The sequence below is a fragment of the Bradyrhizobium sp. 190 genome, assembly GCF_023073415.1.
Lineage (GTDB): Bacteria > Pseudomonadota > Alphaproteobacteria > Rhizobiales > Xanthobacteraceae > Bradyrhizobium.
This window is the reverse complement of the sequence record NZ_JADPJL010000024.1, coordinates 112344-222188: the sequence shown is the minus strand read 5'-3', so window position 1 is coordinate 222188 and position 109845 is coordinate 112344. Positions and strand designations below refer to the sequence as shown.

Annotated in this window: 115 protein-coding genes, 2 pseudogenes and 2 riboswitches (2 of these 119 running past the window's edge); of the genes and pseudogenes, 77 read left to right on the top strand and 40 right to left on the bottom strand. The window is 63.0% G+C overall.

Annotated elements, in window-relative coordinates; translation table 11 throughout:
- The 5 genes from IVB22_RS17415 to IVB22_RS17395 form a co-directional block, all read right to left on the bottom strand.
- Positions 1-1964, bottom strand: the 5' portion of a protein-coding gene (locus IVB22_RS17415) for a xanthine dehydrogenase family protein molybdopterin-binding subunit (RefSeq protein WP_247518531.1). It extends 244 nt beyond the left edge of the window; only the first 1964 of its 2208 coding nucleotides appear in the window; it begins with the start codon at positions 1962-1964; its stop codon lies beyond the left edge, outside the window.
- Between the two features lie 5 nt (positions 1965-1969).
- Entirely contained in the window at positions 1970-2986 is a 1017-nt protein-coding gene (locus IVB22_RS17410; protein ID WP_247518530.1) for a xanthine dehydrogenase family protein subunit M, read from the bottom strand.
- Positions 2983-3498 carry a (2Fe-2S)-binding protein gene (locus tag IVB22_RS17405; protein WP_256467426.1) on the bottom strand — a complete coding sequence of 172 codons (516 nt, stop codon included), beginning with the start codon at positions 3496-3498 and terminating at the stop codon, positions 2983-2985. Before IVB22_RS17405 ends, IVB22_RS17410 begins: the two co-directional genes overlap by 4 nt.
- Positions 3499-3953: 455 nt before the next feature.
- Complete coding sequence (locus IVB22_RS17400) at positions 3954-5378, bottom strand: methyl-accepting chemotaxis protein (protein ID WP_247518529.1); 1425 nt, start codon at positions 5376-5378, stop codon at positions 3954-3956.
- 209 nt (positions 5379-5587) lie between these two features.
- Positions 5588-7357 carry a methyl-accepting chemotaxis protein gene (locus tag IVB22_RS17395; RefSeq protein WP_247518528.1) on the bottom strand — a complete coding sequence of 590 codons (1770 nt, stop codon included), beginning with the start codon at positions 7355-7357 and terminating at the stop codon, positions 5588-5590.
- Between the two features lie 201 nt (positions 7358-7558).
- Between IVB22_RS17395 and IVB22_RS17390 the strand changes: the two genes are divergently transcribed.
- The 10 genes from IVB22_RS17390 (at position 7559) to IVB22_RS17345 (ending at position 14302) form a co-directional block, all read left to right on the top strand.
- Positions 7559-8305 carry a YebC/PmpR family DNA-binding transcriptional regulator gene (locus tag IVB22_RS17390; RefSeq protein ID WP_247518527.1) on the top strand — a complete coding sequence of 249 codons (747 nt, stop codon included), beginning with the start codon at positions 7559-7561 and terminating at the stop codon, positions 8303-8305.
- A gap of 230 nt (positions 8306-8535) precedes the next feature.
- Positions 8536-9063: a crossover junction endodeoxyribonuclease RuvC gene (ruvC, locus tag IVB22_RS17385; RefSeq protein ID WP_247518526.1), complete on the top strand. Its 528-nt coding sequence runs from the start codon at positions 8536-8538 to the stop codon at positions 9061-9063.
- Positions 9060-9677 (top strand): Holliday junction branch migration protein RuvA, encoded by a 618-nt coding sequence (gene ruvA / locus IVB22_RS17380; protein ID WP_247518525.1) that lies wholly within the window; start codon positions 9060-9062, stop codon positions 9675-9677. The genes ruvC and ruvA overlap by 4 nt, the downstream gene beginning before the upstream one ends.
- A gap of 46 nt (positions 9678-9723) precedes the next feature.
- The gene (locus tag IVB22_RS17375; RefSeq protein WP_247518524.1) at positions 9724-10143 is read left to right on the top strand and encodes a cytidine deaminase; all 420 of its coding nucleotides are present in this window, start codon (positions 9724-9726) and stop codon (positions 10141-10143) included.
- On the top strand, positions 10140-11189 hold the full coding sequence (gene ruvB / locus IVB22_RS17370) for a Holliday junction branch migration DNA helicase RuvB (protein WP_247518523.1): 1050 nt from the start codon (positions 10140-10142) through the stop codon (positions 11187-11189). Before IVB22_RS17375 ends, ruvB begins: the two co-directional genes overlap by 4 nt.
- 116 nt (positions 11190-11305) lie before the next feature.
- Complete coding sequence (locus IVB22_RS17365) at positions 11306-11623, top strand: DUF6869 domain-containing protein (protein ID WP_247518522.1); 318 nt, start codon at positions 11306-11308, stop codon at positions 11621-11623.
- Between the two features lie 135 nt (positions 11624-11758).
- Positions 11759-12670 (top strand): metallophosphoesterase, encoded by a 912-nt coding sequence (locus IVB22_RS17360; protein ID WP_247518521.1) that lies wholly within the window; start codon positions 11759-11761, stop codon positions 12668-12670.
- Between the two features lie 76 nt (positions 12671-12746).
- Positions 12747-13202 (top strand): tol-pal system-associated acyl-CoA thioesterase, encoded by a 456-nt coding sequence (gene ybgC, locus IVB22_RS17355; RefSeq protein WP_247518520.1) that lies wholly within the window; start codon positions 12747-12749, stop codon positions 13200-13202.
- A gap of 67 nt (positions 13203-13269) precedes the next feature.
- Positions 13270-13737 carry a nuclear transport factor 2 family protein gene (locus IVB22_RS17350; RefSeq protein WP_247518519.1) on the top strand — a complete coding sequence of 156 codons (468 nt, stop codon included), beginning with the start codon at positions 13270-13272 and terminating at the stop codon, positions 13735-13737.
- A 4-nt stretch (positions 13738-13741) separates the two neighbouring features.
- Positions 13742-14302, top strand: a complete 561-nt coding sequence (locus IVB22_RS17345) for a TetR/AcrR family transcriptional regulator (protein ID WP_247518518.1) — start codon at positions 13742-13744, stop codon at positions 14300-14302.
- A 96-nt stretch (positions 14303-14398) separates the two neighbouring features.
- Here IVB22_RS17345 and IVB22_RS17340 read toward each other — a convergent pair whose 3' ends face one another.
- A complete protein-coding gene (locus IVB22_RS17340; protein ID WP_247518517.1) occupies positions 14399-15043 on the bottom strand; it encodes a glutathione binding-like protein in 645 nt (214 codons plus the stop codon).
- Positions 15044-15151: 108 nt separating this feature from the next.
- Here IVB22_RS17340 and IVB22_RS17335 point away from each other — a divergent pair, with 108 nt between their 5' ends.
- Complete coding sequence (locus IVB22_RS17335) at positions 15152-15811, top strand: TetR/AcrR family transcriptional regulator (RefSeq protein ID WP_247518516.1); 660 nt, start codon at positions 15152-15154, stop codon at positions 15809-15811.
- A gap of 135 nt (positions 15812-15946) precedes the next feature.
- Here IVB22_RS17335 and IVB22_RS17330 read toward each other — a convergent pair whose 3' ends face one another.
- Entirely contained in the window at positions 15947-16912 is a 966-nt protein-coding gene (locus IVB22_RS17330) for a glyoxylate/hydroxypyruvate reductase A (RefSeq protein WP_247518515.1), read from the bottom strand.
- Between the two features lie 476 nt (positions 16913-17388).
- Here IVB22_RS17330 and IVB22_RS17325 point away from each other — a divergent pair, with 476 nt between their 5' ends.
- From IVB22_RS17325 to IVB22_RS17305, 5 genes are all read left to right on the top strand, one after another.
- Complete coding sequence (locus IVB22_RS17325; protein WP_247518514.1) at positions 17389-17757, top strand: YciI family protein; 369 nt, start codon at positions 17389-17391, stop codon at positions 17755-17757.
- Positions 17754-19025: an RNA polymerase sigma factor gene (locus tag IVB22_RS17320; RefSeq protein ID WP_247518513.1), complete on the top strand. Its 1272-nt coding sequence runs from the start codon at positions 17754-17756 to the stop codon at positions 19023-19025. The genes IVB22_RS17325 and IVB22_RS17320 overlap by 4 nt, the downstream gene beginning before the upstream one ends.
- 285 nt (positions 19026-19310) lie before the next feature.
- Positions 19311-19724, top strand: coding sequence for a DoxX family protein (locus IVB22_RS17315; RefSeq protein WP_247518512.1), 414 nt, complete (start codon positions 19311-19313; stop codon positions 19722-19724).
- 37 nt (positions 19725-19761) lie between these two features.
- Positions 19762-20298 carry an SRPBCC family protein gene (locus IVB22_RS17310; protein ID WP_247518511.1) on the top strand — a complete coding sequence of 179 codons (537 nt, stop codon included), beginning with the start codon at positions 19762-19764 and terminating at the stop codon, positions 20296-20298.
- Positions 20299-20334: 36 nt separating this feature from the next.
- Positions 20335-20748 carry a VOC family protein gene (locus IVB22_RS17305; RefSeq protein ID WP_247518510.1) on the top strand — a complete coding sequence of 138 codons (414 nt, stop codon included), beginning with the start codon at positions 20335-20337 and terminating at the stop codon, positions 20746-20748.
- 102 nt (positions 20749-20850) lie between these two features.
- On the opposite strand, the gene IVB22_RS17300 is transcribed toward IVB22_RS17305, so the two are convergent.
- The 4 genes and pseudogenes from IVB22_RS17300 to IVB22_RS17285 all read right to left on the bottom strand — a co-directional run bounded on the left by IVB22_RS17300 (position 20851) and on the right by IVB22_RS17285 (position 23134).
- Positions 20851-21288, bottom strand: a complete 438-nt coding sequence (locus IVB22_RS17300; RefSeq protein ID WP_247518509.1) for a hypothetical protein — start codon at positions 21286-21288, stop codon at positions 20851-20853.
- A gap of 66 nt (positions 21289-21354) precedes the next feature.
- Positions 21355-21558: pseudogene (locus IVB22_RS17295) on the bottom strand (nicotinate-nucleotide--dimethylbenzimidazole phosphoribosyltransferase); the annotation flags it as partial.
- A 123-nt stretch (positions 21559-21681) separates the two neighbouring features.
- A complete protein-coding gene (locus tag IVB22_RS17290) occupies positions 21682-22470 on the bottom strand; it encodes an SDR family NAD(P)-dependent oxidoreductase (RefSeq protein WP_247518508.1) in 789 nt (262 codons plus the stop codon).
- 166 nt (positions 22471-22636) lie between these two features.
- A complete protein-coding gene (locus IVB22_RS17285; RefSeq protein WP_247518507.1) occupies positions 22637-23134 on the bottom strand; it encodes a helix-turn-helix domain-containing protein in 498 nt (165 codons plus the stop codon).
- A 113-nt stretch (positions 23135-23247) separates the two neighbouring features.
- Between IVB22_RS17285 and IVB22_RS17280 the strand changes: the two genes are divergently transcribed.
- The 9 genes from IVB22_RS17280 (at position 23248) to IVB22_RS17240 (ending at position 28819) form a co-directional block, all read left to right on the top strand.
- Positions 23248-23799, top strand: coding sequence for a dihydrofolate reductase family protein (locus tag IVB22_RS17280; protein WP_247518506.1), 552 nt, complete (start codon positions 23248-23250; stop codon positions 23797-23799).
- A 62-nt stretch (positions 23800-23861) separates the two neighbouring features.
- Positions 23862-24515 (top strand): glutathione S-transferase family protein, encoded by a 654-nt coding sequence (locus IVB22_RS17275; RefSeq protein ID WP_247518505.1) that lies wholly within the window; start codon positions 23862-23864, stop codon positions 24513-24515.
- Positions 24516-24528: 13 nt separating this feature from the next.
- A complete protein-coding gene (locus IVB22_RS17270) occupies positions 24529-24903 on the top strand; it encodes a nuclear transport factor 2 family protein (RefSeq protein ID WP_247518504.1) in 375 nt (124 codons plus the stop codon).
- 216 nt (positions 24904-25119) lie between these two features.
- Positions 25120-25536 (top strand): YciI family protein, encoded by a 417-nt coding sequence (locus IVB22_RS17265; RefSeq protein ID WP_247518503.1) that lies wholly within the window; start codon positions 25120-25122, stop codon positions 25534-25536.
- A gap of 161 nt (positions 25537-25697) precedes the next feature.
- Positions 25698-26123 (top strand): YciI family protein, encoded by a 426-nt coding sequence (locus IVB22_RS17260; RefSeq protein ID WP_247518502.1) that lies wholly within the window; start codon positions 25698-25700, stop codon positions 26121-26123.
- 170 nt (positions 26124-26293) lie between these two features.
- Positions 26294-26947 (top strand): glutathione S-transferase family protein, encoded by a 654-nt coding sequence (locus tag IVB22_RS17255; protein ID WP_247518501.1) that lies wholly within the window; start codon positions 26294-26296, stop codon positions 26945-26947.
- 92 nt (positions 26948-27039) lie between these two features.
- A complete protein-coding gene (locus tag IVB22_RS17250; protein ID WP_247518500.1) occupies positions 27040-27405 on the top strand; it encodes a hypothetical protein in 366 nt (121 codons plus the stop codon).
- Between the two features lie 109 nt (positions 27406-27514).
- A complete protein-coding gene (locus tag IVB22_RS17245) occupies positions 27515-28225 on the top strand; it encodes a TetR/AcrR family transcriptional regulator (RefSeq protein WP_247518499.1) in 711 nt (236 codons plus the stop codon).
- Between the two features lie 108 nt (positions 28226-28333).
- Complete coding sequence (locus tag IVB22_RS17240) at positions 28334-28819, top strand: DUF2852 domain-containing protein (RefSeq protein ID WP_247518570.1); 486 nt, start codon at positions 28334-28336, stop codon at positions 28817-28819.
- Positions 28820-28954: 135 nt separating this feature from the next.
- Here the strand turns inward: IVB22_RS17240 and IVB22_RS17235 are convergent, their stop codons facing one another.
- Positions 28955-29848, bottom strand: a complete 894-nt coding sequence (locus IVB22_RS17235) for a LysR family transcriptional regulator (protein WP_247518498.1) — start codon at positions 29846-29848, stop codon at positions 28955-28957.
- Between the two features lie 203 nt (positions 29849-30051).
- Between IVB22_RS17235 and IVB22_RS17230 the strand changes: the two genes are divergently transcribed.
- The 14 genes from IVB22_RS17230 to pal all read left to right on the top strand — a co-directional run bounded on the left by IVB22_RS17230 (position 30052) and on the right by pal (position 42822).
- Positions 30052-30837 carry a carboxymuconolactone decarboxylase family protein gene (locus IVB22_RS17230; protein WP_247518497.1) on the top strand — a complete coding sequence of 262 codons (786 nt, stop codon included), beginning with the start codon at positions 30052-30054 and terminating at the stop codon, positions 30835-30837.
- A gap of 14 nt (positions 30838-30851) precedes the next feature.
- Positions 30852-31082: a 4-oxalocrotonate tautomerase family protein gene (locus IVB22_RS17225; RefSeq protein WP_247518496.1), complete on the top strand. Its 231-nt coding sequence runs from the start codon at positions 30852-30854 to the stop codon at positions 31080-31082.
- A 102-nt stretch (positions 31083-31184) separates the two neighbouring features.
- On the top strand, positions 31185-31580 hold the full coding sequence (locus IVB22_RS17220) for a cupin domain-containing protein (protein WP_247518495.1): 396 nt from the start codon (positions 31185-31187) through the stop codon (positions 31578-31580).
- A gap of 20 nt (positions 31581-31600) precedes the next feature.
- Complete coding sequence (locus IVB22_RS17215) at positions 31601-32329, top strand: dihydrofolate reductase family protein (RefSeq protein WP_247518494.1); 729 nt, start codon at positions 31601-31603, stop codon at positions 32327-32329.
- On the top strand, positions 32326-32718 hold the full coding sequence (locus IVB22_RS17210; RefSeq protein ID WP_247518493.1) for a putative quinol monooxygenase: 393 nt from the start codon (positions 32326-32328) through the stop codon (positions 32716-32718). Before IVB22_RS17215 ends, IVB22_RS17210 begins: the two co-directional genes overlap by 4 nt.
- Before the next feature lie 30 nt (positions 32719-32748).
- Positions 32749-33132 (top strand): DUF1330 domain-containing protein, encoded by a 384-nt coding sequence (locus IVB22_RS17205; protein WP_247518492.1) that lies wholly within the window; start codon positions 32749-32751, stop codon positions 33130-33132.
- A gap of 80 nt (positions 33133-33212) precedes the next feature.
- Entirely contained in the window at positions 33213-33977 is a 765-nt protein-coding gene (gene epsC, locus IVB22_RS17200; protein ID WP_247518491.1) for a serine O-acetyltransferase EpsC, read from the top strand.
- Positions 33978-35031: 1054 nt separating this feature from the next.
- Positions 35032-35745 carry a protein TolQ gene (tolQ, locus tag IVB22_RS17195; protein WP_247518490.1) on the top strand — a complete coding sequence of 238 codons (714 nt, stop codon included), beginning with the start codon at positions 35032-35034 and terminating at the stop codon, positions 35743-35745.
- A 37-nt stretch (positions 35746-35782) separates the two neighbouring features.
- The gene (locus tag IVB22_RS17190; protein ID WP_247518489.1) at positions 35783-36256 is read left to right on the top strand and encodes a biopolymer transporter ExbD; all 474 of its coding nucleotides are present in this window, start codon (positions 35783-35785) and stop codon (positions 36254-36256) included.
- A 47-nt stretch (positions 36257-36303) separates the two neighbouring features.
- On the top strand, positions 36304-37242 hold the full coding sequence (locus IVB22_RS17185) for a cell envelope integrity protein TolA (RefSeq protein WP_247518488.1): 939 nt from the start codon (positions 36304-36306) through the stop codon (positions 37240-37242).
- Between the two features lie 60 nt (positions 37243-37302).
- Positions 37303-38661: a Tol-Pal system beta propeller repeat protein TolB gene (gene tolB / locus IVB22_RS17180; protein ID WP_374207551.1), complete on the top strand. Its 1359-nt coding sequence runs from the start codon at positions 37303-37305 to the stop codon at positions 38659-38661.
- A gap of 181 nt (positions 38662-38842) precedes the next feature.
- Positions 38843-41173: a bifunctional diguanylate cyclase/phosphodiesterase gene (locus IVB22_RS17175; protein ID WP_247518487.1), complete on the top strand. Its 2331-nt coding sequence runs from the start codon at positions 38843-38845 to the stop codon at positions 41171-41173.
- A 133-nt stretch (positions 41174-41306) separates the two neighbouring features.
- Positions 41307-42047 carry a hypothetical protein gene (locus IVB22_RS17170; protein ID WP_247518486.1) on the top strand — a complete coding sequence of 247 codons (741 nt, stop codon included), beginning with the start codon at positions 41307-41309 and terminating at the stop codon, positions 42045-42047.
- Between the two features lie 283 nt (positions 42048-42330).
- A complete protein-coding gene (gene pal, locus IVB22_RS17165) occupies positions 42331-42822 on the top strand; it encodes a peptidoglycan-associated lipoprotein Pal (protein ID WP_212419187.1) in 492 nt (163 codons plus the stop codon).
- Between the two features lie 120 nt (positions 42823-42942).
- On the opposite strand, the gene IVB22_RS17160 is transcribed toward pal, so the two are convergent.
- Entirely contained in the window at positions 42943-43812 is an 870-nt protein-coding gene (locus IVB22_RS17160) for an alpha/beta fold hydrolase (protein WP_247518485.1), read from the bottom strand.
- A gap of 182 nt (positions 43813-43994) precedes the next feature.
- Between IVB22_RS17160 and ybgF the strand changes: the two genes are divergently transcribed.
- The gene (ybgF, locus tag IVB22_RS17155; protein WP_247518484.1) at positions 43995-45128 is read left to right on the top strand and encodes a tol-pal system protein YbgF; all 1134 of its coding nucleotides are present in this window, start codon (positions 43995-43997) and stop codon (positions 45126-45128) included.
- Positions 45129-45200: 72 nt separating this feature from the next.
- Here the strand turns inward: ybgF and IVB22_RS17150 are convergent, their stop codons facing one another.
- Positions 45201-46469: a DUF892 family protein gene (locus tag IVB22_RS17150; RefSeq protein WP_247518483.1), complete on the bottom strand. Its 1269-nt coding sequence runs from the start codon at positions 46467-46469 to the stop codon at positions 45201-45203.
- A gap of 201 nt (positions 46470-46670) precedes the next feature.
- Between IVB22_RS17150 and tilS the strand changes: the two genes are divergently transcribed.
- Positions 46671-47705, top strand: a complete 1035-nt coding sequence (tilS, locus tag IVB22_RS17145) for a tRNA lysidine(34) synthetase TilS (protein WP_247518482.1) — start codon at positions 46671-46673, stop codon at positions 47703-47705.
- A 268-nt stretch (positions 47706-47973) separates the two neighbouring features.
- Entirely contained in the window at positions 47974-49896 is a 1923-nt protein-coding gene (gene ftsH / locus IVB22_RS17140) for an ATP-dependent zinc metalloprotease FtsH (RefSeq protein ID WP_247518481.1), read from the top strand.
- Positions 49897-50058: 162 nt separating this feature from the next.
- On the opposite strand, the gene IVB22_RS17135 is transcribed toward ftsH, so the two are convergent.
- The 6 genes from IVB22_RS17135 to IVB22_RS17110 all read right to left on the bottom strand — a co-directional run bounded on the left by IVB22_RS17135 (position 50059) and on the right by IVB22_RS17110 (position 57293).
- The gene (locus IVB22_RS17135) at positions 50059-50256 is read right to left on the bottom strand and encodes a hypothetical protein (RefSeq protein ID WP_247518480.1); all 198 of its coding nucleotides are present in this window, start codon (positions 50254-50256) and stop codon (positions 50059-50061) included.
- A 174-nt stretch (positions 50257-50430) separates the two neighbouring features.
- Complete coding sequence (gene metE / locus IVB22_RS17130; RefSeq protein ID WP_247518479.1) at positions 50431-52788, bottom strand: 5-methyltetrahydropteroyltriglutamate--homocysteine S-methyltransferase; 2358 nt, start codon at positions 52786-52788, stop codon at positions 50431-50433.
- A 109-nt stretch (positions 52789-52897) separates the two neighbouring features.
- Positions 52898-53100, bottom strand: a riboswitch (cobalamin riboswitch).
- Between the two features lie 96 nt (positions 53101-53196).
- Positions 53197-54117, bottom strand: coding sequence for a methylisocitrate lyase (gene prpB / locus IVB22_RS17125; RefSeq protein WP_247518478.1), 921 nt, complete (start codon positions 54115-54117; stop codon positions 53197-53199).
- Positions 54118-54127: 10 nt separating this feature from the next.
- Positions 54128-55300 (bottom strand): 2-methylcitrate synthase, encoded by a 1173-nt coding sequence (gene prpC, locus IVB22_RS17120; RefSeq protein ID WP_247518477.1) that lies wholly within the window; start codon positions 55298-55300, stop codon positions 54128-54130.
- A gap of 11 nt (positions 55301-55311) precedes the next feature.
- A complete protein-coding gene (locus IVB22_RS17115) occupies positions 55312-56865 on the bottom strand; it encodes an MmgE/PrpD family protein (protein WP_247518476.1) in 1554 nt (517 codons plus the stop codon).
- Entirely contained in the window at positions 56862-57293 is a 432-nt protein-coding gene (locus IVB22_RS17110; protein ID WP_247518475.1) for an acyl-CoA thioesterase, read from the bottom strand. The genes IVB22_RS17115 and IVB22_RS17110 overlap by 4 nt, the downstream gene beginning before the upstream one ends.
- 135 nt (positions 57294-57428) lie before the next feature.
- Here IVB22_RS17110 and IVB22_RS17105 point away from each other — a divergent pair, with 135 nt between their 5' ends.
- The 6 genes from IVB22_RS17105 to IVB22_RS17080 all read left to right on the top strand — a co-directional run bounded on the left by IVB22_RS17105 (position 57429) and on the right by IVB22_RS17080 (position 65364).
- Complete coding sequence (locus IVB22_RS17105; RefSeq protein ID WP_247518474.1) at positions 57429-58850, top strand: short-chain fatty acyl-CoA regulator family protein; 1422 nt, start codon at positions 57429-57431, stop codon at positions 58848-58850.
- Positions 58851-58997: 147 nt separating this feature from the next.
- Positions 58998-59215: riboswitch (cobalamin riboswitch) on the top strand.
- A 114-nt stretch (positions 59216-59329) separates the two neighbouring features.
- Positions 59330-62248: a ribonucleoside-diphosphate reductase subunit alpha gene (locus tag IVB22_RS17100; RefSeq protein ID WP_247518473.1), complete on the top strand. Its 2919-nt coding sequence runs from the start codon at positions 59330-59332 to the stop codon at positions 62246-62248.
- A gap of 26 nt (positions 62249-62274) precedes the next feature.
- Positions 62275-63405, top strand: a complete 1131-nt coding sequence (locus tag IVB22_RS17095; protein WP_247518472.1) for a ribonucleotide-diphosphate reductase subunit beta — start codon at positions 62275-62277, stop codon at positions 63403-63405.
- A gap of 154 nt (positions 63406-63559) precedes the next feature.
- Positions 63560-63901 (top strand): hypothetical protein, encoded by a 342-nt coding sequence (locus IVB22_RS17090; protein ID WP_308200414.1) that lies wholly within the window; start codon positions 63560-63562, stop codon positions 63899-63901.
- Between the two features lie 272 nt (positions 63902-64173).
- Positions 64174-64848 carry a TetR/AcrR family transcriptional regulator gene (locus tag IVB22_RS17085; protein ID WP_214490601.1) on the top strand — a complete coding sequence of 225 codons (675 nt, stop codon included), beginning with the start codon at positions 64174-64176 and terminating at the stop codon, positions 64846-64848.
- A 90-nt stretch (positions 64849-64938) separates the two neighbouring features.
- On the top strand, positions 64939-65364 hold the full coding sequence (locus tag IVB22_RS17080; RefSeq protein ID WP_247518471.1) for an OsmC family protein: 426 nt from the start codon (positions 64939-64941) through the stop codon (positions 65362-65364).
- 56 nt (positions 65365-65420) lie between these two features.
- On the opposite strand, the gene pyk is transcribed toward IVB22_RS17080, so the two are convergent.
- Together pyk and IVB22_RS17070 are read right to left on the bottom strand one after the other, a co-directional pair.
- Complete coding sequence (pyk, locus tag IVB22_RS17075; protein WP_247518470.1) at positions 65421-66857, bottom strand: pyruvate kinase; 1437 nt, start codon at positions 66855-66857, stop codon at positions 65421-65423.
- A complete protein-coding gene (locus IVB22_RS17070; RefSeq protein WP_247518568.1) occupies positions 66854-67390 on the bottom strand; it encodes a DUF1036 domain-containing protein in 537 nt (178 codons plus the stop codon). The genes pyk and IVB22_RS17070 overlap by 4 nt, the downstream gene beginning before the upstream one ends.
- Positions 67391-67661: 271 nt before the next feature.
- On the opposite strand from IVB22_RS17070, the gene IVB22_RS17065 reads away from it, so the two are divergent.
- Complete coding sequence (locus IVB22_RS17065; RefSeq protein ID WP_247518469.1) at positions 67662-67964, top strand: DUF1244 domain-containing protein; 303 nt, start codon at positions 67662-67664, stop codon at positions 67962-67964.
- A gap of 72 nt (positions 67965-68036) precedes the next feature.
- Here IVB22_RS17065 and IVB22_RS17060 read toward each other — a convergent pair whose 3' ends face one another.
- On the bottom strand, positions 68037-68246 hold the full coding sequence (locus tag IVB22_RS17060) for a hypothetical protein (RefSeq protein ID WP_247518468.1): 210 nt from the start codon (positions 68244-68246) through the stop codon (positions 68037-68039).
- A 13-nt stretch (positions 68247-68259) separates the two neighbouring features.
- Between IVB22_RS17060 and IVB22_RS17055 the strand changes: the two genes are divergently transcribed.
- Positions 68260-68532 carry a DUF2312 domain-containing protein gene (locus IVB22_RS17055; protein ID WP_247518467.1) on the top strand — a complete coding sequence of 91 codons (273 nt, stop codon included), beginning with the start codon at positions 68260-68262 and terminating at the stop codon, positions 68530-68532.
- Between the two features lie 181 nt (positions 68533-68713).
- On the opposite strand, the gene IVB22_RS17050 is transcribed toward IVB22_RS17055, so the two are convergent.
- The 5 genes from IVB22_RS17050 to IVB22_RS17030 all read right to left on the bottom strand — a co-directional run bounded on the left by IVB22_RS17050 (position 68714) and on the right by IVB22_RS17030 (position 75770).
- Positions 68714-70324, bottom strand: coding sequence for a DUF882 domain-containing protein (locus IVB22_RS17050; protein WP_247518466.1), 1611 nt, complete (start codon positions 70322-70324; stop codon positions 68714-68716).
- Between the two features lie 251 nt (positions 70325-70575).
- A complete protein-coding gene (locus tag IVB22_RS17045; protein ID WP_247518465.1) occupies positions 70576-72711 on the bottom strand; it encodes a L,D-transpeptidase family protein in 2136 nt (711 codons plus the stop codon).
- Between the two features lie 361 nt (positions 72712-73072).
- Entirely contained in the window at positions 73073-74572 is a 1500-nt protein-coding gene (locus tag IVB22_RS17040) for a sigma-54 dependent transcriptional regulator (protein WP_247518464.1), read from the bottom strand.
- Positions 74573-74673: 101 nt separating this feature from the next.
- Positions 74674-75309, bottom strand: a complete 636-nt coding sequence (locus IVB22_RS17035) for a TerC family protein (RefSeq protein ID WP_247518463.1) — start codon at positions 75307-75309, stop codon at positions 74674-74676.
- A 119-nt stretch (positions 75310-75428) separates the two neighbouring features.
- The gene (locus tag IVB22_RS17030; protein ID WP_247518462.1) at positions 75429-75770 is read right to left on the bottom strand and encodes a hypothetical protein; all 342 of its coding nucleotides are present in this window, start codon (positions 75768-75770) and stop codon (positions 75429-75431) included.
- Between the two features lie 87 nt (positions 75771-75857).
- On the opposite strand from IVB22_RS17030, the gene IVB22_RS17025 reads away from it, so the two are divergent.
- From IVB22_RS17025 to IVB22_RS16960, 14 genes are all read left to right on the top strand, one after another.
- Positions 75858-76181: a helix-turn-helix domain-containing protein gene (locus tag IVB22_RS17025; RefSeq protein ID WP_247518461.1), complete on the top strand. Its 324-nt coding sequence runs from the start codon at positions 75858-75860 to the stop codon at positions 76179-76181.
- A complete protein-coding gene (locus IVB22_RS17020; protein ID WP_247518460.1) occupies positions 76178-76621 on the top strand; it encodes a hypothetical protein in 444 nt (147 codons plus the stop codon). The genes IVB22_RS17025 and IVB22_RS17020 overlap by 4 nt, the downstream gene beginning before the upstream one ends.
- Positions 76622-76663: 42 nt before the next feature.
- A complete protein-coding gene (locus tag IVB22_RS17015) occupies positions 76664-78538 on the top strand; it encodes a M3 family oligoendopeptidase (protein WP_247518459.1) in 1875 nt (624 codons plus the stop codon).
- A 103-nt stretch (positions 78539-78641) separates the two neighbouring features.
- Entirely contained in the window at positions 78642-79229 is a 588-nt protein-coding gene (locus tag IVB22_RS17010) for an intradiol ring-cleavage dioxygenase (protein WP_247518458.1), read from the top strand.
- Between the two features lie 139 nt (positions 79230-79368).
- On the top strand, positions 79369-79629 hold the full coding sequence (locus tag IVB22_RS17005; protein ID WP_247518567.1) for an AbrB/MazE/SpoVT family DNA-binding domain-containing protein: 261 nt from the start codon (positions 79369-79371) through the stop codon (positions 79627-79629).
- Positions 79626-80012 carry a type II toxin-antitoxin system death-on-curing family toxin gene (locus IVB22_RS17000; protein ID WP_374207550.1) on the top strand — a complete coding sequence of 129 codons (387 nt, stop codon included), beginning with the start codon at positions 79626-79628 and terminating at the stop codon, positions 80010-80012. Before IVB22_RS17005 ends, IVB22_RS17000 begins: the two co-directional genes overlap by 4 nt.
- 83 nt (positions 80013-80095) lie before the next feature.
- A complete protein-coding gene (locus IVB22_RS16995; RefSeq protein WP_247518456.1) occupies positions 80096-80248 on the top strand; it encodes an aa3-type cytochrome c oxidase subunit IV in 153 nt (50 codons plus the stop codon).
- 128 nt (positions 80249-80376) lie between these two features.
- Positions 80377-81504: a Re/Si-specific NAD(P)(+) transhydrogenase subunit alpha gene (locus tag IVB22_RS16990; RefSeq protein ID WP_247518455.1), complete on the top strand. Its 1128-nt coding sequence runs from the start codon at positions 80377-80379 to the stop codon at positions 81502-81504.
- 11 nt (positions 81505-81515) lie between these two features.
- On the top strand, positions 81516-81833 hold the full coding sequence (locus IVB22_RS16985; RefSeq protein WP_108514133.1) for a proton-translocating transhydrogenase family protein: 318 nt from the start codon (positions 81516-81518) through the stop codon (positions 81831-81833).
- 42 nt (positions 81834-81875) lie between these two features.
- Positions 81876-83273, top strand: coding sequence for an NAD(P)(+) transhydrogenase (Re/Si-specific) subunit beta (locus IVB22_RS16980; RefSeq protein WP_247518454.1), 1398 nt, complete (start codon positions 81876-81878; stop codon positions 83271-83273).
- An 18-nt stretch (positions 83274-83291) separates the two neighbouring features.
- Positions 83292-84098, top strand: a complete 807-nt coding sequence (locus IVB22_RS16975) for an alpha/beta hydrolase (protein ID WP_247518453.1) — start codon at positions 83292-83294, stop codon at positions 84096-84098.
- A gap of 51 nt (positions 84099-84149) precedes the next feature.
- Positions 84150-85247, top strand: a complete 1098-nt coding sequence (locus tag IVB22_RS16970) for a calcium:proton antiporter (RefSeq protein ID WP_247518452.1) — start codon at positions 84150-84152, stop codon at positions 85245-85247.
- Positions 85248-85267: 20 nt separating this feature from the next.
- Positions 85268-85552 carry a cupin domain-containing protein gene (locus IVB22_RS16965; RefSeq protein ID WP_247518451.1) on the top strand — a complete coding sequence of 95 codons (285 nt, stop codon included), beginning with the start codon at positions 85268-85270 and terminating at the stop codon, positions 85550-85552.
- Positions 85553-85746: 194 nt separating this feature from the next.
- Positions 85747-86826: a hypothetical protein gene (locus IVB22_RS16960; protein ID WP_247518450.1), complete on the top strand. Its 1080-nt coding sequence runs from the start codon at positions 85747-85749 to the stop codon at positions 86824-86826.
- 11 nt (positions 86827-86837) lie between these two features.
- Here the strand turns inward: IVB22_RS16960 and IVB22_RS16955 are convergent, their stop codons facing one another.
- Both IVB22_RS16955 and rpsU read right to left on the bottom strand, forming a co-directional pair.
- Positions 86838-87482 carry a tetratricopeptide repeat protein gene (locus IVB22_RS16955; protein ID WP_247518449.1) on the bottom strand — a complete coding sequence of 215 codons (645 nt, stop codon included), beginning with the start codon at positions 87480-87482 and terminating at the stop codon, positions 86838-86840.
- Between the two features lie 177 nt (positions 87483-87659).
- Positions 87660-87965: a 30S ribosomal protein S21 gene (rpsU, locus tag IVB22_RS16950; protein WP_057838472.1), complete on the bottom strand. Its 306-nt coding sequence runs from the start codon at positions 87963-87965 to the stop codon at positions 87660-87662.
- A 255-nt stretch (positions 87966-88220) separates the two neighbouring features.
- Here rpsU and aqpZ point away from each other — a divergent pair, with 255 nt between their 5' ends.
- On the top strand, positions 88221-88943 hold the full coding sequence (gene aqpZ / locus IVB22_RS16945; protein WP_247518448.1) for an aquaporin Z: 723 nt from the start codon (positions 88221-88223) through the stop codon (positions 88941-88943).
- A gap of 25 nt (positions 88944-88968) precedes the next feature.
- Here aqpZ and IVB22_RS16940 read toward each other — a convergent pair whose 3' ends face one another.
- On the bottom strand, positions 88969-90072 hold the full coding sequence (locus tag IVB22_RS16940; protein WP_247518447.1) for a 5-(carboxyamino)imidazole ribonucleotide synthase: 1104 nt from the start codon (positions 90070-90072) through the stop codon (positions 88969-88971).
- Positions 90069-90557 (bottom strand): 5-(carboxyamino)imidazole ribonucleotide mutase, encoded by a 489-nt coding sequence (gene purE, locus IVB22_RS16935; RefSeq protein WP_247518446.1) that lies wholly within the window; start codon positions 90555-90557, stop codon positions 90069-90071. Before purE ends, IVB22_RS16940 begins: the two co-directional genes overlap by 4 nt.
- A gap of 151 nt (positions 90558-90708) precedes the next feature.
- Here purE and IVB22_RS16930 point away from each other — a divergent pair, with 151 nt between their 5' ends.
- A complete protein-coding gene (locus IVB22_RS16930) occupies positions 90709-91392 on the top strand; it encodes a GGDEF domain-containing protein (protein WP_247518445.1) in 684 nt (227 codons plus the stop codon).
- Positions 91393-91507: 115 nt separating this feature from the next.
- Here the strand turns inward: IVB22_RS16930 and IVB22_RS16925 are convergent, their stop codons facing one another.
- The 3 genes from IVB22_RS16925 to IVB22_RS16915 all read right to left on the bottom strand — a co-directional run bounded on the left by IVB22_RS16925 (position 91508) and on the right by IVB22_RS16915 (position 92415).
- Positions 91508-91759 carry a hypothetical protein gene (locus tag IVB22_RS16925; protein ID WP_247518444.1) on the bottom strand — a complete coding sequence of 84 codons (252 nt, stop codon included), beginning with the start codon at positions 91757-91759 and terminating at the stop codon, positions 91508-91510.
- A gap of 23 nt (positions 91760-91782) precedes the next feature.
- A complete protein-coding gene (locus IVB22_RS16920; RefSeq protein WP_214490630.1) occupies positions 91783-91995 on the bottom strand; it encodes a hypothetical protein in 213 nt (70 codons plus the stop codon).
- 213 nt (positions 91996-92208) lie between these two features.
- Positions 92209-92415 carry a YdcH family protein gene (locus IVB22_RS16915; protein ID WP_057851906.1) on the bottom strand — a complete coding sequence of 69 codons (207 nt, stop codon included), beginning with the start codon at positions 92413-92415 and terminating at the stop codon, positions 92209-92211.
- 369 nt (positions 92416-92784) lie between these two features.
- Here IVB22_RS16915 and IVB22_RS16910 point away from each other — a divergent pair, with 369 nt between their 5' ends.
- The gene (locus IVB22_RS16910) at positions 92785-92970 is read left to right on the top strand and encodes a YdcH family protein (protein ID WP_247518443.1); all 186 of its coding nucleotides are present in this window, start codon (positions 92785-92787) and stop codon (positions 92968-92970) included.
- A 93-nt stretch (positions 92971-93063) separates the two neighbouring features.
- Here the strand turns inward: IVB22_RS16910 and IVB22_RS16905 are convergent, their stop codons facing one another.
- The gene (locus IVB22_RS16905; RefSeq protein ID WP_247518442.1) at positions 93064-94167 is read right to left on the bottom strand and encodes an NAD(P)/FAD-dependent oxidoreductase; all 1104 of its coding nucleotides are present in this window, start codon (positions 94165-94167) and stop codon (positions 93064-93066) included.
- Between the two features lie 258 nt (positions 94168-94425).
- Here IVB22_RS16905 and IVB22_RS16900 point away from each other — a divergent pair, with 258 nt between their 5' ends.
- From IVB22_RS16900 to IVB22_RS16885, 4 genes are all read left to right on the top strand, one after another.
- Positions 94426-97146: an EAL domain-containing protein gene (locus IVB22_RS16900; protein ID WP_247518441.1), complete on the top strand. Its 2721-nt coding sequence runs from the start codon at positions 94426-94428 to the stop codon at positions 97144-97146.
- A 412-nt stretch (positions 97147-97558) separates the two neighbouring features.
- Complete coding sequence (locus tag IVB22_RS16895; RefSeq protein ID WP_247518440.1) at positions 97559-99082, top strand: ABC-F family ATP-binding cassette domain-containing protein; 1524 nt, start codon at positions 97559-97561, stop codon at positions 99080-99082.
- A gap of 113 nt (positions 99083-99195) precedes the next feature.
- On the top strand, positions 99196-100656 hold the full coding sequence (locus tag IVB22_RS16890) for a glycerol-3-phosphate dehydrogenase (RefSeq protein WP_247518439.1): 1461 nt from the start codon (positions 99196-99198) through the stop codon (positions 100654-100656).
- A 14-nt stretch (positions 100657-100670) separates the two neighbouring features.
- Positions 100671-101687 (top strand): adenylate/guanylate cyclase domain-containing protein, encoded by a 1017-nt coding sequence (locus tag IVB22_RS16885; protein ID WP_247518438.1) that lies wholly within the window; start codon positions 100671-100673, stop codon positions 101685-101687.
- A 62-nt stretch (positions 101688-101749) separates the two neighbouring features.
- Here the strand turns inward: IVB22_RS16885 and IVB22_RS16880 are convergent, their stop codons facing one another.
- Both IVB22_RS16880 and IVB22_RS16875 read right to left on the bottom strand, forming a co-directional pair.
- Complete coding sequence (locus IVB22_RS16880) at positions 101750-103039, bottom strand: tetratricopeptide repeat protein (protein WP_247518437.1); 1290 nt, start codon at positions 103037-103039, stop codon at positions 101750-101752.
- 31 nt (positions 103040-103070) lie between these two features.
- Complete coding sequence (locus IVB22_RS16875; protein ID WP_247518436.1) at positions 103071-103994, bottom strand: transcriptional regulator GcvA; 924 nt, start codon at positions 103992-103994, stop codon at positions 103071-103073.
- A gap of 130 nt (positions 103995-104124) precedes the next feature.
- Here IVB22_RS16875 and IVB22_RS16870 point away from each other — a divergent pair, with 130 nt between their 5' ends.
- The 3 genes from IVB22_RS16870 (at position 104125) to IVB22_RS16860 (ending at position 106084) form a co-directional block, all read left to right on the top strand.
- On the top strand, positions 104125-104373 hold the full coding sequence (locus IVB22_RS16870) for a DUF1127 domain-containing protein (protein ID WP_247518435.1): 249 nt from the start codon (positions 104125-104127) through the stop codon (positions 104371-104373).
- 8 nt (positions 104374-104381) lie between these two features.
- Positions 104382-105080: a glutathione S-transferase family protein gene (locus IVB22_RS16865; protein WP_247518434.1), complete on the top strand. Its 699-nt coding sequence runs from the start codon at positions 104382-104384 to the stop codon at positions 105078-105080.
- A 407-nt stretch (positions 105081-105487) separates the two neighbouring features.
- A complete protein-coding gene (locus tag IVB22_RS16860; RefSeq protein ID WP_247518566.1) occupies positions 105488-106084 on the top strand; it encodes a superoxide dismutase in 597 nt (198 codons plus the stop codon).
- 55 nt (positions 106085-106139) lie between these two features.
- On the opposite strand, the pseudogene IVB22_RS16855 reads toward IVB22_RS16860, so the two are convergent.
- Positions 106140-106639, bottom strand: a pseudogene (locus IVB22_RS16855) (heme-binding protein).
- Positions 106640-106812: 173 nt separating this feature from the next.
- Here IVB22_RS16855 and IVB22_RS16850 point away from each other — a divergent pair.
- From IVB22_RS16850 to IVB22_RS16840, 3 genes are read left to right on the top strand one after another with little or no spacing between them, the layout of a single operon-like run.
- Positions 106813-107988: an ABC transporter ATP-binding protein gene (locus IVB22_RS16850; protein WP_374207549.1), complete on the top strand. Its 1176-nt coding sequence runs from the start codon at positions 106813-106815 to the stop codon at positions 107986-107988.
- Positions 107985-108899, top strand: a complete 915-nt coding sequence (locus IVB22_RS16845) for an ABC transporter permease (protein ID WP_247518433.1) — start codon at positions 107985-107987, stop codon at positions 108897-108899. The genes IVB22_RS16850 and IVB22_RS16845 overlap by 4 nt, the downstream gene beginning before the upstream one ends.
- On the top strand, positions 108899-109714 hold the full coding sequence (locus IVB22_RS16840; protein ID WP_247518432.1) for an ABC transporter permease: 816 nt from the start codon (positions 108899-108901) through the stop codon (positions 109712-109714). Before IVB22_RS16845 ends, IVB22_RS16840 begins: the two co-directional genes overlap by 1 nt.
- Here the strand turns inward: IVB22_RS16840 and IVB22_RS16835 are convergent, their stop codons facing one another.
- Positions 109715-109845: the 3' end of a carbohydrate ABC transporter permease gene (locus tag IVB22_RS16835; RefSeq protein ID WP_247518431.1), read on the bottom strand. 721 nt of this gene lie beyond the right edge of the window; only the last 131 of its 852 coding nucleotides appear in the window; its start codon lies beyond the right edge, outside the window — the gene reads right to left on this strand; its stop codon occupies positions 109715-109717.

Here is a 109845-nt window from a genome sequence, read left to right as displayed (position 1 = left end):
AAGCGGTGGTCAAACAGCGTTTCCTCGTGCAGCGCCATGCCGATCCCCCAGACCACGCCGCCCATGACCTGACTGTGGGCGGTCTTGAGATTGAGGATGCGGCCGGCAGCCACCGCATTGACCACGCGGGTGACGCGGATGACACCAAGCTCTTCATCCACCTTGACCTCCGCGAAGACGGCGGAGTGAACATTGCGCGCGTGAGACTTGTCTTCGGCAACCTTGTTGGCTTCCTCGCGCGTGATGCGCTCGGCATTGCCGGAGTGCATCGCGCTTGCGATCGGGACCGCGCGGCTCGCATCGCGCTTGCTGACGATCTTGCCGTCCATCAGCGCGACTTCGTCCACACTGGCGTCCGCCAGCGGTGAATCCTTCATCCCCTTGGCAAGCTTCAGCAAGTCGCCGCGAACCGCGCGAGCGGTATTGGCGATGGCGTTGCAGACCGAGGACGCGATCCACGACCCGCCCTCCAGCGGACATTGCGGCAGCGTCGAATCGCCGAGCTTGACGCTAATGTTGTCGATCGGCAGGCCGAGCATGTCGGCCGCGACCTGCGCCATGATCGTGTACGTCCCGGTGCCGATGTCGGATGCCGCGGTCGCCACTTCCGCGTGACCGTTGGCCGTCAGCACGATGCGGACCGTCGCCGGCATCTGCAGCGCTTCCCACACGCCTGACGCCATGCCCCAACCGACCAGTTCGCTGCCGTCCCGCATTGAGCGTGGCTCGGCTTTGCGCTTGTCCCAGCCAAACGCCGCCGCGCCCTGCCGGTAGCATTCGCGCAGTTGCTTGCTGGTGTAGGGAATATCCTCGCCTTGATTGCGGTCGGAATAGCATTGCAGCCGCAACTGCACCGGATCGGTCTTGAGCGCGACGGCAAGTTCGTCCATCGCGCATTCCAGCGCATAGACGCCGGTCGCAGCCCCGGGGGCGCGCATGTCGCAGGAGGTTGGCACATCGAGCTTCACGAGCTTGTGCTCGAATTTCGCGTTGGGACTTTTGTAAAGCAGATTGCCCCAGCCGACATCGTTGCGCGCAAATTCCTCAAACTGCGAAGTCACGGCGATCGCTTCGTGCGTCATCGCGTCAAGCGTGCCGCCGCTGTTGGCGCCGAGCGCAAGGCGTTCGATGGTCGCCGGCCGGTAGCCGAGGGCATACATTTGCGCGCGGGTCAGCATGACGCGCACCGGACGTTTCAACGCGCGCGCTCCCAGCACGGCGAGCACGACCTGGTATTGCGGACGCAGACCCGCCCCGAAGCCGCCGCCCATATAGGGCGACATGACGCGCACCGCGTCCGGCTTCATCTTGAACACGCCGCAGAGATATTGCTGCACGTTCTGCACGCCCTGCGTCTTGTCGTAGACCGTGAGCCGGCCATCGTCCCAGATCGCCGTCGAGGCGAACAATTCCATCGGATTGTGGTGCTCGGTCGGAATGAAATATTCGGCCGCGTGACGCACGGCGGCGGACGCAAACGCTTTTGCGGCATCGCCGCGTGGCTTCTCCGGCGTGTTGATGGCAAACGCCGTGTCGCGCTGCGCATGCAGATCGGTGACGTGGGGCTCTTTCTGATATTCGATCCGCACACGCGAAGCGGCGACGCGCGCGCTTTCCCAATCCTCGGCCAGCACAAGCGCGAGCGGCTGTCCGCCGAAGAGGATCCTGTCGTCGTAGAGCGGGCGATAGGGCGAGCCTTTTTCCGTCGCGACTTCGTCCTTGTAGGCATCGTCATTATCAGCCATTGGCGGCCGATTCCGATGCGTGAGCACGTCGATCACGCCGTCAACCTCCAGCGCTCCGCTGGTGTCGATGCCCACGACCCGGCCCTTCGGAATCGCCGATTCGACGACATAGCCATGGACGAGCCCGGGGACGTTGAATTCGCCGGCATATCTGGCCTCGCCGGTGACCTTGGCCCTGCCGTCGATGCGGGATGTCGCTGATCCGATATAGGATGCCATGACGTTCACCGTATCTTCTTGTCGGAGTTCGATTGCGGCGTGCCTCGCGCCGCCTGAGCGAGCGTTCGCATGATGGCGCGCCGGGCCAGTCCGATCTTGAAATTGTTGTGCCCGTAGCCCTTGGCGCCGTGCAGCAGGATGTCTGCGGCTCGCGCAAATGCGCTGGCGTTGGCGCGCTCGCCGCGCAGGACGGTTTCGGCTGCTGAACTGCGCCATGGTTTGTGGGCGACGCCACCGAGCGCCAGGCGGGCATCCTTGATCGTATCGCCGTCAAGCTCGAGCGCTGCCGCAACCGATACCAGCGCGAACGCATAGGACAGGCGGTCGCGGATCTTCAGGTAAGAATAGTTCGCGCTGAATCCCTGCGGCGGAAGCTCAATGGCTGTGATGATCTCGTCCGGTTCGAGGTTGGTGTCGCGCTGCGGCGTGTTGCCGGGCAGGCGATGGAAATCTGCAAGCGCGATGGTGCGCGTCCCGGCCGGGCCTGCGACATGCACCGTGGCTTCGAGCGCTGCAAGCGCCACGCACATGTCGGAGGGATGCGTGGCGATGCAGGCTTCGCTCGTGCCGAGGATCGCATTGATGCGGTTGACGCCGTCGATCGCCGAACAGCCACTGCCCGGCTCGCGTTTGTTGCACGGTGTCGTGGTGTCGTAGAAATAAAAGCAGCGCGTCCGCTGCACGAGGTTGCCGCCGGTTGAGGCCATGTTGCGCAATTGCTGCGATGCGCCGGACATGATCGCGCGTGCGAGCAGGGGGTAGCGCTGTTCGATCATCGGATGGTAGGCGAGGTCGGTGTTCGGCACCATCGCCCCGATCAGAACGCCGCCGGCGGAGGTCGGCTCGACGCTCCTGAGCGGCAGGTGCGAGATGTCGATCAGCCGGGTCGGGCCCTCGACATCGTATTTGATCAGGTCGATCAGGTTGGTGCCGCCCGCGATGAATTTCGCGGAAGGGTCTGTGGCGATCTGCTTGATGGCGTCGGCGACGTCGTTGGCGCGCGCGTACTGGAATGGGGTCATGATCGCTCCATCGCCTGCAGGATCGCCGCCACGATGTTCGGATAGGCGCCGCAACGGCAGATATTGCCGCTCATGAGCTCGCGGATCTCGTCGGGTGTTCTTGCCTTGCCTTCGGCGATCAGGCCGGCGGCCGAGCAAATCTGCCCCGAGGTGCAGTAGCCGCACTGAAACGCATCGTGATCGATGAAGGCCTGCTGCAGCGGATGCAGCTCGCCGTCACGCGCAAGGCCCTCGATGGTGGTTATTTCGGCGCCTTCCTTCATCACTGCCAGCGTCAGGCAGGAATTGATCCGCCGCCCGTCGACCAGCACGGTGCACGCGCCGCATTGTCCGTGGTCGCAGCCCTTCTTGGTGCCGGTCAGGTCGAGATGGTCGCGCAATGCGTCCAGTAACGTCGTCCATGGGGCGACCGTGAGTTCCATCTGGCTGCCGTTGACGGTCAGCCGGATCGGAATTTTCTCCGGCACCGTGGCAGTCCGCGTTACACGCTTTGCTGTGCCAGATCGCGCCATTTTCATCTCCACCTGCCTGGGCCGGCGCGCGAGGATGGTGCTCGGACGCTATAGCCCGCTCTCGACCAAGACGCTCAGACCGTTAGCCGGGTTCCAGGCCCGGCTAACAACAAGTTCGTACAAGGAAGGTTCAGAACGAAAGTGAGGATACGTACGCTCGACGGTCGCGGCCGGTCAGGCAGCGGACACCGAGTTAGGCGTTGGAAATATCGCGCCACTGCGGGCCAGGAAGCGAGAATATTTTTCGCAATGCTGGCCTGCATCGCCAACGCAGCACGTCACACAATTGGCAAACGCGACTGCAACTGTTTTAGACGAATTGATACTTTAGTGTGCGCCTGGTTGAGGCGTGTCAAAGCGTCAATGACGACAGGAATATGAAGCGGTTGCATGGTGATGGCTGATCTGCGTCACTCTGGCATCCCTCGCCGGAGCGCGCGACGACCAATCACGGTCTAGCTCTGCCGAAAACCCATCCTGAATCCGCCCCAGTGGCGGCCGCGGACGAAGATCGGTGACGACAGGTCCTTCATCAGGACGAAATTACCGCCGCCCATGTCGCGCCGGTAAGTCTGCAACAGAAACGGCTTGGTGTTCGCCGCGACCTTCTTCACCGCGCGGTCGTTGAACAGGCGGCGGTTGCGGCAATGGGCGTTGTTCCAAACCGGGTCACGGCCCTGTGGCAGGCGGTAGTTCGGATTGTGGGTCGGCAGGTAGCCGCCCTTGGCCCAGGCCACGCAGAACACGATGCGCGGATCGGATTTCTGGATGGGATCCTGGATCGCGGGCAGCACGCGGTCGGTGAAGTCGACGTAGTTGGTGAGATGCTGCTTGGGATCGGTGCCGGGAATTTCCCGATACTTCTCGTCCATCAGCTGGTCGAGCGTGATCTCGCCGCGGTCGATCGCGGCCTCGAACTCGGCCGAGATGCGCTTCGCGGTGTCGACGACGACGCGGATCAGCGGTGCATCCGAGGTCTCGACCCCGCTGTCGGCGATCAGCGCGATAAGGCCTTCGGAGGTCTCGAGCAGCTTTGCCACCCGGTCGTCCGCGTGCTTGAGATCGCGCGAGGAGAGGTCGACGCCCTTGGCGAGCTCGCTGAGCTCGGTGATAACAGTGTCGCAATGGCCGAGATTGGACGTCGCGGCCCTGGCGACGCCGTCGATCTCCTGGCCTACGGACGCGATGCCCTGGTGCACGCGCGCGATGATGCCGCTGATCTGCTGTGCGCCTTCACCGGCGCTCTTGGCGCGGAGTGAGGCGTCGCTGCTCTCGCCGATCAGGCTGCCGATCTGGCCGTCGAGATCGCGCATGGTATCGGAAATCTGCTGCGTGGCCTGGCGTGTTCCCTCCGCCAGGTTCTTCACTTCGCTCGCGACCACGGCAAAGCCGCGGCCGGCAGTTCCGGCGCGCGCCGCCTCGATCGTGGCATTGAGCGCCAGCAGGTTGGTCTGCTTCGCAATCGCCTCGATCGAACCGGAAACTTTTGTAACCTGCGACAGGGCCGAGCCGACGGCGCTGAGCCGGGCCTCGATGCGGCCGACCGCTTCGACGAGTTCGGCGATGTGCGTGACGGCCGTATCCACCGCGCTGCGTGACTGAACGATCTCACCGACGGCTGCGGACGTGGTCGATTGCACCGCCTGCGATGCATTAGCGATGTCGCGGTTGGTCGAGACCATCGTCTCGGCCGTCTTCTGCAAGTGGTGGAACCGCTCCGACTGGTTCGCGACGCGGCTTGCGACCTCCTGGACGTTGCCGGCGATATCGGCAAGTTCCACGCCGAGCCCGCCGATGCGGTCGGCAAGCTGGTCAATGAGTCGTTCGGCCAGTGTCTGATTGGAATGAGTATCCAGGACTGCACGCTGCACAACGGACATGTTCGAGCTTTCTCCAGTCAGAGCCGATGATCGGCCCACCGCGGCGATCGCATTCCAATTCCAAGTCTAGAACGTGATTCGCGCCTAGGCGTCTTGCCTGAGAGCGCACTAGTGCTTGATCCGGAAAAGTGGGCACCGGATTTCCGAAAAGATCATGCACAAATAAAGAGATAGAGCGGGATGATTTTTCGAAGAAAAGTCATCGCGCTCTAAAGCCGGTAGGCGGTGCGGAAGCCGCCCCAGTGGCGGCCTTTGACGCGGATCGGCACGTCGATCTCGCGCATCATCACCGTGTTACCGTTGCCCATGTCGCGGGCGTAGCTCTGGATCAGATAGGCGCGCTGGTTGCGCCCGGCGGCAAGGCCTGCCGCATCGTTGAAGATGCGGCGGTTGCGGCTGTTGGCGGTGTTCCAAGTGACGTCGCCCGGCCGCTGCGGGTGCGAATAGATCTTGTTGTGCACCGGCAGGTAACCGTTGGTGTCGATCATGGCGCAGAATGCCATCCGCTTGTCCTTGGCCAGGAACGCTTCCTGAAACGGCGGCAGCGCGCGATCTGCCCAGTCCAGGATTTTGGTGCGGTACTGCACCGGATTACTGCCTGCGATCTCGACATAGTTGGTGTCGAACATGTCTTCCATCGAGATGGCGCCGCTGTCGACGCCGTTCTCAAAAATCTTCTTTAGCGCCGCGCCGGCTTCCATCGCGCGGGTGACGGCTTCGGTATTGTCGTCCTGGATCGACCATAATTTGTCTTCGATCTTCTCGATCAGCGCCGCGTCCGGCCTTTCGAACTGCGCGTGCGTGCCGGCCTTCGATCGCTGGACGATGCGAATCCGGCAGGCGCCGATATCCTGCAGCGTCGCGTTGAAGCTCTGGCCCTGCGCCAGCGCTTCCGCGTCTGCCCCGCTGACCAGAATGCCACCCATGGAAATTTCGTAGACCGGTGCTGATATCGCCCCGCGCGGGGCGGCAATTTCGATCTTGAGGCTGCAGGGCAGCCTTTCGTCCTTGCGGCGCTCCTTGCGGTCGCCTTCTTTTTCTCCCTGCCGCAACAGCACCGCGCAACGCGCCTTGAGCTTCTGCGCAAAATTGGTGACCGCCCGTCCGGCCTTGGCGACGCTTTCGCCATGGGCCTCGGCTTCCTTGGTCGCATGATCGATCTCGGTGGCGCTGTCGCCGACCGAACCGATGAAACTGGAGGCGGAAGCCGCATTGTCGGCCATTTCGCAAGTCGTCGCGCTCTGCTCGGCAACCGCGCCGTTGACGTTGTCGAACACCGGACGGATCGCTTCGATCGCCTGCGAGATGCGATGCACGGCGTCGACCGAGCCCGCGGCGTCGCGCTGCAGCGCCTCGATCTTCTTGGTGATCTCTTCAGTCGCGTTCTGGGTCTGCACCGCGAGCGCCTTCACCTCGGTGGCGACCACCGCGAAGCCGCGCCCGGCTTCGCCGGCGCGTGCGGCCTCGATGGTGGAATTGAGCGCCAGCAGCGTGGTCTGCCGTGCGATCTGCGCGATCAGGTTGACGACATTACCGATCGCCGCCGACGATTCGCGCAGCCGATCCACATTGGCGCTGGCTTCGCGGGCGGCGTCGCTGGCCTGGTCGGCGAGCTTGCCGGCGTCGCGGACCTGCGAGCCGATCCCCTGCGCCGACTGGGTGAACTTGTCGGCGGCCTGCGAAAAGGTCGTCGCGGTGCCCTGTGCGGCGCTGGTTCGGTTCGTCAGGGCGTCGGTGCGCTGGCGGATGGTGGACAGCGTCGCAGCCGTCGCCTCGGCACCGCCGGCGACCGAATTGGCCGCGCGCTCGAGCTGGCGGATCATCGCGCCAAGCTCGAGTTCCAGCAGTTCAAGGATTGCCTTGGCCGAATCGTCCTCGGTGCTGACGGCCTCAGCCGCGGCCGGGGCCTGCGGAACCTTGGCTTGCGCGGCAGGCGCAGCCGTTTCCGGCACCTGCTTTTTGAACAAACCGAATGCCATGACGTCTCTTAAAAGTTGAGGACTGGTGCGAAATCCTCTCATCCGAGCATGAAATCATGGTTAACAACTGCCTGATATTCCGGCAGAGGGTCGCTACTTTAGTAGCCGAATCGGCCGCAAATCTTTGATTTTGCCCGATTGCCGGCCTATAACGCCGCGCTTTCACCCCACATCTCCTCCGGACGAATCCAAGAGACCTGCATGGCCGGCCATTCCCAGTTCAAGAACATCATGCACCGCAAGGGCAAGCAGGATGCCCAGAAGTCGAAACTGTTCGGCAAGCTGGCGCGGGAAATCACTGTCGCGGCCAAGCTCGGAACCCCGGATCCGGCCATGAACCCGCGGCTGCGCGCGGCCGTGATCGCGGCCCGTCAGGAGAACATGCCGAAAGACAATATCGAGCGCGCCATCAAGAAGGCGACCGGCGGCGAAAGCGAGAGCTACGACGAAATCCGCTACGAGGGCTACGGTCCCGGCGGGGTCGCCGTGATCGTCGAGGCGCTGACGGACAACCGCAACCGCGCCGCGTCCGACATCCGATCCTTCTTCGCCAAGTCCGGCGGCAATCTCGGTGAGACCGGCTCGGTCGCCTTCATGTTCGACCGCACCGGCATCATCGAATATGACGCCAGCAAAGCCTCGGACGATGCGATGCTGGATGCGGCGATCGAGGCCGGCGCCGACGACGTGGTCTCAAGCGAAAGCGGCCACGAGATCTACGCCTCCCAGGAAACCTTTCGCGAGGTTGCGAAGGCGCTGGAAGCGAAATTCGGCGAAGCCCGCAAGGCGGCGCTGACCTGGAAGCCGCAGAACACCATCGCGGTCGACGACGAGACCGGCGAGAAGCTGTTGAAGCTGATGGATTTGTTGAACGAGCACGACGACGTCCAGAACGTCTACGCCAATTTCGAGATTTCCGACGCACTGGTCGCCAGGATGGGCGGGTGATCTGTCGTCCCTGCGAAAGCAGGGACCCATACCGCGTGATCTATCGATTATGGCAGGGTGGCAGACGCCTTTCGCCCATTAACCGCCGGTGGCTATGGGTCCCTGCTTTCGCAGGGACGACGATGGTTCGGTGATCGCGGCTTGCCAGCGATTGGGAGGCAGCCCGCTTTCGCGGGGATTTCCGTTCTCTTTATGTTTCGTTCACCCGCCTCTGGCGTTATCACTACGCCATGACATCCCCACCGATTCGCCAACCCGTCCGGATCATCGGCATCGACCCCGGCCTGCGCCGCACCGGCTGGGGCGTGATCGAGACCGAGGGCAACCGTCTCGTCTTCATCGGCTGCGGCTCGGTGGAGCCGCCGGACGATCTGCCGCTGGCCAGCCGCCTACTGGCAATCCATGAGGGGCTCGCCACCGTCCTCGGCGATTTCAGGCCGGCGGAGGCTGCGGTCGAACAGACATTTGTGAACAAGGACGGCGTCGCCACGCTAAAACTCGGCCAGGCCCGCGGCGTCGCCATGCTGGCGCCCGCGATGTTCGGCATATCGGTTGCGGAATATGCGCCCAATCAGGTGAAGAAGACCGTGGTCGGCGCCGGCCACGCCGACAAGAACCAGATCGCGGTCATGCTGAAAATACTACTGCCGAAAGCCGAGCCGAAATCCGCCGACGCTGCCGACGCGCTGGCGATTGCGATCACGCACGCCCATCACCGCCAGGGCGCCGCGCTGCGGCTCAAGGTGGCGAGCCTATGATCGGCAAGCTCAAAGGCCTGATCGATTCCTACGGCGAGGATTATGTGATTCTCGACGTCGGCGGCGTCGGCTATCAGGTGCATTGCTCCTCGCGCACGCTGCAGGCGCTGCCGTCGCCCGGCGAGGTTGCGGTGCTGTCGATCGAAACCTATGTCCGCGAGGACCAGATAAAACTGTTCGGCTTCCGCACCGATACCGAGCGCGAATGGTTTCGCTTGCTGCAGACCGTGCAGGGTGTCGGCGCCAAGGTAGCACTCGCCGTGCTCTCGACGCTGCCGCCGGCCGAACTCGCCAATGCGATTGCGCTACGCGACAGGGCCGCGGTATCGCGTACGCCGGGTGTCGGGCCCAAAGTCGCCGAGCGCATCGTCAGCGAATTGAAGGACAAGGCACCGGCGTTCGCCAATGTCGATCCCGCTGTGGTGCATCTTGCCGGCGCGGTCGACGATCATCGCGCGCCGCGGCCGGTCACCGACGCGATCTCGGCGCTGGTCAATCTCGGCTACGGCCAGCCGCAGGCGGCAGCCGCCATCGCCGCCGCCTCGCGCAGCGCGGGCGAAAAGGCGGAGACCGCGCAATTGATCCGGCTGGGCTTGAAGGAATTGTCGAAATAGACTGCCATCGGCTGGCCCCGACTGACGAAGGAACGCATTCTCTACCATGCTGAGCATCAAGGACGAGGAGCTGATTGCCATCGCCACCGAAGCCATCAGCCGACGCTATCGCGACGACTGGCAGGAGGTCGGCGCCGCCATGCGCACCCGCGACGGCCGTATCGTTACTGGCGTGAACATCGACGCCTATATCGGCCGGATCGCGGTCTGTGCCGAAGCGATCGCCATCGGCCGTGCCATCACCGAAAACGGCGACCACGGTATCGAAACCATCGTCGCCGTGCGTCACCCCAAGCCCGGTGAGCCCGGCAGGATCGCGGTGGTCTCACCCTGCGGTATCTGTCGCGAGCTGATCCACGACTACGACGCGAACGCGCAGGTCATCGTTCCCGACGGCGGTCGTGAGCCGAAAGTCGTGAGCATCGGCGAACTCTTGCCGAACAAGTACAAGCGGGGCACCGAGTGAACACGCCCTCCCGCATCGTCACCCCCGAGCGCCGTTCCGACGATGTCGGCGACACCGCGCTGCGTCCGCAATTGCTGTCCGAGTTCGTCGGGCAGGCGCAGGCGCGCAAAAATCTCTCGATCTTCATCGAGGCCGCGCGCAAGCGGGGCGAGGCGCTGGATCATGTGCTGTTTGTCGGTCCTCCGGGCCTCGGCAAGACCACTCTGGCGCAGATCGTCGCGCGCGAGCTCGGCGTCGGCTTTCGCGCCACGTCCGGTCCCGTCATTGCAAAGGCCGGCGATCTCGCCGCGCTGCTCACTAATCTCGAAGAGCGCGACGTCCTGTTCATCGACGAAATCCATCGCCTCAGCCCGGCGGTCGAGGAAGTGCTCTATCCCGCGATGGAAGACTTTCAGCTCGACCTCATCATCGGCGAGGGACCGGCGGCGCGTTCGGTCAAGATTGAACTCGCGAAATTCACGCTCGTCGGCGCCACCACGCGCGCAGGCCTTTTGACCAATCCGCTGCGCGACCGCTTTGGCATTCCGGTGCGTTTGAATTTCTACACCGAGGAAGAGCTGGAGAAGATCGTCACCCGCGGCGCCCGCGTGCTCAATATCGGCATGACGCCCGACGGCGCCAACGAGATCGCGCGCCGTGCGCGCGGCACGCCACGTATTGCCGGACGGCTGCTGCGCCGGGTGCGCGATTTTGCTTCCGCCGCGGACGCAAGCTCCATCGACCGCGCCATCGCCGACCACGCGCTGAGCGCGCTGGAGGTCGATGCCGCAGGCCTGGATGCCATGGACCGGCGCTATCTCACGACGATCGCGCTGAACTACGGCGGCGGGCCGGTCGGCGTCGAGACCATGGCGGCGGCGCTGTCGGAGCCGCGCGACGCCATCGAGGACATCATCGAGCCGTTCCTGATCCAGTGCGGCTATCTGCAGCGCACCCCGCGCGGCAGGCTCCTGACCTCGCACGCCTTCCGGCATCTCGGCCTCGCCGAGCCCGCCCGCGATCCCGCGCAGTTCGGGCTTTTCGGCAACGGCGACAACGACGATTGATCGCTTCGAACCCGATCATTCCAGCAATGCACTAAGGGCAAATGCCAGGCGCGCTTCCGCGCTGGGTCTGCTTGCCGTGGAGTGCAATAACGATGGGATCGACTGGAGACGCTGACATGCTGGCTCTCATCGCGGCGCTCGCCTGGGTCGAGCAATACTCAAAATCCGAGCGCGACCGCGATGACAATTTCTTCGCCATGATGGGCTACGAGCGCGATCTGCGGGAGGAGTACCCCGACAGGGCAATCGACCTCATCGTCGAGATCCTTAAGATCGAGGCCAACCCGGTGATGCTGTCGCTGCTCGCCGCCGGTCCGCTCGATGACGTCATCAGCATGGAAACCATCGACCGCATCGAGCGCGAAGCCGCAATCAACAAACGCTTTCATGTCTGCTCGGCGGCGTCTGATATTACCGCGCGCCCGACGAGTTGAAGGCGCGTCTGGATGCGCTGGTAGGACAGAACCGCTGGTGAGAAGCTGCTGGAGCTCTGCTGACGCTCTGCACAAACCCACCGCAATTCGGGCTCAATCCGCCACCATGTTTGCGATGCATCACGATTGGATCACATGTTAACTCGCCGTCATTTTCTGAAAGCCATGGGTGGATTGGGCGCGCTGGGCGTCTCGACCACCGCTTACGGATTCAGTGCGCCGGTCCTGCGGCTTCGCGTCGTTCGGTACAACATCTCACCGCCGCAATGGCCGGCGGGTCTCAAGCTCAGGATCGCTGCGATCGCCGACCTCCACGCCTGCGATCCCTGGATGTCGCTCGATCATATCCAGGAGATCGTCGAACGCACCAATGCGCTCAAGCCGGACATCGTCGTCATGCTCGGCGACTATGTCGCCGGTCATCGCAAGGTGACACGCTTCATTCCCGATGCCGAATGGGCGCGGGTGATGGCCGGCCTGAAGGCGCCGCTCGGCGTGCACGCCGTGCTCGGCAATCACGATTGGTGGGAAGACAAGGAAGTGCAGCGCCACGGGCAGGGCTTGCCGTCCGCAGGCCGCGCGCTGGAGGCCGCCGGCATCCCTGTGTATGAGAACGACGCCAGGAAGCTCAGCAAGAACGGCCATTCGTTCTGGCTGGCCGGTCTCGGCGACCAGCTTGCCTATGTGCCAGCGCGCCGCTTCAGGCCGCTCAAGCGCATCGGCGTCGACGATCTCGGCGCGACGCTTGCGAAAATCACCGACGATGCCCCCGTCGTTCTGATGGCGCATGAGCCGGACATCGCCCGGCGCGTGCCCTCGCGCGTGGCGCTGCAGCTCTCCGGACATACCCATGGCGGCCAAGTCCGCATGCTGGGCTGGTCGCCGATTTCGCCGTCCGGGCAGCAACTGGCCTATGGCCACACCCGCATGAACTGCGACGTCGTCGTCTCCGGCGGCCTCGGCTGCAGCATCATGCCGTTCCGTCTCGGCGTCCCCCCGGAAATCGTGCTGGTGACGCTCGGCGCGGCGCGGCCGGCGGTGGCGTAGCGGAACCTCGCTGCGCTTGCGTGCCGGGCTGATTTTGCGCAAAACCACTGCTTTCCAGCGCGATCAGGGACCGCAAGTGACATCACCCATTCTCGACGGCGAGATCCGTGACGGCCGCCATCACATGCAGGTCCGCGTCTATTACGAGGACACCGATTTTTCCGGCATCGTCTATCACGCCAATTACCTGCGCTTCATGGAGCGCGGGCGCACCAATCATCTCCGCCTGATGGGCGCGTCGCAGCATTCGCTGTTCGAGCAGGCGCAGGAGGAGACGCCGGGCTTTGCCTTCGTGGTGCGCTCGATGCAGCTCGATTTTCTGCGCCCCGCACGCATGGACGACGTGCTTGACGTCGTGACATGGCCGGTCGCGGTGAAGGGCGCCTCGATCACGCTGGCGCAGGAGGTGCGGCGCGGCGACGAGGTGCTGGTCAAGGCCGCGGTGCGCGTCGCCTTCATCTGCGAGGGCAAAGCGCAGCCAATACCGAAATCGCTGCGGCTGTTGATGAAGGCCGATCTGGCGCCGGACTGATTCTTCGGATTGACTCTCTGTACCGATCGGTACAATGTCCCGGGGATCGCCATCCCGGAGAAATCTCATGTCGCGTCCGCCGCTGCCGCCTTTTACCCGTGAAACCGCCGCCCAGAAGGCGCGCATGGCGGAAGATGCCTGGAATTCGCGCGACCCGGTACGGGTGTCGCTGGCCTATACCGAGGACAGCCGCTGGCGTAACCGCGCCGAATTCTTCCAGGGGCGCGATGCGATCGTCGAATTCCTCACGCGGAAATGGGCTGGGGAGTACGACTATCGCCTGATAAAGGACCTCTGGGCGTTCGATCAAAACCGCATCGCCGTGCGCTTCCAGTATGAATGGCACGACGATGCCGGGCAGTGGCATCGCTCCTACGGCAACGAGCAGTGGGAGTTCGACGAGCACGGCCTGATGCGGCGGCGCGAGGCCAGCATCAACGATATCGCCATCAAGGAAAGCGAGCGACGCTTCCACTGGCCGGCCCCCGGGCCGCGCCCGGCCGATGTCGCGGGCTTAAGCGAGAACCCGCTGTGACGCCATGCTGAAAAAGGGCGTCGAGCGCAAGGAAGTATTGCGCGCGCTCGGCGAGGTGTTTCGCGCGCATGGCTATGAGGGGGCCTCGCTGACGTTGATTACGGAGGCCACCGGGCTCGGCAAGGGCAGCCTCTATCACCTCTTCCCCGGCGGCAAGGAGCAGATGGCCACCGAGGTGCTGGCCGACATCGACGGCTGGTTCGAGCTCAACATTTATGCGCCGTTGCGCGAGGCCTCCGATCCCGCGCGCGGGGTCGCCGCGATGATCGCGGGCGTCGACCAGTATTTTCATTCCGGCGATCGCGTCTGTCTGGTCGGCATGGTCGCGCTCGGGGCGGCGCGCGACACCTTTGCCACCAGCGTCGATGATTATTTTGCGCGCTGGCAGGTTGCGCTGGCGTCGCTTTTGCGGCGATCCGGATTAAGCAGGAGCCAGGCGCAGCGGCGCGCGGAAGATGCGTTGTTGACCATCCAGGGCGCGCTGGTGCTGGCGCGGGCGCGCAACGATGCCGGGATATTTCGCCGGGCGTTGAGCGATCTGACGGCTCGCTTGCTGGCGCCGTAGCCCGGATGGAGCGCAGCGCAATCCGGAACAACACGGCACGTTTAGTCGATGGTTCCCGGATTGCGCTGCGCTCCATCCGGGCTACGGGCTAACGCCTTACGCCGCCGCCTTGTGGCGGGCGAGTTCGGCCTTGTACAGTTCGAACTCCTCGGCGGACGCCTTGGCGATGCTCGGCCGCGCGCGCAGGCGCTCATAATAGGCCTTCACGTTCGGCCATTTCGCCAGTTCGACCGGCGGCGTCGCCATCGTCCAGTTGATGATGGTGACGAGATAGGCATCCGCCACGCTGAAGTGATCGAGCAGGAATTCGCGGCCCTTCAGATAGTTCTCGAGATAGTCCAGCCGCGACAGGTTTTTGGTCAACGCGTAGGTCTTCGCCTCGGCCGGCGCCGTCTTGTCGAGCAGCGGCACGAACAGCGCCTTGTGCAGTTCGGTGCCGATGAAGCAGAGCCATTGATGCAGGCGGCTGCGCTCCTCTGCAGATGCGGCTGAGATGCCGGCGTTTGGAAAACGGTCCGCGACATATTGCAGGATCGCCGCGTTCTCCGTCAGCACCGTGCCGTCGTCGGTGCGCAGCGTCGGCACCAGCCCGAGCGGGTTGACGGCGCGGAAATCCGAGCCGTCCTTCTGCACCACCTTGGTCTTGGGATCGACTTCGAGATAGTTGGCCTCAGCGCCGGCTTCATAGAGCGCGATCCGGGTCGCCAGCGAGCAGGCGAGCGGCGAGAAATAAAGATCCATGGTTTGCCTCCTTGGCGGTTGATCAATCGGGGCCGGCGCTTAGGGCGGCGGGATTGATTTTTATACTGTTCCGCATAATATAAGGCCGGTCAAGGAATTTATTGCGAAATGGTACAAAAAAATAAAAAGCCGCCTGTCACCAAGATCGACGCCCCGGTCCCGCCCAAGCGCCGGGGCCGCCCGCGCGCCTATGAGCCGGACGTGGCATTGGGCAAGGCGCTCGATCTGTTTCGCAAGGATGGATTCGCGGCGACGTCGCTCGACGATCTCTCCGCCGCCACCGGCATGAATCGGCCAAGCCTCTACGGGGCGTTCGGCGACAAGCGCGAGCTTTTCATCAAGAGCTATCGGCGCTATCGCGAGGATGCGCGGGTCGCGATGGGCAACGTCTTCCGTGACGAGCTACCGATCCGAAAGCGCCTGGAACGCATCTATGCAGTGGCGCTCGACATCTACCTGTCCGGCGAATCCGGTCCGCGCGGCTGCTTCACGGTCATGACCGCGGCCTCCGAGGCGGTGCACGATCCCGATATCCGCGCTATGGTGCTGGAAGGTTTCGTCGAACTAGACAAGGCCTTTGCGGCCTGTTTCCGGCGCGCCAAGGAGAAGGGCGAGCTACCGGAGAGCGCCGACGCGATCGTGCTGGCGCAACTTGCCTCCGCCACCATTCATACCATCGCGATCCGTGCCCGCGCGCGGATGCCGCGCAAGGAGCTGGAGGCGATCGTCAATGGCGCAATCGACGTGATGGTCGGGACGGCAAGATAAACTTCCGCGTCGTCCCTGCGAACGCAGGGACCCATACGCCGCGGCTTCTCGATTTAGCGCCGCGTCCAGTTGCGTTCGCAACAACAACGGCCGGTCGCTATGGGTCCCTGCTTTCGCAGGGACGACGATAGAATCCTAATACCCCCGGTTGCGGTCCACCACGTTTTCCAGCGCGCCGCCGGCCTCGAAGCGCGCGATCAGGCGCGCGACATATTTCGATATTTCATCGGGATCGGTGTCGGCGGCGTTATGCGGGGTCAGCACCACCTTCGGATGGATCCAGAACGGGCTGTCCGCGGGCAGTGGTTCGGTGGCGTAGACGTCGAGCGAGGCGCCGCTGAGCGTGCCGTCGTCGAGGCATTGCAGGATGTCGGCTTCGTTCTGCAAGGCCCCGCGGCCGGCATTGATCAGCACCGGTGCGCCGAGCGGACTGCTGCGATTCAGCTTCTCAAACAGCGTGCGGTTGAGAATGTGCCGTGTCTCCGGCGTCAGCGGCAAAAGGCAGACCAGGATGTCGGTCCGCCGCAGGAACGCTTCGAACTGCTGCTCGCCGTGAAAGCAATCGATGCCGTCGATCGTCTTCGGGCTCCGGCTCCAGCCCGCGACGCGAAAGCCCAGGCGCTTGAGCGCATCGGCTGCGTCAGCGCCGAGCGTGCCGAGCCCCATGATGCCGACCGTAACCGCGCCCGCCGCCCATTGCGATTTCGGCGCCCAGCGCTTTTCGCGCTGCGACTGGCGCAAGTAAGGCTCCTGCCGGTGGTGCATCAGCACATGCAGCACCACGTACTCGGTCATCCGCGCGGTGAGGTCGGTGACGGCCACGCGCACCAGCGGCACGTCAGGCAATGAACGATCGGCCATCAGCGCATCGACGCCAGCACCAAGATTGAAGATGACGCGCAGATTGGGAAAGGCGGCGAGTTCGCCCGGATGCGGCTTCCACACCGCGGCGTAATACACTTCCGCCGGATCGAACGAGGCATCCGGCAATAACAGCACGCGGCGGTCCGGGCAGACCTCGTCGAACCGGCTCTTCCAGCGCCGCGGCGACCAGTTTTCACTCCCGCCATGCACCAGCAGCGCAAGCGCACCTTTGCTCATTGCCATTCCTTTCGCAGGCTACTTCGCGTGACCCGTCTCACATAACGGATCGACCTGCTTCTCTAGCCTCCTTTCATCCAACAAGGGAGGCCCTTCACGTGCGCAAATTGATCGAGACCGACGAGCAGAAGGCGTGCCGGATCGCCGCCAAGTATGGCGTCTATTGGTAATGCGTAAAATCGTCATCGTAGCGGTGATGTCCTGGGCGGCGCTGGCCTCCCAGGACAGTCACGGCGACTTTGGCAGGACGAGAGTTGAGGCCGTCAGATGAAAACGGTCAGGTGTATCATTCTCATTCTCTGTGTGTGCAGCCTTTGTTCCATGGCGATCGTCCACACCTACCGGCACTTCAATCCGCCACCGCCTCCGATCGTCGGTCCCTGACCGGAGACGGAACAGTCCAAAATTTCTTCGACGCACCTGTCGGCTAAGGGCATAATCGTTCGTCATCAAGACAACGGAGATGCTTAGCCCCCATGCTTTACGCCATCCTTTGCTATCACGACGAAGACACCGTCGGTTCCTGGACCAGGGAACAGGACGCCGCGGTCATGCAGAAACTTGCCGTCGTGCAGGACAAGCTGACCAAACAGGGCCGGCTCGGCCCGGTCGCACGGCTGCTGCCGACCACGGCAGCGACCACGCTGCGCAAGGACGATCCGCCGCTGGTGCTCGACGGCCCCTATGCCGAAACCAAGGAGCAATTGCTCGGCTTCTATGTCGTCGATTGCAAGGATCTCGACGAAGCGCTCGACGTCGCCCGTGACCTCGGCGCGGCCAATCCCGGCGGCGCCTATGAGATCCGGCCCGTCGGCCAGTTCAGGCCTGGGAGTGTGCAGCCGTGACGGACGCCGCCTGGATCGATGCCGCGCTGACCTCGGCTCGCCCCCAGGCGGTCGGCGCGTTGCTGCGCTATTTTCGCAATCTCGACACCGCCGAGGAGGCGTTTCAGAACGCCTGCCTCCGTGCGCTGAAGAGCTGGCCGCAGAACGGCCCGCCGCGCGATCCCGCGGCCTGGCTGATCATGGTCGGCCGCAACGTCGCGATCGACGATATCAGGCGGGGCAAGAAGCAGCAGCCGCTGCCCGAGGAAGACGCGATCTCCGATCTCGACGATGCCGAGGAGCAGCTCGCCGAGCGGCTCGACGGTTCGCACTATCGCGACGACATCCTGCGGCTTCTGTTCATCTGCTGCCATCCGGACCTGCCGGCGACGCAGCAGATCGCGCTCGCGCTGCGCATCGTCTCAGGCCTGACGGTCAAGCAGATCGCGCGCGCCTTCCTGGTCTCGGAAGCCGCGATGGAGCAGCGCATCACGCGGGCCAAGGCACGCGTGGCGGACGCCGACGTGCCGTTCGAAACGCCGGGCGCAATGGAGCGCTCCGAACGCCTCACCTCCGTCGCCGCCATGATCTACCTGATCTTCAACGAGGGCTATTCGGCCTCGGGCGATACCGCGGAGATTCGCAGCCCCTTGTGCGAGGAGGCGATCCGCCTGGCGCGGCTGTTGCTGCGGCTGTTCCAGAGCGAGCCCGAGATCATGGGGCTGACCGCGCTGCTGTTGATCCAGCATGCGCGCGCTGCGGCGCGGTTCGACGCCGATGGCGCGGTGATCCTGCTCGACGATCAGGACCGCTCGCTATGGAATAAGTCTCTCATCGCCGAGGGGCTGGCGCTGATCGACAAGGCGATGCGCCATCGCCGCAGCGGGCCTTATCAAGTGCAGGCCGCAATCGCCGCGCTGCACGCCCGCGCCGAAAAACCCGAAGATACCGACTGGACCCAGATCGACCTGCTCTATGGCGCGCTCGAGATCATGCAGCCGTCGCCGGTGGTAACGCTGAACCGCGCGGTTGCAGCGTCGAAGGTGAAGGGCCCGCAGGCCGGGCTCGATATGATCGAGCCGCTGGCGCCGCGGCTGTCGAACTATTTTCATTTCTTCGGCGTGCGCGGCGCCTTCCTGATGCAACTCGGCCGCAATGACGAAGCCCGCACGGCCTTCGACCGCGCCATTGCGCTGGCAAACACCTCGGCCGAAGCCGCCCACATCCGCATGCACCTCGACCGCCTGCAGCGCGACAGCCAGCCCCGCGGCAAAAAAGCGGGGAAGTAGTTTCTCCCCTTTGCTTTCTTCCCTTCTCCCCTTGTGGGAGAAGGTGGCGCGAAGCGCCGGATGAGGGGTTCTCTCCGCGAGTACCAATGCGAGAGATTCATTCGCGGAGAGAGACCCCTCATCCGGCTCTCCGGCGCTTCGCGCCGTCGATCCACCTTCTCCCACAAGGGGAGAAGGGAAGGGACCCGCCGTCACGGCGCGAAAAATTTCGCTCTCCCCTGTCGGTTTCCATTCCTCCCGTCCGTCTTGAAATCGAACAGCCATTCAAGACCACGGGGATCAATCATGACTGTCATCGCGGAAACCCATCCAGCCTCCAAGCCCGCACGCTGGACCGGCCGCATCCTCTCCGGCCTCGTCATCGCGTTCCTGATGATCGACGGCGCCATCAAGCTGGTGCCGTGGCCGGTCGTCACGGAAACCATGGACAGGATGGGCTATGGTTCGAACGATGCGCTGATGCGCGGCCTCGGCGCCATCACCATCGTCTGCACCGTGCTCTATTCGATCCCGCCGACCTCGATCCTCGGCGCGATCCTGCTCACCGGTTATCTCGGCGGCGCCATGGCCTCGCATGTGCGGATCGGAAGCCCTCTGTTCACGCACACGCTGTTCGGGCTTTATCTCGGCCTGATGGTGTGGGGCGGGCTGTGGCTGCGCGACAATAACCTGCGCAGCCTGATCCCCTTCCGTCGCTGATGTGCTTCAACGATCGTTCACGAATGCGGAGCCAGTCATGTTTGAAGTCATTGTCATCATCGCCGTCATATTGGCGATTGCCATCGCCGCGGTCCTCGTTCTTGCCGCGACCAAGCCGGATATCCTGCGCGTGCAGCGCGCGGTCAGCATCAAGGCGCCGCCGGAAGGGATCTTTCCATTGATCAACGATTTTCACCAGTGGAGAAGCTGGTCGCCGTACGAAAACAAGGACCCGGCGATGAAGCGCACGTATAGCGGTGCGGAGCGCGGCAAGGGCGCGGTCTATGCCTGGGACGGCGACAAGAATGTCGGTTCCGGCCGCATGGAAATTCTCGAAGCCTCCGCACCGCAAAAGATCGTCATCAAGCTCGATTTCTTCACGCCGTTCGAAGGCCACAACACCGCCGAGTTCACAATGCTGCCGCAGGGCGATGGCACCCATGTCACATGGCTGATGCATGGTCCCGCGCGCTTCGTGACCAGGCTGATCCAGGTCTTCATGAATCTGGACAACATGATCGGAAAGGATTTCGAAGCCGGTCTCGCCAATCTGAAGAAGCTCACCGAGAAATAACTCGTTACTCGAATTCCAGTACCCAAGGAGCCAGCGATGCAGGTCAATCCCTATCTGTTCTACAACGGAAACTGCCAAGAAGCGCTGAAGTATTATGAAAAGGTGCTCGGCGCCCAGATCGGGGCGATGTTTCCTTATGAGGGCGGACCGCCCGACATGCCGGTGCCGCCGGATTGGAAGAACAAGCTCATGCATGCGAGCATTACGATCGACGGCGAGGTGCTGATGGCCTCCGATGCCACGCCCGGCGATTACCATCCGCCGCAGGGCTTTGCCGTCTCGTTGCAGGTCGAGGATCCCGCGGAGGCCGAGCGTCGGTTCAACGGACTGGCTGAGGGTGGCACGGTGCGGATGCCGTTCGGCAAGACCTTCTTCTCCAACGGCTTCGGCATGTGCGTCGACAAGTTCGGCATTCCCTGGATGGTGAATTGCCCGAAGGAAGATATGTAGTGCGAGACTCGTAGGGTGGGCAAAGCGAAGCGTGCCCACCATTCCGATCGGCGCAAGGATTGGTGGGCACGGCGCAAGAGCGCCTTTGCCCACCCTACGATCCTATCGGCACCGCGGATAGATCGCGGCGAGTTCGCGCCCGCGCAGCAGCAATAGCCGCGACGTCAATCCGCCGCGGCGGCCGATCCAGTCCCGCACCGGCGCCGGATAGGCTGCCTCCACATCCCGCGAGGCTTCCGGTTCGGCGTATATCCGGCCGCGGCGGTCGATCGAGCGCGCGGCGTGAAATCCGAGCACCGCGCGGCGCGTCACGCAGATGCGCTCGGTCGGCACCATCATCAGCACCAGCGTGCAGGCCGACAGGCAGGGCCCATCGATCACCACCCGCTCGCCGGAGGCGTTCACGCGATCGAACAGCTCGATAAATGGACCGACTTGTCCGCCGGGGCTGGCGAGAATGCGTATCTCGGCCCGCACAGGGCCGATCGCCGCGAACAACGCGGCGGCGACAACGACTACCTTGACGACCGCTATTCGCATGCGCGGCTCCTTCGTCAGCATTGTCTGCCCTGAGGCAGTTACGCAGACATATGTGGCAAGGTTTCGTCAAGCGTCCGCGCCGGAGACGCCGGCCTCGGTGAACGTTGCCATCCCGGCGTGACAGGCGAGCGCGGCGCGCGCCGGCAGGATCGCCACAGCAGCGCCTGACGCTTCGCCGAGCCGCATGTTCAGGTCGAGCAGTGGAACCGGCTTCAGTTCGCGCAAGAGATCGCGGTGGCCGGATTCCGCCGAGACGTAGCCGGCGCGGCAAAGCGCGTCAGATCAAGAGCCTGGAGCTTCGGGTCTGAGCCAACCGGAACCGATATTGCTCCAGCAATTTTTTATTTGCCGCGCTTTCATTGCCACACTCCCGAGCGGAGAGAGGAAGCAGCGTTACCCGTTCCGCCGCTGGCCGCGCAGCGTCGGCAGTCCGATGCCGGCGGCATCAAAACCGCCGTCGACGGCGAGGACCTGCCCGGTGATGTAGCTCGAGCGATCGCTGCACAGGAAGAAGATCGCTTCCGCCAACTCCTCCTCGAGGCCGTAACGATTCAGGGGAATGGCGTCGTGATAGTCGGCGCGGATCTCCGGCGTATGGACCTGCTTCGCCATCGCGGTTTCGACCGGGCCTGGCGCCACGGCGTTGACGCGAATGCCGAGGGAGGCCAGTTCGACCGCGAGCTGTTTTGTGAGATGCGCGAGCCCGGCTTTGCTGGTGCCGTAGGCCGAGCGCAGCGTGGACGCGCGCACCGCCGAGATCGACGTGATGTTGACGATCGCGCCGCCGCCATGTTCGCGCATCAAGGGCGCCGCCGCCTTGGTACACATAAACGGCCCGGTGAGGTTGACCGCCAGGATGCGGCTCCAGTCTTCATCGGAAGTATCGAGCAACGGCGCGAACACCGCGATGCCGGCATTGTTGACCAGCGCGTCGAGCCGGCCGAAGCGGCGGCTCACGGTGGCCATGGCGGTCGCCACCGCCGCGGCGTCGGAGACATCGCAATGCAGCGCCAGCGTGTTGCTGGGGTTCTCAAGGCCAGCGACCGCGCGGTCGAGCAACTCGCCTTCGATGTCGAGCAGCGCCACCTGCCAGCCCTCGGCGAGAAACCGTTTGGCCGTCGCCAGCCCGATGCCGCGCGCGGCGCCGGTGACGAGAGCAACTTTTTGCGGGGAGGGGGGCATAAGCGGGTCCGTTTGCGAGAGAAGGATTTCCCGCTCCTATAACCCAAGCCCTGGCCCATGTCCCGGCGACAATGCAGTGGAATTCATGGCTAGCGCGGGCAGTCCGGCGTCGAACAGGCAAGAATGCGCCGCTGAACTCTTCCGTGTTCTTGCGGGGGCTGAAAAGTCACTTTCGGTTCACGACGCTTTCGTAAGCCGCCTGCAATCGCTCGCCGACCGACGGGCCGGCTCGCTTGCGCCGCTTCAGGCCGAGATGGTTCTCGCGCAATTCATCCATGAACTCCGCCCATAGTTTCGGCCCGCCCTCGCTGAGCAGCCGCGCACGGATGCCGAGCTCCTCGCTGACGGGAAGATATCTGTAACCCCAGGCCGCCATCTGCGCGAGAACCGGCAACAGCTCGATGCCCTGTTCGGTCAGCGAATAGATTCCCTTCTGCTTGTGCGTGGGATCGTCCTCGCGGGTGATGATCCCCTCGTCGAGCAGCGTCTTCAGCCGGTCGGCGAGGATGTTGGAGGAGATGCCTTCCTCGGACTTCGTCAGCAGCTCGCGAAAATGCCGCCGGTTGCCGAACATCATGTCGCGGATGATGAGCAGGCTCCATTTGTCGCCGAGCACTTCCAGCGAGAGATTGATCGGGCAGCCGGAACGGCTGATGTCAGTCATGTTCGGTTCCAAACGGGCGGCCAGGCGCCTTCAAAAAAACTGCTTGCAATATTGCACCAGTTGCCTCAGGATACAACCAGTTGCAAATCGCAAGCAGTTTAGGGAGATGCACGATGGCGAAGTTGATCATGTGGAATCTGATGACGCTGGATGGTTTCGTCGAAGGTCCGAACCGGGATATTTCCTGGCATTCCGACGTCTGGGGCGAGGAACTGGAGCAATTGTCGATCCAGCAGCTGAACGCCGCCGGCGGATTGCTGTTCGGCCGTGTCACCTATGAGCTGATGGCAAATCATTGGCCGAGCGCGACCGGCGAAGTCGCCGATTTCATGAATGCCGCGCCGAAATACGTTTTCTCCCGCACGGTGAAAAAATCCGATTGGAACAACACGCAGATGTTCAGCGCTGACGTCCCCGAGACCGTCGCCAGGCTGAAACGCGACAGCGCCAAGGATCTTTTCCTGTTCGGCAGTGCGGATCTCGCCGGCAGCCTGATCCCGCACGGCCTGATCGATGAGTTCCGCATCGCCGTGAACCCGGTCATTCTCGGCGGCGGCACGCCGCTGTTCAAGCCGGGCGAGAAGGTCAGGCTGAAGCTGATCGACAGCCGGCCATTGTCGACCGGCATCGTGATCCTGCGCTACGTGCCGGCGGCGCCAAAATAATCCTTGGCTCAAATGTCGGCGCGCGCGAATGCGGGCCGTCTTGTTACACCGGGAGTTTTTCCATGTCGCTTACCCTGCATTTCCACCCGCTGGCCTCGTATTGCTGGAAGGCGCTGATTGCGCTGTACGAGAACGACATTCCGTTCACGCCGAACCTGGTCGACCTCGGCAATCCCGCCGAGCGCGCCGCGCTGGTGAAGCTGTGGGGGATCGGCAAGTTTCCGGTGCTGCAAGACGACGGCCAGAACGAGATCGTTCCGGAATCGAGCATCATCATCGAGTATCTCGACCGGAACTACGGCGGACGGACGCGGTTCATTCCTGATGATGCCGGCCGCGCGTTGCAGACACGGCTGCGCGATCGCTTCTATGATCTCTATGTGCATCTGCCGATGCAGAAGATCATGATCGACCGGTTGCGGCCCGCAGACAAGACGGATCCGCATGGTGTCGAAGAGGCGAGGGCGCAACTACGGACCTCTTACGCCATGATCGAGCAGCAGATGGCACGCGGAGGCTGGGCGATGGGCGACGATTTCTCTATCGCCGATTGCGCCGCGGCGCCGTCGCTGTTTTATGGCAACATGGCCGAGCCATTCGGCGGCGTGCACACGAATCTCGCGGCCTATCTCGAGCGGTTAAAGGCGCGTCCCTCATTCGCGCGTGTGCTCAAAGAGGCCGAGCCCTATTTCCAGATGGTGCCCAAAGAGCGCTAGGAAGGAGCGTTGAATGGTTCACGCAAAAAGGGCAGAGACGATCCGCCGGATCTTCGCAGCCTATCTCGCCAACGATCGCGCGTTCGTCGAGAACGCGCTCAGCGACGATTTCCGCTTCACCAGTCCCTACGACGATGCCATCGACAAGCCGACCTATTTCGAACGCTGCTGGAAGAACAGCGATTGGATCGAACGGCACGAACTGGAGAGGATTTTCGTCGAAGGCGATGAAGCCTTTGTCACCTATCGTTGCGTCGCCAAAGGCGGCAGCACATTTCGCAATACCGAGTTCGTCGTCTTCGAGGGCGACAAGGTGAGACGCATCGACGTCTATTTCGGCGCGGCTTACGCCAATGGCGCGTTCGTGAAGCAGCCGCCGCCGGCTTGATCGAACTGCCCGGCTTGGAGCGCCGGGCTCCGGAACGTTGATTCTGTTGACCCCGCGGCTGATAGCGCAGCAACCGCCGCGTGTGAGGTCCAGAAGCCGGCCAAATTACCTGCAAAATAATTTCCACTGACATGTCGGCGGCATAAAAGCTCGCTCGTCTTGTTGACGAGGGCCAGCGCAGTAGCCGGCCCAAAGAGATCACAACGGAGAATAACGATGCGATTCATGGTGATTGTGAAGGCCAGCAAGGATTCGGAAGCAGGCCAGATGCCGAGCACGGAACTGCTGACCGCGATGGGCAAGTTCAACGAGGAATTGGTCAAGGGCGGCGTGATGGAGGCGGGCGAGGGCCTGCATCCGACCGCGAAGGGCGCACGGGTCAAGTATGGCAGCGGGCAGGGCAGTGTCAGCCGCGGGCCGTTCGCGCTCTCCAGCGATCTCGTCGCGGGTTTCTGGCTCATCAATACCAAATCGCTGGATGAAGCGATCGAGTGGATGAAGCGCGCCCCGTTCCTCGATGGCGACGAGATCGAAATCCGCCAGGTGTTTGCCGCGGAAGATTTCGGCGAAGCGCTCACCCCCGAACTGCGCGAGCAGGAAGAGCGGCTGCGTGCACAGGGCGCGAAGAAGTGAAGAAGTAACATCTGTCTCTCCCCCTCGTCGTTCCCCGGTGCGCAATTACGCACCTGAGGGCATCGCGCAGCGATGAGCCCGGAATCCATGGGACGATGGATTCCGGGCTCGCGCTTTGGCGAGCCCCGGAACGACGGCAACTTGAAACAAAGGGCACCGCCATGCGATTCATGATGCTGATGATCCCCTTGGGCTATGAGACCGCGCCGCCGGACGTCCAGCTCGATCCTGAACGGGTCAAGGCGATGATGAAATACAACGAGGCGCTCAAAGACGCCGGCGTGCTGATCGCGCTCGACGGGCTGCATCCGCCGTCGACGGGCGCGCGGGTGTCCTTCGCCACCGGCAAGCCTGTCGTCACCGACGGTCCCTTCACGGAGGCCAAGGAAGTGCTCGGCGGCTACTGGATGATCAACGTGAAGTCGCGCGAGGAGGCAATCGCCTGGGCGAAAAAATGCCCGGCCTCCGAAAACGAAGTCATCGAGATCCGCCAGGTGCAGGAGATGGCCGATTTCTCCGAGGAAGTGCGAGAGGCAGCCAAAGGCTTCGACGAGCTGCAGAAAGGAAATGCGCACAAGGCGCGGTGAGTCTGGAGGCGCTGCAACAGTGCTCCGCACGCCGTTCAGTCCTGAGTTTGCAAAGGTCTGCCATGCGGACAAACCGGACATGAAACGGGGTCGTCTTCAATCTCGGTGAGTTTGCCTTGATAGCTTGCCAGCCCCGCAGCCGATGATTTTGGCCAAGGAGGTGCCTCACGATGACCATCACCATTACCGCCTTTGAACGGTCACCCGATGGCGGCAAGGGACTGGCGCGTGATACGCGCGTTCGCTGGGCGCTGGAAGAAGTGGGGCAACCTTACGAGGTTCGTCTTGTTTCGTTCGGGGCGATGAAGGAACCCGCACATCTGGCGCTTCATCCTTTCGGGCAGATTCCGACCTACGAAGAAGGCGATCTCGGCTTGTTCGAGACGGGGGCGATCGTGTTCCATATCGCGGAGCGCCATGCGGGCCTGTTGCCGGACGATGCGAATGCCCGGGCGCGCGCGATCACATGGATGTTCGCCGCGCTCAGCACGGTGGAGCCGCCGATCCTTGAACTCGGAAACGCCAAACTCCTTGAGGGCGACAAGTTCTGGTCCGCGCAACGCATGCCTCTCGTCGAGGATCGCGTCCGTGACCGGCTGGGCCAACTTTCCCGTCGCCTTGGCGATGCCGACTGGCTCGATGGCGCGTTCACCGCGGGCGACCTGATGATGGTGTCGGTGCTGCTCAGGTTGAAAGCGTCGGGTTTGCTGGACGAATACCCGAACCTCTTCGCCTATGTGGCCCGCGGCGAAGCGCGGCCCGCCTACAAGCGTGCCTTCGACGCTCAATTGGCGGTCAACACAGGCAAACCATCGACCGGCTGATTGAGGTCCGCTCGAAGTCGTTATCCGAGAGTTTATGGGTCCTGACCCTGGAGCCTGTCGCAATTCGTCAACCGCAAGAGAGGAGAAGCCTCATGAGCACCAACGATACGTTCCTCGCCGTCTTTCTCGGCAGCAAGACCGGTGCGAAAATGGCGGCCTGGAATGCGCTGCCTGAGGCTGAGCGGCGCGCCAGGGAGCAGCAGGGGGTAGCGGCGTGGAAGGCTTGGGTCGAAAAGCACCAGGCGGCGATCGTCGGCATGGGGGGCCCGCTCGGCAAGACCAAGAAGATCGATTCAAACGGTATTGCTGACATCGCCAACGAGATGGGCGCCTTCACGGTGGTGCGCGCCGGCTCACATGAGGCCGCCGCGAAAATGTTCGAGAACCACCCGCACTTTGCGATCTTTCCCGGCGAGCGGGTGGAGATCATGCCGGTCCTCCCGATCCCGGGCGGTTAGACCGGGGCGAGCTAGAATCGCCCGGAATTTGACGCCGTTAATGATGAACGCCCGTTAACGGCCTCAAAATAAGTGACCTTTTCAGCCGGCTCATGTAAAAGCCTTTCACATGAGCTGGCGCAAGGAACAACGCCGCACCGAGCGCGGCTATCATCACGGCAATCTGAAAGAGGCGTTGCTGCAGGCGGCGCTCGGCCTGATCGCCGAGAAAGGCGCGGCCGGCTTCACCTTTGCCGACGCCGCCCGCATGGCCGGCGTCAGCCCCGCCGCGCCCTACCGCCATTTCCGCGATCGCGATGAATTGTTGTCCTCGATCGCCCAGCGCGGTTTCGAGCAGTTCGAGGCGCTGCTGACGCAGGCCTGGGACGACGGCCGGCCGGACACGGTTACGGCGTTCGAGCGCGTCGGCAAGGCCTATCTGGCATTCGCCCGCAACGAGCCCGCGTTCTACTCGGCGATGTTCGAATCCGGCCTTCCCGTCGATGCAAACCCAACATTGATGGCCGCCAGCGAGCGCGCTTTCGCCATCATCCGCGCCGCTGCCGAGCGGCTTGCGGCGATGGCACCGCCCGGCATGCCGCGGCCGCCGGCGATGATGATGGCGCTGCACATCTGGTCGATGTCGCACGGCGTGGCCTCGCTGTTCGGCCGCGGCGATGCGGCGCGCCGCAAGCTGCCGATGTCGCCGGAAGAACTCCTGGAAGCCGAAGTGCTGATCTACCTGCGCGGCCTCGGCTTCCCGACCGATCGCCGGCCGGAATCCAAGCCGCCGGGTCCGCCGCCGGTACCGCCGGCCGGTCCTTGGGGAACCCCCAAATAATTTTTCGAAGGTGCGGCGAGCCGCGCGCTTGACAAAAACGCGGGATGGTTTAGGTATGTAAATGTTATTTACATTCACAACGGCGTGATCGCCGTCATGGAGAGGGAAATGGCCTACACCGCAGATGTCAATCGATGGCGCGGCCCGACGGAAGAGAACTATCGCCCGCGTATGCTTGATAGTCCCTGGCACCCCGGCTGGATCGCGGTGACCATCCTCGGCTTCATCATCTGGTGGCCGATCGGCCTTGCCCTTCTCTTTTTCACACTAGGGAGCAGAAAAATGGGTTGCTGGAGTCACGGAGATCGCTGGCAGAACAAGATGGAGCGGATGCAGTACAAGATGGACCGGATGCGTAACCGCATGGAGAGCCGCGGCTTTGGCGGCTTCGGCTTCGGCCCGCCCACGAGCGGCAACCGCGCCTTCGACGAGTACCGCATGGAAACCCTGCGCCGGCTCGAGGAAGAGCAGGTCGAGTTCAGGAATTTCCTCGATCGCCTGCGTCACGCCAAGGACAAGGAAGAGTTCGACCAGTTCATGGCGCAGCACAAGCCGCGTCCGACCCCGCCGAACGACCAGCCGCAGCAGGGCTAAGCGAATAGCGTCGCGAGTGAGTTCAGCCTCAGGCGTGATGCCCCCATGATGCCTGACGGCGGATACAGCCGCCCATCTGCGAAAGCAGGTGGGCGGTTTGTTTTTGCAGGCTATCGCTTGGCGATGCCAGCCATCTCAACGTCGATACCGAAGAGCATCGACGAGAAGGGCGAACGCGGGCGAGGGCTGGCGCCGGCTCGGATAGTACAGATGATAGCCTGAGAACGGCGGGCACCAGTCCGAGAGCACCCGGACGAGCCGCCCTTCGGAGATGTACGGCTGCACATTGCTTTCCATCAGGTAAGCCAGGCCGAAGCCGTTCAACGACGCCGTCAACAGTGGGCCGGCGCCGTTGAAGACAAGCTGACCGTCGACCCGGACGTTCAGCGCACGTCCGTCCTTTTCGAACTCCCAGGCGTAGAGGCCGCCGTGCGTCGGAAGGCGCAGATTGAGACAATCGTGTTCGGTGAGATCCCGAGGCGTGCGCGGTTTCTTCCGGCCGGCAAAATAAGAAGGCGCGCCGACGACCGCCATCCGCAGATCCGGACCGACGCGCACCGCAATCATGTCCTTCTCGACCAATTCGCCGGGACGAATGCCCGCGTCGTAGCGTTGAGCCACGATGTTGGCGAGACCGTAGTCGACGATGACCTCCACCCTGATGTCCCGATACTTCGGCAGGATCTTGGCCAGTGCAGGCAACAGGATTGCCTGCGCGGCATGCTCCGTGGCCGTGATCCGGATATTGCCGGCGGGTTTCTCGCGCAGTTCTCCCAGGGCGGTCAGTTCGATGTCCATTTCGTCGAACTTCGGACCGACGTGCTGGAGGAGGCGGTCGCCGGCCTGCGTCGGTGCAACACTCCGCGTTGTGCGGTTGAGCAAGCGCACGCCGAGCCGCTCCTCCAGATTGCGCACGATTTGACTGAGAGCGGATTGGGACATGCCGAGCTTTGCCGCCGCCCTGGTGAAGCTGCGCTCTCGCGCGACCGCCAGGAAGACGAGGAGATCGCTGGCGTTCTCCCGGTCCATTCATAAGCCTCTCTAATAATTCTATTTATTTTCTATCACCTAATCCCTGACCTCTGGAAGCCTTAGATTTTGATCGAAGGCGTCGTCCGAAGAAACTGCGGCTTGCGCGGGGCGTCTGGTCCGCTCGGCCCTGCCGATGTTCTCCGCGGCCCGCCGTTGCCGCCCATTGCTGGCGCTGTCGTCAATCGCGAAGGAAGATTTCGATGAGAATGCTCGCTGCAACCGTCCTGTCGCTCTGTCTGGTCGCGCCGGCCTCAGCCCAAGGCGTGAAGACAAACGCCGAAGGAACAAAGCCAATGCCGATGCTGGAAGATATCCGGGCCGTCGCGCCCGCCCTCGAGAAATATGCGCAGGGTGCTGTGCAGGGGGATCTCTGGAAGCGTCCGGGTCTTTCGCCGCGCGACCGAAGCATCGTCACGATCTCGGCCCTGATCGCCCGCGATCAGCGCGTCGAACTGCCGTATTATCTCGACCTCGCGCTCCACAATGGTGTGAAGCCGGCCGAAGTGTCTGAGATCATTACCCACCTCGCTTTCTATACCGGCTGGGCCAACGCCATGGGCGCGGTCCCCATCGCCAGGGAAGTGTTCAAGGCTCGCAGCATCGGGCCCGACCAACTGCCGCCGGCTTCCGGTTCGATGCTTCCCCTCGACGAGGCCTCCGAGGCGCAGCGCGCCACCCGCGTCGAGCAGCAGTTCGGTAAGGTGACGCCTAGTCTCGTCCAGTACACGACGGACGTGCTGTTTCGCGATCTCTGGCTGCGGCCCGAATTGGCGCCGCGGGATCGAAGCCTTGTCACCGTCAGCGCCCTCGTCGCGACGGGGCAGGTCGCGCAGATCACCTATCACCTGAACCGGGCAATGGATAACGGGTTGACGCAGGAACAGGCCGGCGAGACGGTGGGGCATCTTGCCTTTTACGCCGGCTGGCCGAACGCATTCTCCGCTGCTCCCGTCTTCAAGGACGTCTTTGAAAAGCGCCCGCGCTGATCGAGGGACCGGTAATGCCGCACGTCATCGTCAAACTCTATTCCGGCAGGTCGGAGCAGCAGAAGGCGCTGCTTGCGGACGCTGTCACCTGCGCGGTGACGGACACGCTGAAGCTTGGTGAGGAATCGGTCTCGGTCGCGATCGAGGATGTCAAACCGAAGGATTGGGCGGAGAGGGTCTTCGGGCCCGACATCCTTGGCAAGCCGGAAACGATCTACAAGAAGCCTGGCTATGATCCTCTCTGACGGAACAGAACGATGCTGACGCGCAGAAACGTACTCGTCGCAGGCGGCGTGGCCATACTCGCGAATTTTCACGCAAGCCTAGTTCGATCGAAGGAGTTGACCATGGATATCAAGCGCGCAGGTTCGCAGCCGTCTCGCAAAGGGCCGGCCGAATGGTTCAGCGGATCGGTCCGGATTGACCCGCTCTTCCAGGCTCCGGAACCAGCTCGCGCAGGGGCCGGCAGCGTCACCTTTGAGCCCGGAGCCCGGACGGCGTGGCATACGCATCCGCTCGGACAGACTTTGATTCTCACCTCGGGTCTCGGCTGGGTGCAGCGTGAAGGAGGAGCGATCGAGGAGGTCCGCGCTGGCGACGTCGTGTGGTTTCAGCCTGGCCTCAAGCATTGGCATGGTGCGACGCCGACTACGGCGATGACTCACATCGCGGTCCAGGAATCGATCGACGGCAAGAACGTCGACTGGATGGAAAAGGTCAGCGATGACCAATACCGGATGTAAAGTCCGTTCGGAGATTGGAAATGAAGCCATACGTAATCTGCCACATGTGCGCGAGCGTCGACGGCCGCACGCTGCTCAGTCGCTGGCGGCCGGAGAATACCGTCGCCGCAGGTTTGTTCGAGAGGTTGCACGACGAACTTGACGGGGACGCCTGGCTCGTCGGCCGCGTCACCGGCCAAGAGTTTGCCAAGGGCAAGACGTATCCCGTATCGACCTCGGAGAGCATTTCCCGTCAGGCCTGGTTCGCTCGTCGCGATGCGAAGGCCTACGGGGTCGTGCTGGATGCGAATGGCAAGATCGTCTGGGGCCGCTCGGACATCGGCGGCGATCCAATCGTCGTCGCTGTTTCCGAGAAAGTTTCGGACGCGCATTTGGCCGGCCTGCGCAGCGAGGGCGTGTCCTATTTCTTCGCGCGTGAGACGGAACTCGATCTAGGCTTGACGCTCGAAATTCTGAATCGCGAACTCGGCGTGAAGCGCTTGATCCTGGAAGGAGGCGGCGTCTCCAACGGCGCGTTCCTGCGGGCGGGCCTCGTCGATGAAATCAGCCTGATCCAGTGCCCCGCAGTCGACGGGGCAAAGGGCGCGCCGAGCATCTTTGATTCACTGGAGGAAAGTGCCGGTCGGTCGGCGCCGCTGGGGTCGATGACGCTCGAGAGCCATGGGCTCCTTGAGGGCGGAGCGATCTGGCTTCGCTACAAGCTGCATAACGCTGAAAGCCTTATCGCGCCTGTCGGGAGCGGACGATGAATACCAAACAGCTTTTCGTTTTCGGCGCATCCGTGCTGGCTGCAACGTTCGGCGGTGGCGCCGTCGCACAGCAGGCGAATGAACAGTACGTGCAGGTAGCGGAGATCGAGATCGACCCGGTGCAGCTGGAGGCATACAGGGCTGCGGTACAAGAGCAGATCGAAGCGGCTATTCGCATGGAGCCGGGTGTTCTGGTCCTTTACGCTGTGTCGGACAAGGACAATCCTGCTCGCGTCAAGGTCTTCGAAATCTATCGCGACGTGGATGCCTATCGATCGCATCTCGCATCCGAACATTTCAGGAAATACAAGGCCACAACGGAGAAGATGGTGACGTCGCTCAAGCTCGTGCAAAGCGCGCCCATCATGCTAGGCGCTAAATCGAAATAATCGCGGGGCTTCGCCTGCAGGAGACAAACAGTGAAAACTTCATTCGCGGCAGTCTCGGCGCTGGTAGCCGGCATCGGCATCGGCGCGTTTGGCGTCAATTCAATCCACGCGCAGGCAAAACCTCCTGTCTATATGATCGAAGACAACACTGTCAGGAACCCCCAGGGATTTGCGCAGGAGTTCGCTCCGCTCGCGCGTGAGAGTCTTAAAGTTCACGGGGGACGATATCTCGGGGGAGGAAGCGGGGTGTCGATTGACGGTGAGCCGCCGAAGGGACGTGTCGTCCTGGTTCAATGGGACTCCATGGAGCAAATGACGAAGTGGCGCCATTCGCCCGAATACAGCAAAGCCCGCGCGGTCGGCGAAAAACACGGCAGTTTCCGAATTTTCGCGGTAGATGGCGTTTCGCAGTGAAGCTTTTTCGAACCGTACCTGATGGCGCCGTGTCGCGGCCGGTCTATATTATCCGGACGCGCTAATCCGAAGTGGCTGTCATGATCCAGAATGAAATTGCTGTCGATCAGCTCTGGCGAACGATCCGGCGTGAAGCGGAAAGCGCCGTGGCGCGCGACCCGGTATTCGGCGCGGCGCTATCGTCAGCTATTCTCGTTCATCCTGATTTCGCTCACGCGCTGGCGCACCAGATCGGCGAGCGGCTCGGCAGGAGTCCGGCGGATCGCGCGCGGTTTGCGCAGCTCGCCCGCGACGCCTTCGCTGGCGCGCCCGATCTGATCGATGCGGCGAGCCGCGATCTGCAGAGCATCGCCGTTCACGATCCCGCGACGACGACGCTGCTGCCTCCGCTCCTGAACTTCAAGGGCTACGTCGCGCTGCAGGCTTGGCGCGTCTCCAACTGGCTCTGGCGTCAGCGCCGCACCGATCTCGCGCTGCTGTTGCAAAGCCTGTCTTCCGATCAGCTTCAGGTCAGCATTCATCCGTCCGCATCGATCGGAACGGCGGTGTTTCTCGATCACGCCACCGGCATCATCATCGGCGCCTTCGCCGTAATCGGCGACGGGGTGACGATCCTGCAGAACGTCACCATCGGCCGCAAACATTCGGAGCCGGACCGCGCTCCGAAAATCGGCAAAGGCGTTTTGCTGAGCGCCGGCGCGACCATTCTCGGCGGCGTCAGCGTCGGCGATTACGCCAAGATCGGCGCCGGCGCTGTCGTCGAACATGACGTGCCGCCCGGCTGCACCGCCGTCGGCGTTCCCGCGCGGTTGACCAATTGCCCGAAGCCAAGCGTTTCCGCCTGAGCGAAACGGCCCCGTTTGCGTCTGCGCGCGAATTTTCGTAGCGCTTTCAACGTGATTTGCCCGGTCCAGTCTCGATTGCAAAAATATTCCGCTTCCGTTGTCGGGCAAATCACCCGCGTAACTCCGCGCGTCTCACGGCAGATGAGGGGCGTTGGCCATCGTCACGAACGTGCGGTGAGATGCGATGGACGTGAATGGCGCGAGACGTACGCGCCTGAAGCGTACGGCGAAGTCGTGTGGTCCTGACGCCGCGGTGCTGGCGCTAAGTTCGCGAGAGGCACGCCTCTCACGGGCGACGGTGGCAAAAGAGCCGTTCACCGGGGAGAGCTCGAAGTAAGCCGTAAAGCCATTGCGCAGGGAAGGCCGGAGTGTTTCCGCTGAACCTGTATGCTCGTGTGCGTCTTCTTACGCGCAAATTGCACACGAGACCGCGGGTGCAGCGTGCACCCGGTCTTCCCTGCGCCCTCTAAGTTCAGGAGGGCAAACGAAGATGCAAACCTCGGACGCAATGCGCCGCGAGAAGGCGAAACTATATCCACCGTCATTGCGAGCGAAGCGAAGCAATCCATTGTCACCTCGTGCACGGAAAGAATGGATTGCTTCACGGAGCCTGTCATCGGGCGGCGCTTCGCGCCGACCCGTTGGCTCGCAATGACGTGGAGAGAACTGGCCTCGCTCACCCCCACCTGAGGCCCGCTAAGCGGCCGTCTGGAAGGGCCAGGCGACCCGCCGGGCACCACTTCCCGGGCATGGAACCCGGACCCCGGGCCCCTTAACCGCCCGGCCTGCCTCGATTTCCGGCAGTCGGATTCCCCTTTGGTAACCTAAAGTTAACCAAGCTTAGCGTCTGGTTAGGGACGGAATGACGCGCTGATAGCCCTCGTTTTGACATGTTGGCAGGGGAAGCAGGACCCGGCTTTCGGCGGGCCCCCCATGCGACACCAAGAGAGCTCTCGCGCTGGCGCATGACGCCGCGCCCGACGCGCGGCTGTGGTACCGGCAGCCGATTGCTCCCGGAGGAAATAGGGACACTTGCGTTGAGAGGATACCGCCCATGAATCCCGCCGACGTGGCTCCGGCAGCCCTGCCGTTGGTCTCCGCTGACGTGTCGCTGATTGCGCTGTTTATGCAGGCCCATTGGGTCGTGAAAACGGTCATGATGGGACTCCTGGCCTGCTCGGTCTGGGTCTGGGCGATCGCGATCGACAAGATTTTCCTCTATGGCCGCACCAAGCGCGCCATGGACCGCTTCGAGCAGGCCTTCTGGTCGGGTCAATCGATCGAGGAACTTTATCGCGCGCTGTCGGCCAAACCGACGCAGTCGATGGCGGCCTGTTTCGTCGCGGCCATGCGCGAGTGGAAGCGCTCGTTCGAGAGCCAGACACGCTCCTTTGCCGGTCTGCAGATGCGGATCGAGAAGGTGATGAACGTCTCCATCGCCCGCGAGGTCGAGCGGCTGGAACGAAGGCTCCTGGTGCTGGCGACCGTCGGGTCGGCCGGGCCGTTTGTGGGCCTGTTCGGAACCGTTTGGGGCATCATGTCGAGCTTCCAGTCGATCGCGGCCTCGAAAAATACGTCGCTCGCGGTGGTGGCGCCCGGCATTGCGGAAGCGCTGTTTGCGACCGCTATCGGTCTCATCGCCGCCATCCCGGCGACCATTTTCTACAATAAGTTCACGTCCGAGGTGAACCGGCAGGCGCAGCGGCTGGAAGGCTTCGCCGACGAATTTTCCGCCATCCTGTCCCGCCAGATCGACGAGCGGGCGTGAGGACGGCACATGACGAGCGCATCGTGAGATCAAGATCATGGCGATGAACATGGCAGGTTCGGCCGGAGGTGGTGGACGCCGCGGCCGGCGTCGCGCCGCCGTGATGGCGGAGATCAACGTCACGCCGATGGTCGACGTGATGCTCGTGCTGCTCATCATCTTCATGGTGGCGGCGCCGCTGATGACGTCGACCATCGATATCGATTTGCCCGTCGCCAGCGGCGGCAAGTCGCTCGCGGCCAATGCACCGCCGCTGACATTGTCGGTCAAGCGCACCGGCGGTTCCTGCAACTCGAACGTCGAGCTCTATCTCGGGGACACGCTGATTCCGGCCAACGAGCTCCTGCCCAAGATAACGGCGATCAAGGAGACCAGATCGGAGGCCGAGAGGGTGGTATACCTGCGGGGGGACAAGGACGTCTGTTACACGGATATGATGAAACTATTGGGGTATATTCGGACGGCGGGGTTCAAGGCGAATATCGTCATCGTGCCGGAGCAGGGCTCCTGAGCCATGCAGCGGCGCGCGACGGCTGAGGACGGAGCGGGAAAGCTCAAGTGAAGGTCAAGGTCGACAAGACGATCCTGGCGTCGGTTGCCCTGCACGTGTTCGTGCTGGGGTGGGTGATGCTGTCGTTCTCGACCAGGGCCCTTGAAATGCAGCCGGAAGATTCGGTCGCGGTGGATGTCATATCGCCCAACGAGCTTGCCAAGGTCATGGCCGGCATGAAGACCGGCAAGAAGGAAAACCCGAAGCCGCTGGTCGAGAAGGTCGCCGAAGCCAAGCCGGTCGACGATGCCGTCGGCAAGATCACCGAGAAGGCGCCTGTCGTGACCGAGACCGCGCCGCCCCCGCAGCCGAAGGTCGAGGAAAAACCGGTCGAGAAGAAGCCCGATCCGCCGAAGGTCGTCGAGAAGCCGAAGGAAGAGCCGAAGCAAGAGCCGAAGCCGATCGAGAAGAAGCCGGATCCGGTCAAGCCCGATCCGATCGCGGAAGCGATCAAGAAGGAAGAGAAGAAGCCGCCGCCCAAGCCAGTGCAGGCGGCAAAGCCGCCGGAGCCGCAGAAGCGGATTGTCGAACGGCACTTCGATCAGAACCAGATCGCAGCCCTGCTCGACAAGCGTGACCCGTCGCGTCAGGCCACGACCGGCGACACGCTGAATTCGAACGCAGCCCTCGGCCTTGCGAAGGGCACGGCTGCGGACAATTCCGCAACCTGGGGCGCGATTTTCAAGCAGCAGGTCGAGCGATGCTGGAAGAAGCCCTATGGCGGAATCGAATCGCAGAAGCCTGAAGCCGCGTTTGCCATTCGTCTGAAGCGCGACGGCACCCTTGAAGGCTCGCCGGTTCCGGAAGGCGTTCCGGCGACGCCCTACCTTCGCGTCTATCAGGAGAGCGCGTTGCGCGCGATCATCGAATGCCAGCCGTACAAGCTGCCGGCGGCCCTTTACGAGGAATGGAAATATTTCGCGCCGGTGTTCAAGGAAAAAGTCTAACGGTTTTGTCACGTGGCGGACACCCGTTGGCAATGACAGATATGAGCAAAGTTTGAAGCGATGACTGATAAAGATGGATTGCCGAACATGCTGTATCGCCCGAGCCGCCGTCAGATCATTGCCGGAATGGCTGCGCTTGGCGCGGCCTCCGGCGGTCGCAATGCCTTCGCACAGGCGCCGAAGCGGATTCCCATTCCCGAAGGTGAGTTCGTACCCCTGCCGATCGCGATCCCGAATTTCGTCGCGGGCACGCCCGGCGATGCCGAAGTCGGCGTCGGCGTGGCGCAGGTGATCACCAACAATCTCAAGCGCAGCGGCCTGTTCGCGCCGATCGATCCGGCCGCCCACATAGAGCGCATCACCAACATCGACGCCGCGCCGCAATTCCAGAGCTGGAAGCAGATCAGCGCGCAGTTTCTGGTCACCGGCCGGATGACGCGGCAGGGTGACGGCCGTCTGAAGGCGGAATTCCGTCTCTGGGATGTCAACCAGCAGCAGCAGCTCACCGGCCAGCAATACCAGACCTCGCCGGAATACTGGCGGCGGATCGCCCACATCATCTCCGACCAGATCTATGAGCGGCTGACCAGCGAGAAGGGCTATTTCGACAGCCGCGTCGTGTTCGTCGACGAGACCGGATCCAAGGAGCGCCGCGTCAAGCGGCTGGCGCTGATGGATCAGGACGGCGCCAACGTCCGATACCTGACCAAGGGAAGCGATCTGGTGCTGACGCCGCGGTTCTCGCCGTCGACGCAAGAGATCACCTACATGGAGTTCGGCCAGGGCGATCCGCGCGTCTATCTGTTCAACGTCGAAACCGGGCAGCGCGAGATCGTCGGCAATTTCCCCGGCATGTCGTTCTCGCCGCGGTTCTCGCCGGACGGCCAGCGCATCATCATGAGCCTGCAGCAGGGCGGCAACTCGAACCTGTTCGTGATGGACTTGCGTTCGAAATCGACGACGCGGCTGACCGACACGCCGGCGATCGACACTTCGCCGTCCTACTCGCCTGATGGCGCCCGCATCTGTTTCGAATCCGATCGCGGCGGCAAGCCGCAGATCTATGTGATGCCGGCCACGGGGGGAGGGGCGCAGCGCATCTCGTTCGGCGAGGGCAGCTATTCTACGCCGGTGTGGTCGCCGCGTGGCGACTACATCGCCTTCACCAAGCAGGGCGGCGGCCAGTTCGCGATCGGCATCATGAAGACCGACGGCTCGGGCGAGCGGATCCTTACCTCCGGCTTCCATAATGAAGGGCCGACCTTTGCGCCGAACGGCCGGGTCGTGATGTTCTTCCGCGAGCCCGGCGGCAGCGGCGGGCCGTCCTTGTTCACCGTCGATATCTCTGGTCGTAACGAATTGCGGGTACCAACGCCTGGTTTCGCTTCCGACCCTGCATGGTCGCCGCTGTTGTCCTGATGGAACCCGGCCGCGCAGGGGATCGGCCGTTAATCGGTAAACATTGCCTAGCCCGCTGATTTTTCGGGCATATTTTGCCCGTGCGACGCAAAAAACAACGTCTCGGTAACGATATTCCCTCAGAAAGACTTCATCTGCAGCGGGTAAAACTACCTACCCGAATAGGATGCGCGCCCCTAACATGCAGCTTGCAAGTCAAACCGAAGAGCCGGATCAGAAGGTCTCGCCGTCAACTTACTCGGCGCTGATCGATTCGCTTTTCCAAAATCCCGCGCCGCTGTTTGCAGGCGCGGTGATGGTTGCCTTTGCCGCGGCCATGACCGCCGTGAAGACCGGACAAGACCTGCTCTGGCCATGCGTTGCTTTTCTCGTGCTGTCCGGCACCGCCCGCGCGATCGACATGCACCGCTACAACAGCCGCAGATCGGCGTTGACCGCCGATGAAGCCGCGCGTTGGGAGGTGCGTTATCAGATCGGGGCGATGATCTATGCCGTTGCGCTCGGGGCTTGGTGCACGGTGGCTCTGCTCGGCAGCGATGATGCTGTGGCCCACATGATTTGCCTGACCGTCACCACCGGGTACGTGGCTGGAGGTGCAGGCCGGACCTATGGAAGGCCGTGGATATTCCACGTGCAGATTGCGCTTGCCTGCGGTCCGACAGCGATTGCGCTGGCGCTTCGTGGCACCCCCTATTACATCGGAATGGCGATCGTCAGCGCGGTGTTTTTTTTGGCGCTGAAGCAGATTTCGACCGACTTGCAGCGGATTTTCGTTCGAGCGCACGTGGCGCGCGAGCGCGAGGCGGCGCTGGCTGATCAGTTCGATACCGCGCTGAACAACATGCCGCATGGTCTGTGTATGTTCGCGGCCGACGGCCGGCTTGCGGTAATGAACTATCGTTTCAGCGAAATGATGGAGCTGTCCGACGGTCTCGTGCAAAGCGGCGCGAGCGCTTCCGACATCATCGCTGCCTGTGCCAGCGCCGGATCGATCTCGGCGGCGAGCGGCAAGATAATCCTCGCTGAAATCGAGAATTCGCAGGCGAGGGGCGTCGTTACCGCCGATCCCGACTTCGTCAGAAATCGGTCGCTGTCGTGGACCTTCCAGCCGATGGCCGACGGCGGCGCGGTCGTGCTGCTGGAAGATATTACCGAGCGGCGTAACGCCGAAGCCAAGATCAGTCACCTGGCGCGCTATGATGAACTGACGGGGCTTCCCAACCGGGTCAATTTCCGCAATGAGATCGAGCGTCTTCTGACGGAAGAACACGGCCGCAACCAGCTATCGGCGCTGCTGTTCATCGACCTCGACCAGTTCAAGCAGGTCAACGATACGCTCGGCCATCCCTGCGGCGACCAGTTGCTGTGCGCGGTGTCCGAACGGTTGCGCGAGATGCTGCGGCCCGAGGACTTCGTGGCGCGCTTCGGCGGCGACGAATTCGTGGTGTTCCAGCAGAACATCCATTCCGCCGACGACGCCGCCGGTCTCGCCCGGCGCATCGTCGATCGCCTGAGCGAACGCTACAAGATCGACAACCACCTGGTCGAGATTGGTGCCAGCGTCGGCATCGCCATGACCTCGCGCGGTATCAGCGCCGACACGCTGTTGAAGAATGCGGACATGGCGCTGTACCGCTCCAAGGCCGACGGCCGCGGCACCTTCTGCTTCTTCCGGGACGAGATGGCGCAGGTCGTCGAATCCCGCCGCATCCTCGAACTGGACCTGCGCAAGGCGCTGGCCAACGAGGAGTTCGAGCTGTTCTTCCAGCCGCTGGTCAATCTCAAGTCGGGACGGATATCCACCTGCGAGGCGCTGTTGCGCTGGAATCATCCGGTTCGCGGCACGGTGTCGCCGACCGATATCATTCCGATTGCGGAGGACATGGGCCTGATCGTTGATCTCGGCCGCTGGATTTTGCGCAAGGCCTGCATGGAATGCATGAAATGGCCCGAAGGCGTCAGCGTCGCCGTCAACTTCTCGCCGCAGCAATTCCACCAGCGCGACGTGCTGAGCGAAGTCCGCTACGCGCTGGAGGTCTCCGGCCTGCCGGCGAACCGGCTCGAAATCGAGATCACCGAATCCTCGCTGCTGCGTAACACGCAGCTGACGCACGACGTGCTGTCGCAATTGCATTCGCTCGGCGTGCGGATCTCGCTCGACGACTTCGGCACCGGCTATTCGAGCCTCAGCTATCTGCACAACTTCCCATTGCAGAAGGTGAAGATCGACCGTTCCTTCCTCGAGGGAATCGACAGCGACCGTCCGCTGACGCTGTTGCGCGGCGTGGCGCGGCTGTCGGCCGATCTCGGAATGTCCGTCGTGGTGGAGGGCATCGAGACCAACGAGCAGCTCGAACTGATCAGCGCCGATGGCGCGGTAACCGAGGCGCAAGGCTATCTGTTCAGCCCGCCGGTACCTGCGGTGCGGGTTCGCCAGTTGCTGAATGCTTCGCATGGCCGCCGTCAGCCGGAGGGACAACTGGTCCCGCTTTCCTCGCGATCCATCGCTTGATCCCCCGTGAAAATACGGGAGAATCGGGCTCCCCGAAGTAACCTTAACTTATTGAAGTCTTTGCAATCTCGTTAACAAGCTGTTAATCCCTTGGTCGCTCGCAGAAGTTGATTGGAAGCGTCAGGAGTACAGTATGAGGTCCCCGGCCGAAGCACGCCCCATGGCCTTGGGACGGAGTCCCGATCCGCTAGATCAAGTTGACTATCGACTGGCGCAGACCCCCGAAGAAAAAGACGAGATTTACCGGCTCCGCTACCGAGCCTATCTTCGCGAGGGGGCTATCCAGCCTTCGACTGAGGGGCGCGTGATCGATCAATTTGAAGACGCTCCCAACGCCTGGACCTTCGGCGTCTATTTTCACGGTGAACTCTACAGCTCAATTCGCGTGAGCGTGCTGACGCCCGAATGGCGGATGTCGCCGTCAGTTGAGCTGTTTGGCGATGTACTCCACCCCGAGCTTGACAAGGGGAAGGTCATTATCGATTCAACGCGCTTCGTTGCCGACCCCGAAAAGGCGCGAATTTTTCCAGAGCTTCCCTACGTAACTGTCAGGTTGGGCTCCATGGCCGGCGTCTATTTCAATGCCGACTATGGATTGGCGATCGTGCGTCCCGAGCACCAGGCGTTCTACCGGCGCGTGTTCCTGCATGAAACCTGGTGCGAGCCGCGAACGTATCCGGGCCTCGTCAAGCCTGTCGGGTTGATGGCTGCGCATTTGCCGACGGTGCGTGACAGGGTTCTGGCCCGCTATCCGTTTCTGCGTTCGAGCGCTTTCGAACGGCGAACACTCTTCGACCGCGGCGGCGAGCGTCCTTCGTCCTCCGATTCGGTGGTTACCTCGTTCGAGCCTGCCTCGATCGTCCCGAGTTCCTAAACGGTCAAACCGCGGGGGCATTCTCCCCGCAATGGCTCGATATCCGTCCGCGGGCGCCCTTTTGCCCCATGCCGCCGCCCAATCCGGGTGATTTCGGCCTGTGCGCACTTGCCTTCACCGTCGCGCCACATTTACAAATCATTAACTATCGCAGTCGCTTTTCATGGTTTGTTGGCATTTGATCGAGCCTGGCAAGGTTCCATCAAGGTTGACGGAACGTTCGCTTAACCATCGACCTGTAGACCGGATAACAGTCGAAAAACGTGAGCGTGGAGGCTCCGGAATGAAATATCAGATGCGTATCCTCCAGGGATGGAAGCTGGCGGCTGTGGTTGCGGTGGCGCTGTCGATGGGCGCCTGCGCCAAGAACAACGTCGGCGCTGACGGAGCGATGGCGAGCGCGGCAACGCCGGGGAGCCAGCAGGATTTCGTGGTCAATGTCGGCGACCGCGTGTTCTTCGAGAGCGACCAGACCGAGCTGAGCCCGCAGGCGATCGCCACGCTGGAGAAGCAGGCGCAGTGGCTGCAGACCTACAACCGCTATTCCTTCACCATCGAAGGCCATGCGGACGAGCGCGGCACCCGCGAATACAACATCGCGCTCGGTGCACGCCGCGCCCAGTCGGTGCGCAGCTATCTCGCCTCGCGCGGCATCGATCCGAACCGCATGCGGACGATCTCCTACGGCAAGGAACGTCCGGTCGCGGTCTGTAACGACATCTCCTGCTGGTCGCAGAACCGCCGCGCCGTCACGGTGCTGAACGCCGGCGCCTGAGCATTCGGGCTTTCGCAGCATTTTAGAACCGGCGTCTTCAGGCGCCGGTTTAACTGCACTTTGTGCTTGTAAGCCAAGTGGATGCCGGCGTGTGCTAAGAAGACGCAGCAGGAAGTTAATCTAGCGTCTCAGGATGAATTCCCGGAGCAGTGCCATCGCCCGTTCAGGCGCGTCGGGCACGACGGCATGCCCGCAATTCGCAAACCGTTCGAACTGAACAAGTTGCGGGGGCAGCGCCGCCGCGATATCCGCCTGGCTCTCGATCGGATGCATCGGATCGTCTTCACCGCCCATCACAAGGGTAGGGCACTGGATGCGATGGAGTTCGGGGAACATGTTGAAGGTGTGGCTCTCGCCACCCGGTCCGGTGAACAACTGCAACACCTCTGGCCGGTTGACGGCGCGACGCGCCATATCCGGATCGCGCGGTTTCCGGAAGTAAAGCGGCATGGCCAAGCGCCGCCACGCGTCGCGCGAGGCCTGGTCCGGATGGCCATGAAATTCCAGGAAGCGGCGGCGCGCCAGCGCGCCTACTTCCGGGCCGCCGAAGCGCTCGAACAGTTCCACGCGCCGATCTGGATATGACCCGCCACGGGCTTCGGTGCTGATCACAATCAACTTTGAAGGGTGAGCCGCGTGCCTCGTGGCATAGGCCAGTGCGACCATGCCGCCGAACGACGCGCCGAGCACAATCGGATTGGCGATGCCGAGCGCGTCGCAGAACGTGCTCACGTCGTCGCCCCATTGCGCCAGATTCCAGCCTTCGCGCGGGCCATCCTCGCTGCGGCCGTTGCCGCGATGGTCGAGATAGACGATTTGGGCAATATCGGCCAAAGCGGAGTAGGCCGGTCGGTAAATCGAATGGTCGGCGCCGGGGCCGCCATGCAGCATCAGCAGGACAGGCTTTTCCCGCATCACCGGGCCGTCGGGCACCAGTTTCGCGCCCTCGACATCGAAGAACAGCCGCACCCCGTTCACAGACACGTGCATGAGCGGGTCTCCCTCGATTTGTGAACGGCCTGCCCGACCCGGGCGGCTTGTCTTGAAGCGGATACTAAACCATACCGGAATTCCGCGAACCGAATCGGAAATGCCAGTCACAATTCTGGCGTACTCGCTCTCTCAATGTGTTCTGCTTTCGTTTGACACGTGATTTTCGTCGTCAGGGCAAAATGTCATCCAGATTCCTCAATGCTGCCGGTGCCGCGGCGATCGCCACGATGCTGGTTTTGTCTGTGCAGCCCTCATCCGCACAGATCACGTTCCCGTGGGAACGTTCTCCGCAAGGCTCTCCACAAGTCCAGCCGCAGTCTGACGATGCCGACATGGAAATGCGGATCCAGCGGCTGGAAAACCAGCTCCGGCAACTGACCGGCCAGAACGAGGAACTGCAGTACCGTAACCGCCAGCTTGAGGATCGGCTGCGTCAGCTCGGCGCCGCACCGCCCGTACCGGGTGGCCAGCCGCCGATGACACAGCCCGGCGTGGCCGCGGCTCCGCCTGCGGTTCAGCCCGGCCCGTCACAGGGCCAGCAGGCCTATCCACAGCAGGGGGCTCGCCAGCAGCAGGGCTATCCATCGGCACAACCCGGCTACGACCAGCAACCGCAGATCGCCTCGCCCGCGCCAATCGCACAGGATCCGGCAGCCCCGCAGGCCGGCGGCCGCCGTCGCGGTGATGCCTTCGACCCGAGCCAGAATCCCAACGCTCCCGGGGCGCCGCGGGCGCTCGGCGGTGGTCAGATGCCGATGTCGAGCGAAGCGGCAGCCGGCGCGCCGGGCGGGCGCGGTCCGGGCGAACCGCTCAATCTCGGCGGTCCGCGCGATCCCGGTGGCGCCTTGCCGCCGCCCGCTGCAGCTGCACCGCCACCGCGCGGCCCCGGGCCCGGCGCCAGCGCCGCGCTGACCACGCTGCCGCCCTCGGCCACGTCGAAGGACGAATTCGATCTCGGCATCGGCTACATGCAGCGCAAGGACTATGCGCTGGCCGAAGAGACGATGAAGAACTTTGCGCAGAAATATCCGAGCGATCCGCTGATTGCGGATTCGCAATACTGGCTCGGCGAAAGCTACTTTCAACGCCAGCAATATCGCGACGCCGCCGAGGCGTTCCTCGGCGTGACCACCAAGTTCGACAAGTCGGGCAAGGCGCCCGACGCCCTGCTGCGGCTCGGCCAGTCGCTGGCGGCGCTGAAGGAAAAGGAAGCCGCCTGCGCGGCGCTCGGCGAGGTGACGCGGAAATACCCGCGCGCGTCTGCCGGCGTCAAAGCCGCCGTCGATCGTGAGCAGAAGCGGGTTAAGTGCTGATCTGCCTTGTCGACGATTGGCGCTGATTTCTCTTGCGGCCCATGGTGGACCGCAAGAGCGTATCGCAGCGATTTATTCCGCCTGCTCGATCGCAGCCGGCATCCTTGCCACTGACATCAGCGATCGCGCCACCTGGTTGAGAAGCTGATCCGAGTTCTCCTCTTCACCCAGCGACTTCGACAACAGAGCGACGATTGCGCTGTGGCGCAGTTGCTGGGCGAGGTTTTTCGCCGTCGTATAGGCCGACATCTCGTAATGTTCGACGCGTTGCGCCGCGCCGATCAGCGCGAGGTCGGCCGCGGCGTCTTCCTTTTCCTCGCCTTCGGCCATGACCTCCTGGCCTTCTTCGATCAGCCCCATCATTCCCTTGCAGGGTTTCGCGCGGGCTGTCTTGCCGAGTAGTTCGAAGCACTCGTCGATGCGCTCGATCTGGTTTTCGGTCTCGATCAGATGTTGCTCGAACAGCTCGCGCAGCTGATCGAAGCGCGCCGCCTCGGCCATTTTCGGCAGCGCCTTGGTCAGTTGCTTTTCCGCATGCAGGATGTCGCGGAGTTCATCGATCAACAGATCGTTCAGACCAGCCTCGTCGGCCGGCGGCGAGCTCTCCGTGATAAGGGCGCTGGCGACGCCCGGCTCGGCCTGAATGGCCGGCGATTCCGTGAATACCCAGCCGTTGCCTTCGTTCCAGGGCCCGCGGGTGTCGATCTCGCCATGCTCACCGGTTCCGGTGGAATCATTGAAGAACTGGTCGACCAATCCCGGCGTCGGTGCGATGCGGCCGATGCTGAAGGCCGGCTTGCTCATGCTTTCAAGCGCCAGCGAGAACGCCTTCATGTGGGTGATTTCCCGGGTCATCAGGAACTGCAGGGCGTCCTTGGTGCCGGCGTCGTCGCAGAAATTGATCAGCCGCTCGTAGACGATCTTGGCCCGCGCCTCGGCCGCGATGTTGCTGCGCAGGTCGACGTCGAGTTCGCCGGTGATCTTCAGATAATCGGCGGTCCAGGCGTTGCCTTGCGAATTGAACAGATTTACCCCGCCGCCACCCGCAATCGCGATGAGCGGATCGGCTTCGGCCGCCTGACGGTCGAACTTCATCGGCTTGAGGTGCATGCGCGCCAGCGTGCCGACGATTTCAAGATGACTCAGTTCCTCGGTGCCGATGTCCATCAACAGGTCCTTGCGGTCCGGATCCTCACAATTGAGCCCCTGAATCGAATACTGCATCGCGGCCGCCAATTCGCCATTGGCGCCGCCGAACTGTTCAAGGAGCATGGTGCCAAAGCGCGGGTCGGGTTCATCGACGCGTACGGTGAACATCAGTTTCTTGACGTGGTGATACATGGGATGGCCTCGAAGGTTGGGATGATGAGTCCCGAACGGCAACGCTCCATGCTTTGTTCCTAAACTAAACCGTCTGGGGCATAGGCTGTGCTCCGGCTCAATCGGAACTGGTCTCATGCAGCGGTTGATGGGGTTGCCAGCGCCTTGCGATCGTCGGCGGATGGCTCCAAACATAGGCGTTCCCATTGCGCCGGCCGAGCCATGCCCGATCCCGACCAGTCCCCGATCTCAGTCCAGCAAGCGAAGGATCTGTTCGCACATTGGAAGGCCGCGCCCGCGCTCGTGCTGGCGGTATCCGGCGGTCCCGATTCCCTTGCCCTGATGTGGCTTGCCGCCCGCTGGCGCGGTGCGCTTTCGCGCGGGCCGCGCTTGATCGCCGTGACTGTCGATCACGGTTTGCGCCCTGAGGCAGCTCGCGAGGCGCGTGACGTCAAGCGCCATGCCCGCACGCTCGATCTGCCCCACCGCACGCTGCGCTGGATCGGCGCCAAGCCGAAAACGGGATTACCGGCCGCAGCCCGCGCGGCGCGCTATCAGCTGTTGGCGAAAGCCGCGCGGGCGAACGGCGCGACGCACATCCTCACCGCGCATACCCGTGACGACCAGGCCGAGACGCTGTTGATGCGGATGCTGCGCGGCAGCGGCATCGCCGGTCTCGCGGCGATGGCGCGCGAGACCGAGCGCGAGGGCGTGTGGCTGTCGCGGCCGTTGCTCGACGTTCCGAAATCCCGGCTCGTTGCGACGCTGAGCAAGGCGAAGATCGTCTTTGCCGACGATCCCACCAATCGGGACATGAGCTTCACGCGGCCGCGGCTGCGCGCGCTGATGCCGGCTCTGGCCGGGGAGGGCGGCGACAGCCGAAACCTGGCGCGGCTGGCAACGAGGCTGGCGCGGGCGAATGCCGCGATTGAAGTGCTGGCCGACGGCGCCGAGCGCTATCTCGCCTTGAGAGATCGCGATGATGCCTCGCGCTTCGGATTCGATGCAGGAGCGTTTGCCGGTCTGCCAGAGGAAATCCGGCTTCGGCTGCTCAAGCGCGCGATTGACCGCGCCGGTCACGAAGGGTCTGCGGAACTCGGCAAGGTCGAAGCGCTGCTGGCGGTGCTGGACCGGGCCATTGCGAATGGCGGGAGGCAGACAAGGCTGAAACAAACGCTGGCCGGGGCGGCGATCAGCTTGACGAAGGGTCGAATTCATGTCGATTCAGCACCGCCGCGACGGGGTAGCCGTGCCTGAGAAGCATCCCCATATACCGATATCCGCGATATCGGGACCGGCGAGCCTTAACCACCTCGGAGAAACCTCGGTTTTTGCGTCATTTTTTGACCGGGAATCGCGTTAAGATGCGTTAAATAGTCCCGTGTGGTTCCCTTGGCATTGACCCGGGCGCCACCTAAATTGGGATGCAGTGGACCGGGGAATCTCGCCACACTACCCAAGGAATACTCTAGGGTTACTGCCAAGGACATAAGGCCGCGATCCGCGCGACCACGAAGGAAGATCAATGAACGCCAATCTGCGCAACTTCGCCCTCTGGGTTATTATTGTCTTGCTGCTGTTGGCATTGTTCACGCTCTTCCAGAATCCGGGTCAGCGCACGTCCTCGCAGGACATCTCGTTTTCGCAGCTGTTGAGCGAGGTCGACCAGAACCGCGTTCGCGACGTCGTGATCCAGGGGCCGGATATCCACGGCACCTTTACCAACGGCTCCTCTTTCCAGACCTATGCGCCGAACGATCCGACGCTGGTGAAGCGCCTCTATGACGGCAAGGTCTCGATCACCGCGAAGCCGCCGGGCGACAACGTGCCGTGGTTCGTCTCGCTGCTGGTCTCCTGGCTGCCCTTCATCGCGCTGATCGGCGTGTGGATCTTCCTGTCGCGCCAGATGCAGGGCGGCGCCGGCAAGGCGATGGGCTTTGGCAAGTCGCGCGCCAAGATGCTGACGGAGGCCCATGGCCGCGTCACCTTCGAGGACGTCGCCGGTGTCGACGAAGCCAAGCAGGACCTGCAGGAGATCGTCGAATTCCTGCGCGACCCCGGAAAATTCCAACGGCTCGGCGGACGGATTCCGCGTGGCGTGCTGCTGGTCGGCCCTCCCGGTACCGGCAAGACGCTGATCGCGCGTGCGGTCGCGGGCGAAGCCAACGTGCCGTTCTTCACGATCTCGGGTTCGGACTTTGTCGAAATGTTCGTCGGCGTCGGCGCCAGCCGCGTCCGTGACATGTTCGAGCAAGCCAAGAAGAACGCGCCCTGCATCATCTTCATCGACGAAATCGATGCGGTCGGCCGTCATCGCGGCGCAGGCTTGGGCGGTGGCAATGACGAGCGCGAACAGACGCTCAACCAGTTGCTGGTCGAGATGGACGGCTTCGAAGCCAACGAAGGCGTAATCCTGATCGCGGCGACCAACCGTCCCGACGTGCTGGATCCCGCGCTGCTGCGTCCCGGCCGTTTCGACCGCCAGGTGGTGGTGCCGAATCCGGACGTCGTCGGTCGCGAGCAGATCCTCAAGGTTCACGTCCGCAAGGTGCCGCTGGCGCCGGATATCAACCTCAAGACCATCGCACGCGGCACGCCGGGCTTCTCCGGCGCCGACCTGATGAACCTCGTGAACGAGGCCGCGCTGACCGCAGCCCGCCGCAACAAGCGCATGGTGACGCAGGCCGAGTTCGAGGAAGCCAAAGACAAGGTGATGATGGGCGCCGAGCGCAAGTCGCTCGTCATGACCGAGGAAGAGAAGTTGCTGACGGCCTTTCACGAGGGCGGCCATGCCATCGTCGGCCTCAACGTCGTCGCGACCGATCCGATCCACAAGGCCACGATCATCCCGCGTGGACGCGCGCTCGGCATGGTGATGCAGTTGCCCGAGCGCGACAAGCTGTCGATGTCGCTCGAGCAGATGACCTCGCGGCTCGCGATCATGATGGGCGGCCGTGTCGCGGAAGAGCTGATCTTCGGCCGCGAGAAGGTAACCTCGGGGGCGGCTTCCGACATCGAACAGGCGACGCGTCTGGCGCGCATGATGGTGACGCGCTGGGGCCTGTCGGAAGAACTCGGCACCGTGTCCTATGGCGAAAACCAGGACGAGGTATTTCTGGGCATGTCGGTGTCGCGCACGCAGAACGCATCCGAAGCGACCGTCCAGAAGATCGACTCCGAGATCCGGCGTTTGGTCGAGGAAGGCTACAACGAGGCCACGAAAATCCTCACCGAGAAGCGCGAGGACCTCGAGGCGCTGGCCAAGGGCCTGCTCGAATTCGAGACGCTGAGCGGCGACGAGATCATCGACCTCCTGAAGGGCAAGAAGCCCAACCGCGAGTCGGTGCTGGAGCCGAGCACGCCGCGCGCCTCCGCCGTGCCGCCCGCCGGCAAGCCGCGCCCGCGTCCCGATCCGGACCCGGGTCTGGAGCCGCAGCCGCAGGCGTAAGAGCGGATTAGATGTTGAACAAGAAACGCGGCGGAAACGCCGCGTTTTTTTGTCTGCGCTGTCGTCATTGCGAGCGGAGCGAAGCAATCCATCTCACAGCGACGGGACAGAATGGATTGCTTCGCTTCGCTCGCAATGACGTGGTTGCCGCCACGAGGCGAATTATGCCTTCGCCGGAGCGCCGAGATGCACGGCCAGGATATGCTCCGGCGTCTCTACCACTTCGATCGTCTCCCCGTCGCCTCCGACAAAGGCAAGAACAGTGCGCTCGTCGTCGCGTGACATGCTGCCGACGAGCGCGATATTGATGTGGATGGGTTGCCCTGTCTCGAACCTCGTGCATTGAATCCAGAAGCGCATCGCAGTCTCCTTCGATCTTTCGCGGTGATCATAAAGATAGTCGCGGCAAAGTGTAGGGTGGGCAAAGCGAAGCGTGCCCACCATTGACGCTGACCATCTCGGAAAGATGGTGGGCACGGCGCTAAGTGCGCCTTTGCCCACCCTACGAGGCCTAGAGACCGGGTCCGTCTCGCGCTAGGCCGATGCCCGCAATTCGCGAGCCGCCGCTACCATGTTGACGAGCGCGGGCCGCACCTCCTCCCATTTGCGGGTCTTTAATCCGCAATCCGGATTGATCCAGATCTGGGCGTCGGAGAGCCGCATCCGCGCCAGCTTGAGCAGGGCGGTCATCTCTTCGATCTCGGGCACGCGCGGCGAATGGATGTCGTAGACGCCGGGGCCGATTTCGTTCGGATAGCGGTAGTCCCTGAACGCGTCGAGCAACTCCATTTTCGAACGCGAGGTCTCGATCGATATCACGTCGGCGTCCATCGCGCCGATCGCGTTGATGATGTCGTTGAACTCCGAGTAACACATGTGGGTGTGGATCTGGGTCTCGTCGCGGACGCCGGAGGAGCAGAGGCGGAAGGCGTCGACGGCCCAGTCCAGATAGCCCTTCCATTCGGATTTGCGCAGCGGCAAGCCTTCCCGCAGCGCCGCCTCGTCGATCTGGATCATGCCGGCGCCGGCAGCCTCGAGATCGGCGACCTCGTCGCGGATCGCAAGCGCGATCTGCCGGCAGGCCTCGCTGCGCGCAATATCGTCGCGGACGAACGACCAGTTCAGGATGGTAACGGGACCGGTCAGCATCGCTTTCATCGGCTTTTTCGTCAGCGATTGGGCGTATTGCCACCACTCGACCGTCATGGCGCTCGGGCGCGAGACGTCGCCGAACAGCACCGGCGGACGGACATAGCGCGATCCGTAGGATTGCACCCAGCCGTGCGTGGTGAAGGCGAAGCCCGCGAGCTGCTCGCCGAAATACTGCACCATGTCGTTGCGTTCGAACTCGCCATGCACGAGCACGTCGAGACCGATGGTTTCCTGCCACTGCACCGCACGGGCCGTCTGGTCCTGCAAATAAACCTTGTAGACTTCATCTGTCAGGGCACCGCTGGCGTGCGCGGCGCGCGCTTTCCTGACTTCAGCCGTCTGCGGAAACGAGCCGATGGTCGTGGTCGGGAACGCCGGCAGGTTGAAGCGCTCGCGCTGCACGCCGACACGCTCAGTGAACACGCTGGCGCGGCGGCGCATGGCGTCGTCGATGCCGGCGATGCGCGCCGCGACCTTCGCATCGTGAATCCGCGGCGAAGCCTTGCGGGCGGCGGCCGCCTCGTCCGAAGTGCGCAGGGCAGCTGCGACGCTCCCGCGTCCGCCGGCGAGCGCCGTCCCGAGCGTGGTCAGCTCCTCGAGCTTCTGAACCGAGAACGCCAGCCAGCTTTTGACTTCGGAATCGAACCCTGTTTCCAGCGCCAGATCGATCGGGACATGCAGCAGCGAGCAGGAGGGGGCGATCTGCACACGCGCCTTGCCGAGTTTCGCGATCACAGGTTCTAGCCGGTCTAGGATCCGGCTCAAATCCGCGCGCCAGATGTTACGGCCGTCGATGATGCCGAGCGACAGCACGCGGTTGCCATGAAAATCGCCGAGGCCGTCGATCTGTTCAGGCGCGCGCACCAGATCGAGATGCAGGCCGGCGACGGGCAGCGCCAGCGCGGTACCGCGGTTGCCGCCCAGCCCGCCGAAATAAGTCGCGAGCATGACCTTGAGCTGCGGCACCGCGTTGGCGATCTCCGTATAGGCGTAATGCAGCGCCTGCTGGGCGACGATATCGAGGTCGAGCACGAGACATGGCTCGTCGATCTGTACCCATTCGGCGCCGCGGTAGGTCAGTTCGCGCAGCACCTCGATGTAAACCGGCAGCAGCCGATCGAGCAGCGACAGGGGATTGAAGCCGGCGTCCTTGCTCTTGGCGAGTTTGAGAAACGTCACCGGGCCGACGAGCACAGGGCGGGTCTGATAGCCCAGCGCTTTGGCCTCCTCGTATTCCTCGATCGGCTTGCGCGAGGCGAGGGTGAACTGCTGATCCCTCGCCAGTTCGGGCACCATGTAGTGGTAGTTGGTGTCGAACCATTTTGTCATTTCCAGCGCCGGTACGCCGTGCGCGGCGTCGTGCCCGTGATTGATATGGCCGCAGTTCGCATCATGCGTTTTGCCTTGCGCGCCGCGGGCCATCGCGAAATAGGTCGCGAGCGGGACCGGGCCGCCGTTCCAGCGATAGATGTCTGGGATCGCGCCGACCATCACTGAAGTGTCCAGCATCTGGTCGTAGAACGAGAAATCGTTCGACGGGATCACGCTGACGCCGAGTTTTTTCTGACGCGCCCAGTTGGCGGCGCGAAGGCCGGCGCCGGTCTCGATCAGCGCCTTCTCGTCTGACGCGCCCGACCAGAAACTTTCCAGCGCGAATTTCAGCTCGCGGCGCGGGCCGATACGTGGCGTGCCGAGGGAGGCAACGGGAAGCGAGGAAGTGGAGATTATAGATGTAGACATGGCTTAACCCCAAAATGTTGGGGGCAAAGGCCAAAGTGACACGTCTGGATTCCGAAGGCGACAAAAGGCGCGCGGAATCGCAACCGCACCACCGGGACACCCCGCCCGAGGACGTTTATGTTGTCGAGGCAGGTCTCCTGGCTCGCGGGTCAATGCTGCTGTCCGGCCTTCCCGAAACCACGTAAGGTCTCAGTGACTTTGTTGGACAGCGGCTCGCCGCTTACAGTTGCGGGGGCAGCTCCGGCTTTGCACCGGCTTCCCTCTTAGCTTCGGACCGAACGAGCCCGAAGAACCACGACGGGTTCAGTTAAGGTCAACGGCGATCTCAGTCAATACGAGATCGGGTGGCGTCGCCCGCATTGCCTTTTCAATGAATTCCATTTCGGCCAGCAAGATAGCGGAACAGCTTCACCTCCCGGGCATGACCGTGGGGACGATGGTTTTGACGATGGAGGCGTCGAGCGCCTCGTATTCGTGCAGCCCGATCGTGGCGTAGAGTTCGGCGCGCGTCTGCATCTGGTCGATCATGTTGCAGGTACTGCCGTCGCGCTTGAGGGCGGCGAACAGAGCCTGCTGGGCCTTGTTGGCGACGCGGAGCGACGACACCGGCCAGATCACCATGCGGTAGCCCATGGCCTCGAACTCGGATGCGGTAAAAAATGGCGTCTTGCCGAACTCCGTCATGTTCGCCAGCAGCGGAACGCCGGGAACGCGCCTGGCGAACTCCTGAAACATCTCCCGCGAAATCATCGCTTCCGGGAAGATCGCGTCCGCTCCCGCTTCCAGATAAAGCTTTGCACGCGCCACCGCGCCGTCCATGCCTTCGCTCGCCGCGGCGTCGGTTCTCGCGATCAGATAGAGATGACGCCGCGCCTTTGCGGCGGCGGCGACCTTGGCTGCCATGTCGCGTGCATCCGCCAGCTTCTTGTCGTTGAGGTGACCGCATTTTTTCGGAAGCAGCTGGTCCTCGATGTGAACGGCCGCAGCACCGGCATCCTCGAAAGTGCGCACCATGTTCATGACATTGAGCGCTTCGCCGTAGCCGGTGTCGCCATCGACCAGAACCGGCAGGCCGCTGGCGCGCGCCACCTGGCGGATGAAGAAGGCAACTTCCTCGATCGTGATGATGCCGAGATCGGGCAGGCCCATCGAAGCCGTCATCGCCGCGCCCGACAGATACAGCGCGGAAAAGCCGGCGTCGTGCGCCTGCAGCGCGGCCATGCCGTTATGCGTGCCCGGCATCTGGAGAATGCCCGGTCTGTCCAGGAGATCGCGAAAGCGAGCCCCGGCCGGCTTGTCGGCTACGTTGGTGCCGATGAGATATACCATTGTTGCTTCCTTACGCGGCGCGTGGGGCGATGGTCGCCTTGCCACGCTCATGCAGCGGCACGAACTTCAGGTTCTCCGGGCCGACATAGTTTGCGGCCGGACGGATGATCTTGTTGTTGATGCGCTGCTCCATCACATGCGCCGCCCACCCCGACGTTCGGGAAATCACGAACAGCGGCGTGAACATCGCGGTCGGCACCCCCATCGCGTGGTAGGAGACCGCGCTGAACCAGTCGAGATTGGCGAACATCTTCTTGGCATCGGCCATGACGGCCTCGATCCGATCGGCGATTTCGAACATCCGGGTGCTTTCGCCCTCGATGCTGAGGCGGCGCGCGACTTCCTTGATCACCTTGTTGCGCGGGTCTGCGATCGTGTAGACCGGGTGGCCGAAGCCGATCACGACCTCCCTGGCTGCGACCCTGCGGCGGATATCGGCCTCCGCTTCTTCCGTATCGCCGTAGCGCTTCTGCACTTCGAACGCGATCTCGTTGGCGCCGCCATGCTTCGGCCCGCGCAGCGCGCCGATCGCGCCTGTTATCGCGGAATAGAGGTCCGAGCCGGTGCCCGCGATCGAGCGCGCGGTGAAGGTCGAGGCGTTGTACTCATGCTCTGCATAGAGGATCAGCGACGTATGCATCGCGCGCTCGTGCGATGGCGGCGGCTTCCTGCCATGGAGCAGATGAAGAAAGTGCGAGCCGATCGAATCGTCATCGGTTTCGACGTCGATCCGCCGGCCGTGATGGGCGTAGTGGTGCCAGTAGAGCAGCATCGATCCAAGCGAGGCCATTAGCCGATCGGCAATGTCGCGCGCTCCGGGCTGATTGTGGTCATGGGCCTCCGGCAGGATGCAGCCGAGTGCGGAAACCCCGCTTCTCAGGACGTCCATCGGATGCGCGGCGGCGGGCAGCAATTCCAGCGTCTGCAACACCGCGAGCGGCAAGCCACGCAGCGCCTTCAGCTTGGCCTTGTAGTTTCGAAGCTCCGACAAAGTGGGCAGGCTGCCGTGAACGAGGAGATACGCGATTTCCTCGAATTCGCAGCTTTCAGCGACGTCAAGAATGTCGTAGCCGCGGTAATGCAGGTCGTTTCCGGTGCGGCCGACCGTGCACAGCGCGGTGTCGCCGGCGATCACGCCTGATAGCGCGACCGATTTCTTAGGCGAAGGCTTGATGTCCGTCATCTCAATCTCCCTTATCGATTGCCGGCGGCGCGCTGGACCGCAACCGGGTTGGCGTCACGCCAGTCGAAGATGCCGTGCGTCGATGTGCTGCCGAGGAATTTTGGATCGACCGTGAAGGTGAGGTCGGTCAGTTCGCCTGACTTCAGCAAGGCCAGCTTTTCCACCGTTGCGATGAAGCGATCCTGCTCAGTCGCGGCGATCACGCCTTCCGCCAGGTTGCGGAATTTCCTGATATAGTCCGGCCGCTTGAATGGGCGGGCTCCCAGCGGATGCGCATCAGCCAGCGCAATTTCGTCGCTGATGACAGAGCCGCCCTTTAGCTTCACGACGACACGGCCGCCGAACGCTTTTTCCTTCGGGTCGTGGCTGTGGTAGCGGCGGGTCCATGCGGGATCTTCGACCGTCGAGATCTTGCGCCACAGCGCGATCGTCGCTTCGCGGCCCGCACGCTCGGGCGCATAGGATCGCTCGTGATGCCAGCCGCCGTCTTCGAGCGCGACCGCGAAAATATACATGATCGAATGGTCGAGCGTTTCGCGGCTCGCCTTCGGGTCCATCTTCTGCGGATCGTTGGCGCCGGTGCCGATGACGTAGTGGGTGTGATGGCTGGTGTGGATGAGGATGCTTTCGATTTTCGAGAGATCGCCGATCTTCGGTCCCAGCCGGCGTGCGAGGTCGATCAGGGCCTGGCTCTGATATTCGGCCGAGTGTTCCTTGGTGTAGGTGTCGAGAATGGCGCGCTTGGGTTCGCCATTTTCCGGCAACGGCACCGTGTATTCCGCGCCGGGGCCGCCGAGCAGCCAGGCGATGAAGCCGTCCTCGCCCTCATAGGCGGGTGACGGCGCGCCTTCGCCGCGCATCACGCGATCGACGGCTTCAATCGCCATCTTGCCCGCGAAGGCCGGCGCATAGGCTTTCCAGCTCGAAATCTCGCCCTTGCGCGACTGCCGCGTGGTCGTGGTGACGTGGAGCGCCTGCTGAACGGCCTGATAGATCATCTCGACAGGCAAACCGAGCAGCGCGCCGATCCCGGCGGAAGCAGACGGGCCGAGATGGGCGATGTGATCGATCTTGTGCTCGTGCAGGCAGATGCCCTTCACGAGATCGACCTGGATTTCGTAAGCCGCCGCCAGCCCGCGAACGAGGTCCGCGCCCGTCAGCCCGCAATGCTGGGCGACAGCCAGCACCGGCGGAATGTTGTCGCCGGGATGTGAATAGTCCGCGGCGAGGAATGTGTCGTGGAAATCGAGTTCGCGGACGGCGACGCCGTTGGCCCAGGCGGCCCATTCCGGCGAAATCCGCTGCGATCGTGTCAACCCGAACACGGTGGCTCCCGGCTGGAACGGATGCGCCTCGGCTTGCGCTCGCGCACTGACCACGGGACGCCGCGCGACCGAGGCGGCAGCGACAGCGGCGTTGTCGATGATGCGGTTGCCCAGCATTTCCACCACATCGCTCTCGACCATGACGGGGTCGGCAGCGACCTCGGCGATCTTCCAGGCCAGTTGCCCGGCGCGCGCGAGATGGTCGGCCGATTTGAACGTACGAACGCTATGCTGTTTCAAGACGCAGCTTCCTTCTGGATTGGATCGGTTATGGTTGGTTGCGCGATCGGGACCGGACGGCCGAATTCGTTCACCGCGACCATCTCGAACGTTCCGCGCACCGCGGATTTCCGCCGGCCGGTGATCAAGTCTTCGCGGATCATGTCGACAGCAACCGTCATCGAGCTGCGGCCGACGCGTACGACCTGCGCAACGAGCTCGACGAGTTCGCCGACATGGACGGGCTCGTGAAATTCGATTCTGTCCGAGGTCGCCATCACAACGCTCTGGCGGGCGTGCCGCGTTGCCGTGACGAATGCCGCCTTGCCCATCAGGCTCAGCGCATGGCCGCCGAACAGCGTGCCGTAGTGATTGGCCTGCTCCGGAAACACCATCTCCACGAACCGGGTCTCGTCCGGATGGAGGTTGGGCGACGCCGCTGAATGCATTTTTCCTGCTCCGGACGACTTGTTATTTCCTCGCGACTTCGCAATATCTACAAAAATGCACCGTCGAAATGGCTGAAAAAGCATAATATTGCGAAGAAAACCTGGTCGATTTGCAAAGTTTGCGAAGGTGATGCGATGAAAAAGACCTTCATGGGCGTGCGGTTGAAAAGACTGCGTGAGGAGCAGCGCCTGACGCAGGCGGCACTTGCCGGCAAACTCGGGATCTCGCTCAGCTACCTCAACCAACTGGAAAACAATCAGCGTCCGCTCACGGTACCGGTGCTGCTGGCGCTCAATTCGGTGTTCGGCCTTGACGTGCAGTCATTCGCCGAGGGCGACGAGGCGCGCCTGATCTCGGACCTCCGCGAAGCGCTGGCGGACCCTTCACTGGGAGAGTCGATCGCGGTCGCTGAACTTCGCGAACTCGCGCAGAACATGCCCGCGGTCGGGCGCGCGCTGGTCAATCTCAACCGCAAATATCGCCACGCCGCCGAGCAGTATGAGGCAATCTCCGCGCGGCTCGGCGACGACCGTCAGGCCGCAGCGGCGGTTCTGCCGTCCACGCCGTTCGAGGAAGTCCGCGACTTCTTCTATCTGCAGCACAACCACATTGCCGAGCTCGACGATGCGGCGGAAGCGATCGCCGGCCGCATGGAGTTACCTATCGGGCGGATGACGCCAAGCCTGGTGTCGTATCTCGAAAGCCGGCACGGCGTGACTGTCCTGATCGACGCGATTGACGAGCTGGGATCGGGAACGCAGCGCATGTTCGATGGCCGCACACGAACGCTGCGGCTATCGCCGAGCCTTGATCCCGGCCAGCAGGCGTTTCAGCTCGCGACGCAGATCGCCATTCTGGAACTGGACGAGGCGATCCGCGCAATCGTCGACAAGGCAAAGTTCAGCAGCGACGAATCGCGCGGGCTCGCCCGCATCGGGCTCGCGAACTATTTCGCCGGTGCGCTGATTTTGCCTTACTCCGCTTTCCTGGCCGAGGCGGAGCGGTGCCGTTACGACATCGAGTTGCTCAGTCACCGGTTCGGCGTGGGTTTTGAAACGATCTGTCACCGGCTGAGCACCCTGCAGCGCCACAACGCGCGGGGCGTGCCGTTCTTCTTCATCCGCGTCGATCGCGCCGGAAACATATCGAAGCGCCAATCGGCGACCGATTTCCATTTTTCACGGGTCGGCGGGACCTGTCCGCTGTGGAACGTTTATGAGGCCTTCGCCAGCCCGGGGCGTATCCTGACGCAGCTGGCGCGGATGCCCGATGAGCGAACCTATCTCTGGGTTGCCCGGACCGTGTCGCATGGCAGAGGAGGCTACGGAGCGCCCGCCAAGACGTTTGCGGTCGCGCTGGGATGCGACGTTCGCCATGCGGAGCGAATCGTCTATTCGCAGGGCCTCAAGATCGATCCGTCACTGGCGACGCCGATCGGCATGGGCTGCAAGGTGTGCGAACGGCCGGATTGTCCGCAGCGCGCGTTTCCACCGGTCGGCCGGGCCTTGCGAATCGACGAAACGCGGTCCCGCTTCGCGCCCTATGCGACGTCATGAGCTGATACGGCCGGGATAACGGGGAAAACGGGCTTTCGCGCGGAGAAAGAATCAGCTTCCCGTGCTTCTCATCCACCGGCCGGATAATTTTTTCTTGAATAGCGGGCATTGATCTTAACGGCCCATTGACACTTCCTCGCGAATACTACCACATGTAGATGTCACGGTCCGCCAGACCTCAACAGCTGGTGGCTAAGAGGGAAGCTGGTGAATCGCGCGAACGCGCGAGAGTCCGGCGCTGCCCCCGCAACTGTAAGCAGTGAGTTGTTCCCGATTTCACGTCACTGATGCGGCCACGCATTGGGAAGACCGGGTACGACGCTGACCTGCGAGCCAGGAGACCTGCCGCGACACCGAAAAACGTCCACGGGCGGGGTGTCCCGGCGGTCGCTCGCAGAATCATGCCGGTGCTTTGCGCCCGGCGCCCACTGCAGCGTCGCCCAAGACATCCAGCCCCAACAACACTACGGGGTCTGCCGATGTCGCAATCTTCTCAACTCGTTTCTCCCGAAGCCAAAGCCGCTCCCTTTCTCGCGTTGCGTACCGAATCGTCAGCTTCGCAGGACAGCGCGCTGCCGATGCAGGTGATCCGCCGCAACGGCACGGTTTCGAAATTCGACGCCAGCAAGATTTCGGTCGCGATGACCAAGGCGTTCCTCGCGGTCGAGGGCCACACCGCCGCCGCCTCCCGCCGCGTGCATGAAATCGTCGAGCAACTGACCTCGGAAGTCGTCAGCGCGCTGTCGCGCCGGATGAGCGAGGGCCGTACCTTTCATATCGAGGACGTGCAGGACCAGGTCGAACTCGCCTTGATGCGCAGCGAGCACCACAAGGTCGCGCGCGCCTATGTGTTGTATCGCGAGGAGCGAACCCGACAACGTGCCGGACAGGAAGCGGCCAACGCCGCTCCGCCGTCGGGGGAACCTTCGCTCCGCGTCACGCTGGCCAGCGGCGTGCAGGTCCCGCTCGATATCGCGCGCCTGACGCTGATCATCGAGGAGGCCTGCGCCGGTCTCGAGGGCACCAGCGCCGCTGCCGTGCTCACCGAAACCCAGCGCAATCTCTACGACGGCATCGGCGAGGGTGAACTGGCGCTGGCGTCGGTGATGGCGGCGCGCACGCTGGTGGAACAGGAGCCGAACTACGCCTATGTCAGTGCGCGGCTCTTGCTCGACAAGCTGCGCACCGAGGTGCTGTCATTTGTGCTTGATGCGCCGACCAGCGCCTCGCAGGCCGACATGGCCGTGCGCTACGGCGAATACTTCCCCGCCTACATCAAGACCGGCATCAAGGCCGAACTGCTCGATCCCGATCTCGCGCGGTTCGACCTGAAAAAGCTCGCCGCTGCGTTGAAGCCGGAGCGCGATCTGGCGTTTCAGTTTCTGGGGCTGCAAACGCTGTACGACCGCTATTTCCTGCATGAGCGCGGCAACCGCATCGAACTGCCGCAGGCGTTCTTCATGCGCGTCGCGATGGGCCTTGCGCTGCGCGAGATCGACCGCGAAGCACGCGCCATCGAGTTCTACGATTTGCTGTCGTCGTTCGACTTCATGGCCTCGACGCCGACGCTGTTCAATTCGGGAACGCTGCGGCCGCAATTGTCTTCCTGTTTCCTCACCACTGTTGCCGACGATCTCGACGGCATCTTCAAGTCGGTCAAGGACAATGCGCTGCTGGCAAAATATTCCGGCGGACTCGGCAACGACTGGACCCGCGTGCGCGGGCTCGGCGCCCACATCAAGGGCACCAATGGCGAGAGCCAGGGCGTGGTGCCGTTCCTCAAAGTCGCCAACGACACCGCGATCGCGGTCAACCAGGGCGGAAAACGCAAGGGCGCGGTCTGCGCCTATCTCGAAACCTGGCATATCGACATCGAGGAATTTTTGGATCTGCGCAAGAACACCGGCGACGACCGCCGCCGCACCCATGACATGAACACCGCGAACTGGGTGCCTGACCTGTTCATGCAGCGCGTCGAGGCTGACGGCGAATGGACCTTGTTCTCGCCGGACGAGACGCCCGACCTGCACGACCTTTACGGCAACGCGTTCGCCGAGCGTTACGCGTTCTATGAGGCGAAGGCGGCGCGCGGCGAAATCCGGGTGTTCAAGCAGGTTCGCGCCACGGACCTCTGGCGCAAGATGTTGACCATGCTGTTCGAGACCGGGCATCCCTGGATCACGTTCAAGGACCCCTGCAATCTTCGCTCGCCGCAGCGCCATGCCGGCGTGATTCATTCCTCGAACCTCTGCACCGAGATCACGCTCAATACATCCGACGACGAGACCGCCGTCTGCAATCTCGGCTCGATCAATCTGCTCAACCATGTGCGGGAAGGGCGGCTGGATGAGCCGCGGCTGAAGCGCAGCGTGACCATTGCGATGCGGATGCTCGACAACGTCATCGACATCAATTTCTACACTATCCCGGAAGCGCGCCGCTCCAACCTGCGGCACCGCCCGGTCGGTCTCGGGCTGATGGGCTTCCAGGATGCGCTGCAGGCGCTGCAGATCGCGATGGCTTCCGATGCGGCGGTTGCCTTCGCCGATACCAGCATGGAAATGATCTCATATTACGCGATCTCGGCCTCGGTCGATCTGGCGGGCGAGCGCGGGCGCTATCCGTCGTTCGACGGCTCGCTATGGAGCCGGGGCATTTTGCCGATCGATTCGATCGAACTGCTGGCGGAAGCCCGCGGCGGCCTCGCGATGGACCGCGGCATCACGCTCGACTGGAATCGCTTGCGCGAGCGCGTCAAATCTACCGGCATGCGCAATTCGAACGTGATGGCGATCGCGCCGACGGCGACGATTTCGAACATCTGCGGCGTGGCGCAGTCGATCGAGCCCGCCTACCAGAACCTCTATGTCAAATCCAACATGTCCGGCGACTTCACCGTGGTGAACGAGTTTCTGGTGCGCGACCTCAAGGCGCGCGGGTTGTGGGACGAGGTGATGGTCAACGACCTCAAATATTTCGACGGCAGCGTTGGCGCCATCGATCGCATTCCCGACGACCTCAAGGCGCTCTATGCCACCGCCTTCGAGATCGACAGCGCATGGCTGATCGAGGCGGCCTCGCGGCGGCAGAAATGGATCGACCAGTCGCAGTCGCTCAATCTCTATATCGCCAATCCTAGCGGCAAGAAGCTCGATGCGCTCTATCGGCTAGCCTGGGCGCGCGGGCTGAAGACGACCTATTACCTGCGCTCGCGCAGCGCAACGCATGTCGAAAAATCCACGCTCCGGGGCACCGACGGCAAGCTCAACGCCGTTGCGGCCGCACCTGTGATGTCGGCGGCCACGCCGATCATCGTCCCGTCCGCATTCACGGCGCCGGACCTGTCCGGCGCGGTGGCGTGTTCCATCGACAATCCCGAATGCGAAGCCTGCCAGTAAGCAGACAAGAAAAGAAGGAAACGACAATGCTCGACTGGTCAGAACCCGCTGCGCCCGCGCGCCAGATGCCGCCTTCCTTGGTGGCTCAAATCACTGTTGCGGCCGATCAAACCGGCCTCGGCACGATTGACCGCAGCGGCGGACGGGTATCCGTCGACGACAAGCGGATGATCAATTGCCGCGCCGACGTCAATCAACTGCTGCCGCTGAAATACAAATGGGCATGGGAGAAGTATCTCGCCGGCTGCAACAATCACTGGATGCCGACCGAAGTCTCGATGCAGGCCGACATCGCGCTTTGGAAATCGCGCGACGGCTTGACGGAAGACGAGCGCCGCGCCATCAAGCGTAACCTCGGCTTCTTCGCGGCCTCCGAAAGCCTCGTCGCCAACAACATCGTGCTCGCGATCTACCGCCATTTGACCAATCCGGAGTGCCGGCAATATCTGTTGCGGCAGTCCTTCGAGGAGGCCGTGCACACCCACACCTTCCAGTACATCGTCGAAAGCCTCGGCCTCGACGAGGGCGAGCTGTTCAACATGTATCGCGAGGTGCCGTCGATCACCGACAAGGCGGCCTGGGCGCTGAAGCATACCCAGCACCTCGACGATCCCGATTTCAAGACCGGGACGCCGGAAGCCGACCAGGCGTTCCTGCGCGATCTCGTCGCCTTCTACGTCATCTTCGAGGGCATGTGGTTCTATACGGGGTTCGCCCAGATCCTCTCGCTCGGCCGCCGCAACAAGATGGTCGGCATCGCCGAGCAGTACCAGTACATCCTGCGCGATGAATCGATTCATCTGAACTTCGGTATTGACGTCATTAACCAGATCAAGATCGAGAATCCGCATCTGTGGACGAAAGCCTTTCAGGACGAGGTCCGCGCCATGGTGCGCGAGGCGGCCGAACTGGAGGCGGCCTACGGGCGGGACACCATGCCGCGCGGTTTCCTCGGCCTGAATGCAGCGCTGTGCGAGAGCTACATGCACTTCATCGCCAACCGCCGTTGCGCGCAGCTTGGACTGGCGCGGGTGTTCGACGAAACCGAGAATCCGTTTCCCTGGATGTCGGAGGCGATGGATCTGAAGAAGGAGAAGAACTTCTTCGAGACACGGGTGATCGAATATCAGAACGGCGGCGCGCTGAGCTGGGAGTAGGGACGGCCTGCTCCCGCAGCCCGTCGTCCCTGCGAACGCAGGGACCCATAGCCACCGAACGTAGTTGCGTAAGCAGGCGTCTGCCATACGGCGTTATCGATAGATCACGCGGTATGGGTCCCTGCGTTCGCAGGGACGACAATGAAAAACGGCCGTGGTGCTGGCGCTGGTGTGGCGAAGCCGCGTGCCCTACACTCTGAAGGCCGCAGCGCTTGCCGCCGGTACGCTGCTCACCACGCCCTATCTCTTCAGGTACGACATGATGGTGAAGGCGATCCCGATCGCCTTCCTGGTTCGCATTGGAGTGAAGACCGGGTTTCGCGCTTACGAGCTTCCGGCGCTCGGCGTCGTCGTGGTCTTCATCGGCTGCTACATGTTCACCGGTATCCCGACCGGCCTTGGCGCCACGCTGGTCGTGGCCGCGCTGATCCTGCGCCGCGCCGGATCCTGGTGGCGGCATGAGCCGGCGCCAAAACTGGTTGCGGCGGGGGCGTGAACGGCGCGACGCGATGGAGGCGAACATGCGCAGGGGCGTGAAATCATCGTTCGCTGTTTGATGAACGCCGCCCGCAACGCGGCATTCGGAAGCGCCTTGGCCGACAAATCCTCCCCGAAAAGCGTTGCAAAACTGTCTTGTCATCAGGCGTGAATAGTTGTTCACTTCTTCAAAGCGATGAGTGCGCTTATCGCTCAAGACGTTGAAGGTGTGCGCGTTCTGGCAGGGCTCCACGGGGCTCGAGGGCGCGCCGGGGGGACGGAACACGCGCCATGGTCTATCGGCGAACCCATCAGGTCGTAAAGCGGCTGGCGGCGCGGCGTAGCGCCATCCTGGCGGCGGCGCGGGATGCTGCGGCCGAGGGCGGCATGGCGGCGGTGCAGATCGCCCCGGTTGCGGTCCGCGCCAATGTCGCGGCCGGTACCGTCTACCGCTACTTCCCCTCCAAGGCCGAGCTGATTTCCGAACTGATCGCCGAGGTCTCGCGCGACGAACTGGCCGCGATCCGCCGCGCTGCGGATGCCGCGCCGGGGCCGTCCTCGGCGCTGGCCGGCGCCGTCACCACCGTTGCCGTGCATGTGCTGTCACAGCGCAAGCTCGCCTGGGGCATTCTGGCCGAACCTGTCGATGTCGACGTTTCGGTGTCGCGGCTCGCCAGCCGCCGCGAAATCTCCGGCGAGATCGCTGCCAGAATCGACGCCGCGGTGCGCGCCGGACATCTCCCCGCGCAGGATACGGCGCTCGCCGCGACCGCACTGCTCGGCGCGCTGCATGAATCGCTGGTTGGCCCGCTGGCGCCCGAGAACCTGGATGATCCCGCGAAGCTGCGCGACGCCGTGCAAACGGTCACATTATTGGCGCTGCGCGCGGTCGGCGTGATGGATGCCCGCGCCCGCGGCCTCGTGGTGCAGGCGGTGCTGCCGGCGAAGGCGCTGGTCGGGGCGTAGAAACTTCGCTTCCGTTTGCGACACGCTTTGTCGCAACCATTTGCCACGCTGCGGCTTATCGACGGGTTCAATCGCAATCAGGAGCATGCGATGACGACGACATCAGGATCCGCCAAGTGGCAGGGCGGCATCAAGGACGGCAAGGGCGCGATCTCGACCAAGAGCGGCGCGCTGAACGATTACCCTTACGGCTTCGCCAGCCGCTTCGAGGGCAAGCCCGGCTCCAATCCGGAAGAATTGATCGGTGCCGCGCACGCCGCCTGCTTCACCATGGCGCTGTCGCTGATTTTGGGCGAAGCCAAGCTCACCGCCGAACACATGGAAACCAAGGCCGACGTCACGTTGGAAAAGCAGGGCGATGGTTTTGCGATCACCTCGGTTCATCTAACGCTGAATGCGAAGATCCCGGGCGCGGACGATGCAAAATTTCAGGAACTCGCGGGCAAGGCCAAGGCCGGTTGCCCGGTGTCGAAACTTCTGAACACCGAGATCAAGCTGGACGCGACGCTGCAGTAATTGGCGTTGTCATTTCCGGGTTCGCGCCTGCGTGCGCTCCGGCGCAACGTACGCCATCACTTCTTCGCCTCGCCCTCCGGCTCGACAATGGCGATGCGCACCATGTTGGTGGTGCCGGGAATGCCGAGCGGCACGCCGGCGACGATGATCACGCGCTGGCCGGCCTTGGCGAAGCCGTCACGAAAAGCAATGGAGCCGGCGCGATCGACCATGTCGTCCTGGTCGTGGGCGTCTTCGGCCACCACGCAATGCACGCCCCAGACGACGGACAATTTGCGCCCCGTGGCGATATTCGGCGTGATCGCCACCACCGGCGGCTTCGGCCGCTCGCGCGCGACGCGGATGCCGGTTGAGCCCGAAGAGGTCCAGCAGATGATCGCCGACAATTCCAGCGTCTCGGCGATCTGCCGCGCGGCGTCGGCAATCGCGTCGCCGACCGTATTCTCCGGGTCGGGCCGCTGCGCCGACAGCACCGAGCGATAGATCGGGTCGCGCTCCACTTCCTCGCCGATGCGGTTCATGGTCGAGACCGCTTCGACCGGGAATTTGCCGGCGGCCGATTCGGCCGACAGCATGATGGCGTCGGCGCCTTCATAGACGGCGGTCGCGACGTCGGAAACTTCCGCGCGCGTCGGCACTGGCGCCTGGATCATCGATTCCAGCATCTGGGTGGCGATCACCACCGGCTTGCCGGCGCCGCGCGCCATGCGCGTCATTTGTTTCTGCAGGCTCGGCACCCGCTCCAGCGGCAGTTCGACGCCGAGGTCGCCGCGCGCAACCATCAGCGCATCGGAAGCGTCGATAATTTCGGCAAGACGGTCGATCGCCTGCGGCTTCTCGATCTTGGCCATCACAGCAGCGCGGCCGCGGATCATCCGCTTGGCTTCGTTGACGTCCTCGGCGCGCTGCACGAAGGAGAGCGCGATCCAGTCGACGCCGGTCACAAGCGCTGCTTCGAGATCGGCGCGATCCTTCGGCGTCATCGCCGATACCGGCAGGTCGGTATCGGGCAGGCTCACACCTTTGCGATCCGACATCTTGCCGCCGATCACCACCCGCGTCACCGCGCGTTCGGGCGAAGTTTCCTCGGCGATCAGGCGCACCTTGCCGTCGTCGAGCAGCAGCGCATGGCCCGGCCGAAGTGCTGCGAGGATTTCCGGGTGCGGCAACTGCACGCGGTTGTTGTCGCCCGGCGTCTTGTCGGAATCGAGCACGAAACTCTGGCCGTTCTTGAGCTGGGTCGAACCTTCGGCGAATGCGCCGAGGCGCAGCTTCGGCCCCTGCAGGTCGACTAGGATGCCGATCGGGCGGCCATAACTGCTCTCGACATTGCGGATGGTGTTGACCAACTCGCGCATTTTGTCATGCGGCGTGTGGCTCATATTGATGCGGAACACATCCGCGCCGGCCTCGAACAGCTTCCGGATCATCGCGCTGTCTGACGATGCCGGGCCGAGGGTTGCGAGGATCTTGATGCGACGAAGCCGTCTCATTGCTTGGGCGCCGGCGCTGGTGGCAGACCCGGTCCGCTTGGCGGATTGGACAGGCCGGGAACCCCTCCGGGGCCGCCCGGTCCCACCGTTCCCGGAATTCCCGGCACGCGCTGCGCGGGTTGCTCGTTGGCTTCGGTCAGTTGCACGGTCCACGCTCGCTGTTCGCCTGTGTCGACCTCGAAGAACCCGGTGCGGTCGAAGCCGCGGGCCAGGCAATTCTCGGTACCCTTGATGGTGAATTCCTTGTCACGCGAACACATGAAGGCCTGTCCCGACCATTCGCCGCCGCGGTCATAGTCGAGCGCGTAGATGTAATAGTAACGGGCGACAAGAGTTCCGCGCAGCAGCGTCTCGCAGCTCCGCGAGGACACGTTCCACCAGCCTTCGGTGGTCCAGCCTTCGGTGTCCTTGTAGCCCAGCGCGATGCCGACCCGGCTGGAAGTGTTGTTGCAGAGCCGGAAATCGGCCGCCGCCGGACTGCTCCACAGGCACGTCGCCGCCAACGCGAGCATCGGCATCAGGCCGGCGGTCATGCGTGCGGAGAGGGGGGACAAGCGGCGAGAATCTCTTGCGGTCATGCAGTGAAGCTATATCAAATCATTGACGATTTCGCGTGACCCGGCGGGACCTGTCAACGGCCGGGCACGCCTTTCCCGCGCTATGGGAAACCGGGACTCCACGTGCGAAACCCACTTTTGCGCGCAGATATGGCAAAATCTGTGACAATTCCCACCTGATATCAATATGCTCGGCCCCATATGACGCGGGACTCAAGACTAGGACCCAAGACTAGGACCCAAGACCATGACGATCGACGACAAAACCAGAACGGAACTGGAAGCCGCCGTTTTCCGGCGCCTGGTCAGCCACCTGCGCGCCCGTACCGACGTCCAGAACATCGATTTGATGAATCTGGCCGGCTTCTGCCGCAATTGCCTGTCCAACTGGATGAAGGAAGAGGCCGACGCCAAGGGTATCGCCGTCAGCAAGGACGAGAGCCGCGAGGCGGTCTACGGCATGCCCTATGAGGAATGGAAGGCGAAACATCAGGGCGCTGCCACGCCCGAGCAGTTGGCCGCGATGAAGAAGGTTCACCCCGGGCATTGATTTTTCAAAGCCGTTTCAGAAAACGCATTGTGTTTCATCGTCATGCCCGGGCTTGTCCCGGGCATCCACGTCTTAGACGGCCACAGAAGGAAAGACGTGGATGGCCGGGACAAGCCCGGCCATGACAAGGAAATAGAATATTGTTTCTCCTGTGGGCGCGCTGTGGATGAGCGCGATGTTTCCTTGACGCAAGGCCCCCCGATCTTGAGGGTCACTCCTGAAAAAAGCGCCGTGCGGTAACGCGTACGGCGCTTGATCTTTCAGCATCACCTTCAGTTCCATTCAGGAGTAATCGATGGCCACCTCCGCCGCCGCCGTCCAGGACGAGCCCGCGACAAAATTCGCCAAAGACCAGCTCAAGGCCATCATCGAGCGCATCGAGCGTCTGGAAGAAGAAAAGAAGACGATCTCCGACGATATCCGCGACGTCTATGCCGAAGCCAAGGGCAACGGTTTCGACGTCAAGGCGCTGCGCACCATCGTGCGGATGCGCAAGCAGGACGCCAACGAGCGCGCCGAGCAGGAAACCATTTTGGAGACCTACATGCAGGCGCTCGGAATGCTGTGAGGCGTTGGCGCAGCACGTAGCCCGGATGGAGCGAAGCGAAATCCGGGGCCATCTCGCCAGCGGGTAGGCTTACCCGGATTGCGCTTCGCTCCATCCGGGCTACGGGGCTTCGGCGTTTGTGGCCATGGGTCCTCGCGTTCGCGAGGACGACGGAGATTTCGGGAGCGGTGTGAGTTGCGCCTTAACGCAGCGCGGCGGTGCGCATTACGAACGACTGCGTCGGCAGTTGCGCGGTCGCCGATCCCGTGAAGCGGTCGCAGGTCATGCCCATCATCGGATCTTCCGAGAAGGTCATGGCGATCGCGGCCGGCGGCTTGACGAAGTGGCTGCGCATCTGGGTCATCTCGGTGTCGCCGAGCACGGTCGTCGACATCGCGCTGCTCGCGCTCGGCGCCAGCATCACGACCCGCATCCAGATGCTGTTGCCCTGGGCGGCGGCGAGGCGGGCCGAGGTAGCGACTACGGCGTCCTGACCCTGCGCGCCTTTGGCGACCACGGTGTTGATTTCGGTCGCGGCGGCACCGGCATTGCGCGCCGGACGGGCGGGGCGCGCCGGGACCGGCGCGGAGGCGGCGACGACGTTGGCGCGATCGACCGGCGAGGAGGCGGCCGGCGCATAGGCCATCGCCCTGTTGAACGATTCGGTGACGCTGGCGGTCGGCTGCGGATCGGTGGCGGCGGGCGCCTGGCGTGCCCGGAGGGCCGCGACCTGTGCGGGCGTCGCCTGGTTCGCCGCCTTCGGCACGTCGTCCCAGAAGCCACGGAAATTGATGATATCGGCCGGCGTCTGCGGTTTCGGTTCTGCGTTGTCCGCGGAAGCCTGTTTTGCGTCAGGCCTGGACTCGGGCTTGGCTTTCGGCGCCGACACGATCTGTGCGTCGGCCGAGGCTAGCTGAATGGTCGCGCCGACCGGCTTTGCGCGCGGGGTCGGAACCGGATCGGCGGATTTCACAGCCGCCACGCTGGCCGGTGCGGGCTTCTCGTTCTTGACCGGAGCGTTGGCGCCCTCGTCATCCTCTTCAGTCGACTTGCCGCCCTTGAACAGGGCCGCGAACAGGTTCGGCATCTTGCCGACGGTGGTGGCGTCGTTGCCATTGCCGCGGCGGTCGATGTCGGCGCGGGCAAGCTCATAGCCCTTCAGCGGACCGCCATTGGAGGGCAGGTGGACGGTGCGTCCATCCGGGAACACCCTGGCGAGCTGATCGTGGGTCATGCGCGGCCAGTGACGAACGCTGCCGGTATCGAGATGGACGAACGGCGAGCCTGAGGTCGGGTAGAAGCCGACGCCGCCACGCTGCAAGCGGAGCCCGGCGGCGCGGATCTGCTCGAGCGGCACGTCCGGAATGTAGAAGTCCATCGCATGGCCGAGCGTGTGCTGGCTGAAGCGCGCCACGCCCGAGGAGCGGCGGCGGAGCATGGAGTTGGTAGCAGGGGAGCGGTAGGCGGAGATGATCTGGATCGGCTTCTTGCCGTCGACGTCGCGGTAGACTTCCCAGAGGATATCGAACAGATGCCGATCCATCGTGGTCTGGTCCTGGCTGCGCCAGTCGCGGAGGAAGTGATTGAGCTTCTTGAGACCCTCTTCGTCGTAGCGGCCGTCGCGCTTGAAGGTGACGGTGAGGTCTTCGTTGGAATGGGTGTGGTGGAAGGAAAGGGTGCGGGTTTCGTTCAGCGCCGTCGCGTCATGCACTGTGCCGGCGCCTGCGAGCAGCAATAGCGAAGTCAGGCCGATCCGATATCCGGCCTTCGGCAGAGCAAGCGGATTGAATTGGCGCGCGAAACCAGCCAGCACGTATGAGCCCACCCAGTCGACGAGCGTTCACGGTGTTCTTCTGCAGACCCCGGCAAAAGAGGGTGAACGCTTTCTTAAAGCGGGAAGGTTAACCGATGTTTACCATCCCGCCCCCAAGTTAGGCTTAACCTAACCCGCGGACTGTGGCGAAAAAGTGCTGAGCCGATTTAGAGGTGGATAATGGTTAACGTAAACGAACTCGCCGGGGAGGCGAGTTCGTTGATTTTGTTCGGAAAACCGCTCGGACAGGATTATCGGGTGAACCGCTGTTGCGGCCGGCGGCCAACCGGGGCCGGCGGCGTAACGGTCGACGGCCCCCCGAACAGACGCTCAAAGAACGACGGACCGGACGAGTAGGTGTTGTCGCTGGCGAAGCTGACGCCGGGCGGCAAACCGTCTTTCGGGCGCGCATAGCTCGGCTGGGCATGGGAGACCATGACCTCCAGGTCCTTGTTGCGGCTGTTCTTAAGCAGGGTGAGCATCACGGCGTCACGGCCATAGATGTCCTTGCGGATCTGCAGCTTGCCCGCGTCATCCACGAATGCGGTCTGGTAGGTGAGGTTGACCGGTATCGGCGTCGGAAATTTCAGATCGATCTCGCTGCGGCCGTACATGCTGCGGATCTTCTCCGGCGAGTAGCGCTCGTTCGGCATCACGATGTTGAGCAGGGTCGATGCGTATTGATCGGGATTCTGCACCCGCATGCAGCCGTGGCTGAAGGCGCGCTCTTCCTTGGCGAACAGATGCTTGTCCGGGGTGTCGTGCTGATAGACCAGGAACTTGTTCGGGAAGTTGAAGCGGATGCGGCCGAGCGCGTTGGCTTCGCCCGGCGGCTGCGAAATATGAATGCTGCCGTCGCGGTTGCGCTCCAGCCGCAGGCCCATGCGTTGCAGGACGGTCGGGTCCTGCTGCAGGGCAGGCAGATACTCGTTGTAAATGATCGACGGCGGTACGTTCCAGGTCGGGTTGACGGTGATGAACTTCATCGTTTCCGTCAGCATCGGCGTGGCGTGCTTTCCCGGCTTTCCGGTCACGACCCTTGTGGTCCACACGGGGGCGCCGTTCTGCATCACCTTCAGCGTGAAGTCGGGGACGTTGAGAATGACATAGGCGTTACCGAGCGAGGCCGCGCCGAGCTGGCGGGGCAACCAGCGCAGGCGTTCCATGTTGACGAGCACCAGGTCGATCTGCCGGTCCCGCTTCGGGCTGTTGATCGCCTTCACGGTGCGATCGTCGAGGACGCCGGTCGGCTTGAGATCGACGCTCTCCTGGAATTTGCGCACGGCGGCGGCGACCTTGGCGTCGTAATGCGTGCCATCGGGATTCTCGGCGACGCCAAGCTTGGCGCGCAGTTGCGGCACGCGCGAATCTTCCGGCGCGACTTCACCCTGCTTCTTGGTGGCCGCCTTGAACGCCAGTGCCGGACCTTCGGCGATGTGGATCATCGGTCCGTCGCCCTGGCCGCGCAGCTCGGCGAGCTTGGCCTTCAATTCCTTGTAAGGCTTGTGCGGCGGGTTGTAGCCGTCGAGCGCTGCGGAAGCGTCCTTGGCGGTCGAGATATTGGCGAGCACTTCCGTCGGATCGGTCGGGTGTTCGGGATAGAGGATGTCGGCAGCGACCTGCGACCAGTGCATCCGGCCGCTCTGGGCCTGTCGCGCATAGTCGAGCATGCTCGCGGTCAGTTTCAGTTCGGCTTCGGCGAGCAGGTCCGGCGAAGCGGCGGCCGAAAAATCCGGCACCGAATAGTCGGCCGGATTGAGGCCGTCGGCGGCGGCATCCTTCAGGCGGGCGATCACGCCCTTGCCGCTGTCGGTCAATTTGCCGGCCTGGGTCCATTGCGGCGCGTAGTCGCGCGCCGAGTAGAACTTCTCGACGGCGGCGCGCTCGCTCTTGCGGTCGAAATAGCGAAGTGACTTGGCGCCGAGCATGTCGCGCAGGCGGTCGGCAACTGGCTGGTCGGCCGGTGCGACGGTGCTGACCTTCACCGGCTCCTTGGCGGGTTCGGCCGCGGGCGCGGTGGCGGTCGCAGCCGCGGCGGTTGCTGCGTCGTTGGCCACAGGTGCGGTGACGGTCTCGGCGGGTTTGGGCTCGGCTGCCTTTGCGGTCGGGCTGGGCTCGGCCGGCTTTTCGATTGCCTTGTCGACTGCCTTGGCTGCGTCAGGCACCGAGGCGGTGGAGTCCATCTTGAAATCGCCGGCGGTCGGAGGCGGAACGTTGGCGGGTTCGGGACGGGGAATTGCTGCGTCGATCGCGAGTTCGGCGGCGCTGGCGCGCGGCGTCGTCGACTGGGCCGCCAGTGCTGAGGTCGCAGACACCGTGAGGAAGGTTGCCGCGACAGCCATCAGCACGCGGTCAAATCCTGCACGATTCGTCGAACAGTCACGCATCGTCAAACCCCTTGGGCGAACTGCCCCGGCATGGAACAGTCGTTTGCATTGCTCGTCATAGCTTGCGCGGGAAAGCGCCGGCCTCGATCGCTTCAGTCGTACGCCTGCACGCCACGATTCAACGCAGACGATACATGTGCCCCTTTCATGCAGCCAGCGCCATGCGGGACAACTCACGACAAACTGACCTCAAACTACCCGTTTGAACCGGGTCGCGCGTTTTTGCCACGCTCCCCGCCATTTGTCTGTCACCGCCAAGCCACGGTTCAAAAGCTTCCGAACGATCGATGTCGTTGGTTTGCCACGATCTTTGCCACGCGGACGCCATAATCGCCCACCGGCCGTTCGCTCAGTTCGCGTCTCAGTTCGCGTCCTGCTCGCCGCCTTCGGCCGGGTCGTTGGCGGCAGCCTCATCGAGCTTGCGGTAGAGGGTGGAGCGGCCGATCTTCAGCCGGCGCGCGACTTCCGACATCTGGCCGCGATAATGCGAGATCGCAAAGCGGATGATCTCGTTTTCCATGTCTTCGAGCGGCCGCACCTCGCCGGTGGCGGTCAGCATCGCGAGGCTGCCGGCATTGGCAAGCGGGGCAATCGGTATATCACTACCCGAAACCATGGTGGGCGCCGTCGATGGCGCGACGACCAGCGGTTCGCTGTGTGCCAGTTGGCCGTCCGGGGCGGCTTGGCCGATGGCCTGCGGGAAGTCCGACAGGCCAAGCTGATCGCTCTCGCTCATGACCACGGCGCGATACACCGCGTTCTCGAGCTGGCGGATGTTGCCGGGCCAGTCGAGCTGCGCGAGATGTGCCACGGCCTCGCCGCTGATACCGGTGATGGTGCGGTTTTCCTCGGCGGCAAATCGCGCCAGGAAATGCCGCAACAGATGCGGGATGTCTTCGCGCCGCATCCGCAGCGGCGGGATCGTCACTGGCAGCACGTGCAGCCGGTAGAACAGGTCCTCACGGAACGCGCCGCTCTTCACGAGGTCGAGCAGCTTGCGGTTGGTTGCGGAAATGATGCGGACGTCGACCTTCACCGGCTTGCGACCACCGACTGCCTCAACGGTGCCTTCCTGCAGCGCGCGCAGCAGCTTCACTTGCGCCGCCAGCGGCAACTCGCCGACCTCGTCGAGAAACAGCGTGCCGCCGGAAGCTTCGACGAATTTGCCCATGTGGCGTTCGGTGGCGCCGGTGAAGGCGCCCTTCTCATGCCCGAACAGGATCGATTCCACGAGATTGTCGGGGATCGCGCCGCAATTGACCGCGACGAAGGGTTTCGACTTGCGTTCGCTGGAGCCATGGATGGCGCGGGCGAACAATTCCTTGCCGACGCCGGACTCTCCCTCGATCAGAACCGGAATGCTGGAGGCTGCCGCCTTCTGCGCGGTGCGCAGCACGGCTGCCATGGTTTCGCTGCGGGTGATGATGTCGGCAAAGGTCAGCCGGCCTTCGCGGCTGTGACGGATGCGCTGCAATTCGCCCTTGAGCGCGGAAGTGTTGAGCGCGTTGCGCAGCGACACCTGCAGCCGTTCGAAGCTCGCCGGCTTGACCACGAAATCCTGTGCGCCGGCGCGCATCGCCGAAACCACATTGTCGATGCCGCCATGGGCGGTCTGCACGATGACGGGGATGCTCAGGCCTGCTTCACGCATTTTTGCGAGCACGCCGAGCCCGTCGAGGCCGGGCATCACGAGGTCGAGCACGACCGCGTCGATCGCCTGCGCATCCGGAGCGGTCAGCAGGGCCACGGCCGCGTCGCCGCTGTCGACGACGAGGGGCTCATAGCCGCACTTCTGCACCATGTTTTCAACCAAACGGCGCTGCACGGCGTCGTCGTCGGCAATCAAAATGGTGGCAGCCATGGCTCTCCCCGCACGCTACTGAATTGTACCGAATCGGGGCAATGTCGCCGATGCCGATTAACGCACCGTTAATCGTTGAGAACGGCGAAGTTGAGGAGCATCTAGCCGGCGAGGTGGGGCCACACCTCCAGCGCGCCGCGATAGCACATGTCGATGGCCACATAGAGGATGATCGCGAGGCCGACATAGGCGATCCAGCGGTGCTTCTCCAGGAGGCGCGCGATGAAGTTGGCGGCAAGGCCCATCAGCGCGATGGAAAGTGCCAAACCGAATATCAGGATCATCGGATGCTCGCGCGCCGCGCCTGCGACGGCGAGCACGTTGTCGAGCGACATCGAGACGTCGGCGAGCGTGATCTGCCAGATGGCCTGGCCAAGCGTCTTTTGATTACCTGGAGCGGCTGACGTATCGATCGAGCTTGCGGCTGAGAGATTCTGCACCGGATGATGCGATGTACGCAGCTCGCGCCACATCTTCCAGCACACCCAAAGCAGCAGGACGCCGCCGGCGAGTAGCAGTCCGATGATCTGCAGCAGTTGAACAGTGACGGAAGCGAAGCCGATGCGCAGCAGCGTGGCGGCCAATATGCCGATCAGAATCGCTTTTTTGCGCTGAGCCTCGGGCAGTCCGGCGGCTGCAAGGCCGATGACGATCGCATTGTCGCCGGCGAGCACCAGGTCGATCATCACGACCTGGAAAAACGCAGTCAGGGATTCTGAGGAGATTAGTTCGAACATGCGGGCCACTCCGTGAATTGGTCCAATCCGACATCGCAGTTCGCTTGAACTGCCAGAGGGGCCCGGGCTTGGACGCGCAGATAAAACGACGCAGTCAGACTGCGGAGAAAGTGTTTCTGTTAGTCAGGTTGATGCGACAGGGTGAAGAGCCTGACCATCTGGTCCGGCTCGATCAAAACGGACAGGACGACGCCGATGAACGTCAGGCTTCCGGCGAGGTCGAACCACATGATACGGAAGCGGTCGCGCCGGCAAAGCAGCGCGAAACCCGCCGTCACGGCCGCAACCGCAAACAGCAGGGTGACGATCGCGGGCGCCAGGGCGTCCGCCGGCACAACGTTCCGGATGCCCACGGTCGCGATCAGCGCCACGATCAGAATCCCGGCAAACAACTCCTTGCCGCGCGCCGAAGGTGTTCGGTCGCTCGTTCGGACAATCTGATTGCGGTCCAGGAAGGCCATCGGAATCTTATTCGCGAGCTGAGATTGTGGTAGGGAACTTCACCGATCCCGGTATTCAACTTAGCTAGTTTAGTAATCATGAAACGAGTGAAACATCAAGACGTTTCCACTGAACGGCTCCCGGGCAAGGCTGCGCCGGAAGCCAAGCAATTGCGGAAACTGGCCGGGGATTGGCTCAAGCTGCGAAGGGCGGACGCCGAATTGTCGCAGGCGGATCTCGCTGCACGTCTTGGCCTGAAATATTACACTTTCATCTCACAGGTCGAGAACGGGTTCAGCCGGGTTCCGACTGAAATCATGGGGGCATGGGCCAACGAATTGGGTATTGAACAATCTTCCTTCGCTAGGCATCTGTTAATGTACTACGAGCCGGAATTGCATCGGCTGCTATTCGGAGCGGAAAGCAAATGAGCGTCGTGGCGTTCGAGCGCAAACAGAACACCGGCGAATGGAGTGAAAGGGAACTGAGCACCATCTTGGCGGCGCTGAGCGCGGCGACTGCGCCTGGGGCCGGACGCGAATGGGAAACCGGCGTGACGGAAAAGGGCGACGTCCAGTTCTATCTGCTGAGCCCGCTTCCAGATCAGGCCTGCGAGTTGTGCGTGTCCCGGATCGGGGGCCGTTACATCCTGGAAGACGGATCAGGCCGGCTGCTGTTCGAGCATCGAAACCTCGATCTCGTGGCGCTGCACGCGAAGGCCGCAGTCCCGTCGACATCGTGGCTCATGGTCCGCATGGTCACGCTGTGGTGTGCGATTCGCAGTGCGACCGACGAAAAGCTCGATCCGATGCTCCTCGAGGGTGAAGAACTTTTAGTTCAGTTCGTACCGCAGCTTGCGGCCTTCGCCTGATCTCGCCCATTTCCTGATCACCACTCCAATACTGAAATTGTCATGACCGCAAAAACCGCGACATCCCGGGCCCACAAGGCGTCCCGCAAACCTGCAACGGGCAAGGCCGCCGCCAGCAAGGCGACCGCAGCCAAACCGAAAACCGGCAAGCTGCCGGAATGGAATCTGGCCGATCTCTATTCCGGTATCGACGCGCCCGAAATCGCGCGCGATCTGCAACAGATGGATACGGACTGCGTCGCGTTTGAAACGGATTACAAGGGCAGGTTGGCGGAAGGCGTCGCCCGCGACGATGGCGGCGTTTGGCTCGCCGGGGCGATCAGGCGCTACGAGGCGATCGACGATCTCGCCGGCCGGCTCGGCTCCTATGCCGGCCTCGTTCATGCCGGCGACAGCGTCGATCCCGTGATCTCCAAATTCTATGGCGACGTTTCCGAGCGGCTGACGGCTGCCTCGCTGCATTTGCTGTTCTTCGCGCTCGAACTCAACCGCATCGATGATGCCGTGATCGAGCGCGCGATGCAGACGCCCGAACTCGCCCATTACCGGCCGTGGATCGAGGATCTGCGCAAGGACAAGCCGTATCAGCTCGAAGACCGCGTCGAGCAGTTGTTTCACGAGAAATCCCAGAGCGGCTATGCCGCCTGGAATCGGCTGTTCGACCAGACCATCTCCGGCCTGCGCTTCAAGGTCGGGGCCAAGGAGCTCGCGATCGAGCCGACGCTCAATCTGCTGCAGGACCGCGCGCCGGAAAAGCGCAAGGCTGCGGGACAGGCGCTGGCAAAGACCTTCAAGGACAATGAGCGCACGTTTGCGCTCATCACCAACACACTCGCCAAGGACAAGGAGATTTCCGATCGCTGGCGCGGTTTCCAGGATGTCGCGGATTCGCGCCACCTGAACAACCGCGTCGAACGCGAGGTCGTCGATGCTCTGGTCGGTTCGGTCCGCGCGGCCTATCCGCGGCTCTCGCATCGCTATTACAATCTGAAAGCCGGCTGGTTCAAAAAGAAAAAACTCGCGCATTGGGACCGCAACGCGCCGCTGCCGTTTGCGGCGGCCGGCACCATCGCCTGGCCCGAGGCGCAGAAGATGGTGTTGACCGCGTATCGCGGTTTCTCCGCCGAGATGGCGGCGATTGCGGAACGTTTCTTTACCGATCGCTGGATCGATGCGCCGGTGCGGCCAGGCAAGGCGCCAGGCGCGTTCTCGCACCCGACCACGCCCTCGGCGCATCCCTATGTGCTGATGAACTACCAGGGCAAGCCGCGCGACGTGATGACACTCGCCCATGAGCTAGGTCATGGCGTGCATCAGGTGCTGGCGGCCAAAAATGGAGCGCTGATGGCGCCGACGCCGCTGACGCTGGCCGAGACGGCGAGCGTGTTCGGCGAAATGCTGACCTTCAAGCGGCTACTGTCGCAGACCAAGAACGCCAAGCAGCGCCAGGCGCTGCTCGCCGGCAAGGTCGAGGACATGATCAACACCGTGGTGCGGCAGGTCGCGTTCTATTCGTTCGAGCGCGCCTTGCACACCGAGCGCAAGAACGGTGAGTTGACGGCGGAGCGTATCGGCCAGATCTGGCTCAGCGTGCAGGGCGAAAGCCTCGGGCCGGCGATCGATATCCGTCCGGGCTATGAGAATTTCTGGATGTACATTCCTCACTTCATCCATTCGCCGTTCTACGTTTATGCCTACGCGTTCGGCGATTGCCTGGTGAACTCGCTTTACGCGGTCTACGAGAACGCCGCCGAAGGCTTTGCCGAGCGCTACCTCGCCATGCTCGCGGCCGGCGGCACTAAGCATTATTCCGAACTGCTCAAGCCGTTCGGGCTGGACGCCAAGGATCCCAAATTCTGGGACGGCGGGCTGTCGGTCATATCAGGCATGATCGACGAGTTGGAAGAGATGCGCTGACGGGGGCGCCCGCGGTCACGAAACGGATTTGTGATGGGCGCGGACACAATTTCAGCCGCCGTCGCCCGCCATGATGACGGTGACGACAGGAGGGGAGTGCCCCATGATCGACACCCCGACACGGCGCGTTGTACTTGGAGCGGGAGTCTTGGCGGCCGGTTCGCTGCTCATGGTCGATGGCAGCGTGGCTCAGGCCCCGCTTGCCCCGACGTCGGCATGCCAGGACGGCGACGACGCCACAGTGCCGCAAACCGAAGGACCATACTTCAAGCCGTCGTCGCCTGAGCGAACCGAGCTGTTCGAAGAGGGCATGGCGGGACAGCCGATCGAACTGGCTGGCTTCGTGCTCAGTCGCGCCTGCAAGCCGCTCGCCGGAGCCCTGCTGGATTTCTGGCAGGCCGATGACAAGGGCCGCTACGACAATTCCGGCTTCCGCCTCCGCGGCCATCAATTCGCCGATGCGGAGGGGCGCTATCGATTGCGCACCGTCGTGCCCGGCATCTACGTTGGCCGGACGCGCCATATCCACGTGAAGGTGCAGCCGCGCGGCGGCCGCGTGCTGACGACCCAGCTCTATTTCCCCGGCGAGTCAAAAAATCGCTCCGACAGCCTGTTCCGCAAGGACTTGCAGATACGTACGGCCAAGAACGCGGGGTGGCTCGCCGGGCGTTTCGATTTCGTGCTCGGATAGAGCTGTGTCCAGCGAAGCGGGCACCGGATCCGGGCGGGCCCATCGGGATCGGGCGTAAAACATCTGTTGAACAGACTGCGATGGTGTGTTATACATACTGTATAACGGAGCTGGTGCGATGACCAAAACCCCTCGCGGCATGGAAGGGGCCTCTCGCGATTACAAGCTGGAGGATACCGCCCTTCAAATTCGGAAGATTGGCAATTCGGTTGGTGTCATCCTGCCGAAGGAGCTTCTTGCCCGGCTCAATCTCAAGGAGGGGGACAAGTTCTATCCGGTCGAGCAACCGGATGGCAGTCTGCGGCTCTCCCCATTCAATCCCAAGCACGCGCGGACAATGGAAATCGCGCGTCAGGTCATGCACGAATATCGCGATACGTTTGCCGCGCTTGCAAAATGAGTGAGCCAATTTGGCTCGATGTCGATGAAGTAATCGACATGCACGCCGAGCAACTGGCGATATTCGGTGGACCGGAAGGCATTCGGCATCGTGGCCTTCTCGAGTTGGCGGTTTTGCGGTCAGTTGACCGATGGAATGACGGGCAGACGCATATCGCTGCACTCGCCGCGGCATATGCCTTCGGTCTGGCCCGCAACCATGCGTTCGTGGACGGCAACAAGCGTATCGCGTTCCACGCAATGATGGTTTTCTTGCGCAGCAACGACATGCCCTTTGCGCCCGACCCGGCGCAGGCCACGTCCATCATCCTCTCCCTCGCCGCAGGCGAGGTCAGCGAGGAAAGCCTGACCCGCTGGATCCGGGATAATTGGCCTTCGGAATGACCCGATTGGCAGGGGGCCGTTGCCCTCCCAAACGCTTTGCGGTAATTGCACGCGAGAAACGCGGATTTTGACTGGGGATACCGATGGCAGACCATAACGAAGTGGCCTACACGACCGCTGACGGCAACGACTATGAGGCCCATGAGCAGACCTATGAAGGGTTCATCATGCTGGTCAAATACGGCACGATCGCCGTCGTCATCATCGTCGCCCTGATGGGCTTCTTCCTGACCTGATAGCGCTGCCTGCACCGCCCACGCCGGCGGTGGCCACAATTTGCACGCATGCCGGCGAAACCGGTATCCAACTAAGCGAAAAAGACGCTAGTTTGCTTGCGCGCGCGCCCGCCGCGCCGGGAGGCCTCATGAAGATTGCCGTTGCCAAGGAAATCGATTCGTCCGAACCGCGGGTTGCTGCTTCCCCGGACACCGTGAAGAAATATAGGGCAATCGGCGCCGAAGTCGCGATCGAGCCAGGTGCGGGCATCAAGTCGGGGCTGCCGGATTCCGAATTCACCGCGGTGGGCGCCACCGTCAGCGCGGACGCGTTGAAGGATGCCGACATCATCATCAAGGTGAAGCGGCCGGAGGCTTCCGAGCTTTCGCAATACAAGCGTGGCGCGCTGGTCATCGCCATCATGGACCCTTACGGCAATGAAGCGGCGCTGAAGACGATCGCGGATGCCGGCGTTGCGGCGTTTGCGATGGAATTGATGCCGCGCATTACGCGCGCGCAAGTCATGGACGTGCTGTCCTCCCAGGCGAACCTCGCCGGCTATCGCGCGGTGATCGAGGCGGCCGAATCCTTCGGCCGCGCCTTTCCGATGATGATGACCGCGGCCGGCACCGTTCCGGCGGCGAAGGTGTTCGTGATGGGCGTCGGCGTGGCCGGCCTGCAGGCGATCGCGACCGCGCGGCGGCTCGGCGCCGTCGTCACCGCGACCGACGTGCGGCCTGCTACAAAGGAGCAGGTCGAAAGTCTCGGCGCAAAATTCCTCGCGGTCGAGGACGAGGAATTCAAGAACGCGCAGACCGCCGGCGGCTACGCCAAGGAAATGTCGAAAGAGTACCAGGCCAAGCAGGCCGCGCTCACCGCCGAGCACGTCAAGAAACAGGATATCGTCATCACGACTGCCCTAATCCCGGGCCGGCCGGCGCCAAAGCTCGTGAGCGCCGAGATGGTGAAGTCGATGAAACCGGGCTCGGTGCTGGTCGACCTCGCGGTCGAGCGCGGCGGCAATGTCGAGGGAGCGAAGGCGGGCGAAGTCGTCGATGTCGGTGGCATCAAGATCGTCGGCTACACCAACGTCGCCGGCCGCGTCGCGCAATCGGCCTCGAGCCTCTATGCCCGCAATTTGTTCAACTTCATCGAGACCATGGTCGACAAGCCGAACAAGGCGCTCGCGGTCAATTGGGATGACGAGCTGGTGAAAGCCACCGCGTTGACCAGGGACGGCGCCGTCGTCCATCCGAACTTCCTGCCGAAAGCCTGAGGAGAGAAGCCATGGAGCATATCGCCCAAGTCGTCGATCCCTTCGTATTCCGGCTGTCGATCTTCGTCCTCGCCGTGTTCGTCGGCTATTTCGTGGTCTGGTCGGTGACGCCTGCGCTGCACACGCCGCTGATGTCGGTGACGAATGCGATCTCCTCGGTGATCGTGGTCGGTGCGCTGCTCGCGGTCGGCGTCCCCATGATCTCGAGCGGCAGCGGTTGGGCGCGCGGCTTCGGCTTCATCGCGCTGATCTTCGCCTGCGTGAACATTTTCGGCGGCTTCCTTGTCACCCAGCGCATGCTGGCGATGTACAAGAAGAAGGCCAAGTGAGCGGCGTGCACCTCGGGGTGACGAAGACAAAGGGGACCTGAGATGAACGCCAATCTGGCAGCAGTTCTTTATCTCGTGGCGGGTGTGCTGTTCATCCTGTCGCTGCGCGGCCTGTCCAGTCCCGCATCGTCCCGCCAGGGCAACCTGTTCGGCATGATCGGCATGGCGATCGCGGTCGCGACCACGCTCGCCAGTCATCCGCCGGCGGACGGCGTTGCCTGGCTGCTGGTCATTCTCGGCATCGCCATCGGCGGCGGCGTCGGCGCCGTGATCGCCCGCCGGGTGCCGATGACCTCGATGCCGGAACTGGTCGCAGCCTTCCACTCGCTGGTCGGCATGGCCGCGGTGCTGGTCGCCGCCGGCGCCTTCTATGCGCCCGAAGCCTTCGACATCGGCAAGCCCGGCGCCATTCACGCTTCCAGCCTGGTCGAGATGTCGCTCGGCGTCGCCATCGGCGCGTTGACCTTCACCGGTTCGGTGATCGCGTTCCTGAAGCTTTCCGCGCGCATGAGCGGCGCGCCGATCATCCTGCCCGGCCGCCACATCATCAACATCGCGCTCGCGCTTGCGCTGGTGTTCTTCATTTTCGGTCTGGTCCGGTCCGGAAGCGCGATCGACTTCTGGCTGATCACGATCATCGCGCTGGTGCTCGGCGTGCTCATGATTATCCCGATCGGCGGCGCCGACATGCCGGTCGTGATCTCGATGCTGAACTCCTATTCGGGTTGGGCTGCGGCCGGCATCGGTTTCACGCTCGGCAACTCCGCGCTGATCATCACCGGCGCACTGGTCGGTTCCTCGGGCGCGATCCTGTCCTACATCATGTGCCACGCGATGAACCGTTCCTTCATCTCGGTCATCCTCGGCGGCTTCGGCGGCGAAACCGTCGCGGCCGGCGGTGGCGGCGGCGAGCAGAAGCCCGCCAAGCTCGGCTCGGCCGACGACGCGGCCTTCATCATGAAGAACGCACAGAAGGTGATCATCGTGCCGGGCTACGGCATGGCGGTGGCGCAGGCCCAGCATGCGCTGCGCGAAATGGGCGACCTCCTGAAGAAGGAAGGCGTCGAGGTGAAATACGCGATTCACCCGGTCGCCGGCCGCATGCCCGGCCACATGAACGTGCTGCTGGCGGAAGCCAACGTGCCCTATGACGAGGTGTTCGAGCTCGAGGACATCAACTCCGAATTCGCGCAAGCCGACATTGCGTTTGTGATCGGCGCCAATGACGTCACCAACCCGGCCGCGGAAGAAGACAAGACCTCGCCGATCTATGGCATGCCGGTGCTGCAGGTCTGGAAAGCCGGCACCGTGATGTTCATCAAGCGCTCGCTGGCCTCGGGCTATGCCGGCATCGATAATCCACTATTCTACCGCGACAACACCATGATGCTGCTCGGCGACGCCAAGAAGGTCACCGAGAACATCGTCAAGGGGATGTAACGCGCTCGCAGGAAATTCATGACTGTACTGAAATGGCTGCTGATCGTCGTCTCAGTCGGTTATGTCTGCGGACTGCTCGCGTTGTTCTTCGCGCAGCGCGCCGTCCTGTTTCCGGTGCCGACTGCCGCGCGCACAATGCCGCCAGCGGCGGGCTTTCCGGAAGCCGAAGAACATATCCTGACCACGGCGGACGGCGAGCGCGTCATCATCTGGCATGTTCCGGCTAAGCCGGGCCGTCCGGTCGTCCTTTATTTCCACGGCAATGGCGATTATCTCGCCGGCTTCTTCGGCCGCTTTCGCGACCTGATCGCTGACGGGACGGGGATCGTCGCGCTGTCCTATCGCGGCTATGCCGGATCGAGCGGGCAACCAAGCGAGCAGGGATTGCTGCAGGATGCTGCGGCGGCCTATGCCTTCACAGCAGCGCGATATCGCGCGGACAAGATCGTCGCATGGGGATTCTCCCTCGGCACCGGCGTCGCAGTTGCGCTGGCGGCCGAACAGCCGATCGGAAAGCTGATCCTGGAATCGCCCTATACCTCCATTGCCGACGTCGCCGCGTCGGCGTTCTGGTTCGCGCCGGTGCGGCTATTGATGCGGGATCAGTTCCGCTCCGACGCGCGCATCGCGCGGATCAGGGTGCCGCTGCTCGTCATGCATGGCGCGCTCGATCCCACGATACCGGTTGTCTTTGGTGAGCGGCTGTTTGCGCTGGCGAACGAGCCGAAACGGTTTGTCCGCCTTGCCCGAGGCGGTCATAACGATCTGGATAATTTCGGCGCGATTGAAATCGCGCGAAATTTCATCAACCTTGCAAGGGGGTGATGGCTACTTTGGGCTTATCTAGCGTCCACAAACCTGTTGGGACTTGATCGCATGAGCGCACACGGACCAATGCCGCGATCGGCGTGGATATTCCCCACGCTGGCGATGCTGCTGTTTGCCGTGGCGACCAGCCTCGGGCTCAACTTTACGCCGTCAGTCGGCGGGCTCGTGTTCGCGGTGGTGCTGCTGTCGATCCTGTTCGGCACCGTGTTTGCAGCCGTGCATCATGCGGAGGTGATCGCCGAGCGAATTGGCGAACCCTACGGCACGCTGCTGTTGACGCTTGCGGTCACGATTATCGAGGTCGCGCTGATCGCCACCATCATGCTCGGCGACAAGCCGCAACCGGCGTTGGCGCGCGACACCGTGTTTGCGGTGGTGATGATCGTGTGCAACGGCCTCGTCGGCCTCTGCATCTTCATCGGCGGCTTGCGCTACCGCGAGCAGGATTTTCAGGTCCCGGGCGCGAACCTTTATCTCAGCGTGCTGTTCGTGCTGGCGACGATCACGCTGATCATGCCGAACTATACGCTGACCGCCCCGGGGCCGATCTATTCGGCGGTCCAGCTCGGCTTCGTCAGCATCGTCACCCTCGTTCTCTATGGCGTGTTTCTCTATACCCAAACCATCCGGCATCGCGATTATTTCATCAACCAGGCCGAAGGCGAGGCGGCCGGCGAATCCCGGCTGTCCAACCGGATGCTGGCGCTCAGCATCGCGCTGTTGATTGTGTCCCTGCTGGCGGTGGTGCTGCTGGCCAAGAAATTTTCGGTGACCGTCGATACCGTCACTGCGATGATCGGCGCGCCATCCGCCTTCGCGGGCGTGGTAGTGGCGTCCTTGATCCTGATGCCGGAAGGTGTCGCGGCGATCGGCGCCGCGCGCAGGAACGACCTGCAGAAGAGCATCAATCTCGCGCTCGGCTCTTCGCTCGCCACGATCGGGCTGACGGTGCCGGCGGTCGCGGTCGTTGCCTACACACTCGACAAGCAGCTGGTGCTCGGTCTCAATGCGCCGGAGATGGTGCTCTTGCTGCTGACCTTCGTCATCAGCATGCTCACCTTCGGCACCGGCCGCACCAACATCCTGTTCGGGCTCGTGCATATGCTGGTATTCGCCGTGTTCCTATTCATGGTATTCGTGCCGTAATTCCCCTGGAGTGACCCGATATGCTCGCCGCCAAATCCGACGTTCAGGTCGATACAACCGAAGTCCGCGTTACCGAGTGGCGGCTGCCGCCGGGCAGCGCGACCGGCCATCACACCCACGGGATGGATTACGTGATCGTGCCGGTGACCTCGGGCGAAATGACCATCGTCGCGCCGAACGGCGAACGCACCAAGGCGCAGCTCGGGGCCGGCAAATCCTATTTCCGGAAAGCCGGCGTCCAGCACGACGTGCTCAACGAGACAGCAGCCGAGATCGTATTTCTGGAGGTCGAGCTGAAGCCCTGACCACCCGGCCGCGGGTTCCAGGCTGTTGCCGGGGCCTCGCTTTATGGCCTTGGACTAGTTAGGAAATTTTAGCCGATCAAGCCGGTGCCGTCCGACCTGCACGGGAACTGCTGAATTGCCACCGATCCGTCGCAGTTGATCCCTCAATGTGCCTCAAAGTTCCGGCAATTGAAGGACCGCGGGGAGTGGCCGGAATGCTGAATTACCTGAAGAAATTTGCGGTGGACATCTTCCCCTCGGTGGCCGCGACGGTCATCGGGGCGTACATCGTCAACCACTACATTGTGACCAAGCCCAGCGCGGACGCGCCTGCCGCTGCGGTGTCGGCCGCCAACCCCAAGGGGGAAGGCAAGGCTGAAGCCAAATCCGACGCCAAGTCCGCCGACACCACGGCCAGTGTCAGCAATCTCCCGGCCGCCGGCGTCAAGGCGAGGGGAATCTCCGAGAAAGCCATCATGGAGAAGACCGCTGCCGAACGGCCGGCGGTGGTCGAAAAGGCTCAGGAAAAGACCGACGCAAAAGCCGAAGCGAAGGCTGACGCCAAGCCCGATTCCAAATCCGCCGACGCCAAGTCCTCCGACGCCAAGTCCTCCGATACCAAGTCCTCCGATACCAAGTCTGCCGATACCAAGTCCGATGCAAAACCGGCCGAAGGCCCGGCCGAGGCCGCGAGCAGCTCCGCCGACCAGCGCCGTCATGCAGCGTTGCCGCGCGAAAAGGAAAAAATCCGGGTCGTGCTGCCGTCACCGATACAGCCCGTGAATTCCTCGGCGGCTCCGGTTGCGGCGGCTGCGCCGGCCGCCCCGGTCGAGACTGCGGTTGCGCCGGATGAACGCCGTGATGCCAACGATCTGGCGCGCGCCGCGATCGAGCGCCTGCGCGTCAACGGCGAAGCCTCTCCGCGCGCCGCCGAGGCGGCCGGCGTTCCCGAGGCACCCAGGGTCGCAAATGCGCCCGTGGTCACAAATGCGCCAGTGGTCGCCAATGCGCCCGCGCTTCGTCCGCTGCCACCCCCGATCATGGTCTCGGGTTCGCCGGCCGGCGAACCTTTTGGTCAGTCTTCGTCTGGTCGTGCTCCGTCGCAGGCGCGGCCGCCTTATGCCGAGGCCAGCGACCCGAACCGCCCGACCCCGCCTGCCGAAATTCCGATCTCGCGTCCGCTCGATCTGCGTGCCGAAATGGCCGAGCCTTCCGTGCGCGAGCGCGCCACAGCGGCTGCCGAGGACGCGCTGTCGACCGCCAAGTCGCTCTTCCACGCGGTGCTGCCGAAATAATTCTGGAGAGGCTAGCCGCCCGTGCGCGCGAGGCCGCTTCGCGCGGCTTCGTCCTTGGGGCGGAGCGCGAGCGCACGGCCGTAGGAGGTGAACGCCTTGGCCTTGTCGCCTAGACGTTCATAGGTGACGCCGCGAGCTGACCAGGCTTGCGCGCTGTCGGGATCGGCCTGCACCGCCTCGTCGAGATCGGAAGCGGCTTCCTTTGCCTTGTCGATGGCGAGGTAGCTGGTCGCGCGCGCCAGCAGTGGCTCGACCCGTTGCGGAGTCAGGCCGTTGGCCGCAGTGAAATCCGCGATCGCCTGCTCATGCTGCTTGTCGGCCTGATGGATCAGACCGCGGCCGTACAGCGCTTGCACGTTGTAGGGATCGAGTGTCAGCGCACGGTCGAATTCTGCCAGCGCTTCTTCGGTCTTGCCGGATTTGGCGAGAGTTAGGCCGCGCGTAGTGTAGCCTTGGGCGTCGCTGACGCTTTGCCCGCTGATCGTGCCCGTCGGTTTCTGCTCGACGGCCTGTGGCTTCTCCTTGTCCGATCCCCATGATCCCAGGTCGAACGAACAGCCGCCGAGCGGAACGGTGAGAACGATCGCCAACAGCGCGATGGGTACGGCCGTGAAGCGCGAACCGCAGGGAAGGGCATTGCAATCCGTAGCGGCCATGCAGCGGAATACTTTCGCGTGTCCAAGCCAAGATTAGCCGCAACGGCCGATGAAGGAGATGCGAGTGGAGCACGTCGCGCGTCAGCGACGATTATCCCATATTGCCGGATCTGCGATGGCGAAAAACAAAAACGCGGACCTGAGGCCCGCGTTTTCAACTCAAATCTCAGGAAGCACTCAGCGCGGTCCGCGCGGACCTGCGCCCGGGCCACCACGACCGCCAGCGCCACCACGGTCGCCACCGGGACCCGCGCCGAACACCGGCTTGGGCTTCATCGGCAGCAGGCCTTCGCGCTGCAGCTTCTTGCGGGCCAGCTTGCGCGCGCGGCGCACGGCTTCGGCCTTTTCACGGGCCTTCTTCTCGGAGGGCTTTTCGTAGTGCCCGCGGAGCTTCATCTCGCGGAAAATACCCTCGCGCTGCATCTTCTTCTTCAGCGCCTTGAGGGCTTGATCGACATTGTTATCGCGGACGAGAACCTGCACGCGGCATCCTCTTTCAATTGATCGGATAGGAATTCTGGTAAAGTAAAGGGCCGGCGAAAGGCCTGGCCCTTAACCCTGAACGCGGGCATGTAGCAGACAAATCCGCTATTGTCCACCTGAGAAGCCGGTTTCCCGGCTCCGGAAAGCCACGAAAATCGGCGGGATCCGGCGCCCAGGCGACCTGGTTTCCTCAAATAACGAGCCCATCACGGGCTCTCCCTAGCATCCGGCAACCTAAACATGCGGGAGGCGAGTATGAATACCAAAAAATATGCCGCTGAAGCGATCGGCACGTTTTGGCTCACTTTTGCGGGATGCGGCAGCGCGGTCATCGCCGCCGGCTTTCCTCAGGTCGGTATCGGCCTGGTCGGCGTGTCCCTGGCGTTCGGCCTGAGCGTCGTGACCATGGCCTATGCGATCGGCCACATTTCCGGTTGCCATCTCAACCCTGCCGTCACGATCGGCCTCGCGGCCGGCGGACGGTTTCCGACCGGTCAAATCCTGCCTTATGTCATCGCGCAGGTGATCGGTGCGATCGTTGCTGCTGCCCTACTTTATGTGATCGCAAGCGGCGCGTCCGGCTTCGACGTCAGCAAGGGTTTTGCGTCCAACGGCTTTGATGCGCATTCGCCCGGTAAATACGGCATGGTGGCCTGCTTCATCACCGAAGTGGTGATGACCATGATGTTCCTGTTCATCATCATGGGCGCCACCCACGGCAAGGCGCCTGCGGGCTTTGCGCCGCTGGCGATCGGATTGGCGCTGGTGATGATCCATCTCGTCAGCATTCCCGTCACCAACACGTCGGTGAATCCCGCGCGCAGCACCGGGCCCGCGCTGTTCGTCGGCGGCTGGGCGCTGACGCAGCTCTGGCTGTTCTGGGTTGCGCCGCTGATCGGCGGGGCGCTCGGCGGCGTGATCTATCGCTGGCTCAGCGAAGAGCCGGCCGGCGTCGTGGAAGGCTTGAAGACGGCCTGATCAGCAAACGCGTTCGGCGACCGCGCTATTTCTTGCTTGCCGGAGCCACTTCGGTGACATGGCCCATCTTGCGGCCAGGCCGCGGTGCGCCCTTGCCGTAGAGGTGAATGGTGGCACCGGGCACCGTCAGCCACTGCTCGTAGGTCAGGATATCGTCGCCGATCAGGTTGGTCATGGTAACCTCACCGTGACGAACCGGCTTGCCGAGCGGCCAGCCGGCGATCGCCCTTATGTGCTGCTCGAACTGGGAGATCGAGGCGCCGTCCAGCGTCCAGTGCCCTGAATTATGCACCCGCGGCGCAATCTCGTTGACCAGCACATGCGGCCCGCCGTTTCCGGCAACGACGAACAATTCGACTGCGAGCACGCCGACATAGTCGAGCGCGTTTGCGATCTTCTCGGCGACGGCACGCGCGTCTGCGGCCAGCGCATCCGAGATCGCGGCGGGCACGCGCGAGAATTTCAGGATGTGATCGCGGTGTTCGTTTTCGGTGACGTCGTAGCATTCGACCTCGCCGTCCGCCGAGCGCGCGGCGATCACGGAGATCTCGCGCTCGAAGGGAACGAAGGCTTCGAGGATCGCGGATTTGGTGCCGAGGTCCTCCCAGACTTGAGCGGGATCGTCGCCCTCGCGGATGATCGCCTGGCCCTTGCCGTCATAGCCGAAGCGGCGGGTCTTGATCACGGCGGGAAGGCCGATGCGTGCGATCGCCGCCTGCAGGGTTTCAACCGATGACACGTCGGCATAGTCGGCGGTGCCGATGCCCAGCCGTTTGACGAAGTCCTTTTCGATCAGCCGGTCCTGCGTGGTTTCGAGGATCTTCTGCGCCGGCAACACCGGGCGCCGCGCGGCCAGCACCATGGCGGTGGCGGCCGGCACGTTCTCGAATTCATAGGTGATGACGTCGACATCGTTGGCGAACAACTCGAGCGCCTCGACGTCGGCATATTCGGCGCAGGTCGCGTTCAGCACCACGTCGAAGGCGGGCGAGTCTGAGTCCGGCGAAAACACCTGGCATTTCAGGCCAAGGCGCGCCGCCGCCATGGCCAGCATCCGGCCCAATTGTCCGCCGCCGAGAATTCCGATGGTGTCGCCCGGCCTCAGCTTCACCTTGCCTGAAGCGGTCACGCCGATCCCTCCGGGCGCTCCTTGACCGCGTCCGTCTGCTGCTTGCGCCAGGCGGCGAGCCGCGCGGCCAGCGCTGCGTCATTAAGCGCAAGCACGCTTGCCGCGAGCAGCGCAGCGTTGATGGCGCCGGCCTTTCCGATCGCCAGCGTGCCGACGGGAACGCCGGCCGGCATCTGCACGATCGAGTACAGCGAATCGACCCCCGACAGCGCCTTGGATTCGACGGGGACACCGAAGACGGGGAGTTCCGTCAGCGCCGCCGCCATGCCCGGCAGATGGGCCGCCCCACCGGCGCCGGCAATGATGACCTTGAAGCCTGCGGCCTTGGCGCCTTTGGCGAAGGCAAACAACCGGTCCGGGGTCCGGTGGGCCGAGACGATGCGCTTTTCGCAATCGATCCCGAGCACAGCCAGTGTGTCGGCGGCGTGGCGCATGGTCTCCCAGTCGGACTGGCTGCCCATGATGATGGCGATGGGTGCGGTCATCTCGTCAATTCTGTTCGGGAATCCAGAAACATAGGCCGATTATAGGGTCGACCCGGGGCTCATCCAAGGCGTGGCAAGGGATCAGGAATGGACTATCCTGTCTTGGTGAATCCCGGCAAGCCTTCATAAGCAAGCCTGCACAGGGAAGGCCATGAAGAAGAAAACCAGGGCGACCGCCTCCAGGGCCGGAAAACGCCCCAAAAGCGCGGCTTCCGGGCAAAAAGTCGCACCGCGGCGGTCATCCGCCCAGGGATCCCGACCGCCGGCGGTGTCCAACGGCACCAAGGCGACGATTCGCCGGCTGAAGGCGGAACTGGCCCGGACGCAGGCGCAGATCGAGGAACTTCAGGCCTCCGCCGATACCGACTTCCTGCTGGGCATTCCGAACCGGCGCGGCTTCGAGCGCGAGCTCAATCGCGCGATTGCCTACATCAAGCGCTATCGCGCCGGCGGTGCGCTGGTCGTGCTCGACGTCGATCGCTTGAAACCGATCAACGACGCTTTCGGACACGCCGCAGGCGACCAGGTACTCAAGGCCATCGTCACGACGCTGCTCGCGCAGGTGCGCGCTTCCGATGTGGTCGGCCGGCTCGGCGGCGACGAGTTCGCGCTGCTGTTGTGGAATCTCAGCGAGACCGATGCCCGGGCCAAGGCGGCCGCGCTGGAGGAAGCGATCGATCGCCTCACCTTCGTGTTCGATGGCTGCACCATTACCGCGGGCGCCTCCGCGGGCGTCTCCATTCTCGATACCCATTCCGAAGCCGGCCGCGCGCTGGAAGCGGCCGACAGCGCCATGTATGTGCGAAAGGCGCTGCGGCGGCACGAGGTGTCGTGAAGAGCTGAAGATCTGTAGGGTGGGCAAAGGCGCGCTTGCGCCGTGCCCACCGTCTATCTGACGAACATGATGGTGGGCACGCTGCGCTTTGCCCACCCTACACGATCAGTGATCGCTACAAACCACTCAGATCATCCGGCACATTGCCGAACTTGCGCAGCAGTTTCGCGTCGCCGAATTCGCCGATCATGGGATCGCCGCTGCGGCTGAAGGCGACGGCGCCGATGCTGCCGGCCATCCGCGACATCGTCTCGGCACGCCGTAACGCGGTCGTCGGGCTCTGGCATTCTTCCGCGGCTCCCGCCATCGGCGTGCCGCTATCGTCCTGCAGGAATGGCATTGCGACGTAATAAGTGACATCGGCCATTGGTTCGCTCCGGGTTTGATCGATCAGGCAGCGTCGCTCTCCGCATGGGAGGTTCTCGCCGGCACGCAGCCGGCGGCGATTGCCGCCTGCAATTCCTCCAGTTCGGTTTCCAGATACTCGTTCGCCATGATCAGCGCCTTGATGGTCGAGCGCAGATTGCCGTCACACATCGCGATGGCCTGATCGCAGGCCTGCTCGTAGCGGCTGTTGTCGGACAGGGACGATGTGACGGACATGGCGGAACTCCCAAGGCTGGCGGCAGGAAGATATGTTCCCTTTTTGTTCTATGAGAGTCAAGTCGCATCCGCCAACTGGAAAGCTGTTTTTTCGGGTCGGCCGGCCGACAAGATCCTTGCGACGCAGGGTTGTGTGGATATCGGGGAAAAGGATCTGCCGGAAGCGGACGGCTTTTGGCGAACCGACTTGGCCGAACGAGGCACACGCAACGATCAGGCGATGATATCAGGCGTGATCTGGTCTTCGATAAAGGCGATGCGGTCGCGCAATTGCAATTTGCGTTTCTTCAGCCGCTGCAGCCGCAACAGGTCCGGCGCCGGCGACTGATGCAGCGCGTCGATCGCCGCATCGAGATCGCGATGCTCCTGCTGCAGGCGGGCGAGCTCGTTCTCAAGCTCGCGCTCATCATCGTCGGTCATGGTGTACGTTAGCTGAAAGCGCGATGAGGTTGTGAACGGGTTATTCTAGAGCGTGATGACTTTTCTTCGAATTGTCATCCCGCTCCAGCTGTTTGATTTGAGCATGATCTCCGCGCAAACGCGTTTCGGCGTTTGTCGCGAGGGAAAACCGGCACCCCACTTTTCCGGATCATGCCCGAGGCTGGCAGTGAATATCGTCCCTGCGAGGCCGGTCCGCAAGCTGACCGGGTTCCCATACTCACGATTGGTTACAGATAAATCCGAAAATATGACAGGCGCGATTCTGGATACCCATCGACAGATTCGTCGTCTGGTGTACACTCTCTCGTCCGGATCGAATCTGAGGTTCAACCACCGAGGAGATTTCGTATGGCACTACAGGCGCATCTTGTTGAACTTGAACGTAAACACAAGATTCTCGAGAATGAATTGCACGAAGCGCTCGTGCACCTTTCCACAGACGACCTGCAAATTGTCGAGTTGAAGCGCCGCAAGTTGATGGTCAAGGATGAGATCGAGCGGTTGAAACAATCCGCCAGCGAAACTCTCCACTAACCAGTCCAGCACTAACCAGTCCAGCAAAGTATCGAAAATCTCCACACGGTCGGATGGGTGCCGATGCGCTCATCCGCCCGGACGTGGGCGATGTCAGAGCTCCACCAGCGCGCCGACATGATCGGCGATCGCGAGTGATGACGTCAGTCCCGGCGATTCGATACCGAACAGATTGATCAGTCCGGCGACGCCGTGATCGGCTGGACCCTGGATCAGAAAATCCTGGGTAGCGACGGCCGGCGGCACGATTTTCGGCCGCATTCCGGAATAGCTCGGCATCAGCGCGCCGTCCGGCAGCGTCGGCCAGTAGCGCCGAATCGCGGGGTAGAATCGCTCGGCACGAGCGGGATCCACCGCATAATCGATGCTCTCGACCCATTCCACGTCGGGGCCGAAACGAGCCTGTCCCGCCATGTCGAGCGTCAGGTGCACGCCCAACCCGCCGGGCTCCGGCACGGGATAGATCAGGCGTGAAAACGGGGCGCGCGCGCTGCAACTGAAATAATTGCCCTTGGCGAGATAAGCGCAGGGGATCATCCCGACCGGCATGCCTTCGATGCTGCGCGCCACTGCGGGCGCGCTTAAGCCGGCCGTGTTGACGAGCAGGTTGCATGCAAGCGTCATCGGCGCGTGCCCGCCAGCTTCGATTTCGATCCGGCCGCCACCGGCCCGGGCGCGCAACAGCGGCGTGTGGAACGCATAGGCCGCGCCCGCTTCCTCAGCGTCGCCCCGCAGCGCCAGCATGTAGGCGTGGCTGTCGATGATGCCGGTGGACGGCGAGAGCAGGGCCGCATCGCAGTTGAGCGCCGGCTCCAGCGCCCGTGCCGCCTCGCCGGTCAGCAACTGCAGATCGTCGACGCCATTGGCTTCGGCATGCGCCCGGATCGACTGCAGTTTTTCGGTTTCGCTCGGCGTCGTCGCCACGATCAGCTTGCCGCAATTGCGATGGGGAATACCGTGGTCGCGGCAATACTGGTAGAGCGCGCGCTTGCCGCTCACGCACATCTTCGCCATCAGGCTGCCCGCGCGGTAATAGATGCCGGCGTGGATCACCTCGCTGTTGCGGGAGGAGGTGATGGTGCCGATGCCCTCAGTGGCCTCGAGCACGATCACTTCGCGGCCCGCCTGGGCCAGCCGCCGTGCGATCGAAAGCCCGATCACCCCCGCTCCGATGACGACGCAATCGACCTTGTCCATGTCAGCTTCGGACCTGGGAATCTGCCGTGGAAATCGGCGCCTGCCACGCTTGGCGATCATCGTTTCGTCCGCCGAAGCAGTCAAACAACCCGTTGGTTTGCCTCGAAATACGCCGCGAACGCAGTCCCGTTAGTGAAGCATTAATCATGTCAGGCCAATTGCCGTAATTTGGGTCACATTTTAGAATTGTACGGGTAGTCATTTACCCGATCCAAACCCGTCAAGCCAGACACTCCGCCCGCAAACCTTGGGTGGGTAATGGCTGACAGGAACCGGCAGGCAGAACGGAAGAATTCGATTCCGGCGCAGGCCCTTGTCTGTCTGCTCGCCATTGCTCTGCTCGTCATGGTTGCGCCGTGCGGAACTGCGTGGGCTGCCGCGCCTTCCGCGGGCTTTGCCCCGGTGAGCTCTATCGGCGAACTCGATCCCAATCTCGTGTGGGAGCTCCTGCTCGGCGGGATTGCCGTCGTTTCCTTCCTGGTTGCGATCGGGATCTGGATACTGGCGGCGTTGCGCCGAGCCAAGAGCGCACAATTGCAGCGCAGCGCATTCATCAGTTCGGCGCTCAACACGCTCAACCAGGGCGTGATGATGACCAATGCGCAAAACCGCGTGGTCTTTTGCAACGACCGCTTTCTCGAAATTTACGGGCTCAGCCGCGCCGAGATTTCTAGCGCGATGACCGGTCGCGAATTGCTCGAACTGCGCCGCGCGCGGGGCCTGCTCAATCTCACCGTCGAGGAATTCAGCAAGCTTGCCCGCCGCCCGGAAGGCGTCGTCACCGAACTGCCGGGCGGGCGATCGGTGCTTTCGAAGATCTTCCGCCTGCCCAATGGCGGGACGATCGGAACGCATGAGGATTGCACCGAGCAGCGCCAGCTGTCGCGCAAGCTGGCATCGACCACCAAATTTCTGGAATCGGTGCTCGACAATGTTCCGGTCTGCGTCGCCGCCAAGAACATCGAGGACGGCCGCTATATTTTCGCCAACCGGGCGTTCGAGCGCTTCTCGCGCTTTTCCCGCGATCGCGTCATCGGCAAGCGCGCCGACGAAATCTTCCGGCTGGAAACCGCCAAAAGCATTGAGGCCGCGGATCACGCCGCGCTGACGGCGCCCGAAGGCTATCATCGCAGCGAATACACCGTCGAACGCGGCGATGACCGGCGCGTTCTCTCTGCCAACCGCGTGGTCGCCCGCAACGAGAATAACGAGCCGGAATTCCTGATCACGCTGTTCGACGACGTCACCGATCGGCGGTCGCTGTCGCGCGAACTCGAAAACACCAAGAAATTCCTCGAACTGGTGGTCGACAACATCCCGGTGTCGCTGATCGTCGAGCGCGTCAGCGACGGGCGGTATCTGCTCGCCAACCGCAGCGCCGAGACCATTCTCAATCGCCGCCGCGAGGATGCCACCGGCCTGACCGCCGCCGACATCTTCAATCCGCGCGAAGCCAAGCTGATCATCGCGCGCGACGAGGCCGCGATCAAGAAGCGCGGCCTGCTCACCGAAGAACACCCGATCTCGACCAAGGATGGGCTGCGGCTGTTCCTTACCCGCCGCATGACCGTTCTCGACGAGGCCGGCGAGCCGCAATACCTGATCAAGACCCACGAGGACGTCACCGATCGCCGCCAGACCGAATCGCGGATGGCGCACATGGCCTATCATGACGGCCTGACCGATCTGCCGAACCGCGCCGCCTTCCTGCAGGCGCTGGCCCAGATGATCGAGGCCTGCGCCGGCACCGACGAGGAATTCGCGGTGCTCTGCGTCGACCTCGACGGGCTGAAGGAAATCAACGACGTGTTCGGCCACGCGATGGGCGACAAGCTCCTGATTGAGGTGGGCGGCCGCATCCAGGCTTCCGCCCGTGGCGGTGTGGTGGCCCGGCTCTCCGGCGACGAGTTCGGCCTGATCATTGATGGCAAGCAGCCGGAGGCGGGCCAGGCGCTTGCTGAACAGCTCGCGCAAACGCTGTCGGACGAATTCCTGATCGACGGCAAGTCGGTGCGCACCGGGGTCACCACCGGCATCTCGGTATTTCCGCATCACGGCGCGGACGCGGCTTCGCTGCTCGCCAATTCCGGCGCGGCGCTGTTCCGCGCCAAGCAGAAGTCACGCGGCTCGATCAGCATTTTCGCGCCCGAGATGGACCAGCAGATCCGCGATCGCCGCGTGCTGCATCAGGACCTCTCGATGGCGATCAGGAACGGCGAATTGTCGTTGTACTATCAGCCGCAGGCCGCGTCGGGCGCAACGGTCGCGGCCAGCAAGATCATCGGCTTCGAGGCGCTGGCGCGCTGGATGCATCCAGTGCGCGGCTTCGTGTCGCCGGGTGAATTCATCCCGCTGGCGGAAGAAAGCGGCCTGATCGTCGAAATGGGCGTCTGGATCCTGCGCGAAGCCTGCCGCGAGGCCGCCTCCTGGCCGGTGCCGATGCAGATCGCCGTCAATCTTTCGCCGGCCCAGTTCATGCATGGCGACGTGGTCAGCCTGGTGCATTCGATCCTGCTTGAAACCGGCCTGGCTCCCGGCCGGCTCGAGCTTGAAATCACCGAAGGCGTCCTGATCGAGGATTTCGATCGCGGTCTCGCCCTATTGAGGCGGCTGAAGGCGCTCGGCGTGCGGATCTCGATGGACGATTTCGGTTCCGGCTACTCCTCGCTGAGCTATCTGCAGGCGTTCCCGTTCGACAAGATCAAGATCGACCGCGCCTTTGTGATGAACCTCGGGCGCAATCCGCAGTCGGCGGCGATCGTTCGCGCCGTCATCGACCTCGGCCACGGCCTCGAAATGTCGATTGTTGCCGAGGGCGTCGAGACCCAGGAACAGCTCAGCTTCCTGTCGGAAGAGGGATGCGACGCGGTGCAGGGCTATTTCCTCGGCAAGCCCTTGCCGATCGGCCAGTACGCCGCACTCGTCGGCCGCAGCGTCGCAAACGACGTCGAAACCGCGCGCAAGCTCGCCAGCGCCTGATTTCGCGAAATCGCGCTGCGGTGCATCGGGCGCTAGCGCCAGAGATGCGATTGCATGCGCGACCTCTCCGGCTTTTCGCGATTTGATTTCGACGAGACCCTGGCTTGCCTTCCCCTGAAGGCCCGGATATTTTGGTGACCTAGCTGGTTCGAGAAAGGAGGGCTGCGCGGTGACGATATCTTTACGGCACTATCGCCAGCGTGGCCCCGTCAACGCCCTGCAAATGCATTTGCAGGGCTGACCAGAGACTTTTCCGAAAATCTCTTCCTGGTCTGCCCCCGTGGCAATGCGGCGTCGAACGTCTGATCGTTTGCGCCCGCATTTCAGTAGCTCGCCGCGCTCCAAACACGAACATCCGATGATGGCTGCATGCCCCGGATGTTGTGTTGGCCGGCAAGACCAGGGAACGATCATGACCCTTATCAATATTCGTAATCTCGGCGTGACGCTGAACGCTCCGCTGTTTTCCCGACTGGACCTTTCCGTCAATGCTGGTGACCGCATCGGGCTCGTCGCCGCCAATGGGCGCGGCAAGTCCACGTTACTGCGCTGCATTGCAGGCATGGCGGAGCCAAGCGATGGCGATATCGCCAGATCGCGAGGGTTGACCATCGGCTATGTCGAGCAGGATGTCCCGTCCGCGCTCGCGGATACACCGTTCTATGCGGCGGTGCTCGACATGCTTCCCGCTGAACGACGGGCGGGTGAGAGCTGGAGGGTCGATGTTGCCCTGGAATCGCTTGAGGTGCCCGAGGCGCTGCGGCAGAGGCCGCTGAAGCAGCTGAGCGGCGGCTGGCAGCGGTTTGCCATGCTTGCCCGCATCGTGGTGGCCGAGGCCGATGTGTTGTTGCTCGACGAGCCGACCAACCACCTGGACCTCGCCAGGATTTGTCAGCTTGAAGCCTGGCTGAACGCGCTGCCACGGGATATGCCGGTCGTCATATCGAGCCATGACCGCGCGTTTCTCGACGCAACCACAAACCGCACGGTATTCTTGCGGCCCGAGCGGTCGCAGATATTTTCGCTGCCCTATACGCAGGCGCGCGCCGCGCTCAGCGAGGTGGATACCTCGGATGAACGGCGCTACCGACGTGACCTGAAGGCTGCCGAGCAGCTTCGCCAGCACGCTGCAAAGCTCAACAACATCGGCGTCAATTCCGGTAGCGACCTTCTGTTACAAAAGACGAAGCAACTGAGGCAGCGAGCCGAGAAGCTGGAAGATGCGGCAAAGCCCGTCCACCTGGAGCGATCCGCAGGGACGATCAAGCTTGCCAACCGCGGAACGCATGCCAAGGTTCTGATTGCGCTTGATGATGCCACCGTCGCTACCCCCGACGGCAGGTTGCTGTTCAAGACCGGAAAGCAGTTCATCTGCAAGGGAGACCGGATCGTGCTGCTGGGGCCGAACGGGGCAGGCAAGACCCGGTTCGTGGCGATGCTGCGTCAAGCGATCGAAAACCCGGAAGCCATGCAGGCCGGCATCAAGGTCTCGCAGTCTCTTGCTCTCGGCTACTGTGAACAGAATCTTGCCGATCTTTCCGATGCCGACACGCCGATGCACACGATCGTCAGCCGTTTCGAGGTCGGCGATCAGCGTGCGCGCGCGTTGCTCGCCGGCTCCGGCCTGTCGGTTGCGATGCAGAGCCGTCCGATCGGCCGGCTTTCCGGCGGACAGAAGGCGCGTCTCGGCATGCTTTTGCTGCAGCTTGCCCAGCCAAACTTCTATCTGCTCGATGAGCCTACCAACCACCTGGATATCGAGGGACAGGAAGCGCTGGAAGAAGAATTACTGGCGCATCAGGCAAGTTGCCTGCTGGTTTCACACGACCGCAGCTTCGTACGAACGGTGGGAAGCCGGTTCTGGCTGATCGAAAGGAAGAAGCTGGTGGAACTGGAAGGACCGGAGGGATTCTTCGTATCGATCGCAACCGGCTAGGGCGGCGGCTGCCTGGTTTCTGCCGGACTTGATTCATTTCCAGGAGCGACATCCACTTTTGGCCATCATGACCTAGTGTAGTGAAGTCAGCTTCTCACCAGTAGCCCTTGCGTATGGCGGACTACGATCTCGCGATCATTGGCGGCGGATTGAACGGCGTCAGCATCGCGCGCGACGCCGCCGGACGCGGCTTGCGCGTCATCCTGCTGGAGCAGGGCGATCTCGGCGCGGGCGCCTCCTCGGCCTCGCCGCGGCTGATCCACGGCGATCTCGCGGGGCTTGAGCGCCGGCATTTTCTTCGCGTCCGTTCGGCGCTTGCCGAGCGGGACATCTGGCTCAGGATCGCGCCGCATCTGGTGCGTCCGATGCGCTTTGCCATCCCCGCGCATTCCGACGAACGCCCGGCCTGGCGGTTGCGTTCATGGCTCTTGCTCTACGACCGGCTGGCCTCGCGCAGCGGTCTGCCGGCCTCGGCGACCGTCGACGTCACCCATCATCCGGTCGGCAATGCGCTGAAGCGGCCGTTCGGCACCGCATTTGAATATTCCGACTGCGTCGTGGACGATTCCCGGCTGGTGGTTCTCACCGCCGTCGATGCCGCGGCGCGCGGTGCCGTGATTCGCACCGGCGCACGCTGCACCCGGGCCGAACGTGGCAAGGAATGGCGGCTGGCGACGAAAGATCGTGGCTTTCGCCAGGTGATCACGGCACGGGCGGTCGCCAACGCCACCGGAGCGTGGACGCCGTCTGTTGCCGAGACGGTGTTGCGCGTGCCGCCGCCGAAAGTGGCCGCCGTACAGATGGACCAGATCGTCGTCCGCCGCCTGTTCGACAGCGACAACATCTATGTGTTCCAGAACAGCGACGGACGGCTAATTTTCGCAAGTCCCTATGAGCGCGATTTTACCCTGATCGGTACCGTCAGCCATGCCTTCAAGGGCGATCCCGCCATCGTTGCGATGGCGGCGGGAGACGTCGCCTATCTCTGCGATGCGGCGAACCGCTATTTCCGCGAGCGGATCGAGACGGTCGACGTGGTGCGTACGCTCTCCGGCGCCAACATGGTGCTGAAGCCTGCAAGCAGGCGCGACGGGGCGGTGACGCTTGAGCACGGGCGCGGCAAGGCGCCGCTGCTCACTATCGTCGGCGGCGACGTCACGACCTCGCGGCTGCGCGCGGAGCGGGCGGTATCGAAGCTGACGCCGTTCTATCCGATGTCGGCGCGGTGGACCGCGAAGGCACCGCTGCCCGGTGGCGATTTTGCCTGGGACCGCTTCGACAACGAGATCGACGAAGTACGCGACCGCTGGCGGTTTCTCGGCGAAGACCAGGCGAGGCGTCTGGTCGCCGCCTACGGGTCGAACGCCAAGGCGGTCCTTGGCGATGCCAAGGAACGCGGCGACCTTGGCCCGGCCTTCGGGCCCGAGTTGACGGGCGCCGAAGTGCGCTATCTCATGCAAAAGGAATGGGCGCGATTTCCTGATGACATCCTGTGGCGGCGCTCCAAGCTTGACCTCACCATGCAGCCGGCGGATCGCGAGGCACTGGCCGCGTTCATGGCGGCAGCGGTGTGAAGAATGGATCGGACATGCGGCGCGCGATCGGGCCAACTGTTTTCTTTGCGGTTGGCGGCTTATTTGGGGGAATAGTCTATCGCTATTTCATTGACGATCCGATCGAAGCAACGCTGCCGTATTATCTCCGGAGCAGCCTGCATGGGATGGGCGTAACGCTGGCCGCCTGGGGCGTTCATCTCTACTTCACTTCGCGACGAAGTGAGTGGGTCAGCAGATGGCCGCTGTTGGCGGATCTGGCGGTGCGCTCCGCGACCATGGCAATCGTCGTCGCGAGCACGGCGCTGGTCTTGCAGGTGACGTTGTACTGGGAATGGATCGAGACGAAGTGGCTGATTGAGAAGTTTCCCATTGTCGTTGCGTTTAGCTTCTTCGCGTCGCTGCTCGTCATGTCGGCCTTCGAACTGACTCGGCTGGTCGGCAGCCGCGTGCTTTTCAATATAGCGCTCGGGCGATACCGAAGCCCGGTGCGGGAAGCGCGTGTGCTGATGTTCCTCGACCTGGCAGGCTCGACATCTCTCGCCGAGTCGATGGGAGAATTGCGCGTGCAGGGCCTGCTCACCCGGTTCTTCTTCGACATTGACGGCGCGATCGTTGCGCATGGTGGCGAGGTTCACGCCTATGTCGGCGATGAGGTCATCGTGACGTGGCCGCTCGATGGGCGGATCTCGGGCGGACGCTGCATCGACTGCTTCTTCGCGATTGCCGACAGCATCGCGGAAAAAGCGGACTCTTACCGCCAGGAGTTCGGCATGGTGCCGAGCTTCCGCGCCGGCCTGCATGCCGGTCACGTCGTGATCAGCGAGTGCGGCAGCTCACGCCGCCAGCTTGCCTATTTCGGCGATACCGTGAACGTGACGGCGCGGCTGCAGGAGCACTGCAAGGAGGTTGGCCGGAACTTGCTGGTGTCTGCCGATCTGCTGCGCCATATGAAGCTGAAGCCTGCTTTCGCGGTCGAACCGCTGGGGGAGGCGCGCTTGCGTGGCCGCGCGGCGGCAATCGAGGTGTTTGCCGTCGAGCGCCGGATCTGATGTGCGGCCCGGCTTCAGTTGGTTCCGTCAGCTCAAGTCGTGAACTATCGCTGCCGGTTCTTTCAATTCCGCTGCGCCGCGCGCGACCAGGCCTCGTCGCGCGCCGAAGGTCTGCGGTCGAGCCGCGCCGAGATGCGTCGGGCTGCCTTGCCGCCGTGACCGGCGCGCATATAGGCGACGATCAGCGTGTCTTCCCATAACTGGCGCTGGGCGTGGCTGCCGCCGATCCGCGCCAGTTCGGAAATCGCGCCTTCGAGCAGGCGGACCGCACCGTCATTGTCGCCTTCGGCAAACGCCCGGATGCCGCGACAGAGGTTGATCGCGCAGCCGCCCGGCGCCAGCTTGCCGTCGGCCGCGCGCGCTTCCAGCTGGGCCAGTCGCGTGTCCAGCGCATCGCCGCCTGCCATTGCTGCGGCCAGTGCAAAATGCACGTCGGCGAAGTGCGCTCCGGCTTGTGGAAAATATCTCTCGCCATAGGCCGCAACGTCCCGCCAATGCGGCTCCAGCCCGGCCTTGCCGGCCAGCGACAACCGCCACAGCAGCGAGGCGCCGTCGGTGAAGATGTTCAGTGGCGGATAGGGCCGGCCTGCCGGCTTGATATGCTGTTCGTAGATCGCAAGCGCACCATCAAGATCGCCTTCGTCGAGGTTGGTCAGCGCGACGTGCCAGGCAAGGTGCCCATGCAGAAAACTCTTGCGATCATGCGAAGGCATCCATTGCGCGAGGAATTTGCGGCCCACCGCCATGTCGCCTTGCTCGAACATCGCATGCGAGAGGCCATGCGCGGCGTTGGCGTTTTCGGAACGCAGCGCCATTGCGCGCTCGGACAATGTCCGGCCGGTGGAGAGATTACCCGCCTCGGTATGCGACCAGCCGAGGTAACTGACAAACCACCAGTCCTCGCCATAGTGCCGCGCATGGCGTTCGCAGATCGCGAGCTTGGCGGCATCGTGGTCGGGACGGCCCGAGAATGCATAGAGGCCGAACGCGCCGAGCAGGATCGACAGCACCTGCGCGTCGCGCGGATATTCTTCGAGATGCGCCTCGGCGCCGGTCACGGCGATTTTCGGCTTGCTCTCGATCACGGCGGCCATGATCTCGACATGGTTCTTTTCTCGTGGCGTCGCGCCGTCGGCCAGCTCGCGCGCCTTGCCGCCCTCCATGTTGAGCTGATGCAGCCGCGCGCGCCCGATATGCGCCAGCGCAAAGCCCGGATCTTCCGCGATCGCCTTGTCGAAGGCATCCTCGGCGCCGTGCCAGGCCGACAGCATGCAGTCGACGCCGTCGCGGTAATGCGCCGCGGCGCGGTCCGAGGCGGTGGTCAGCGGAAGATCGTATCTGTCCCGGTTCATTGTTCTTGTTCCGTTGTACGAGGGCGGGTAACTAGGCCGCTTTCGTTCCGAGCTTCTGTAAATGCCGATGATCTTGCGCCGCTTCGGCGAGCAACCAATCCTGAAACAGCTTGATCTTAGGAAGGTCAGACGTGGCCTTCGGGCACACGATCCAGTATGTCCGGGAAAGCCGACTTGCTTCCTTGAACGGCCGAACGAGGCGCCCACAGATGAGGTCCCACGCGGCAAGCGTGGTGCGCGCGAGTGCTATTCCCTGGCCGTCGACCGCGGCATCGATAACCATGCTGGCGCGATTCAATACCGGCCCTTGTGAAGGCTCTGCGTCCGCAACGCCGGCAACTTCGAGCCACCTTGTCCACGCCTTGCGATCGTCGAGGTGGAGCAAGGAAAACTTCAGGACGTCCGAAGGCCGGACCAAACGGTGACGCCCCGCTAGCAGCTTGGGACTGCAGACAGCGAATAATTGCTCGGGAGACAACCGTATCACATCGTGTCCCGGCCAATTGCCGTCGCCGTGCCGGACCGCAAGATCGACATCCTCCCGGGCGAAGTCGACGTGGTGCATGGTCGCCGAAATTCGCAGATCGATTTCGGGATGGGATTCGGAAAAACGACCGAGTCGGTGCACCAGCCACTTGGCCGCGAAGTCAGGCGAAGTGCTGACCGTCAGAACACCTGAACTCTGGCGTTGCATCAGGCGCTCTGTGCCAACGGCAATGCGGTCTAGTGCATCGCGTACGACAGTGAGGTAGTCGCGGCCGGCTCCGGTAATGACCAGTCGCTGGCGTTCGCGGATGAACAGTTTGATTCCGAGCTCCACTTCCAGCGCCTTGACCTGATGGCTGACCGCGCCTTGAGTGACGCATAGTTCTTCGGCGGCCTGGGTGAAGCTCTCATGCCGCGCGGCGGCCTCGAAGGCCTTGAGCGCATTCAGTGGCGGCAGGCGGCGAAGCATGACCTGACCTTCATGAGAAAAACTCCGTTAGGCTAGAGAAAGGATGCTTTGCGCGCAAGCCTTGCCTGGCTCTATTGATCCTGCTCTCGCCGTGGCTCGAAAAAGCCCCGTCGCATTCTGGAGCATTGTCATGTCAAACTACTCTCCTCAAGGATTGGCCTTGCCGCGCGAAGCCGCCGGCAAGCGGACCTTTCGTCAACAATCTGTCTCATCAAGTTTGGTGGGCGGGTGGTTGCGCACGTTGGAAATCTGGATCGACCGGAGCCATCAGCGAACGCAGCTCGGCGAATTGGCCGAACTCAATGATTATCTTCTCAAGGACATCGGCGTATCGCGCGAGGAGGCATTGCGTGAGGCGGCGAAGCCGTTCTGGCGATGAGCGACCCAATGGCCGGCGTCATTGTTTACGGCTTTCCGGTCAGTACCTTCGTGAACATCGTCCGGCTCGTGCTGACCGAGAAAGGCGTGCCGTTCACGTTCTGCGACCTGGAATCGGAGATGGGCAGTCCGCGCCATCTGACGCTGCATCCGTTCAACCGCGTTCCGATTCTCGACCACGACGGTTTCGTGCTCTACGAAACGTCCGCAATTGCAGCCTATGTCGATGAGGCGTTCGATGGACCGCCGCTTCAGCCCGTCGACCCGCGAGCGCGGGCGCGGATGAATCGATGGATCAGCTCGTTGAACAATTACTATTATCCCTACATTGCCTATCATCTCAGTCATGAGCGTTTGATCTACCCGGTTCTCGGTATCGCGCCGGACGAAAAGGTCGTCGCCGCCGCGCTGCCGAAGATCGCGATCGGCCTTGATGTCATGGAGAACGACCTCGATCCCGGCCGAAAATTCCTGGTCAATGACCAACCGACGCTGGCCGACTTCTTCATGTTGCCGACGATGACGAGTCTTAGCCTCACTCCGGAAGGACAGCAGATGCTCAACGACAAACCCCGCATCGCGGCTTGGCGTGCGGCCATGGAGGCGTTGCCGAGCGTTATGGCCGTGCGCGCGATGGTGATGCCTCATCTCGGAAAGCCCGTCGAGCACGCCCGCCGGTGGGTGGTCGATCATCGGCCGAGGTACTAGGGTTCCGTCGCCTGATTGTTACAGCGAGCGAGATTGACAGGGCAGGCCCCCGCTGGTGTCATCCTTTCCATGGGGAAGCGATCTCCCCACGAGGCGACATGCCGAAGAATCGCGTCCGGTTTTGAAAACCATCCAAGGACGCAGTGTGTCAGCCGCCAATCCGATCTCATTTTACGCTTTTTCTCGTGCCGTCGCGACGACGATGTGCCCTTGGCGCATCGGAGACGCGATGAGCGCCGCGATGAATCTGGGGCAAGGGCAAACCCGGAGAGTGAACGATGGCAGAAAACATGGAACGGCGGGACTTCATCAAGAGTGCTGGGCTGGTCGCCGGGATCGCGGCGGCTTCGACGCTCGGCCAACGATCCGCGAATGCAGAGACCGCGCAGCAACCAGGAGCAAAGCGCATGGCTTATGAGATCAAGCCGTTTTCGCTCGATCCGAAATCGGTGAAGGGAATTTCCGAGAAAATTCTCATAAGCCACTATGAGAACAATTATGTAGGCGCGGTGAAACGCTTGAACGCAATCGCTGTCCAACTGGCGGAACTGGACTTTGCCAAGGCGCCGAATTTTCTGATCAATGGCCTCAAGCGCGAAGAACTGGTCGCGATGAACTCAATGATTTTGCACGAGGCCTATTTCGACAGTCTCGGTGGGGGCGGTGCGGCACGAGGCTCGCTGGGAGACGCGATTGCACGCGATTTCGGCAGCGTCGATCGCTGGCGCGCCGAATTCTCTGCGATGGGCAAGGCGGAAGGCGGCGGTTCCGGTTGGGTGCTGCTGTCTTATTCGCCTCACGACAAGCGACTTGTCAATCAATGGGCGGCCGATCACACCAATGCCGTCGCCGGCGGCCGGCCGGTGATTGCGCTCGACATGTACGAACACGCCTATCACATGGACTATGGTGCCAAGGCCGGCGCGTATGTGGACGCCTTCATGGAGGCCATCAATTGGGATAACGCAGCGAAGCTGTACGACCGGCTCAGCCGCGAGGGCTGATCGGGCGCCAGCAAGGTAAAAGCTGAACGCTACGTCTTCGACGCAGATGCACGCCCTAGAAATCGAGCTTGTCGCGTACGGGTCGATGCCCGCCTTGGCGCAGGCCTCGTCCGCGTCGCCGCCGGGAGCCCCGGAGACGCCAACGGCGCCCAGCAGTGAGCCTGCCGCCTCGACCGTCAGCCCGCCGCCGATGATGACGGCGCCGGGCAGGTTGCGGATTCCGGCCTGCATCATCCCGGGCTGGCTGATGGCGTTGAGTTCGGTCGTGCTGGTGCGAAAGCTGACCGCGGTCCATGCCTTGCCTGAAGCGGTCGACACCGTGTGCGGGCCTGCAAAGCGGTCGCGCAGCAGCACCTGCGTGACGCCGAAGCGATCGACAACGGCGACCGACACCTGAAAGCCGCGCTTTCGGCAATCTGCCAGCGTCGCTCGCGCCAGATCGAGCGCCAGTTCGGGGCTCAACGATTTGTAGCTCACGAGGGCTTCCTGTGCGGCGGCCGCGCCGGCGAGCAGGGAAAGAAGTGTGGTCGCAGCCAACAGATTCCTAACGGTCATCATCTTCCTCCGCGATCCCGCATACTGCGAGAAACCCGGGCGTTCCAAGCGCTCAGAACCATACCAGAGCCGAGCGCGGCGGCACCCATAATGTTGTGGCCGTGCGCCGTGAAGCGGTTGAGCGGATGCCGATCCGCCGCTAGCGTGCGGTCACGACGGGGCTGGCAGATCACATGACTGAGGAATCGCCTGATATCGGCAGGCCGAATATCGACGTATCGGCGGCACCCGCCGAGGCGGCGGCCGACATGCCCTTGCTCCGGATCGAGGGGGTCTCCAAGAATTTCGGCGCCTTCCGCGCGGTGGACCGGCTCTCGCTCGACATCCGGGCCGGCGAGTTCTTTGCGCTATTGGGGCCGAGCGGCTGCGGCAAGACCACGCTGCTGCGCATGCTTGCCGGCTTCGAGACGCCCGACGAGGGCCGCATCCTGCTCAGTGGCCGCGATATCGCGCCGGTGCTGCCGTATGAGCGGCCCGTCAACATGATGTTCCAGAACTACGCGCTGTTCCCGCATCTCTCCGTGCGGGACAATATCGCGTTCGGGCTGAAGCGCGCAGGGATGGCCCGCGCCGCCATCGACACCCGCGTCGCCGAGATGGTCGCGCTGGTCAGGCTCGATGGCATGGAGAAGCGCAAGCCGGACCAGCTTTCCGGCGGCCAGAGGCAGCGCGTGGCGCTGGCACGCTCGCTGGCGCGGCGGCCCAAGGTTCTGTTGCTCGACGAGCCGCTGGCGGCGCTCGACAAGAAGCTGCGTGAGAGCACGCAGCTCGAATTGATGGAGCTGCAGGGCCGTCTCGGCATGACCTTCATCATCGTCACCCACGACCAGGAAGAGGCGATGACGATGGCCAACAGAATCGGCGTGATGGATGCCGGCCGGCTCGAACAGGTTGCGACCCCGCGCGACCTTTACGAGGCACCCGCCTCGCGCTGGGTCGCCGAGTTCGTTGGCGACGTCAACCTGTTCGACGGCGAAGTCACGTCGCACGAACATCAGCGCCTGACGGTTGCGACCCGGGATGGCGGTGCCATCGTGGTCGCCGCGCCGCGTCAGCCTGTCACGAAGTCCCTGGTCACGGTCGCGATCCGCCCCGAGAAGGTAAAGCTGTCGCGCCGCGGCCCGGCGTCGGATGCGGACAATTCGCAGGCGATCAACCGGCTCGAAGGCGTCGTCACCGATGTCGGATATCTTGGCGGCTCAACCGTCTACAAGGTCAAGCTCGATTCCGGCGCGATGGTGCGCTCGTCGGTGGCCAATACCGCGCGGCTCGACAGGGATACCTATAGCGTGGGTCAGCGCGTGGTGGCGTGGTTCACGCCCGACGACTGCGTGGTGCTGGAGCAATGAGCGCGCGCCGCATTTTCGCGCAGCCGGCGCGCTATGCTGCGATCGCGCCCTATGTCTGGATGGTGCTGTTCTTCCTGGTGCCGTTCGGCTTCGTGCTGAAGATCAGCTTGTCGCAGACCGCGATCGCGCAGCCGCCCTATGTGCCCTTGTTCGATTTCACCGAAGGATGGGCGGCGATCAAGGCGGCCTTCGCGCAGCTTACGCTGGATAATTTCAGTCTGCTGGTCTCGGACAATCTCTATATCAGCTCTTATTTGCGCAGCCTCGTCGTCGCGGTGACCTCGACATTGATCCTGCTGTTGATCGGCTATCCCATCGCCTATGGCATGGCGCGGCTGCCGCAACGCTGGCAGGCGATCGCGATGATGCTGGTAATCATTCCGTTCTGGACCTCGTTCCTGATCCGCATCTATGCCTGGATCAATATTTTGCAGCATGACGGGCTGCTCAACAAGGTACTGCTCGCGCTGCACCTGGTCTCGACGCCGGTGGTGTGGCTCTCGACCGACAGCGCGATGTATATCGGCATCGTCTATTCCTACCTGCCGTTCATGATCCTGCCGCTCTATGCGACGCTCGCCAGGATGGATCCCTCGCTGCTGGAAGCCGCAAGCGACCTCGGTGCGTCGCCGCTTCGGGCATTCTGGCTGGTGACGTTTCCGCTGTCCCTGCCGGGGGTCGGCGCCGGTGCGCTGCTATGCTTCATCCCGATCGTCGGCGAGTTCGTCATTCCCGATCTTCTGGCCGGTTCCAGTTCGATGATGATCGGCCAGACGCTGTGGTTGGAATTCTTCACCAACAAGGACTGGCCGGTCGCCGCAGCGGCAGCCGTCGCGTTGCTGGTGCTGCTGGTGCCGCCGCTATTGCTCTACGACCGGCTGCAGCGCCGTCAGCTCGGAGGGGCGAACTGATGGCTCGCAAGGCCAACGCCATCTCGCCGTTCAACATCACCGCGCTCGCGCTGGGAATGGCGTTTCTGTATCTGCCGATCGTGATCCTGGTCATCTATTCCTTCAACGATTCGCGGCTGGTCACGGTGTGGGGCGGCTGGTCGCTGCGCTGGTATCGCGAATTCTTCAACGATCGCGCGATGCTGGATGCAGCATGGATGAGCCTTCGCGTCGCCGCGGTATCGGCCACGATCGCAACGCTGCTCGGCACGCTGGCTGCGGTTGGGCTAGTTCGTGGCGAGCGCTTCAGGGGCCGGTCGCTGTTTTCCGGGATGCTGTATGCGCCGCTGGTGATGCCGGAGGTGATCTCGGGCCTTTCTCTGCTCTTGCTGTTCGTGGCGCTGAACGCCGAGCGCGGCTTCTGGACGGTGACGATCGCCCACACCACGCTGACCATGTGCTTCGTGACCGTTGTGGTGCAGTCGCGCCTCGCCTCGCTCGACCGTAGCCTCGAGGAGGCGGCAATGGACCTCGGTTGCGATCCAGTGCAGGCATTTCTTCGCGTGACGCTGCCGCTGATCGTTCCGGCGATCGCCGCCGGTTGGATGCTCGCGTTCACGCTCTCGCTCGACGATGTCGTGATCGCGAGTTTCACCACCGGTCCGGGCTCGGCGACGCTGCCGATCCGGATCTACTCCGAGGTGCGGCTGGGCGTTAAGCCCGAGATCAACGCGATCTGCACCATGGTGATCGCGCTCATCGCGGTGACGATCGTGCTCGCTTCACTCGCCTCGAAACTGTCGAGCTCTGAAGCTAAGAGCGCGGCGCCGCTGTAGTCACGACTTCACGGCGCCCGCGGTCAGCCCGCCCACCATATAGCGCTTGAACGCGTAATAGATCGCCGCCGGCGGCAGCGCGTAGATGAAGCCGGTGGTCATCAGCAATTCCCACGGCGAGTCGTCGGCGG

What these genes read in the sequence shown, in the direction of transcription:
- IVB22_RS17285 (WP_247518507.1), bottom strand. Translation starts at nt 23,134, where the DNA reads ATGACTGACATCAGCCGTTCCGGCTGCCCGATCAATCTCTCGCTGGAA.
- IVB22_RS16865 (WP_247518434.1), top strand. Translation starts at nt 104,382, where the DNA reads ATGGCCGGCGTCATTGTTTACGGCTTTCCGGTCAGTACCTTCGTGAAC.
- IVB22_RS17235 (WP_247518498.1), bottom strand. Translation starts at nt 29,848, where the DNA reads ATGGACCGGGAGAACGCCAGCGATCTCCTCGTCTTCCTGGCGGTCGCG.
- IVB22_RS17345 (WP_247518518.1), top strand. Translation starts at nt 13,742, where the DNA reads ATGCTGAAAAAGGGCGTCGAGCGCAAGGAAGTATTGCGCGCGCTCGGC.
- IVB22_RS17175 (WP_247518487.1), top strand. Translation starts at nt 38,843, where the DNA reads ATGCAGCTTGCAAGTCAAACCGAAGAGCCGGATCAGAAGGTCTCGCCG.
- IVB22_RS16990 (WP_247518455.1), top strand. Translation starts at nt 80,377, where the DNA reads ATGAAGATTGCCGTTGCCAAGGAAATCGATTCGTCCGAACCGCGGGTT.
- IVB22_RS16895 (WP_247518440.1), top strand. Translation starts at nt 97,559, where the DNA reads ATGACCCTTATCAATATTCGTAATCTCGGCGTGACGCTGAACGCTCCG.
- IVB22_RS17250 (WP_247518500.1), top strand. Translation starts at nt 27,040, where the DNA reads ATGAGCACCAACGATACGTTCCTCGCCGTCTTTCTCGGCAGCAAGACC.
- IVB22_RS16880 (WP_247518437.1), bottom strand. Translation starts at nt 103,039, where the DNA reads ATGAACCGGGACAGATACGATCTTCCGCTGACCACCGCCTCGGACCGC.
- IVB22_RS16975 (WP_247518453.1), top strand. Translation starts at nt 83,292, where the DNA reads ATGACTGTACTGAAATGGCTGCTGATCGTCGTCTCAGTCGGTTATGTC.
- IVB22_RS16955 (WP_247518449.1), bottom strand. Translation starts at nt 87,482, where the DNA reads ATGGCCGCTACGGATTGCAATGCCCTTCCCTGCGGTTCGCGCTTCACG.
- tolQ (WP_247518490.1), top strand. Translation starts at nt 35,032, where the DNA reads ATGAATCCCGCCGACGTGGCTCCGGCAGCCCTGCCGTTGGTCTCCGCT.
- IVB22_RS17340 (WP_247518517.1), bottom strand. Translation starts at nt 15,043, where the DNA reads ATGGATCTTTATTTCTCGCCGCTCGCCTGCTCGCTGGCGACCCGGATC.
- pal (WP_212419187.1), top strand. Translation starts at nt 42,331, where the DNA reads ATGAAATATCAGATGCGTATCCTCCAGGGATGGAAGCTGGCGGCTGTG.
- IVB22_RS17150 (WP_247518483.1), bottom strand. Translation starts at nt 46,469, where the DNA reads ATGTATCACCACGTCAAGAAACTGATGTTCACCGTACGCGTCGATGAA.
- IVB22_RS17080 (WP_247518471.1), top strand. Translation starts at nt 64,939, where the DNA reads ATGACGACGACATCAGGATCCGCCAAGTGGCAGGGCGGCATCAAGGAC.
- prpB (WP_247518478.1), bottom strand. Translation starts at nt 54,117, where the DNA reads ATGGTATATCTCATCGGCACCAACGTAGCCGACAAGCCGGCCGGGGCT.
- IVB22_RS17100 (WP_247518473.1), top strand. Translation starts at nt 59,330, where the DNA reads ATGTCGCAATCTTCTCAACTCGTTTCTCCCGAAGCCAAAGCCGCTCCC.
- IVB22_RS16845 (WP_247518433.1), top strand. Translation starts at nt 107,985, where the DNA reads ATGAGCGCGCGCCGCATTTTCGCGCAGCCGGCGCGCTATGCTGCGATC.
- IVB22_RS17390 (WP_247518527.1), top strand. Translation starts at nt 7,559, where the DNA reads ATGGCCGGCCATTCCCAGTTCAAGAACATCATGCACCGCAAGGGCAAG.
- IVB22_RS16980 (WP_247518454.1), top strand. Translation starts at nt 81,876, where the DNA reads ATGAACGCCAATCTGGCAGCAGTTCTTTATCTCGTGGCGGGTGTGCTG.
- IVB22_RS17245 (WP_247518499.1), top strand. Translation starts at nt 27,515, where the DNA reads ATGAGCTGGCGCAAGGAACAACGCCGCACCGAGCGCGGCTATCATCAC.
- epsC (WP_247518491.1), top strand. Translation starts at nt 33,213, where the DNA reads ATGATCCAGAATGAAATTGCTGTCGATCAGCTCTGGCGAACGATCCGG.
- IVB22_RS17395 (WP_247518528.1), bottom strand. Translation starts at nt 7,357, where the DNA reads ATGGCATTCGGTTTGTTCAAAAAGCAGGTGCCGGAAACGGCTGCGCCT.
- IVB22_RS17375 (WP_247518524.1), top strand. Translation starts at nt 9,724, where the DNA reads ATGCTGAGCATCAAGGACGAGGAGCTGATTGCCATCGCCACCGAAGCC.
- tilS (WP_247518482.1), top strand. Translation starts at nt 46,671, where the DNA reads ATGCCCGATCCCGACCAGTCCCCGATCTCAGTCCAGCAAGCGAAGGAT.
- IVB22_RS17170 (WP_247518486.1), top strand. Translation starts at nt 41,307, where the DNA reads ATGAGGTCCCCGGCCGAAGCACGCCCCATGGCCTTGGGACGGAGTCCC.
- IVB22_RS16900 (WP_247518441.1), top strand. Translation starts at nt 94,426, where the DNA reads ATGGCTGACAGGAACCGGCAGGCAGAACGGAAGAATTCGATTCCGGCG.
- IVB22_RS17065 (WP_247518469.1), top strand. Translation starts at nt 67,662, where the DNA reads ATGACGATCGACGACAAAACCAGAACGGAACTGGAAGCCGCCGTTTTC.
- IVB22_RS16875 (WP_247518436.1), bottom strand. Translation starts at nt 103,994, where the DNA reads ATGCTTCGCCGCCTGCCGCCACTGAATGCGCTCAAGGCCTTCGAGGCC.
- IVB22_RS17110 (WP_247518475.1), bottom strand. Translation starts at nt 57,293, where the DNA reads ATGCATTCAGCGGCGTCGCCCAACCTCCATCCGGACGAGACCCGGTTC.
- IVB22_RS17045 (WP_247518465.1), bottom strand. Translation starts at nt 72,711, where the DNA reads ATGCGTGACTGTTCGACGAATCGTGCAGGATTTGACCGCGTGCTGATG.
- IVB22_RS16925 (WP_247518444.1), bottom strand. Translation starts at nt 91,759, where the DNA reads ATGGCCGATGTCACTTATTACGTCGCAATGCCATTCCTGCAGGACGAT.
- IVB22_RS17160 (WP_247518485.1), bottom strand. Translation starts at nt 43,812, where the DNA reads ATGCACGTGTCTGTGAACGGGGTGCGGCTGTTCTTCGATGTCGAGGGC.
- IVB22_RS17030 (WP_247518462.1), bottom strand. Translation starts at nt 75,770, where the DNA reads ATGGCCTTCCTGGACCGCAATCAGATTGTCCGAACGAGCGACCGAACA.
- IVB22_RS17035 (WP_247518463.1), bottom strand. Translation starts at nt 75,309, where the DNA reads ATGTTCGAACTAATCTCCTCAGAATCCCTGACTGCGTTTTTCCAGGTC.
- IVB22_RS17405 (WP_256467426.1), bottom strand. Translation starts at nt 3,498, where the DNA reads ATGGCGCGATCTGGCACAGCAAAGCGTGTAACGCGGACTGCCACGGTG.
- IVB22_RS17005 (WP_247518567.1), top strand. Translation starts at nt 79,369, where the DNA reads ATGGAAGGGGCCTCTCGCGATTACAAGCTGGAGGATACCGCCCTTCAA.
- IVB22_RS17255 (WP_247518501.1), top strand. Translation starts at nt 26,294, where the DNA reads ATGACCATCACCATTACCGCCTTTGAACGGTCACCCGATGGCGGCAAG.
- metE (WP_247518479.1), bottom strand. Translation starts at nt 52,788, where the DNA reads ATGTCTACATCTATAATCTCCACTTCCTCGCTTCCCGTTGCCTCCCTC.
- IVB22_RS17330 (WP_247518515.1), bottom strand. Translation starts at nt 16,912, where the DNA reads ATGAGCAAAGGTGCGCTTGCGCTGCTGGTGCATGGCGGGAGTGAAAAC.
- IVB22_RS17055 (WP_247518467.1), top strand. Translation starts at nt 68,260, where the DNA reads ATGGCCACCTCCGCCGCCGCCGTCCAGGACGAGCCCGCGACAAAATTC.
- purE (WP_247518446.1), bottom strand. Translation starts at nt 90,557, where the DNA reads ATGACCGCACCCATCGCCATCATCATGGGCAGCCAGTCCGACTGGGAG.
- IVB22_RS16870 (WP_247518435.1), top strand. Translation starts at nt 104,125, where the DNA reads ATGTCAAACTACTCTCCTCAAGGATTGGCCTTGCCGCGCGAAGCCGCC.
- IVB22_RS17290 (WP_247518508.1), bottom strand. Translation starts at nt 22,470, where the DNA reads ATGCCCCCCTCCCCGCAAAAAGTTGCTCTCGTCACCGGCGCCGCGCGC.
- IVB22_RS17335 (WP_247518516.1), top strand. Translation starts at nt 15,152, where the DNA reads ATGGTACAAAAAAATAAAAAGCCGCCTGTCACCAAGATCGACGCCCCG.
- ybgF (WP_247518484.1), top strand. Translation starts at nt 43,995, where the DNA reads ATGTCATCCAGATTCCTCAATGCTGCCGGTGCCGCGGCGATCGCCACG.
- IVB22_RS17015 (WP_247518459.1), top strand. Translation starts at nt 76,664, where the DNA reads ATGACCGCAAAAACCGCGACATCCCGGGCCCACAAGGCGTCCCGCAAA.
- IVB22_RS17085 (WP_214490601.1), top strand. Translation starts at nt 64,174, where the DNA reads ATGGTCTATCGGCGAACCCATCAGGTCGTAAAGCGGCTGGCGGCGCGG.
- IVB22_RS17105 (WP_247518474.1), top strand. Translation starts at nt 57,429, where the DNA reads ATGAAAAAGACCTTCATGGGCGTGCGGTTGAAAAGACTGCGTGAGGAG.
- IVB22_RS17315 (WP_247518512.1), top strand. Translation starts at nt 19,311, where the DNA reads ATGACTGTCATCGCGGAAACCCATCCAGCCTCCAAGCCCGCACGCTGG.
- IVB22_RS16860 (WP_247518566.1), top strand. Translation starts at nt 105,488, where the DNA reads ATGGCTTATGAGATCAAGCCGTTTTCGCTCGATCCGAAATCGGTGAAG.
- IVB22_RS17220 (WP_247518495.1), top strand. Translation starts at nt 31,185, where the DNA reads ATGGATATCAAGCGCGCAGGTTCGCAGCCGTCTCGCAAAGGGCCGGCC.
- IVB22_RS16885 (WP_247518438.1), top strand. Translation starts at nt 100,671, where the DNA reads ATGCGGCGCGCGATCGGGCCAACTGTTTTCTTTGCGGTTGGCGGCTTA.
- aqpZ (WP_247518448.1), top strand. Translation starts at nt 88,221, where the DNA reads ATGAATACCAAAAAATATGCCGCTGAAGCGATCGGCACGTTTTGGCTC.
- IVB22_RS17225 (WP_247518496.1), top strand. Translation starts at nt 30,852, where the DNA reads ATGCCGCACGTCATCGTCAAACTCTATTCCGGCAGGTCGGAGCAGCAG.
- IVB22_RS17410 (WP_247518530.1), bottom strand. Translation starts at nt 2,986, where the DNA reads ATGACCCCATTCCAGTACGCGCGCGCCAACGACGTCGCCGACGCCATC.
- IVB22_RS17400 (WP_247518529.1), bottom strand. Translation starts at nt 5,378, where the DNA reads ATGTCCGTTGTGCAGCGTGCAGTCCTGGATACTCATTCCAATCAGACA.
- IVB22_RS17135 (WP_247518480.1), bottom strand. Translation starts at nt 50,256, where the DNA reads ATGCGCTTCTGGATTCAATGCACGAGGTTCGAGACAGGGCAACCCATC.
- IVB22_RS17000 (WP_374207550.1), top strand. Translation starts at nt 79,626, where the DNA reads ATGAGTGAGCCAATTTGGCTCGATGTCGATGAAGTAATCGACATGCAC.
- IVB22_RS16965 (WP_247518451.1), top strand. Translation starts at nt 85,268, where the DNA reads ATGCTCGCCGCCAAATCCGACGTTCAGGTCGATACAACCGAAGTCCGC.
- IVB22_RS17060 (WP_247518468.1), bottom strand. Translation starts at nt 68,246, where the DNA reads ATGGAACTGAAGGTGATGCTGAAAGATCAAGCGCCGTACGCGTTACCG.
- IVB22_RS17280 (WP_247518506.1), top strand. Translation starts at nt 23,248, where the DNA reads ATGGCGAAGTTGATCATGTGGAATCTGATGACGCTGGATGGTTTCGTC.
- IVB22_RS17350 (WP_247518519.1), top strand. Translation starts at nt 13,270, where the DNA reads ATGTCGCGTCCGCCGCTGCCGCCTTTTACCCGTGAAACCGCCGCCCAG.
- IVB22_RS16995 (WP_247518456.1), top strand. Translation starts at nt 80,096, where the DNA reads ATGGCAGACCATAACGAAGTGGCCTACACGACCGCTGACGGCAACGAC.
- IVB22_RS16850 (WP_374207549.1), top strand. Translation starts at nt 106,813, where the DNA reads ATGACTGAGGAATCGCCTGATATCGGCAGGCCGAATATCGACGTATCG.
- IVB22_RS17360 (WP_247518521.1), top strand. Translation starts at nt 11,759, where the DNA reads ATGTTAACTCGCCGTCATTTTCTGAAAGCCATGGGTGGATTGGGCGCG.
- tolB (WP_374207551.1), top strand. Translation starts at nt 37,303, where the DNA reads ATGACTGATAAAGATGGATTGCCGAACATGCTGTATCGCCCGAGCCGC.
- IVB22_RS17310 (WP_247518511.1), top strand. Translation starts at nt 19,762, where the DNA reads ATGTTTGAAGTCATTGTCATCATCGCCGTCATATTGGCGATTGCCATC.
- IVB22_RS17210 (WP_247518493.1), top strand. Translation starts at nt 32,326, where the DNA reads ATGAATACCAAACAGCTTTTCGTTTTCGGCGCATCCGTGCTGGCTGCA.
- IVB22_RS17365 (WP_247518522.1), top strand. Translation starts at nt 11,306, where the DNA reads ATGCTGGCTCTCATCGCGGCGCTCGCCTGGGTCGAGCAATACTCAAAA.
- IVB22_RS17070 (WP_247518568.1), bottom strand. Translation starts at nt 67,390, where the DNA reads ATGACCGCCGGCCTGATGCCGATGCTCGCGTTGGCGGCGACGTGCCTG.
- IVB22_RS16840 (WP_247518432.1), top strand. Translation starts at nt 108,899, where the DNA reads ATGGCTCGCAAGGCCAACGCCATCTCGCCGTTCAACATCACCGCGCTC.
- pyk (WP_247518470.1), bottom strand. Translation starts at nt 66,857, where the DNA reads ATGAGACGGCTTCGTCGCATCAAGATCCTCGCAACCCTCGGCCCGGCA.
- ruvA (WP_247518525.1), top strand. Translation starts at nt 9,060, where the DNA reads ATGATCGGCAAGCTCAAAGGCCTGATCGATTCCTACGGCGAGGATTAT.
- IVB22_RS17270 (WP_247518504.1), top strand. Translation starts at nt 24,529, where the DNA reads ATGGTTCACGCAAAAAGGGCAGAGACGATCCGCCGGATCTTCGCAGCC.
- IVB22_RS16915 (WP_057851906.1), bottom strand. Translation starts at nt 92,415, where the DNA reads ATGACCGACGATGATGAGCGCGAGCTTGAGAACGAGCTCGCCCGCCTG.
- IVB22_RS17265 (WP_247518503.1), top strand. Translation starts at nt 25,120, where the DNA reads ATGCGATTCATGGTGATTGTGAAGGCCAGCAAGGATTCGGAAGCAGGC.
- IVB22_RS17095 (WP_247518472.1), top strand. Translation starts at nt 62,275, where the DNA reads ATGCTCGACTGGTCAGAACCCGCTGCGCCCGCGCGCCAGATGCCGCCT.
- IVB22_RS17230 (WP_247518497.1), top strand. Translation starts at nt 30,052, where the DNA reads ATGAGAATGCTCGCTGCAACCGTCCTGTCGCTCTGTCTGGTCGCGCCG.
- IVB22_RS17300 (WP_247518509.1), bottom strand. Translation starts at nt 21,288, where the DNA reads ATGCGAATAGCGGTCGTCAAGGTAGTCGTTGTCGCCGCCGCGTTGTTC.
- IVB22_RS16960 (WP_247518450.1), top strand. Translation starts at nt 85,747, where the DNA reads ATGCTGAATTACCTGAAGAAATTTGCGGTGGACATCTTCCCCTCGGTG.
- IVB22_RS16890 (WP_247518439.1), top strand. Translation starts at nt 99,196, where the DNA reads ATGGCGGACTACGATCTCGCGATCATTGGCGGCGGATTGAACGGCGTC.
- IVB22_RS17240 (WP_247518570.1), top strand. Translation starts at nt 28,334, where the DNA reads ATGGCCTACACCGCAGATGTCAATCGATGGCGCGGCCCGACGGAAGAG.
- ftsH (WP_247518481.1), top strand. Translation starts at nt 47,974, where the DNA reads ATGAACGCCAATCTGCGCAACTTCGCCCTCTGGGTTATTATTGTCTTG.
- IVB22_RS16905 (WP_247518442.1), bottom strand. Translation starts at nt 94,167, where the DNA reads ATGGACAAGGTCGATTGCGTCGTCATCGGAGCGGGGGTGATCGGGCTT.
- IVB22_RS17020 (WP_247518460.1), top strand. Translation starts at nt 76,178, where the DNA reads ATGAGCGTCGTGGCGTTCGAGCGCAAACAGAACACCGGCGAATGGAGT.
- IVB22_RS17275 (WP_247518505.1), top strand. Translation starts at nt 23,862, where the DNA reads ATGTCGCTTACCCTGCATTTCCACCCGCTGGCCTCGTATTGCTGGAAG.
- IVB22_RS17215 (WP_247518494.1), top strand. Translation starts at nt 31,601, where the DNA reads ATGAAGCCATACGTAATCTGCCACATGTGCGCGAGCGTCGACGGCCGC.
- IVB22_RS16920 (WP_214490630.1), bottom strand. Translation starts at nt 91,995, where the DNA reads ATGTCCGTCACATCGTCCCTGTCCGACAACAGCCGCTACGAGCAGGCC.
- IVB22_RS16910 (WP_247518443.1), top strand. Translation starts at nt 92,785, where the DNA reads ATGGCACTACAGGCGCATCTTGTTGAACTTGAACGTAAACACAAGATT.
- IVB22_RS16970 (WP_247518452.1), top strand. Translation starts at nt 84,150, where the DNA reads ATGAGCGCACACGGACCAATGCCGCGATCGGCGTGGATATTCCCCACG.
- IVB22_RS16985 (WP_108514133.1), top strand. Translation starts at nt 81,516, where the DNA reads ATGGAGCATATCGCCCAAGTCGTCGATCCCTTCGTATTCCGGCTGTCG.
- IVB22_RS17305 (WP_247518510.1), top strand. Translation starts at nt 20,335, where the DNA reads ATGCAGGTCAATCCCTATCTGTTCTACAACGGAAACTGCCAAGAAGCG.
- IVB22_RS17040 (WP_247518464.1), bottom strand. Translation starts at nt 74,572, where the DNA reads ATGGCTGCCACCATTTTGATTGCCGACGACGACGCCGTGCAGCGCCGT.
- prpC (WP_247518477.1), bottom strand. Translation starts at nt 55,300, where the DNA reads ATGACGGACATCAAGCCTTCGCCTAAGAAATCGGTCGCGCTATCAGGC.
- IVB22_RS17260 (WP_247518502.1), top strand. Translation starts at nt 25,698, where the DNA reads ATGCGATTCATGATGCTGATGATCCCCTTGGGCTATGAGACCGCGCCG.
- ruvC (WP_247518526.1), top strand. Translation starts at nt 8,536, where the DNA reads ATGACATCCCCACCGATTCGCCAACCCGTCCGGATCATCGGCATCGAC.
- IVB22_RS16930 (WP_247518445.1), top strand. Translation starts at nt 90,709, where the DNA reads ATGAAGAAGAAAACCAGGGCGACCGCCTCCAGGGCCGGAAAACGCCCC.
- IVB22_RS17325 (WP_247518514.1), top strand. Translation starts at nt 17,389, where the DNA reads ATGCTTTACGCCATCCTTTGCTATCACGACGAAGACACCGTCGGTTCC.
- IVB22_RS17010 (WP_247518458.1), top strand. Translation starts at nt 78,642, where the DNA reads ATGATCGACACCCCGACACGGCGCGTTGTACTTGGAGCGGGAGTCTTG.
- IVB22_RS17190 (WP_247518489.1), top strand. Translation starts at nt 35,783, where the DNA reads ATGGCGATGAACATGGCAGGTTCGGCCGGAGGTGGTGGACGCCGCGGC.